Genomic DNA, 115343 nt, shown 5'->3' on the forward strand with positions numbered 1-115343 from the left:
TGCCGAGTGGTGGGGCAAGAGCCTTTTGCTTACTTTTGGGCTCCTCCAAAAGTGAGCCGCTGTAAAAGCGGAACCATAGGAGGCCGTTACCGCAAGAATGGATATGTACTCGGTCTAATCCAACCCCCCAGAGGCCGCCACGGTAGCAAGCCCCCTCGCCACAGACCGCTACAAAGTTGTGTAGATACCTATGCCCATCGCGGGCAAGCCCGCTCCCACATGGAAAATCCAGCCCCCCCGTACAAACAGGCCGGCCGCCAGGCACCAGCGATGTATCAGGCCGGCCTCTACCCAAGCGGACGCAACATCAGTACCGCCAACGGCGGCAGATTCAGCACCAGTGACAGCGGCTGGCCATGGCTGCCCTCTTCCTCGGTCTGCGCGCCACCGTCGTTACCATAATTGGACCCCGCATAAATACCCGCGTCGCTGTTGATCAACTCGCTCCAGCGTCCGGCGAACGGTACGCCCACCCGGTAGGCCGGACGCGGCACAGGGGTGAAGTTGGCCACCACCAGCACCGGTCGGCCGTCCTTGCTCCAGCGCAGCCAGGCATAAACACTGTTGATCGCATCATCGCCAATCAACCACTGGAAACCTTGCGGTACATCGTCCTGGTCGTGCAGTGCCGGCTCTTCGCGGTACAGCTGGTTGAGGTCGCTGACCAGCTTTTGCACGCCCCGGTGTTCCGGGTACTGCAGCAAGTACCAATCGAGTTGCTGGTCATGGTTCCACTCGCGCCACTGGCCGAACTCACACCCCATGAACAGCAGCTTCTTGCCCGGGTGCGCCCACATGAAACTCAGGTAGGCCCGCAGGTTGGCAAATTTCTGCCAGCGATCGCCGGGCATCTTGTCGATCAGCGAATGTTTGCCGTGCACCACTTCGTCGTGGGAAATCGGCAGGATAAAACGCTCGGACCAGGCGTACACCAGGCCAAAGCTCAGCTCATTGTGATGGTGGGCGCGGTACACCGGGTCCTGCTGGATGTAGTGCAGGGAATCGTGCATCCAGCCCATGTTCCACTTGTAGTCGAAGCCCAGCCCGCCTTGTTGGGTGCTCTGGCTGACGCCCGGCCAGGCGGTGGACTCCTCGGCGATCACCAGGGCGCCCGGCGCCTCGAGATCGACCACGTCATTGAGATGGCGGACAAAATCGATGGCTTCCAGATTCTCCCGCCCGCCATGGCGGTTTGGCACCCATTCACCGGCCTTGCGCGAATAGTCGCGATAGAGCATCGAGGCCACGGCATCTACCCGCAGCCCGTCGATATGGAAATGCTTGAGCCAGTGCAACGCCGAAGCCAGCATGAAACCGTGGACTTCGGTGCGCCCCAGGTTGTAGATCAGGGTGTCCCAGTCCTGGTGAAAACCTTCCAGCGGGTTGCCGTACTCGTACAGCGCGGTGCCATCGAATTGCGCCAGGCCATGGGTGTCGGTGGGAAAATGCGCCGGCACCCAATCGAGGATCACCCCAATCCCGGCCAGGTGGCAGGCATTGACGAACGCAGCAAAGTCACTGGGCGAACCGTAGCGCGCACTGGGAGCAAACTGCGAGAGCGGCTGGTAACCCCAGGAACCGCCGAACGGATGCTCCATGATCGGCATCAGTTCGATATGGGTAAAACCCAGGTTCTGCACGTAGGGAATCAAGCGCTCGCCCAGTTCGGCCCAGCTGTATTGACGCGCCACTTCCCCGACATCGTCGACCTCGCACTGCCAGGAGCCGGCATGCAACTCATAGATCGACAACGGCGCGCTCGGCCGGTGACGCTCGCCGCGCGTCTGCATCCACGCCTGGTCCTGCCAGTCGATGCTCAAGGGGCCGGCGACTTTCGACGCGGTGTCCGGCGGCAACTGAGTGGCCAGGGCCATGGGGTCGGCCTTGAGCGGCAGGATCCCGTGGGCTCCCAGAATCTCGTACTTGTACGCCTCACCCGCCTGCAGGCGCGGGATGAACAACTCCCAGACCCCGGAGGGATGACGCAGGCGCATCGGGTGGCGGCGACCGTCCCAGATATTGAAATCACCCACCACCGAGACCCGGCGGGCATTCGGCGCCCACACGGCAAAGCGCACCCCGTCCACGCCGTCGACATTCTGCAACTGGGCGCCCAGGCAGGCACTGAGGTCACGGTGGTTGCCCTCGGCGAACAGATACAGGTCCATCTCACCCAGCAACTGCCCGAAGCTGTAGGGGTCTTCGGCAGTCTGCTCGCCACCGGCCCACTGGGTGCGCAGCACGTACGCCTGGGCCTGGGGGAAATGGCCGACGAACAACCCTGGTACCTCGCTGGCCGTCAGGCTGCCCAGGACGGCGCCGCTGTCGCGGGCCAGCACCTGGACGCTCAAGGCGTCCGGCAGATAGGCCCGAATGAACTGGCCACCGGCGGCGTCGCCGTGGGGCCCGAGAATCGCAAACGGATCCGGATGTTCGGCACGCACCAGCGCCTCGATGTCGCGCGCTGCCGGCAGCAGCGCCTCTTTGAGTCCCCGTTCCTTCATCACTGCTCTCCACCTATCTCGGAAAAGGGTTCAAGTCCACTTAACAACCCATAGAGCCCGTGCAACGGCACGGGTATCCAGGCGGGACGATTTTCGGCTTCATACAGCACTTCATACGCGGCCTTCTCCAGGCTGAACAAGGCCAGCGCAGCGTCTTGCGCTCCAGGAATCTGCCAGGCATGAGCAAGACTAGCTGTCGCCAGCCGATATGCCTGGACAAAGGCCGCTTGCGCCTCACGCAAGTAACGTTCGGTGACCCGCGCACGCGCAACATCCGCTTGCCCGGTACTGTCGACGCCCTGCCCGTTGCGCGCCATAGCCGCCGCGTAATCGAACGAACGCAGGACCCCGCTGACATCCTTGTACGGACTGTGCTTGCCCCGGCGTTCATGCAATGCCCGCGCCGGTTCGCCCTCGAAGTCGATCAGGTAGGCATCGCCCTTGATCACCAGCACCTGGCCCAGGTGCAAGTCGCCGTGGACCCGCATGCGCAGGCCGCCGGTGGCCTGTTCGGCCAACCCTTGCACATGCTTGAGAATGACTTTGCGGTGTTCCAGCAAACGGGCCACCCGCTGTTGATCGGCAGCCCCCAGTTGCCCCTGGTGCTGCTTGAGCAACAGCAAGGCGCGCTCCAGTTGCGCGGCGATCGAGGTGTACAGCACCTGCTGGTCCTTGGCCGTGGTCACTTCGCTGCCGAACGCCGGATCCTTGCCGGGTGCTGCCAGCAACAGGTGCATTTCCCCCAGGCGCTGGCCGAGCATAGCGGCGAAATCCTGCAGTTCGCCGAGGGCGTTGTAGTGCTGGTCCTGTTCCGACATGGCATCGGCCAGTTCGTCACGAATCGCCCGTTCAAGATTGTTCTGGGTCCACTCCCAGGCATCGCCCTGGTTGCTCAGGTAGCCCTGGGCAATCATCAGCAAGTGGTCTTCACCCTGTGCGTCGCGCCGCACCACGGAGCCGAGCAGTGGCGAAATATGTTCAAAGCCCGCCGCCGTCAGGTACGCGCCCATCTCCAGCTCAGGGTGCACGCCACCGGCCACTTTGCGGATCAGCTTGAGCACCAGGCTGGTGCCGATAACCACTGAACTGTTGGACTGTTCGGCGGACAGGTAGCGCACTTCGGACTCGGGCCCAAGCCCCAGTTGCGCCAGTTGGGCAGTGGGTTCGAAACGAATCTCGCCGTCGCTGGATGCCAGCACCGTCTGCGCCTGGATCGCCTGCAACACCGCCCGCACGAAACTGTCGAGGCTGAACGCATCGGTGACCAGGCCGACCTGCGGTCCACGCCGGACCCGCGACAAGGCCAGTTGCTGGGGCAACGCCGCGCCCATCTGGTCCTCGCCCAGAAAACCGAAGGGCAATTGATAGCGGCTGGTCTGACCCTGGCTGCTGACCTCGATTTCGCTCAGCAACACCGGATGCTGGGCATCGCCAAAACGCACCCCATAGGCGATGTGCACCGATTCGATGCTGGCGTCCTTGCCGGCGAACCAGCGGCGGTTGAGCAGCCAGCTGGGCAACACGTTTTGCTCCAAAAGGGTGCGCGACGGTGCTTCAAGCAACTCTTCCATGCGCTTTTTCAGGACCAGGGTGGTGAAGTCCGGCAAGCTCTGCGCCGGCTCCACGTGCCAGCTCGGCATCTGGTTCTCCGCCGCCAGCACGAACCAGTAGAAACCATAGGGCGCCAGGGTCAGCAGAAAACTCAGCTGGCCGATGGGCGGGAAGGCATTGCCCCCCAGCATCTCCACCGGGACCATGCCGACGTAGGCCGAAAGATCCAGCTCGGCGGCTTGCGCACTGCGCGAGACGTTGGCCACGCAGAGGATGGTTTCGTGGCGGCCATCGGCGCCGGTGAACTCACGGGTATAGGCGAGGATCCGGCGATTGCTCGGTGACAGCATTTTCAGAGTGCCGCGGCCGAACGCCTTGGATTGCTTGCGCACAGCCAGCATGCGCCGGGTCCAGTTGAGCAACGAGTGGGGATCGCCCGCCTGGGTTTCGACGTTGACCGACAGGTAACCGTACTGCGGGTCCATGATCGGTGGCAGCACCAGACTGGCGGGGTCGGCGCGGGAGAAGCCGCCGTTGCGATCGATCGACCACTGCATGGGCGTGCGCACACCGTCCCGGTCGCCCAGGTAGATGTTGTCACCCATGCCGATTTCGTCGCCGTAATACAGGGTCGGTGTGCCAGGCATCGACAACAGCAGGCTGTTGAGCAGCTCGATCCGGCGTCGGTCACGTTCCATCAAGGGCGCCAGGCGCCGGCGGATGCCCAGGTTGATCCGCGCCCGACGGTCGGCGGCGTAGTAGTTCCACAGGTAATCGCGCTCCCTGTCGGTGACCATCTCCAGGGTCAGCTCATCGTGGTTACGCAGGAAAATCGCCCATTGACAGTTGGCCGGGATCTCCGGGGTCTGGCGCAGGATATCGGTGATCGGGAAGCGGTCTTCCTGGGCCAGGGCCATGTACATGCGGGGCATCAGCGGAAAGTGGAACGCCATGTGGCACTCGTCACCGTTGTCGCCGTGGGTATCGCCGCTCTTTTTATTACCAAAATACAGCTGAGTGTCCTCCGGCCACTGGTTGGCTTCGGCCAGCAGCATGCGGTCCGGGTAATTGGCGTCGATCTCGGCCCGGATCTGCTTGAGCACGTCATGGGTCTCGGGCAGGTTTTCGTTGTTGGTGCCGTCGCGCTCGATCAGGTACGGAATGGCGTCCAGGCGCAAGCCGTCGATGCCCATGTCCAGCCAGTAGCGCATCACCGACAGCACCGCCTTCAGGACCTGCGGGTTGTCGAAATTGAGGTCCGGCTGGTGGGAATAGAACCGGTGCCAGAAATACTGACCGGCGACCGGGTCCCAGGTCCAGTTGGACTTCTCGGTGTCGAGGAAGATGATCCGCGTGCCGTCGTATTTCTGGTCGTCGTCGGACCACACGTAGAAGTCCCGCGCCGCCGATCCGGGCTTGGCCTTGCGTGCCCGCTGGAACCAGGGGTGCTGGTCGGAGGTGTGGTTGATCACCAGCTCGGTGATTACCCGCAACCCGCGCTTGTGGGCCTCGGCAATAAAACGCTTGGCATCTGCCATGGTCCCGTAGTCGCTGTGCACGCCACGGTACTCGGCAATGTCGTAGCCATCGTCACGCCGTGGCGAGGGATAGAACGGCAACAGCCAGATGGTGTTGACGCCAAGGTCGGCGATGTAGTCGAGCTTGGCGATCAGCCCGGGAAAATCGCCGATCCCGTCGTTGTTGGAGTCGAAGTAGGATTTGACGTGAACTTGGTAAATCACCGCATCCTTGTACCAGAGCGGGTCATCGCTGAAGGTGGCTGACCTGGGTTTCTTCGCCATTACAATCTCCTGTTCAATGGGGGGTGGCAGGTACCGGTCGTGCGGGTTTTGTCACCGCGCCCTACAGCGATATCCGCCAGATGCCGAACGGTTGATGCCAGGGCTCGATGCGCATCCATTGAGTCTTGCCGTACCACGTCCAGCGATGGCCATTCATCAAGTCTTCGCCCTGGGTCACCGCGTCGTCCGCCAGGCCCAGCTCCCACAGCGGCAGTTCGAAATGCGCCTCCTGGGCGTTGAACGGATCCAGGCTGACGGCCACCAGAATGAAGTTGCTGCCATCTGTGCTGCGTTTGCCGAAGTACAGGATGTTGTCGTTCCAGGCGTTGTACAGCTGCAAGCCGAGATGACTGTGCAAGGCCGGGTTCTGCCGGCGGATGCGATTGAGCTGGGCGATCTCGGCGATGATGTTGCCGGGGGCATTGAAGTCGCGGACACGGATCTGGTACTTCTCCGAATCCAGGTACTCCTCCTTGCCCGGCACCGGTGCCGACTCGCACAACTCGAACCCTGAATACATGCCCCACAGTCCCGACCCCATGGTCGCCAGCGCCGCGCGAATGAGAAACCCGGCGCGCCCCGACTGGTGCAGGAAGCCCGGGTTGATGTCCGGGGTATTGACGAAAAAGTTCGGCCGGTAGCATTCGCGCCAGGGCGACTGGTTCAGTTCGCTGAAGTAACTCGCCAGCTCCTGCTTGGTATTGCGCCAGGTGAAGTAGGTGTAGCTCTGGGAGTAGCCGACCTTGCCCAGGCGCGCCATCATCGCCGGCGTGGTAAAGGCTTCGGCGAGGAAGATCACCTCGGGGTACAGCGCCCGCACATCGGCGATCAGCCATTGCCAGAACGGCAGCGGCTTGGTGTGCGGGTTGTCGACGCGAAAGATCTTCACCCCCTCCTCGACCCAACCGACCACGATATCGCGCAGCTCCAGCCACAGGCTGGGAATCGCCTCGCAGCTATAGAAGTCGACGTTGACGATGTCCTGGTACTTCTTCGGCGGGTTTTCCGCGTATTTGATGGTGCCGTCCGGCCGCCAGTTGAACCACCCCGGGTGTTGCTGCAGCCAAGGGTGGTCCTGGGAACACTGGATGGCGAAGTCGAGGGCTATTTCCAAACCGTGGTCTGCGGCAGCCGCCACCAGCCGACGGAAGTCTTCGCGACTGCCCAGTTGTGAATGAATCGCCTCATGGCCGCCCTCCTCGCTACCGATGGCATAGGGGCTGCCTGGATCGTCCGGGCCGGCCGTCAGGGAGTTGTTCGGACCCTTGCGGTAACTGCGCCCGATCGGGTGGATCGGCGGGAAGTAAAGGACGTCGAAGCCCATGTCCTGAATCATCGGCAGGCGCGCATGCACGTCATTGAAGGTGCCATGGCGCGTGGGGTCGTCGGTGATTGATCGCGGAAACAGCTCATACCAACTGGCGAACTGCGCCAGTTCGCGCTCGACGTCGACCGGGTACTGCGGGCTCAAGCTCAGGTAGGCACGCTGATCGGCCTGGCTCATCAGTTCGGCGCTATGGGGGTGCAGGAACAACGCGACCTGCTCGGTTTCGAGCAAACCGGACAATTGCTGGTGCAACGCCGTCAGTTGCTCCTTGAGTGGCCCTTCTGCGCGCTCGGCGGCTTGCTGGACGTGCAGTCGGCCTTCTTGCAGTTCCAGGCTGACGGGGACGCTCGCCAGGTGCTTCTTGTCCAGTTCGTAGCAAAAACTGGCGAAGTGGTCGATCCAGGCTTCGATGCAAAACACATGACGGCCCTGGACCGGCACACGGAAGCGGCCCTGCCACCCATTGTTGCCCAGGTCGCTCATCACCTCGCTCTGCCACACCGCATCGCCCTCGCCACGCCAACGCAGGCGCACCGCGAGCTTGTCGTGACCGTCGGCAAACACTTTGCTGGTCACCTCGACGTCCTGGCCGACCACGGCCTTGACGGCAAATTGCCCGCCTTCGAGGATCGGCATGCAGTCTTCAATCACGATGCGCGGCAGCAACAGCGCCTGGGACAGTGGCATGTGCGGGTTGTAGCTCAACTCATCAGGTTTCTCAGCCGTCATCGAGCATCTCTCCTTTACGCCCCAAGGACGCTCTTGTGTCTGGGTGTCGTCGGCAAGGGAGTCCCGCGCCGAATGAGCTCACTTAGGTTCCGAGCGACAGGCACCGGCAAAAGTTCATAGGGAATTGGCTGGACGCCAATCCGCGGCGCAACGATCAACCTACTTAAGCACGACTCAGGCCACATGCCAGTGGTGGTTTGGACAAGGCCTCATCCATTCCCGTCCGCACCACTTGATATCGGCAATCGGGCTTTACCGCCAACGATCACCTTGATGCTGGGGCCGGCGCTGCAGTAAAGGAAAATACGCTTACAAACCTCCAGTAAGCCTGAGTATGGAATAGCCACCATGACAACCCCGTGAAACACATACCGTTCGTCGATTTTTTTGGCAAGTTAGCTCAAATAAAAATACGCGACCTACGTACGTTAAAGAAACGCACTACAAACGTCCTAAGAAGTTTCAGTGCCTTCAAAAAATTTATTCGAATCGGCCATCCATTAACAACCAATCAAATCAGCGCTTACCGCAGGGAAAGACATTTTCCGCTCTTGTTTACATCAAAAACAAAAAAACAGAAACCAACATCAAACCCGCAAGAAAATTCTAAAAACCGCGAAAGAAACCGCCTACAACAAAAAAACCGAAAACTTGCAACACGCGACTCACAAGACTAAAAGTTTAGAGCCACTTGATAGAACGTGAATTTCAGCCGGCCAGGAGCAAAAAATTGAATCACCGACACAGGGACAGTCATGAGACTAAGCATAGAAAACTACAAACTGCTCAACTTCAAAAACGACAACATTACCACTTCACCTGAGCCTGCATCCCGAGCAACACCTCAAACTCTATTAGAAACAATCAAAAAACTGCACCACCGAACAAACATTTCAAAGGATGATCTGTCGAACTTACTAAATGAATATAACCTTGATTACGAAGACGCCTGCCGATCGCTCGAAACCTCAGTGGATCTAGAGTCCGACAAATCCCTATTTTCTTGAGCAGGTCATAGCGGCCCATGATTTGGAGACCGTAAACCTCATGATTCCTTTTCCTTAATAGAGAAATCCCATGCTTAGAAAAATAGTGTTTCGCACCATAAGGATCAGTACAATCTTCATAAAAGAACAACTAAAAGAACCCACCGCTTTTTTCTGGACAATACTCTCGCCAACAGCACTATTTTATCTATTAAATTACTCCAAAGGAATGACTCCGCCCTACCAAGCGAACTACATGGAAGCAACATCCTGGTTTTATGCTTATATCTCTTCAAGCGTCGCTTTTTTTGGTTTCTCTTTTTACATCATAGGACGCAGAGAAAGCGGATTTACACGATCTTTTATCTACACACTTGAAGCAAGAACCATTTTCTTACTGGGTCAATTCCTGGCCTACTCATTAATATCGGTATTTTACTGCCTGGCATTTTATGTGCTTACTCGCCCGGCATTCAGCGCATACTCCATCAGTGAAGCAACGTTCATCGCCGGGCGCTTTTACCTTTGCTTTCTCCTTTTCAGCATACCCGGCCTCTTACTAACACTCCCTCCCCTGACGTTTCAAAACGCTAACACCACCTTCTCAATCATCTCATTCTCAATGCTCACTCTCGGTATTTACAGCGCTAACATCACGCCATCAACCTCGTATTCTCTATACAGCATCAACCCGCTAGCAATGGCTCACAACATCGTCATGAACGGAGTACAGAGCAACCTGACATATTTAATAATCATACTGACGTTATTCCCCACCACCCTTCTACTCACCCTACGCTTCTTAAGAATCAATCCGATATGGAGCCGATACTAATGAAATCACTTTCCGTCAACAATATTTGCTTCAGTCATCCTAACAAGCCGATCTTCGTTAATGCTTCAATGTCTATCGAAGCCGGTTCAATCGTAGGCTTACTAGGCCCAAACGGCAGCGGCAAAACCACATTTTTCGACATGATATGCGGATTACTAAACGACAAAAATCTGCAGGTAAACAGCACATTCAAATATCCACTTTACCTCACTCAATCATTAACAACCCCACACACACTGCGCATGTTTGATATTTTCAAACTAACTACATTACTCTGCTCTTCAGAAACCATTAGCCAAAAGTGCGCGATTGAGAAACTGCGGATATGGAGCCCTGAAATCATTGATCGATATAAGGCCTTGTGGAATAAAAAATCCACTCTCTGTAGTTACGGTGAAAAGCGTTGGTTCTTCACATTGACCTTGCTGACGTTAAGTGCGGACCTGGTCATACTGGACGAACCCAGCGCCGGGGTTGACCCGGAGTTTCGTCACTATATCTGGAAGTGTTTAAAGGGGGCAGCTCGGGAGGGGGTAGCCATTTTAGTCTCTTCTCATAACATTGAAGAAATCTCCGCTAACTGCGATCGCTTTTATATGATTAGTGAATGTACTTTCAAGCCATTTCAATCCGGAGCTGAATTTATCCGCCACTACGACACCGACAGCCTTGACGAGGCATTCATCCGGGCAGCAACGCCCCCTCCCCGCTAACCATTGCGCTCGATATCTGGGCAATTGCCTGGAATCAAATCCACACGCGGGAGGTCAACCCACATAAGCAGGACCCACGCCACGTGCCACTGGAGGTTAGACCGATGACCAATCCTTTCCCTGGAGAAACCCCGGATCCGAACATCGATCATCCGGTGATCCCCGACACCGATCCGCAACCCGTTCCCGAGCAGGACCCGCCAGGCACCAACCCGCCACCGCGCGAAGAGCCTCCGACGCCGATGCCGCCGGTAATTGTCGGCCCGGCATAGGAATCCATCCCTATGGCTGTTTGTCCTTTTCAAACAGGTTGACGATCCACGGCATGACGCTGAACACCGCCAGTGCCAGCAGCGTACTGAGCACCGCCGTCGACTCGCGGCCCATGCCGGCGGCGACGCCAATGGCGGCGGTCATCCACAGACCGGCGGCGGTGGTCAGGCCTTTGACGTGGCTTTCGTCACCGTCCTTACCCTTGAGAATGGTCCCGGCACCGAGAAAGCCGATGCCGGCGATCACCCCCTGCACCACTCGGCTCATGGCATCGGCCTGGGCCCCGGACATCTGTGGCACCAGCACAAACAGCGCGGCGCCCATGGCGACCAGCATGTGGGTGCGCACCCCGGCGGCCTTGCCTTTCTGCTCACGCTCAAAGCCGAGGATCGCCCCCAGCAACGCGGCGATCAGCAAGCGCACGGTAATGCGCGTCAACTGCGATGCGTCGCCGATGTCGGCGAACTCCGCTTGCAGGGTGATCCAGACTTCATGCCACCAGGCGTCCATGAGGCAGTCCTGAAAAGAAGGTTGATAAGGCATGGACCGCGCCGACCGCTAATCGGTTGCAGCGAACGATGGACGGCCCCAGGACCCTAACGTGAAAGCCCCAAAAACAGTGGAGAGCCCCATGACCGTGCGCATCGAAAACCAGACCTGCTTTTTCACCACCGAAAGCGGCGAAGAGATCCGCCTGGCCGCTGACGTGACCATCCTCACTGACGGTGATAAGTCGATGTCGGCGGTGGACCTCGACGGTCAGCGCGTGTACATCACCGAAGCAGAAGCCGACGCATTGACCGTAGCAGGTGCGGTCGATGGCCGGCGGCACCTGAAGGTCACTGACAGTGATTCGGTGATTTGACTGATCTCCATCAAGCCCCCCGCCAGACGCCTGGGATAGGCATGCGCGCCACGCCCGGCGGGGTGCATCAAGTTGTCGCAGGGGCGGTGCAGAAGCTCATCTGATCCGCTTTTTAATCCAATACCTGAGTCTGTTATGCAAACAGTTGCCCGCGCATAGTTCATTGGCCTGATGGAGGCTGATGAGCGAAAGACCATGAGCGATAAAATCCCCGTCCGATTAGTAGAAACATTCGAGCCTTCGCGTTCAAAGATGAAGGCCAAATCCAGCGACAACCAGATCCACACCCGTAGCTTCAGCGGTTTGTTCCGTACCCTGCGCATCAGTGGTGCGGGTTTTCTGTTCCTGGCGTTTTTTGGCACCGTGTGGCTGAACTGGGGTGGCCGCCAGGCCGTGCTCTGGGACCTGGCGCAGAGCAAGTTCCACATCTTCGGTGCAACCTTCTGGCCGCAGGATTTCATCCTGCTCTCGGCGCTGTTGATCATCTGCGCCTTTGGCCTGTTCGCAATCACCGTGTTTGCCGGACGCGTCTGGTGTGGCTACACCTGCCCGCAGAGCTCGTTCACCTGGTTGTTCATGTGGTGTGAAAAAGTCACCGAGGGTGAGCGCAACCAGCGGATCAAGCTGCAAGCCGCGCCCTGGACCCTGGAAAAACTGCTGCGCCGCTCGGCCAAACACACCATGTGGCTGGCGATCAGCGTGCTCACCGGCCTGACCTTTGTCGGTTACTTCACGCCGATCCGGCCGCTGGCCGAAGAACTGCTGACCTGGCAAATGGGCGGCGTCAGCCTGTTCTGGGTGCTGTTTTTCACCGCAGCCACCTACATCAACGCCGGCTGGCTGCGCGAAGCGGTGTGCATGCACATGTGCCCCTACGCACGGTTCCAGAGCGTGATGTTCGACAAGGACACCCTGACCATCTCCTACGACACCGCCCGTGGCGAACACCGCGGTCCGCGCAAGCGCGAGGTCAAGCCGGCCGAGGTGGGCCTGGGCGACTGCATCGACTGCCAGTTGTGCGTGCAGGTCTGCCCCACCGGGATCGACATCCGCGACGGCTTGCAGATGGAGTGCATTGGCTGCGCCGCCTGCATCGACGCCTGTGATTCGATCATGGACAAGATGGGCTACGCCCGGGGCCTGATCAGCTATACGTCCGAGCACCAGTTGCAAGGTGGCAAGACCCACTTGCTGCGCCCGCGCCTGATCGGCTACACCGCGGTGCTACTGGTGATGATCGGCGCCCTGGTGTTGGCGTTGATGGAGCGGCCGATGGTGTCCCTGGACGTGAGCAAGGACCGCGGCCTGTTTCGCGAAAACAGCCAGGGCCAGATCGAGAACATCTACAGCCTCAAGATCATCAACAAGACCCAACAGCGCCAGGACTATCGCCTGTCACTGGTCGATGGCGAGGGTTTCCAGTTGCAGGGCAAGACCGAGCTGAGCCTGGCACCCGGGGAGATTCTCGATGTGCCGGTGTCGGTCGCCATGACCACCGACAAGCCCGCCAGTAGCTCACAGACCCTGAGCTTCAAGGTCAGCGACAGCGACGAGCCGCAGATCAACAGCGTGGCGAAAAGCCGCTTTGTTGCACCGATGAACCGCTGAGCCTTTACACTGCGGTGCTGTCATTGCCAGCAGGCTCGCTCCTCCATACCAGTGGCAGCGAGCCCGCTCGCGAAACAGGCACCTCGATTTTTCTGAATGACATCTATCGGGCTTTCGATGAAACGCTACGAAAAATTCGCTGACGACATTGCCGAGCTGATCCGCTCAGGCGTCCTGGGGCCCGGTCAGCGGGTGCCCTCGGTGCGGTATGCCAGCCAGACGTATGGGGTCAGCCCGTCCACAGTGTTCCAGGCCTACTACCTGCTGGAGCGCCGAGGCCTGATTCGCGCCCGGCCGCGCTCCGGCTACTTCGTCAACACCCACGCCCCCAGCCCGTTTTCCGAGCCGGTGATCAGCAGCCAGGTCAACGAGTCCACCGAAGTCGACGTCAGCGAACTGGTGTTCTCGGTGCTGGACTCGATCAAGGACCCGCACACCGTGCCGTTCGGCTCGGCCTTCCCCAGCCCGACCCTGTTTCCGCTGCAACGCCTGGCGCGTTCGCTGGCCAGTGCCAGCCGCGAAATGGACCCGCGCATGGTGGTCACCGACATGTCGCCGGGCAACCCGCAACTGCGCCGGCAAATCGCCCTGCGCTACATGGTCGGCGGGCTGATGCTGCCCATGGAAGAACTGCTGATCACCAACGGCGCGCTGGAAGCCCTCAACCTGTGCCTGCAAGCCGTCACCGAGCCCGGCGACCTGGTGGCCATCGAGGCCCCGGCCTTCTATGCCAGCCTGCAAGTGCTCGAACGGCTCAAGCTCAAGGCCGTGGAGATTCCCGTGCACCCGCGCGATGGCATCGACCTTGGGGTGCTCGCGCAAACCCTCGAACGCCACCCGATCAAGGCCTGCTGGTGTATGACCAGCTTCCAGAACCCGATGGGCGCGACCATGCCCGAGGCCAAGAAACAGGAACTGGTGGAGTTGCTGCGCCGTCATCAGGTGCCGCTGATCGAAGACGACGTCTACGCCGAGCTGTATTACGGCCAGCAAGCACCGAAACCGGCCAAGGCCTTCGACACCGAGGGCCTGGTGATGCACTGCGGTTCGTTCGCCAAGAGCCTGGCGCCCGGTTACCGCATTGGTTGGGTGGCCGCCGGGCGCTATGCGCAGAAGATCGAACGACTGAAGTTGATGACCTCGCTGTGTGCCTCGATGCCGGCCCAGGCAGCGATTGCCGATTACCTGCAACACGGCGGCTATGACCGCCACTTGCGTAAGTTGCGCTATGCCCTGGAAGAACAGCAAAGCGCCATGCTGGCGGCCATCGCCCGCTACTTCCCGGCACAGACCCGCGTCAGCCAGCCGGCCGGCGGCTACTTCCTGTGGCTGGAGCTGCCGGAGCAGATGGACTCGTTGAAGTTGTTCCAGATGGCCCTGGCCCAGGGCATCAGCATCGCGCCGGGACCGATCTTTTCTCCGACCCGACGTTTTCGCAACTGCATCCGCCTGAACTACGGCAGCCCCTGGACCGAGGACACGGAAAAGGCCATGGAGACCCTGGGCCGTATCGTGCGCTCGTTCTAGCGCCCACCCGCCACGTCAATGAAAGTCCCGACCGCATAGGACGCCTTGTCCGAGAGCAGCCAGATGATTGCCTCGGCGACTTCGTCGGGACGCCCGCCACGGGCCATGGGAATTCCCGACTCGAGTTTGCTGACCCGGTCCGGGTCGCCGCTCAGGGCATGGAAGTCGGTGTAGATGTAGCCCGGCCGCACCGCGTTGACCCGGATGCCTTCGCCGGCGACTTCCTTGGACAGGCCGATGGTGAAGGAGTCCAGTGCCCCCTTGGAGGCGGCGTAGTCGACGTACTCCCCCGGCGAACCAAGACGCGAGGCCACCGAAGAGACGTTGACGATGCTGCCACCCTGCCCGCCATGTTTGGGCGACATGCGCAGCAGTGCGTGCTTGGCGCAGAGAATCGGCGCCAGGACGTTGGTCTTCATGATTTTCAGGATGCGAAACTCGGACATGTCCTCGACGCGGGACTTCTGCCCGACTGTGCCGGCGTTGTTGACCAGCGCGGTGACCCGCCCCAGTTCTTGGTCGACGCGCTGGAACAGGCTGATCACTTCGTCTTCGATGCTGACATCGGCACGCACCGCGATTGCCTGGGCCCCCAGGGCACGGACTTGGGCCAGGACCCGATGGGCCGCCTCTTCGTCCGCCAGGTAGTTGATGCAGATGCGATACCCCTGCTCTGCGGCCAGTAACGCCGTGGCCGCGCCAATACCGCGACTGCCACCGGTGATGACGATGACTTTATCCATGCTTGCTTGCTCCCCTATCCAGACGTGTAACCTCGCGTGGCAAGGATACCCGCCACAGCCGGGTTTTGCATGGGGACGAACAGCCGCGGGGTTATCCGCAGGCCGAATTGCCGATAAAAAGCTCCCCAGGGCGCCCGACCCAGGCCTACACCCGGCCAAGCAAATGGCTCATCGCGGTCTTGAGCTTCATCGGCCGCACCGGCTTGTGCATCAGGGTATGGCCGAGCTCGCGGATCTGCTGCTTGAGCTCGTTGCTGTAGTTGGCGGTGATCATCATCGCCGGAATCGCACAGGCGCGCCGCGCGTTGATCCGGGCCACGGCGTCGACACCATTCTGCTCGTCGTCCAGATGATAGTCGGCGATCAGCAAGTCGGCTTCGGCGTGGTAGTTGTCCACCTGGCGTGCCAGGTCCTGCTCGGACAACGCGGTTACCACCCGGCAGCCCCAGCCTTCAAGCAAGGTGCGCATGCCGGCGCAGATCGCCGCGTCGTTATCCAGTACCCACACCCGCGCGCCCCGCAGGCGCTCCAACATCGGCTCGCTGATGACCAGGCTTGGCAGGGCCTTGGGCGCAGTGGCGCTGAGCGGCACCTCCACGGAAAATACCGAGCCGCGCCCCGGCCAGGAACGCACGTGGATCCGGTGGCCGAGGATCCCGGCGATCTTCTCGACGATCGCCAACCCCAGGCCCAGCCCTCGATCCTGATGGGGGCGCTGCACGTCGCCGCGCTTGAACTCCTGGAAAATTTCCTCCAGGCGATCTTCGGCGATGCCCATGCCGCTGTCCCAGACCTCGATCGACAGCCGCTGGTGCTGGCGCCGGCATCCCAACACCACGCGGCCGCTGTAGGTGTAGCGGATGGCATTGCTCAGCAGATTGCGCAGGATCCGCGCCAGCAACTGGATGTCACTGCGCACCAAGGCCGAACAGGCCACGAAGTGCAGTTCCAGGCCCTCGCTGCGAGCCACCTGGGTGTACTCCGCGGCGAGGTTTTCGAGCAACTCGCTCAAGGCGAACGGCGCGATATCGGCAGTGATCACCCCGGCATCCAGCTTGGAAATATCGACCAGGGTGCCCAGCAGGTTTTCCACGTCCTCCAGCGAATTGCTGACATTGCGCACCAGCACTTCATTGGCCTGGGGCTCGCGGCGTTCGAGCAAGGCCCCGGTAAACAACCGCGCGGCGTTCAGCGGTTGCAGCAGGTCATGGCTGACCGCGGCGAGAAACTTGGTCTTCGACAGGTTGGCCCGCTCGGCCTCCAGCTTGGCCTCGCGCAGCCGCGATTCGACGCGCCGGCGCTCGTCGATCTCGCTGCGCAGTTGGGTGTTGAGGGTGGTCAGCTCCGTGGTGCGTTCGCGCACCCGCAGCTCGAGGTTCTGATAGGCCTGGTGCAGTGCCTCGGCGGTCCGCCGGCGCTCGGTGATGTCGCGAATCAGCACAAAGATCCCCACCACTTCGCCGCTGGCCAGGCGATTGGGCACGTAGGAGCGCAGCATGTAGCGCTCCTGATTGTTGATGTTGGTCTCGGCAAACTCGAAGGTCACGCTCTCGCCCGCCAGCGCCCGCGCCACATAGGCTTCCAGGCGTTGGTAGTGCTGTTCGCTGTGGACCTCGCGCAGGCTCTGGCCGAGCATCACTCCGCGCGGCCAGCAGTACCACTCTTCGTAGACCTTGTTGGTGAATTCGTAGACCAGGTCGGCGTTGAGGTAGGCGATCAGGGCCGGCACGTGGTCGGTGATCAGGCGGATCCAGCGCTCGCTTTCACTCAGCGCTTCGGCGTGCTGGTAGCGCTCGGTGATGTCGGTGAAGGTGTTGACGAAACCGCCGGTGGGCAATGGATGGGTGCGGATCTCCAGGACCCGGCCATCGTACAGGCGCTGTTCGCACTCCTGCACGGGGCGGCCGTTGGCGTCGCGACTGGCGGGAGTCAGCAGTTGCAGTTCGCTGTCGCCGATGACCTCGCTGAACGGTCGATGGGCGGCCACCGGAGCCAGTCCGCTGAGTTCGAGAAAACGCCGGTTCCACAGTTCCAGCACGCCCTCGGCGTTGACCATCGCCACCCCTTGGGACAGGTTGTCCACCGCCCGTTGCAGCAAATGGGATTTCTGCGCCACCGCCTGCTCACGGCGCGCGGTCTCGCTTTGCTTGACCTCGGTGATATCGGTAAACAGGATCACCCGCCCGCCTTCCTGGGTCGGCCGCTCGCTGACCTGCAGCCAGCGCCCGTTCTGCAGGCGATACAGCAGGCTTTCGTCGGCACTGCCCCGGGGTTCCTCGGTAAACAGCCCGGTCCCGGCCATCAGGCGCTTAACCTCGCCCAGGCGCATGCCGGCGATGATCCGCACCCGGCTGTTGCTCCAGAACGCCTTGAAGCGGCTATTGAACAGGACGATGCGCTGGTCGGCGTCGAACAGCACGAAGGCGTCGGAAATGCTCTCGATGGCATCGATCAGGTGCTGGTGCGCCGTCTCGGCCCGCAGCCGCGCGTCACTGAGCAGGTGATTGCCGGCCTTGAGCTCGGCCATCGCCTGGTTCAGCGCATCGGTACGCTCACGCACCTGTTCGGCCAGCACCACCGAGTGCTGGAACGCCGCATAGGGGTCGTTGCCCCGGGTGACGCCGGATTCGATGCGCTCGATCAGGGCACTGTTGATGCGCGCCAGTTTGTGGTTGTCGCGCTGCAGGCTGGCGATCTGCGCCTGCAGCTCAGCGTTTTGCTGGGGATCGGCCACGGGCAATGGCAACCCCGGTAAAGGTCTGGTTGATGTGCATGCCATTGAACTGTTCTCCGTAGGTGTTGAAACCCATCACCCGCTGGTCCCGCAAAAACCCGCCGATCTGCTCCAGCTTGCCGCTGTCTTCCAGTTCCAGGCGCCGCAGGAAGCAGTCGCAACCGATGGTCAGCAGCAGCTCGCCGAGGCGCTCCTGCAAGCCCGCGAACAGCTGCTCCAGGTTCGGCAGCATCGGCCCCGGCGTCATGGCGGTGAGGACAATGCCGTTTTCCACCGCGCAGTAGAAACTCAGGCTCAGGTCCGGGTGCACTTGCTGGATCGCCCGCACGTAGTACTGCTGGTTGATCCGCACGGCCAAGGGGTGGGCGGCAAAAATCCGGTGGTCGAGCTCGGCCACCGGCACCCCAATGTGCCGGGCGTACTCTTCGGCGGCTGGCTCGGCGTTGAGTTCGAACACCCGCCTGGAAGGACTGTCGGCACCGGTCACCACCAGTTTTTCCGCACGCGGCAGGATGTGGTGGGTGGTGAACACTTCAAAGTCGAGCCAGGTATTGACCAGCACCACCACCGCCGCGCCGCTGTGAAATGCGCCGTCGAAGTACACATGGGTGTGAGTCAGGTAATTGTCGTCGCCGGCCGAACCACCGAAATGGGGGATGTCGCCCAAGGCGGCACTGAGGGCGGCAAGCACCATCTCCTCGCGACTGGACAGCCCGTCAAGCAGGGTCAGGGCAAAGCTGTTGCCCTTGATCGGGGCCAGGGTGTTGCTGCGACAGCCACTGACCAGGCGCTCGACCATCTGCTGGGCGTCGATCAGGCTGAAGTGCTCCATCTCGTCGATCAGCGCGGTAGAGATAGAGAAGTGCCGGTGATCGAAACCCACCGCCGTTACGCAGTTGCGGCCGTAGCCCTGGGGGGTGATTTCCCCGGCACTGGTGCAGCCCACCAGGCGGATCCCGCCGAACCCCTGCGCCAGGGCCTGGCCCAGCGCCTGGAGGTCGTACTCGGCGGAACAGAAAAACAGCACGAATCCCAGGTGCGGATGCAACAACTGCCGCGCCAGCTCCTGGGCTACCTGTTGCGCGTCACTGGCCTGGGACATGGCACTGACGATCCCTTCACTCTGGACCTGCTGCATCGTCGCCTCCGGCAGGTGCGCATGGTTGAGGCTTGAGTGTACGAAGGCCACGGACCGTGACCTATGCTACTTGGGTAGCGGTCTGGCACTTCGATGGGATGAGAGGGGTGCGACGCCGGCCGTGATGCGCACAGCCAGCGCCACACCGGGGGGTTACCAGGTCAGCACCGCACCCACGGCAAAGGTATCGGTGTCTTCGTTCTGTGCGTCGCTATCGTGGCCGTTGAGTTCGAACTGGTTGTACTCGGCCACCAGCTTGAGGTTGTCGTTGACGTCATGGAACAGGGCGATGCCCCGGGTCTCGTAGTCCGCGCCGCTGCCGACCACGCCGTTGCCATCGTCTTTGGTCTTGCCGTAGGACAGGGCCAGGCGGTTCTTGCCCAACTTGTAGGAGCCCTGCAGCAGGTAGCCGTCGCTGTCGACATTGCGCAGCGTGGGTTCGCCGGCGTTGTTGGTATAGAACGGGTTGATACCCTTGGCCTGGAAGCCGGAACCGGTCAGCGACAGCCCGCCCATCTTGGCCTGCACGCCGTAACCGACGCCTTTGGAGGTAATGGTATCGACGCTCGAATCGGTGTTGTCGGAGGTTTGGTAGCTGCCGTTGACCCAGCTGTAGATCTTCGCCCCAGCGAGGTCGAACTGGTAGGTGATCTCGCTCTCGGTCCGCGGGTTTTCCTGGTAGGCCTTGCCGGTCGGGCTGCTGTCGTTGGTGTCGACCGGGTCCATGATCCCCACGGCCACCCGCAACCCGTCCAGCACCGGCGTGCGGTAGGTGATTTGCGAAGTCGGGAACGGGTACGGGTAGCCGGTGCCGATGTTGCCGAACGACACTCCACCGCCATCCACCAGGCCCAGGGTGTCGCTGACCTGGCCATAACCGGCCAGCAGTTCGTCGAGCAGGATGTTGGAACGAGCAAACAACCCGAAATCCTTGCCGATCAGCACCTCGCCCCACTCGGGGTTGGCCACCGTGCCGTAGAACTGGCGCACGTCGATGGCGGTGTCGGTGCCGTTGGTTTCGCTGTCGTTGATGGTCACCCAGAACGAAGCGCGGGCGCCGAGTTTCAGGTCATCGACTTGCTTGCCCATGTTGAAGCCCAGGTAGTTGGGCAAAAAACCCATCTTCACCCGCGACTGCCGCCGATCGTACTGATCACCCGTGCGGTCGACGTCACTGTTGACGTAGAACGCGTTGATGTAGCCGTCGGTGGAGAATGTGGTCTGGTCCTTGTCGTAGAGCATGATATCGGCCTCGGCGAACGAGCTGAGGCCGAGGGTCGACAGACTGGCGATGAAGGCTGGCAAGAAACGGTGCTGGAAGTTCTTATTGTTGTGCATGGCGCGCTCCGCAACGGGGACTTGATGTCGGAGGCGATTATCGAAAGCCGAACGGAGGCGTCATACGCTGCCTTGGAGGCGGTTGCCAGGTGCTTTGGGTTGGCGGGTGATGCTCAGCTACTACGGTGTAAGACCGGCCCCGGCCAAGGGCCCGCCACTTTCGGCGTACGCCTCTTTACCGTGGGAGCGAGCCTGCTCGCGATGGCCGACACAGCCAACATGGATAGCACCTGACCCACCGCTATCGCGAGCAGGCTCGCTCCCACAGGGATTTGCGGTGCTCGTGGGTTTTGCATTGAACCCGCGAATTTGTGGAGCTGGGTTCTGCTCGTCAGGCCTGGGCCTTTACCAGCATGTACAGCGCAACCACCACGCACACGCTGGCAAAGCCGACCTGCAACGCGCGAGCCGGGACATGGGCGCAGAGTCTGCGACCGAGCAGCATGCCGAGGATGCTGGCGACGATGAACGCCACACCCAGGCGGTCGATACGTACGCCGGCATGGAACGCACCGATCACGCCAATCAGCGAAATCAGGCTGATCACCATCAACGATGTGGCGACGATCCCGCGCATCTGCACGTCGGTCAGTTGCTTGAACGCCGGGACAATCAGGAACCCACCGCCCACCCCGAGCAACCCCGACACCACCCCGGTCACCGCGCCGAGGGCGGCCAGGGTTGCGGTGCACTTGGCGGTCCAGGAAAAGCGCCCGGTCTGCTGGTCGAGCATGCAGTTCTTCTGCCCCCAGTTGGCGTGACCGTGATCGCTCGGCCCGGCGTCCTGGCGTTCACGGCGCAGCATGCGCACGGCCACCATGACCATCAGCAGGCTGAACAGCAGCATGAGGATTTTTTCCGGTAACTGATGGGCGAAATAAATACCCAGAGGGGAAAATACCGCGCCCAACAACGCAATCAACAGCGCTGCGCGGTAGCGCACCAGGCCGTGGCGCAATCCATCGATGGCACCCACCGCCGCCGCGCTGCCCACCGCGAACAGAGCCACCGGGGCCGCCTGGGTCATGCTCCAGCCCAGACCGAGCACCAACGCCGGGACCGCTAGAATGCCACCCCCTGCCCCCGTCAAGCCCAGCACCAGCCCCATCACCACGCCAAAAAAACTCGCCAGCAACATAAAACACTCACGGTCCGCGAAAAAAAGCCGGGAACGCCCGGTATCGATGCCTGACAGGATAGAGCGCGCGCGGCTTTTTTCCTGCATTGATTTGTCCCGGGGCTGGTCAAGCCAGGGAAGAAGCCACTACCCTCAAGGCTTGTCCCGACAGAAACGGCCACCATGCCCGCCTTGATTGAAGCCTTCCTCGACCCCGCCTCGTCGACCTACAGCTACGTGATCTACGAAACCGATGGCGGCGCCTGCGCGATCGTCGATCCAGTGCTCGACTATGAGCCCGCATCCGGAAAAACCTCGACGGTCCAGGCCCAGCGGATTATCCACTTCGTGCGCGAACACCGACTGCAGGTGCAATGGCTGCTGGAAACCCACGCCCACGCCGATCACCTGTCCGCCGCGCCCTACCTGCGCGGCGAACTGGGCGGCAAGATCGCCATCGGCCAGGCCATCAGCCAGGTACAGGCGGTGTTCAAGGGCCTGTTCAACCTGGAAACGGGATTTGCTGTCGACGGTTCGCAGTTCGATCATCTATTTGCGCCGGACGAGGTTTTTGCCATCGGCAACCTGTCGGCCAAAGCCCTGCATGTGCCTGGGCACACCCCGGCAGACATGGCGTACCTGATCGACGAGCAACTGATCCTGGTGGGCGACACCCTGTTCCTGCCAGATGTCGGCACGGCCCGCTGCGACTTCCCCGGCGGCAACGCCGCGCAGATGTACGCCTCGATCCAGCGCCTGCTGGCCTATCCCGCCACCACCCGCCTCTACGTCTGCCACGACTACCCACCACCCGCCCGCCCGCCACAGTGCCAGAGCACCGTCGGCGAACAGCGCGCGCACAACATCCATGTACACGACGGCATCGACGCCGCCACATTCATCACCATGCGCACCGAACGTGATGCCGGACTGGACATGCCAACCCTGCTGTTGCCAGCGATCCAGGTCAACGTCCGAGCAGGCCGCCTGCCGCCGCCGGAAAACAATGGCGTGGTGTACCTGAAAATCCCGATCAACCAGCTCTGAAGCCGAGACGCGTCACCCCCCCAACGTCAACCCATTCGCCGGCAAAGGCAACGCCGTCTTATACCGCACCTGCTTAAGGGCAAAACTGGAGCGAATATTGGCCACCCCCGGCACCTTGGTCAGAAAATCCATCATGAAGCGCTCCAGCGACTGAATGGTCGGCACCAGCACCCGGATCAGATAGTCCGGATCCCCGGCCATCAGATAACACTCCATCACCTCCGGACGATCGGCAATCGCCTCCTCGAAATGCTGCAGCGCCTCCTCCACCTGCTTCTCCAGGCTGACGTGAATGAACACATTGACATGCAACCCCAGCAGATCAGCATCCAGCAGCGTCACCTGCTCGCGAATCAGCCCCAGCTCCTCCATGGCCTTGACCCGATTGAAACAGGGCGTGGGCGACAGATTCACCGAGCGGGCAAGGTCGGCATTGGTGATGCGCGCGTTCTCCTGAAGGCTGTTGAGAATGCCGATATCGGTACGGTCCAGTTTGCGCATGAGACAAAACCACCTGTTTTTTATGTTTATGCAGATTTTTTATCCTCAAATGATCTCAAGTGCAACGAAACAGAGATAAATATTCTTCTGCGCCGGGCCTATGATTGTTGTAGGACAAGATTCCTTCGACCCGAAGGATGAACGTCAGCTCACTACAAGAAATTCACAAGATCGAGCGTAGAAGCCATGAAAGAAGCGTATGAACCGCTGCGCCTGCACGTGCCTGAACCATCGGGCCGTCCTGGATGCAAAACCGACTTCTCCTACCTGCATCTGACCGATGCGGGCACTGTGCGCAAACCCCCAATCGACGTAGAACCGGCCGACACCGCCGACCTGGCCCGTGGCCTGATCCGCGTGCTCGACGACCAGGGCAATGCCCTGGGCCCGTGGGCCGAAGGCGTGTCGGTGGAGATCCTGCGCAAAGGCATGCGAGCCATGCTCAAGACGCGGATCTATGACAACCGCATGGTGGTCGCCCAGCGTCAGAAAAAAATGTCGTTCTACATGCAGAGCCTCGGCGAAGAAGCCATCGGCAGTGCCCAGGCCCTGGCCCTGAACATCGACGACATGTGCTTCCCCACCTACCGCCAGCAAAGCATCCTGATGGCCCGTGAAGTGCCATTGGTCGACCTGATCTGCCAACTGCTGTCCAACGAGCGCGATCCGCTCAAGGGCCGGCAATTGCCAATCATGTACTCGGTCAGGGACGCTGGGTTCTTCACCATCTCTGGCAACCTGGCGACCCAGTTCATCCAGGGCGTGGGCTGGGGCATGGCCTCGGCGATCAAGGGCGACACCAAAATCGCCTCGGCCTGGATCGGTGACGGCGCTACCGCCGAGTCGGACTTCCACACCGCCCTGACCTTCGCCCACGTGTACCGCGCGCCGGTGATCCTCAACGTGGTCAACAACCAGTGGGCGATCTCCACCTTCCAGGCCATTGCCGGTGGTGAAGCCACCACCTTCGCCGGTCGTGGCGTGGGCTGCGGCATCGCATCGCTGCGGGTCGACGGCAACGACTTCATCGCGGTCTACGCCGCGTCCGCCTGGGCTGCCGAGCGTGCGCGCCGCAACCTGGGCCCGACCATGATCGAATGGGTCACCTACCGCGCCGGCCCGCACTCGACTTCCGATGATCCGTCCAAGTACCGCCCTGCCGACGACTGGAGCCACTTCCCCTTGGGTGACCCGATCGCCCGCCTCAAGCAGCACATGGTGAAAAATGGCCACTGGTCCGACGAGGAACACACGGCCCTGAGCGCCGAGCTGGAAGCCGAAGTGATTGCCGCGCAAAAAGAAGCCGAGCAGTACGGCACCCTGGCCGGTGGCCAGATCCCGAGCGCCGCGACCATGTTCGAGGACGTCTATAAAGAGATGCCGGAGCACTTGAAGCGCCAGCGCCAGGAGTTGGGGATCTGACATGAACGATCACAACAATAAAATCGAGTTGGAAACCGCCATGACCACGACCACCATGACCATGATCCAGGCCCTGCGCTCGGCCATGGACGTGATGCTTGAGCGCGACGACAACGTAGTGGTGTTCGGCCAGGACGTCGGCTACTTCGGTGGCGTGTTCCGTTGCACCGAAGGCCTGCAGAACAAGTACGGCACCTCGCGGGTGTTCGATGCACCGATCTCGGAAAGCGGGATCGTCGGCGTCGCCGTCGGCATGGGTGCCTATGGCCTGCGCCCGGTGGCCGAGATCCAGTTTGCCGACTACGTCTACCCGGCATCCGACCAGATCATTTCCGAAGCCGCCCGCCTGCGTTATCGCTCGGCCGGCGAGTTCACCGCGCCGATGACCCTGCGCATGCCGTGCGGCGGTGGCATCTACGGTGGCCAGACCCACAGCCAGAGCATCGAAGCGATGTTCACCCAGGTCTGCGGCCTGCGCACCGTGATGCCGTCCAACCCCTACGACGCCAAGGGCCTGCTGATCGCCTCCATCGAAAACGATGACCCGGTGATCTTCCTCGAGCCGAAACGCCTGTACAACGGCCCGTTCGACGGCCACCACGACCGCCCGGTGACCCCTTGGTCGAAACACCCGGCCGCGCAAGTTCCGGACGGCTACTACACCGTGCCACTGGACGTCGCGGCAATCACCCGTCCGGGCAAGGACGTGACCATCCTTACCTACGGCACCACCGTCTATGTCTCCCAGGTGGCGGCTGAAGAAAGTGGCATCGATGCCGAAGTCATCGACCTGCGCAGCCTGTGGCCGCTGGACCTGGAAACCATCGTCAACTCGGTGAAGAAGACCGGCCGTTGCGTGGTCGTCCACGAAGCCACCCGCACCTGCGGTTTTGGCGCCGAGCTGGTGTCGCTGGTACAGGAACACTGCTTCCACTACCTGGAAGCGCCGATCGAACGTGTGACCGGTTGGGACACCCCCTACCCGCACGCGCAAGAGTGGGCGTATTTCCCAGGGCCGTCCCGTGTGGGCGCGGCGTTGAAACGGGTCATGGAGGTCTGAATGGGCACGCACGTTATTAAAATGCCGGACATTGGCGAAGGCATTGCAGAAGTAGAACTGTCGGTGTGGCACGTCAAGGTTGGTGACCTGGTGGTCGAAGACCAGGTACTGGCCGATGTGATGACCGACAAGGCGATGGTCGATATCCCTTCGCCGGTGCACGGCAAGGTGATTTCCCTGGGCGGTGTGCCCGGTGAAGTGATGGCCGTGGGCAGCATCCTGATCAGCATCGAAGTCGAAGGCGCGGGCAACTACAAGGAATCCGCACAGCCGGCTGCCGTGGCCGAGGTCAAGGCCGAGCCCGCCAAAATAGCGCCGGCACCCGCACCCAAGGTCGAGACCGTGGCGCCGAGCAAACCTGCAGCAGCCTGCCGACCAGCGCCCCAGGCGCCGGTGGCTCGTACCGCCGACGAACGTCCGCTGGCCTCGCCGGCCGTGCGCAAGCATGCCCTGGACGCTGGTATCCAGTTGCGTCTGGTCCAGGGCACCGGCCCTGCCGGGCGCATTCTCCACGAAGACCTCGACGCCTACCTGGCACAGGGCCCCGGGACAACCTCCACGGCCGGCAATGCCTACCGCGAACGACATGACGAAGAGCAGATCCCGGTCATCGGCATGCGCCGCAAGATCGCCCAACGCATGCAGGACGCTACCCAGCGTGCGGCGCACTTCAGTTATGTCGAAGAAATCGACGTCACCGCCGTCGAAGAACTGCGCGCGCACCTCAACGAAAAACACGGCGCGAGCCGCGGCAAGCTGACCTTGCTGCCGTTCCTGGTGCGCGCCCTGGTGGTTGCCCTGCGCGACTTCCCGCAGATCAACGCCCGCTACGATGACGAAGCCCAGGTGATCACCCGCCTTGGCGCCGTGCACGTGGGTATCGCCACCCAGGCCGACATCGGCCTGATGGTGCCCGTAGTGCGGCACGCCGAAGCCCGCAGCCTGTGGGACAGCGCCGGGGAAATCGCCCGCCTGGCCACGGCCGCGCGCAACGGCAAGGCCAGCCGCGACGAACTGTCCGGCTCCAGTATCACCCTGACCAGCCTCGGCGCCCTGGGTGGAATTGTCAGCACCCCGGTGCTGAACCTGCCGGAAGTGGCGATCATCGGCGTCAACAAGATCGTCGAGCGGCCTATGGTGATCAAGGGCCAGATCGTGATCCGCAAAATGATGAACCTCTCCAGTTCCTTCGATCACCGAGTGGTCGATGGCATGGACGCAGCACAATTCATCCAGGCCCTGCGTGGTTTGCTCGAACAACCCGCTACGCTGTTTGTGGAGTAAGACATGCAGACTCTGAACACCACGCTGCTGATCATTGGCGGCGGCCCTGGCGGTTACGTAGCGGCTATTCGTGCCGGGCAACTGGGCATCAATACCATCCTGGTCGAAGGCCAGGCACTGGGCGGCACCTGCCTGAACATCGGCTGCATTCCGTCCAAGGCGCTGATTCATGTCGCGGAACAGTTTCACCAGACCCGCCAACACAACCAGCACTCGGCCCTGGGGATCACCGTCGCCGCGCCGAGCCTGGACATTGGCAAAAGCGTCGAGTGGAAGGATGGCATCGTCGATCGCCTGACCACCGGCGTTGCGGCCCTGTTGAAAAAGCACAAGGTCCAGGTCATCCATGGCTGGGCCAAGGTAGTCGACGGCAAGACCGTTGACGTCGGCGACACCCGCATCCAGTGCGAGCACCTGCTGCTGGCCACCGGTTCGAAAAGCGTCAACCTGCCGATGCTGCCGATTGGCGGGCCGATCATCTCCTCCACCGAAGCCCTGGCACCCCAAAGCCTGCCGAAACACCTGGTGGTGGTCGGCGGCGGTTACATCGGCCTGGAGCTGGGCATTGCCTACCGCAAGCTCGGCGCCGAAGTCAGCGTGGTCGAAGCCCAGGAGCGGATCCTGCCAGCCTACGACGCCGAGCTGACCCAGCCGGTGCACGAAGAGCTGAAAAAACTCGGGATAAAGCTTTACTTGAAACATAGCGTGCAAAGCTTTGATTCTGATGCAAATACTCTGCAAGTAACGGAGCCGGATGGCGGCACCCTGAGCCTTGCGACCGATCGGGTGCTGGTGGCCGTCGGACGCAAACCCAACACCCAGGGCTGGAACCTCGAAGCCCTGAACCTGCAGATGAACGGTGCGGCGATCAAGATCGACAACCGCTGCGCCACCAGCATGCGCAACGTCTGGGCGATCGGTGACTTGAGTGGCGAGCCGATGCTGGCTCACCGCGCCATGGCCCAGGGTGAGATGGTCGCAGAGCTGATCAGCGGCAAAACCCGCGAGTTCAACCCCACCGCCATCGCCGCCGTGTGCTTTACCGACCCGGAACTGGTGGTGGTCGGCAAGACCCCGGACGAAGCCAAGGCGGCGGGCCTGGACTGCATCGTTGCAAGCTTCCCGTTCGCCGCCAACGGCCGGGCGATGACCCTGGAATCGAAAAGCGGCTTCGTGCGGGTCGTGGCACGTCGCGATAATCATCTGATCCTGGGCTGGCAAGCCGTCGGGGTCGGGGTCTCGGAGTTGTCCGCCGCATTCGGCCAGAGCCTGGAAATGGGCGCTCGCCTGGAAGACATCGCCGGCACCATCCACGCCCACCCGACACTGGGCGAGGCGGTACAAGAGGCTGCATTGCGGGCCTTGGGGCATGCGCTGCACCTGTAATCCAGGGGCGATTGGTGGGCATAGGTGATGGCCTCTTCGCGGGCAAGCCCGCTCCCACATGGGTTAGACGTACTGTGGGAGCGGGCTTGCCCGCGATTTCTTGAGGCCAACACGATTAATCTGCCTCTCGTCCGATCGTCTGGGCTGCGAAACCGGCCCGGAATGAAGTATTGTTGTGCCCATCCAGAAAAACGTCAGAAGCCTTGAACCGTTCAGGCGATTGTTAAGTGATAGAGGGTGTCATGGGTAACGAAAGCATCAATTGGGACAAGCTGGGTTTTGACTACATCAAGACAGACAAGCGCTATCTGTCGCACTGGCGTAACGGCGAGTGGGACGCAGGCACCCTGACCGAAGATAACGTGCTGCACATCAGTGAAGGCTCCACCGCCCTGCACTACGGCCAGCAATGCTTCGAAGGCATGAAGGCCTATCGCTGCAAGGACGGCTCGATCAACCTGTTCCGCCCGGACCAGAACGCCCTGCGCATGCAGCGCAGCTGCGCACGCCTGCTGATGCCGTTCGTCGAAACCGAACAGTTCATCGAAGCCTGCAAGGCCGTGGTCCGTGCCAACGAGCGTTTCATTCCGCCATACGGCACCGGCGGCGCGTTGTACTTGCGCCCGTTCGTGATCGGCGTGGGTGACAACATCGGCGTACGCACCGCCCCTGAGTTCATCTTCTCGATCTTCGCTATCCCGGTCGGCGCCTACTTCAAGGGCGGCCTGACCCCGCACAACTTCCTGATCTCCAGCTTCGACCGTGCCGCTCCACAAGGCACCGGCGCGGCCAAGGTCGGTGGCAACTATGCCGCCAGCCTGATGCCCGGCTCCCAGGCCAAGAAGGCGCACTACGCCGACTGCATCTACCTGGACCCGATGACCCACTCGAAAATCGAAGAAGTCGGCTCGGCCAACTTCTTTGGGATCACCCACGACAACAAGTTCGTCACGCCGAAGTCGCCTTCGGTGCTGCCGGGCATCACTCGTCTGTCGTTGATCGAGTTGGCTCAGTCGCGCCTGGGCCTGGAGGTGGTGGAAGGTGACGTGTTCATCGACAAGCTGGCGGACTTCAAGGAAGCCGGCGCCTGTGGCACAGCCGCAGTGATCACGCCGATCGGTGGCATCAGCTACAACGACCACCTGCACGTGTTCCACAGCGAAACCGAAGTCGGCCCGATCACCCAGAAGCTCTACAAAGAGCTGACCGGTGTACAGACCGGCGACATCGAAGCGCCAGAAGGCTGGATCGTCAAGGTCTGATCCAGCGTTCCAGGCACTGAACAGGCCCAGCCGGCGTTAGCGCGTCGGCTGGGCCTTTTTTTGTCGGCGCCGTTGCTGCGAACTGGGTGCGCAACCATGCGTCAGGCACAAGGCAACACCCTGCCCCTAGGGCCCAGGACTGACGAGTGCTCGGCGTGCAGTTTTGCGAGTCTCACGGGACGCTGGCGGCAGTTGGCTCGGCAACTCGATTGCGAACCGCCTGCCGATTTCCTTGCGCCCGGTGGCGGTCAACGCCAGCGCCCGGCTGTCCAGGTCCTGGATCAGCCATTTGCGCTGCAGCGCCGTCGCCAGCAAGGCTGCACCCAGCGCTCCACCGAGGTGCGGTCGACGCATGCTCCAGTCCAGGCACGGACAGGCAAAGCGCCGGCGCAGTGCGCTCAGCTCACTGACCTCAATGCCCAACTGCTGGAATCCCGCCTCGCCGCTGGCACTCAACCGATACGACTGTTGCTCGGTAACCAGCAGCCAGCCGGTCTCGAGCATCCTGTCGTGCAGCAACACCGCCAGGGTGCCGGCCATGTGGTCGTAGCAGGTACGGGCAAACTGCAGGCGATCCGGGGTGCGCGGGGTGAAGGTCGGCGCGGCGTTCTGGCCGATCACCATCAGTGCTTCCAGGGCCTGGGCGACCTGCTGATTGGCAAGACTGTAATAACGATGGCGGCCCTGTACGTGCAGGCGCACCAGCGCCAGCTCCTTGAGCCGGGCCAGATGGGCACTGGCGGTCGACGTGCTGACTTCGGCAATGCTCGCCAGCTCGGTGCTGGTACGGGCATGACCATCCATCAACGAACAGAGGATTTTGGTCCGAGCCGGCTCGGCGATCGCTGCCGCCACCTGCGAGACACCAACGTCGTGTTGTTCTGCACTCATATTTCGCTCCCGGACGAATCGTCGTCCTGCCGAACCCCGGATAGTAACAAGACTTACCACTACCCATAAGGCCGCGTCCCATGGACCCGATTATCGCCGCGACTCACGCCGATCCCTATCCCTACTACGCCAACTTGCGCGCCGCAGGCGGGTTTGCCTTCGACCAGAAACTGGGCCTGTGGGTGGCCAGCAGCGCCCGGGCAGTGGCTGCTGTGCTGGCCCATTCCGACTGCCGGGTGCGCCCGGCACACGAACCGGTACCCACCGCGCTTGCCCAGGGCGAGGCCGGCCAGGTGTTCGCTCGCTTGATGCGGATGAACGACGGCGAACCCCATCGCTGCCCGCGCTCGGCCATGGCGCCGGCGCTGGAGCGGGTCGACACCGAGCAGGTCAGCGAACGGTTGCGTGCACGGCTGATCACGGCAAGCGCCCAAGGTCTGCACCAGGCCATGTTCGTGGGCCCGGTGTCGGTGGTCGCCGCATTGCTGGGCTTCGCGCCCGCCGAAGGCAGGACCCTCAGCCAGTTGACCGCAGACTTCGTCGCCGGCCTTTCACCCCTGAGCACTGCCGGGCAACGGGTCGCGGCCCATCAGGCTGCCGGGCAATTGAAGGGTTACTTCCTCGAGCGGCTGAGCGCCGAGGCCCCGCCGAGCCCGCTGCTGGAAAGCCTGTGCCGGGGCCTGCCTGATCGTGAAGTGCTGCTGGCCAACCTGATCGGCCTGCTCTCCCAGGCATATGAAGCCAGCGCCGGGCTGATTGGCAACGCAGTACTGGCGCTGATCCGCGAACCGCAACTACGGCTCGAGGCCGGTGGAGTCGATGAGTGGGTGGCGGAGGTTCAGCGCTTTGATCCACCAGTGCAAAATACCCGGCGCTTTGTCAGCGCACCTTGCGAGATCGAGGGCGTGCGCCTGGCACCCGGCGATAGCGTGCTGCTGTTGCTGGCCTCGGCCAACCGCGACCCGCAACTCAACCCAGAGCCCGAGCGTTTTGTACTCGAACGCCCGGCCCGGCGCAGCTTGAGTTTCGGTGCCGGACGCCACCACTGCCCCGGCCAGGCATTGGCCATGAGCATCGCCAGTGCCACCCTGCGCGAGTTGCTGGCGCACAGGGAGCACTTCGGCCGACTGGCCTGGCACTACCGCCCCTCGCTGAACGGGCGGATCCCCCTGTTCAGCGAAAAATGAGCATCGATCAGTCGTCCCGCGTCAGCACTTCCAGCAGTTCGATCTCGAACACCAGGTTGGAATTGGGCGGGATGCTGCCCATGCTGCGCTCGCCGTAGGCCAGGTGCGCAGGTACCCGCAGCTGGCGTTTGCCACCGACTTGCATGCCCAGGATGCCCTGGTCCCAGCCCTTGATCACGCGCCCGGTGCCGATCACGCACTGGAACGGCTTGCCGCGGCTCCAGGAAGAGTCGAACTCGGTGCCGTCTTCCAGGCAGCCGCGGTATTGGGTGGTGATCAACGCGCCTTTTACCGCAGCTTTGCCGCTGCCCACCAGCAGGTCGAGGACCTGTAATTCGTCGTTCATTGCTGCTCTCGTCTGTTCACTGGCCCGACTGGCCAGTGGGCAATCTTAACCCAGACAGCGTGCTGGATTCGCTGCATCAGACCAGGCACTCCGCGGCGTAACACTCGCTTGTCAGACTGGCCAACGGCTGATCCAGCGATGCAGTCAACGTGCCCCACCGTTACACTGCGCGTCGAACCAGACGGAGTGTCAGCCCCGTGTTTAATCTTTTTGACTGTCCAGGAGTGACTCATGCCCCATGAAGGCAACCTGTTGCAAGCCGCTGTGGTGTTTCTGTTTGCGGCGGTGCTCACCGTGCCTTTGGCCAAACGCCTGCAACTGGGGGCCGTGTTGGGCTACCTGCTGGCCGGGGTCCTCATCGGCCCCGCCGTGCTGGGGCTGATCGGCAACCCGCAAAGCGTGATGCATATTTCCGAGCTGGGCGTGGTCCTGCTGCTGTTCATCATCGGCCTGGAACTGTCGCCGCGCCGACTGTGGGTGATGCGCAAGGCGGTGTTCGGCGTCGGCTTGGCCCAGGTGGTCTTGACGGCCTCGGTGATCGGCGTGCTGGCGTTCTATATGTTCGGCCAGAAACTCAACAGTGCCATCGTGCTCGGCCTCGGCCTGGCCCTTTCATCCACCGCCTTTGGCCTGCAAAGCCTGGCCGAACGCAAGGAGCTGACCAGCCCTCACGGGCGCCTGGCGTTTGCCATCCTGCTGTTCCAGGACATCGCCGCGATCCCGCTGATCGCCATGGTGCCGCTGTTGGCCGGGGGCAATGACACCACCACCCCTGCCGAAGACCTCAACCATGGGTTGCAGGTACTCGGCAGTATCGCCGTGGTGGTCGTGGGTGGGCGCTATCTGTTGCGCCCGGTATTTCGCATCGTCGCCAAGTCCGGCCTGCCGGAAGTGGCCACAGCCACGGCGCTGCTGGTGGTGATCGGCACCGCCTGGTTGATGGATGAAGTCGGGGTGTCGATGGCCCTCGGCGCGTTCCTCGCCGGCCTGCTCTTGGCGGACTCCGAATACCGCCACGAACTGGAAGCGCAGATCGAACCGTTCAAGGGCCTGTTGCTGGGGCTGTTTTTCATGAGCGTGGGCATGGGCGCCAACATCAGCCTGCTGTTCAGCGCCCCGGTTGCCGTGCTCGGCCTGACCGTGCTGCTGATTTCGCTGAAGCTGCCGCTGCTGTACCTGGTCGGACGCATGGCCGGTGGCCTCAACCGCGTGAGCGCGGTGCGCCTGGGCATCGTCCTGGCAGCTGGCGGCGAATTTGCCTTCGTGGTGTTCAAGATTGGCCGCGACCAAGGCTTGTTCGATGCCCGCCTGTATGACCTGCAGGTGCTGACCATCACCCTGTCCATGGCCGTCACCCCGTTGCTGTTGCTGCTGTGCGCACGCCTGGCCAAACCCAAGGTCGAGCCGGTGGCCGTGCCGCCGCACCTGCGTGAGATCGACACCGACACCCCGCGCGTGGTGATCGCCGGCATGGGCCGCATGGGGCAGATCGTGGCGCGGATCCTGCGGGCGCAAAAAATCCGCTTCGTGGCTCTCGACACCTCGGTGGAAACCATCGAACTGTCCCGCAGTTTTGGCGGTGTGCCGGTGTTCTACGGCGACCCGATGCGCCCGGAAATCCTTAGCGCGGCCAAGGTCGAGCAGGCGGAGTTCTTCGTGATTGCCACCGACGACCCGGACACCAACATCAAGACCGCGGAACTGGTGCGCCGGCTCTACCCACACATGAAAATCATCGCCCGTGCCCGTAACCGTCAGCACGTCCATCGCCTGGTCGACCTGGGCGCCGAGGCGGTGCGGGAAACCTTCCATTCCAGCCTGGAAATGAGCCGCATGACTCTGATCGGCCTGGGACTAAGCAAGGCCCAGGCCGCAGCGCGCATCGAAACCTTCAAGCAGCACGACGAACAAGTGCTCGAAGCCCAGCGCGCGATCTATGACGATGCCGCCAAAGTCATGCAGACCGCCCAGGAAGCACGGGAGGAACTGGCCCGGTTGTTCGAGGCCGACCAAACGCAAGAGGACACCCCCAAGCCGGCGTAGAAACCCGCTTTGCGCCCCCTCCACCACCGTAGGAGCAGGTGTACAAGGGTTTCTGTGGGAGCGAGCTTGCTCGCGATGGTCGTAAGCACGACGCGTTTATTCAGGTATAACGCGTCATCGTTGACGACCATCGCGAGCAGGCTCGCTCCCACACGTATCCATAAATTGTGGCGTCCCAGGCAGGCGCCATTGCGAGCAAGCTTTGCTCCAATCTTCAAAGGACCCTCAATGAGCAACCCTGAGCAATCCTCCCCGGCCTTGAAGGAAATCTTCAACGTCGAGCGCTTTGCCCACATCGCCAGTGAACTGCGCGCGGTGTATCCAGCGTTCGATCACCAGGCGTTCCTGGCCATGGCCTGCGACGGACTCGAACCACTGTCGGTGATGCAGCGCATGGCCCATACCGCCGAGTGCCTGCATGCAGTGCTGGGCCTGGACTACGAGCAGACGCTGGAGGTCCTGCGCCTGTTGGCGCCACGCCTCAACAGCGGCTTCGTCAGCATGTTCCTGGCCCACTACGTCTCGCGCTACGGCAGCCACGCCTTTGAATTGTCGATGGACGCGCTGCAGCACTTCACTCGCTTCGGCTCCTCGGAATTTGCGGTACGGCACTTCCTGCGCAGCGACTTCGAACGCACCCTGGCCCTGATGCACGACTGGTCGCTGGACCCCAACGAACACGTGCGCCGGCTCGCCAGCGAAGGCAGCCGCCCCCGCTTGCCCTGGTCGTTCCGCCTGGAGCAGGTCCAGGCCGACCCGACCTTGGCCGCGAGGATCATCGACAACCTCAAGGCCGACAGCAGCCTGTACGTGCGCAAGTCAGTGGCCAACCACCTCAACGACATCACCAAGGACCACCCGGACTGGGTGCTGGACACTCTCGAGGGCTGGTCGCTGGAGGATCCTCGTACCGCCTGGATCGCTCGTCATGCGCTGCGCAGCCTGATCAAGCAGGGCAATCCACGGGCGCTGACGCTGATTGGCGCAGGAGGCAAGCCTGAGGTCGAGATTCATCAGCTGAGCATTGAACCCGCCGTGATCGCCTTGGGGCAAAGCATCAGCCTGTCGTTCGACCTGCAGTCCACCGCCGATGCCGCCCAGCGCCTGGTGGTGGATTACGCCATCGAATACGTCAAGGCCTCGGGGGCGACGTCAACCAAGGTGTTCAAGCTCAAGGGCCTGACCCTGCCCGCCCGGAACCGGCAGAAAATCAGCCGAGCCCAGCGGATCCGCGACATGACCACCCGCAAGCACTACCCCGGCACCCACGCGGTGCACATCATGGTCAACGGCGAGCGACTGGCGAGCACGGCCTTCGAAATCACCCGCTGAAGCGCCTACGCCAGTTCCGGGCCCAGCAACAGGCCCTGCTCGCGCTCACACAGCTGCACCACATAGTCCCACAGCACCCGCAGCCGCACCGACTTGTGCAGCTCGCGCCGGGTGCTGATCCAGTAGCTGCGCTGGATACTTTCGGCCGGTAGCAGCGGCACCAGGCCCGGGTCGCCACTGGCCATGTAGCACGGCAATACGGCGATCCCCAGGCCCGCGCGCGCCGCCTGTTGCTGGGCGATCACGCTGGTACTGTGGAACACCACCTGGGGGCTGCGGCAGAAGCTGTTGAGGAACATCAGTTCCTGGCTGAACAACAGGTCGTCGACATAGCCGATCCAGGCGTGATGGCCCAGGTCTTCGCGGCTGCGCAGGGGCGGCGCGCGGTCGAGGTAGTCCTGGCTGGCATAGAGCGCCAGGCGGTAATCGGTGAGTTTGCGGGTGACCAGCATGTCCGCCGACGGCCGCTCCAGATGAATGCTGATCTCGGCTTCGCGGTTGAGGATGCTGACGAATCGCGGCACGGCCACCAACTCCACCTCAAGCCCAGGGTAGCGGTCGAACAGGCCCTTCATGCGGCTGGCGAGAAACATGATGCCCAGCCCTTCCGTGACCCCCACGCGGATCTTGCCCAGGGGCGCCGTGGACTGGGTGATTTCCTCCTGGGCCAGCAACGCGACATTTTCCATGGCCTCGGCATGTTTAAGCAGCGCTTCGCCGGCCGGGGTCAACTGGTAGCCCTGCGCCTGCTGGACAAACAACGCGGTGCCCAGGCTCTGTTCGATGGCCTCGATATGCCGCGCCACCGTGGCATGCGTGGTTTTCAAGCGCTTGGCCGCGGTCAGCAAGCGGCCGCTGCGTTGCAGCTCGAGAAAAAACCGCAGGTCATTCCAGTCGAACATCGGCCTTCCTTGTTAAACGTGGACTTGGCGCTGTCTATAAACGCACAGCGGCTGAGCAAAAACTAACATTCTTTTGTCGAAAACTAACAACTAGGATGAAGCGCAATAAGAACAACACGCTGCGAGGTCATGGATGTCACCTGCCGTTGATGCATACGATTACATCGTGGTCGGCGCCGGGCCCGCCGGATGCCTGCTGGCCAATCGGCTGAGCGCCAACCCACAACACCGGGTGCTGCTGCTCGAAGCCGGCGGGCGCGACAACTATCCCTGGATCCACATCCCCGTCGGCTACCTGTTCTGCATCGGCAACCCACGCACCGACTGGTGCTACAAGACCCAGGCCCAAGCTGGCCTGCAGGGCCGCAGCCTGAGCTACCCACGGGGCAAAGTGCTGGGCGGCAGCTCGTCGATCAACGGCATGATCTACATGCGCGGCCAGGCCGGTGACTACGATCGCTGGGCCAGCGAAGGCAATCCCGGTTGGAGCTGGAACGAGGTACTGCCGCTGTTTCGCCAAAGCGAAAACCATTTTGCCGGCGCCGACGACTTTCACGGCGCCAGCGGCGAATGGCGGGTTGAACGCCAGCGCCTGTCATGGCCGATTCTCGACGCCTTTCGCAACGCCGCCGAACAGACCGGCATCGCCAACATCGACGACTTCAACCAGGGCGACAACGAAGGCTGCGGCTATTTCCAGGTCAACCAGAAGGCCGGCGTGCGCTGGAACGCCGCCAAGGCGTTTCTCAAGCCTGTCGCCCAGCGGCCTAACCTGACGGTACTGACGGGGGTCGATGTCGACCGCGTGCTCCTGGAAAACGGCCGGGCCTGCAAGGTCACCGCGCGCTGGCAGGGCCAGGCCAGCACCTTCACCGCACGCCGGGAAATCATCCTCAGCGCCGGCTCCGTCGGCTCGCCCAGCATCCTCCAGCGCTCCGGCATCGGCCCGGCTGGCCTGCTCAAGCGCCTGGGCATCAACCTGGTGCATGAACTCAATGGCGTGGGTGACAACCTGCAGGATCACCTGCAACTGCGCTTGATCTACAAGCTGGAAAACGCCCGCACCCTGAACCAGATTGCCGGCAGCCTGTGGGGCAAGATGGGCATGGGCCTGCGCTACCTGTACGACCGCAGCGGCCCGCTGTCGATGGCCCCCAGCCAACTCGGCGCCTTTGCCCGATCAGGGCCCGAGCAGACTTCGGCCAACCTTGAGTACCACGTCCAGCCGTTGTCGCTGGAGCGTTTCGGCGAACCGCTGCACCCATTCCCGGCATTCACCGCCTCAGTGTGCGACCTGCGTCCGCAAAGCCGTGGCCGGATCGAGATCAGTTCGGCCGACCCACAGCAGGCGCCGCTGATCCAGCCCAACTACCTGAGCCACCCCGAAGACCTGCGCGTGGCCGCCGCCGCCATTCGCCTGACCCGGCGGATTGTCAGCGCCAAAGCCCTGCAACCGTTCAAGCCGGTGGAGTATCTGCCGGGCGCCGACTTGCACACCGAGGAGCAGTTGCACGAGGCTGCCGCGCGGATCGGCACCACCATCTTCCACCCGGTGGGCACCTGCCGCATGGGCCAGGATGGCGATGCGGTCGTCGATGCCCAACTGCGGGTGCATGGCATTCCCGGCCTGCGCATCGCCGACGCCTCGATCATGCCCCACATCACCTCGGGCAATACCTGTTCACCCACGCTGATGATTGCCGAGAAAGCGGCGCAACTGATTCTCGCCTCACCGACAAGGAGCAACGCCACACCCACAGAACGGGCAACCGTACCGCACCTGTAGGAGCAAGCTTGCCCCTACAGGGCAGATGCATGACAGCAGACGCGCCAGCCCGCGAGGCCGGCGCCGACAGTGGAACAACAATAAATAATCACTGTGAGGGATACCCGTATGTCAGACCAGGCACCCGCCGTGGCAGGAACGCTGAGCACCGGCACCAGCAAGGACACCCAGAAAGTCATCTTCGCCTCGTCCCTGGGGACGGTTTTCGAATGGTATGACTTCTTTCTCTATGGCGCCCTCGCGGCGGTCATCAGCAAACAGTTTTTCGCCGGGGTCAACGACACCACCGCGTTCATCTTCGCCTTGATGGCCTTCGCCGCCGGGTTCATCGTGCGGCCGTTCGGCGCGCTGGTGTTCGGCCGGTTGGGGGACATGATCGGGCGCAAATACACCTTCCTCGCCACCATCATCCTGATGGGTGTGGCGACCTTCTGCGTCGGCCTGCTGCCGACCTACGCCAGTATCGGCATTGCCGCGCCGATCATCCTGGTGGTGCTGCGCATGCTCCAGGGCCTGGCCCTGGGCGGGGAGTACGGCGGGGCTGCGACCTACGTCGCCGAGCACGCACCGATGGGCAAACGCGGATTCCACACCAGCTGGATTCAATCCACCGCGACCCTCGGCCTGCTCCTGTCGCTGCTGGTGGTGCTGGGGTGCCGCTACTTCACCGGCGACCAGTTCGAAGTCTGGGGCTGGCGTATTCCGTTCCTGCTGTCGATCGTGCTGCTGGGCATCTCCACCTGGATCCGCCTGAGCCTGCATGAATCGCCGGCCTTCCTGAAAATGAAAGAAGAAGGCAAGTCCTGCAAGGCGCCGATCCGCGAGTCCTTCGGCAACTGGGAAAACCTCAAGGTGGTGCTGATTGCGCTGTTCAGCATCAACGCCGGGCAAGCGGTGACGTTCTACGCCGCGCAGTTCTACGTGCTGTTCTTCCTCACCCAGTTCCTCAAGATGGACCCGGCCCTGGCCAACACCCTGCTGATTGTCAGCGTGGTGATCGGCGCGCCGTTCTTCATTTTCTTCGGCTGGCTGTCGGACCGGGTCGGGCGCAAACCGATCCTGATGCTCGGCTTGCTGCTGGCGACCGTGCTGTACTTCCCAATCTTCAAGACCCTGGCCCACTACGCCAACCCGGCCATCGACCGCGCCAGCCAACAGGCGCCGATTACCGTACTGGCCGATCCAGCCACCTGCACCTTCCAGTTCGACCCGGTCGGCAAGGCTCGTTTCGACAGCCCGTGCGACAAGGTCAAGACCTTCCTGGTCAAGCAGGGCCTGCCGTACAGCAGCGCCGCCGCACCGGCCGGCAGTGGCGTGCAAGTGAGCATTGGCGAGGTGAAAATCGACGGTTACGACGAAGCCGCCCTGCGCGGTGCCGTGACCCTGGCCGGTTATCCGCAGACCGCCGATACCCAGCAGGTCAACAAACCGATGATCGTCGCCCTGATCGTGGCGCTGATTATCATCTCGGCCATGTGCTACGGGCCGCTGGCGGCCTTGATGGTCGAACTGTTCCCGACCCGCATCCGCTACACCTCGATGTCCCTGCCCTACCACATCGGCAACGGCTGGTTCGGCGGCTTCCTGCCAACGGTGTCGTTTGCCCTGGTGGTGTACACCGGCGATATCTTCTACGGCCTGTGGTACCCGGTGCTGATCACCGGCGTGAGCCTGTTGGTGGGTATGTTGTGCCTGCGGGAAACCAAGGATGTCGACCTGGAGAAGAACTGAGCCCGAAGGGCCCCGCTCCTACAGCTCCTGTGTAAATCGGGCCCTGTAGGCACCGCAAACCCTGTGGGAGCGGGCGCCCGCTTGCGGCTCGCCCGCGATGGCGGTGTGTCAGGCACCATCGATGTCGAATGGGCTGGCCCCATCGCGAGCAAGCCGCAAGCGGGCACTCGCTCCCACAAGTTCCTGCATTAACTTCAGAAGTCGGCTTTTACCGAGACCATGAAATTACGCGGCTCGCCGTAGTAGTTACCAAAGGTCTCGGTGCCGATGGTGCTGTAGTAGCGCTTGTCGAACAGGTTGTTGCCATTGAGCGCCAGCGACCAGGTGTCGTCGATACGGTAGCCGACCCGGCCGTTCCACACGGCGTACCCGCCCTGGCTGATCTTTTCGCCACTCAAGGGTGACACGCGGAAGTTGTCGCTTTGCGCATTGACCCCGGCCCCCAGGGTGAATCGCTCCAGCGCTCCCTCCAGGGCGTAGTCGCCCCACATACGCAGCACGTGGCGTGGCACATAGCTGTTGAACGCCTCACCGTTTAGGCTGGTGTCGATGTCATCGAGGGTCTTGGTCTGGGTGTAGGTGTAACCGGCGAGCAACTGCAGACGCTCGATCAGCTCACCGCTGACCTCCGCTTCGAAACCCTGGGCGCGGACTTTGCCGGCGTTGACGTAGCAATAACCGTCCGAGGATGGGCAGGACGAGTTGTAGTCGGTCTGGGCCTGGTCTTTCTGGATGGTGCGGAACAGGTTGAACGAGCTGTTGAGGCGACCACCGTACCACTCGCCCTTGATCCCCAATTCATAGCTCTGCCCTACCAGCGGCTTGAGCGCCGCGCCGCTTTCGGAGCGCAGGTTGCCTTGCGGGGTGAAGATCTCCGAATAGCTGGTATAGGCCGTAAGGTTTTCATTGAGGTCCAGCAGCAGCCCGGTAAACGGCGTGACCTGCCCGGTTTCCTTGGTCTTGGCCGTCTGTGAAATACCCGAGTTGATGAACAGCGAATCGGTTTCGGAGTCGTACCAGCTGACCCGCCCACCGAGGACAAAGGTCAAGGGGTCGGCCAGTTTCAGGCGGGCCGTGGAGTAAACCCCATACTGCTTGGTGACGCTGTCCACCGGACCACCACGGGTCGAGTTGGCGATGAAATAACTGTCATCGGGTTTCGGCAGGTGCTTGTCGGGATTGAATACGTCCTGGGTCTGCGGCAGGAATGCCACCGAGTAGAAGTCGTTCTTGTTCGAGCGACTGCCATTGAGGCCGACGATCAACTCATGCTCGCGCCCCAACGCCTCGAATTTGCCGTCCAGGTAAGCATCCAGGCCATAGTCGACCTGATCGTAGTCGTACATGCTGCCCAGCATGCGCACGGTGCCGTTGCCTGGGGTGATCGCGCCGGACGGGAACGCGTATTTGATGTCCTGGGTGTTTTTGCTGTAGACCCCGGCCACTTTCAGCGCCCAGTTGTCATTCAACTGGTGAGCCAGGTCACCGAAGGTGGTGGTGCGCTGGCTGCGCCAGGTATTCCAGGACGGGTCCAGGCAGGTCGAGCGGCTGAGCTTGAGGTCGCTGCCATCGCGGTAGCGCGGCATGCCACCCCAGCACGGGTTGGCGTCGACATCTTCGTAAGCAATGCCCAAGCCCAGGGTGGTGTCAGCGGACAGGTCGTAATCCAGCGCACCGTAGTAGACCTGGTCCTTGCGACTGGCATCGTCATAGAAGTAATGCTTGCTCTGCTCGGCGATTACCGCACGGCCACGCAACGTTCCGGACTCGTTCAGCGGGCCGCCGGTATCGACCTGGCCTCGGTAGTTGTCCCAGGTTCCGCCGGACAGGCTCAACTGGGTCTGCGGGGTACTCTGCCCGCGCTTGCGCACAAAGTTGACGCCACCGGCGGTGCCGCCCGAGCCCTTCATCATCCCGGCTGCCCCGCGCAGCACCTCCACCCGATCGTAGTAGGCCATGTCACTGCTGAAACTGTCGGCCTGGACATAAGAGTTGCCCATATCCAGCGGCACACCGTCGTACTCATACTGCCCGGACATGCGAAAACCCCGGGAGTAGAAGTACTTGCCGCCCATGGTCGAGTCATAGACGGTGATGCCCGGGGTCTTTTCCATGACCTGGTCGATGGTATTGAGATTCTGGTCGTCGAGCATCTTGCGGGTGATCACGGTCACCGATTGCGGGGTTTCCCTGAGCGAATGGGCCCCCTTGGCGATGGTCACCGCACCGGTGGTGTACGAACCGCTGCCTTCGGTCGTCGCCCCGAGTTCCTGGGCATTGACGTTGGTCGCCGCCAACTCCAGGGCCGAGCCTGCGGACGGACGGGGACGCAGCACATAACTGCCGTTGGCCTGGGGTTCGGCTTGCAAAGCGCTGTTGGCGAGAATCCGCGCAAACCCATCGCCGACACTATAGGTACCGCGCAAACCCGCTGATTGTTGGCCCGCGGTCTGCCGTGCGTCGAACGAGATGGCCGCGCCCGCCGCACTGGCGAATCGGCTCAGCACCTCGGTCAGGCTGCCGGCCGCGATATCGTAGGATTGCACCGCCTGCTGCGACGCCGCCGCGGCCTGGGCAGTCGCCACACCAGCGCCGCTGGCTGCCAGCGCGAACAGGCCAATCCTCACCGCAGTCGCCAACCGACCCGCACCCGGCTTGTACACAAAAGACATGCTTACCCTCCCCCAGAACCATCCAAATGAAATCACTGAGGGATGAGCCGAACGACGTCGATAAAAAGTGCACATGAGAATCAATTAATTTTCCGGACGCCGCGCTTCAGGCCGCTGCAGGCCCGGAAACATTGACCCAATAGCGACTGTAGTGCTGGATCTTCAGACCGAAGCCGCTGTGCAACGCAGCCAGTGCCCGGTCAGTGTCATCTACCGGAAAGGCGCCGGAAATCTTCATCCGCGCAATCTGCTGGTCGCAGCGCAGTACCCCGGGACGATAGCGCGAGAGATCGGCGAGCAACTCGCCCAGCGGTCGGTCGATGGCGATGATGCTGCCCTGCTGCCAGGCGCCGACCGTGGCATCGTTCTGGCGAATCGCGCCGAGGGCCTGGGCGGTGAAGTCCAGGCGTTGCCCAGCTTCAAGGCGAACCGCTGGCCCGCCCTGCGCCAGGCTGACCTGCACGGCGTTTTCCAGCACCGCGACCGCGCCGCCAGCGACCTGGGAACCCACGATGAAACGAGTCCCCAAGGCCAACACCTGCCCGTGACGGGTACTGACCCGCAGCGGTCGTTTGCGCGGATCCAGGGCGCTGCTCACCAGCATTTCGCCCCACAGTAATTCCAGCACCCGTTGCGCGCCGTCGAAGCGCACGTTGACCGAAGTGTCGGTGTTGAGCAGCAACGAACTGCCGTCCGCCAGACGCACCTCACGCCGCTCGCCCACGGCAGTGCGGTAGTCGGCCAACAGGTTCTGGGTGGTCTCGCTGCGCCAGCCCAACCACCCCAGGGAACCGGCCGACGCCAGCACCAGCACACTGCGCAATACCTGCCGGCGCGAGTGCTGGACACCGTGCAAGGTCGGCGCCACGAAGTTGCCCGGCACCCGGTCCATCTGCTGGCGTACTGACTCGATGCGTTGCCAGGCCTGGCGGTGCAGCTCATCGGCAGCCTGCCAGGCATGCCAATCCTGTCGATCCTGGTCGCTTGCCTGACCGGACTGCAGCCGCGCATACCACTGCGCGGCCGCACTCAGCGCCTGCAGTTCAGGACCGGACAAGCTGGACTTGAGGTGACTCATGACAGCTGCAACTGCAGTTGCATCAGGCAGCAATGCTCCATGGCCTTGGCCATGTGGTTATTCACCGTACGCGTGGAAATGCCCAGGCGCTCGGCGATGCGCGGATACGTCAGGCCTTCGAACTGCGACAGGATGAACACCTGCTTGACCTGCTTGCCCAGGCCTTCGAGCATGCGGTCGATGTCCAGCAGCGCCTGCAGCATGATCGCCTGCTCTTCGAGCGACGGTTGCTGAGATTGCGGGGCGCTGGCCAGGACTTCAAGGTAGGACTGCTCCAGCGAACGCCGGCGAAACAGATCGATCAACAGGCCCTTGGCGACCTGCGACAGGTACGGCCGCGGCTCACGAATCTCTAGCGCATTACGTGCCTTGAGCACCCGCACGAAAGTGTCCTGCGTCAGGTCTGCCGCATCGCAGGCACTGCCCAGGCGCTGGCGCAGCCAGCCCTGCAACCAGCCGTGATGCTCGTGGTACAGGTCGTGGACGGCACTGCGCAGGGAAAGATCGTTGGCAGACATGACGGCGCAGGTTCGTGATTGATAATGTTTCGCATTGTCATGTGGCGCGGGTGGGCTTGGCAATAGGCAGTTGCCATTCGTCTGCCGCACCCACCCTTGGTCGCCAGGGATTAAATCTGGTCTAGGCTTGAAGCCACCTCTACGTGCATCCAGGAGCTGCCACGTCATGTCATTCCAAGCCTATCTGGACAACATCCAGGCCAAGACCGGCCAATCACCGGCTGACCTCAAGCAATTGGCCAACGCCAAAGGGTTCGCCGAAGACGGCAAATTGAAAGCCGGAGTCAAGGCCGGCCAGATCATCGAATGGTTGAAAGCCGACTTCGACCTCGGTCATGGCCACTCCATGGCTATCTATGCATTGCTCAAAGGTAAAGAGTCATGAGGATCGACTGTCATAGTGCTGTCATCTATAAACGACCTTTAAACGGTAACTTACACCGATTACCACTGTTTCCTGTCTAATTGCTAAACAACTGTTAATTCACGGTTGACTTCAAACACTCGCCTGAGTAGATTCCCCCGGGTCGGTTAGCCCGGCCCTTTTTTCAACTCACAAAAGAATTCAATGGACACAGTATCTAGACGCTGCCCGACCGATGCGTATACGCCAGGTCGGGCCACTTACCCAGTCATCGACGGGACTCGACCTCGGTCGGGCATGCTGCGCTAGAGCCTGAGGCTCCAACGTAACCTGCCTCGCCGGCGTCAGTCCGGTTGCGAGGCATGTTATGAACTTCATCTGCACCTACATCCCAGGGGTTCGCCCCCTTGCCAAAGCGGCGCGCGCCCTGCTGCGCCGCCCGCCAGCGGCCCTCCCACGGGCGCTTTTCAACGCCCCGCCTGCACGCCTGCGATCTCACCCGCTGGGGCATTGGCATGTCTGCTCGGCGAGTGGCCAGCTCGAGCAACGCTGGAGCCTCGATGACGGCCAGGAACCTCCAAGTCGGGGCTTCGTGCACCTGATGCAACAGGCCATTTTGCTACTCGGCCGGTTGCTCGGGACGCGCACTTTCAGTTGATCTGAAAGTTCTCCAGGCACCAATGTCCGACGTTTTCCTTATTCAGGAATTCGGCAACTTTCTATTGCCCGTTAAACCATTAAAAGAGCGAGGACAAGCATGGACGACGCCAGTAGACGGTTCGCTGTATGCCTGTGTTCCAGCGGTGTACGGCGAACATTAAAACAGCATAACAACAACTCCCAGAATCGATCGCTGCCGGGCGATTCGATGCACTTTCGCTCGCCTTTTATTAGTTGAGTGGTTGCTGTGTCGTGCCGCCAGCCAGCGGCAGGAGCACCCAGCATGAACACTGTAAAAACCGCAAAAAAAGTCCTCAAGGGTAGCCCACGCGACGCCGGCAAACTGTCAATGCGCGCCGCCCGTGAAGCGCAGAACGGCCTGGCCGTGACCCTAGCCAACCTCAAGACCAGCAGCGTCGGCCTGACCGAACTCGACGCCGAAGGCCGCCTGCTGCGCGACGGCAGCAACGAGGTGGCGCACGACCAGCCGCCCCACGCCCTGGTGCAAGTACTGAAGGCCTTCAACAATCCCTTCATCTATGTGCTGCTGACCCTGACGGTCATCAGCTTCATCACCGACTTCTGGATCCCTCTGCGGGACGGCGAAGACACCGACCTGACCGGCGTCATCATCGTCCTGGTGATGGTCCTGGCCAGTGGCCTGATGCGCTTCTGGCAGGAGTACCGCTCGGGCAAATCCGCCGAAGCCCTGAAGACCATGGTGCGCACCACCGCCAGCGTGCTGCGCCGCGACCAGCCGGGCAGCACGCCGACCCTGCGCGAAGTACCCATGCGCGAACTGGTGGCAGGCGACATCGTGCAGCTGTCGGCCGGCGACATGATCCCCGCAGACATCCGCCTGCTCGAATCCCGGGACCTGTTCATCAGCCAGGCGGTGCTGACCGGTGAAGCCTTGCCGGTGGAGAAATACGACACCCTGGGAGATGTCGCGCAGAAATCCGCGGCGAGCGTGACCAGCGAGCAGAACAACCTGCTGGACCTGTCCAACATCTGCTTCATGGGCACCAACGTGGTCAGCGGCACCGCGCGCGCCGTGGTGGTCGCCACCGGCCCACGCACCTACTTTGGCTCGCTGGCCAAGGCCATCGTCGGCTCGCGCACGCAAACCGCCTTCGACCGGGGCGTCAACAGCGTCAGCTGGCTGCTGATCCGCTTCATGCTGGTGATGGTGCCGGTGGTGTTGCTGATCAACGGCTTCACCAAGGGCGACTGGAGCGAAGCCTTCATGTTTGCCCTGGCCGTGGCGGTCGGCCTGACCCCGGAAATGCTGCCGATGATCGTCAGTGCCAACCTGGCCAAGGGTGCGGTGGCGATGGCCAAGCGCAAAGTGGTGGTCAAGCGCCTCAATGCGATCCAGAACTTCGGTTCGATGGACGTGCTGTGCACCGACAAGACCGGCACCCTGACCCAGGACAAAATCATCCTCGAGCATCACCTCGACAGCGCCGGCCAGCGCGACGACGCCGTGCTGGAACTGGCCTGGCTCAACAGCCACCACCAAAGCGGTATGAAAAACCTGATGGACCAGGCGGTGGTGCAGTTCGCCCGCCAGCATCCACATTTCAAGGAACCCCTGGCCTACCGCAAGATCGATGAATTGCCGTTCGACTTCATTCGCCGGCGCCTGTCGATCATCGTCCAGGACAACCGCGCAGATCACCTGCTGGTGTGCAAGGGAGCGGTCGAGGAAATGCTCGGCATTAGCAGCCACCTGCACGAGAACGGCGTCGTCGTGCCCCTCGATGAGCAGCGTCGCGAAGCCTTGCTGCGCCTGGCCAATCAATACAACGAAGACGGCTTCCGGGTGCTGGTGCTGGCGACCCGGCACATCCCCAAGGCCCAGAGCAAAGCCCAGTACGCCACGGGTGACGAGCACGACCTGGTGATTCGCGGCTTCCTGACCTTCCTCGATCCGCCCAAGGAAACGGCCGGCCCGGCGATTGCTGCGCTGCGGGACATGGGCGTGACCATCAAGGTGCTGACCGGCGACAACCCCGTGGTGACCTGCAAGATCTGCCGTGAAGTCGGCCTGGAGCCCGGCAAGCCGCTGCTCGGCCAGGACATCGAGCCGATGGACGACGCGACCCTGCAACAACAGGTCGAGACGCGCACGGTGTTTGCCAAGCTGACCCCGCTGCAGAAATCCCGGGTGCTCAAGGCACTGCAAGCCAACGGCCACACCGTCGGTTTCCTCGGTGACGGGATCAACGACGCCCCCGCCCTGCGCGATGCCGACGTCGGCATCTCGGTGGACAGCGGCACCGACATTGCCAAGGAATCAGCCGACATCATCCTCCTGGAAAAAAGCCTGATGGTGCTCGAGGAAGGTGTGCTCAAGGGCCGCGAGACCTTCGGCAATATAATGAAGTACCTGAACATGACCGCCAGCTCCAACTTCGGCAACGTGTTCTCGGTGCTGGTGGCCAGCGCGTTCATTCCCTTCCTGCCGATGCTGGCGATCCATCTGCTGCTGCAGAACTTGATGTACGACATCTCCCAACTGGCCCTGCCGTGGGACAAGATGGACAAGGAATACCTGAGCAAACCGCGCAAATGGGATGCGCAGAACATCGGGCGGTTCATGCTGTGGATCGGGCCGACTTCGTCGATCTTCGACATCACCACCTTCGCCCTGATGTGGTACGTGTTCGCGGCCAACAGCGTGGAAATGCAGAGCCTGTTCCAGTCCGGCTGGTTCATCGAAGGGCTGCTGTCCCAGACCCTGGTGGTGCACATGCTGCGCACCCGCAAGATCCCGTTCTTCCAGAGCACCGCGGCGCTACCGGTAATCCTGATGACCGGCCTGGTCATGGTGCTGGGCATCTACATTCCGTTCTCGCCACTGGGCAACCTGGTCGGCCTGACGCCGCTGCCGTGGTCCTACTTCCCATGGCTGGTGGGCACCCTGCTCAGCTACTGCGTGGTCGCCCAGGTGATGAAGACGCTCTACATCCGCCGTTTCAAGCAGTGGTTTTGAGGGGCTGAGACCATCTGGCGACCGGGACCGCACTGGTCGTCAGGTGAACCCTCAGGGTTGTCGGTGGTCCGCGCAGGGGGCCGTCTTTTGCTCAGTCCCCACAGTGCGGAACATGCACCAGGGCTCCTGACCGATATTCACCGGTTGATAGCGCCCGCCCAGCTCACGTGCCTTATGGGGGGCAGGCAGTTTAGTAAGCGCCATCCGTTGGTAGACGCTGGCATCCATCCGATCCATTTCCACCGGTTTGCGGCGCAACAAGCCGGCATTTTTGTAGAACCAGGACAGGACCGAAGGCGCATCGAAATACTCATCGTGCAAATGCGCGGCAACGCACGCCGGAGGCCAGGGAGTGTCGGGGAACAGCTGCTCGGGCTTGAGTTTCTCCAGCATCCAGCGCTGCGCCGTTGCCTCCAGGCCCACCGCGCCGTCAGGGCTTTCGCCGTAGGGGCTCTTTCCACAGCCTGCCAGGTTGTCCTTGTTCAGGTAACCACCGCCGACATCGGCGTGCACCCCGGCAAACCACACCTCTTCAAGTTTCTGGCTCGAGGTTTGCGGTACGCCGAATCGCAGCAGGCGGAACGCCGCGCGTTGCTCATCCAGGGACATGGCTTGATAGCCGGCCTGCGCATACAGCTCCAGCCGATGCCCATCGGGGTCCTCATCCAGCCCCCAGCCCACCGCCGGTACCGTGTCGAACACACCAATGACCTTGACCTGCACTTGCTTCCCGGCAATTGCATGGCCATTGTCGTCAATGCCGTGAGCGTCGATCCCGTTGGCTTTGCGATATTTGAAGAGTGTGGTTCTAAGGTGCTCATAGAACCAGGGATCGCCGGTGTTCTTGACGTGGTAGAGGTCATACATGTCCTTGACCACGTTATGCATATGCCCGGCCCAACCCAATAGAACCGTGTTGTCCAAGCCGTCCGCCTTGAGCGAGTCGAACGTTGCCAGACCGGCGAATTCGATGAAGCCATTGAGCGAACGCGCGGTAAACGCGCCACGGCTGAAACCAAAGAGGTAAATCTGGTCACCTGGCCGATAGGCCTCCACCAGAAACCGGTAGGCCTGGCGAATGTTGATGCTCACGCCATTGCCGAACGCCGCGCCGCTGATGGGGGTTATCGGGCTGGTACCCACGCCTTTGTCATAGTAAGCAATGATCCGGGAGCCGCCCTTATCAGGCTCCGTCAGTGAGCGAATCAGTGCCATGTTGTACAACTGCCAGATGTTAGTGCTGTCATTCTTGTCGTTGGCCGTGCCATCAAGCAGCACCACCAGTTTTCGAGGCTTTTGCGTGTCGCCATGCACACAGTTGAGCAGGCGCCAACGCGCCTGCACCTTGAAATAGCTGTCGTTGGCCGCATCGCTGTCCAGGTCGGTGATTCCCTTGCACTCGGCGACCCGGGCTTTGTTGATCAGCTCCTCATCCAGCGTCGGCCGGGTGGCGCTCACGCGCGCCCTTTGCGTGTCCGATCCACGGCCGGTCAAATACTGAGGCGGCGACGCGCAGGCGGTGAGCATCACGATCAGCAACAACAGCACCATTGGCATAGCGCACTCCTTGTAAGCAGTGACCCGCAGGCTTGCACCCTACATCGCCGGGTCCTGGGGAACCTTGGTTGAAGGCGGCAGCCAGACTTCGATGACGCTTTGTTGCCCCTTGAAACCTCCCGTCAGGGGCGTGACTTTCCAGGCCTGGTTCGGATCAACGCTAACCAGAGAGTTGGCGCACTCCTCTGATGTGGCGTCGTGGTAGATCACGGTAGGGGTTGGATAGGGTTTTGGTGCACGCCGATTCGCCCGGCGGGCACTGTCGACCACATCCTCTACCGGCGGCACCGAGGCACCAAGGCGTCGCCACGGCTCGCGCAAGGTTCTGGCAAAGTCCCGTAGTTCAGGGCCATGGATCTGCAGGTAGACCGTCTTGCCCTCGCAAACATCTCGCGTGCTCGCCGGCGGCGCCTGAGGCGCAACTGAAGTGCTCGGTTCAGGCTCCACTTCTTCTGGCGTCGCCATCGACTCGGGCATTGGCTCTTCAGGCAAGGCTGCTGGTGCTGGTGCTGGTGCTGGCTCTGCGGAGGACGCCAGGTCGCTTTGCCCCTGATCAACACTCTCACGCCCGGGTGCCCAGCAGTTGCTCGACTCCAGCGTCGTGGCCGAGTAGTCGCGAACCCAGTACTGCGCTTCGCAGGTGGGACTGGGTTTTTTCTGCAGACATTTGGGCAGCGAGAAATCCTCTACCAGCGATACGCAGGCCGGATGCGTAGATGCCGACAACTCGCAGGCTTCCCGGGTCCGATTGACGATCATGCTCATCAACGGCGACTGGCGAAACGCCTCAATGTTGTAGGCAGTACATGCCTTGTCGCCCACCCATAACAATGCCATTGCCATTTCGCCCAATGGGTCAGTGGTCATCGGCGCTGCAGGCTGACCGACTGAAGGCAGCCGACCAAACATCGTGGTGAGTTCCTTTAAGGTGCCGGGTTCTATCTGCTGCGGATCAGCGCGGTGGGTGAACTCGGCGTTGATCGCCTGCCAGCCCGCCAGACCAATGGAAGTAATCGCCCCCAGGCTGATAGAGGCCGACACCGCACCGGTCGAGGCAATTCGTGAGGACAGGCGCTTGGAGGAAAACTTCAGCACCATGGCCCCATCGGTTTCCTTGACCAGAATCGCGCCATCGTCATTGACAAAATAATTGCGGGCGAAGGCCCCCATGTCCTGCAAATGTTCCGGGGCCAGGTCCAGGTAGCGACCCAGGGTCTGCCCCAACTGAAAGTAGCTTTCCCATTGCGCCTCACTGAAAGATTGATCAGTGGTGGGCTCCTGGGGAAACAACGGGTTGTCGGACTTGAAATTGACCAGGTCCACCGGCGCGCCATTACTCATGTTCGGTTTGACGATGATCATGTAGCCCGTTTGTTCGCCGCGACGATAGTCGATTCTGGCCAGCGCCAGGCAGGCCTCACTGTCCGGCGAGGCCAGTTCATTGAGCGAACCGAACACCACCGGCAAATCCCGGTCCGGACGCAGCGGGCGCAAGAACGTGATATCGGCCTGCAGGTCGATACGCGCCTTGCGCACCAGGTTTTCCAGATCGCCAAAGGCATAGCGTGGGTCGGCGCCGCAATCGGCAACTACGATCAACTCGCACTCTTCACGCAATAACGCATAGGCGGCGGTGTTCTCAAAGTGTCCGCCATCACTGAGAAACCAGTCCTGGCGCCGATCACCGTCAAAACGACCACGCAACTCGCTCCACAGTTGCCCATATTTGCCAATGCGCTTGGCCACAGCCTGGCCACCCATACCCAGGCTGTCCCACCAGTACCCCAATCGAATGCCAGACATCATCAACAATGCAGCGATGCCCGAACGGGTCGATTTACCCAGCCCCGGGGCTACTGCCGCACCGGAAATCGCCACCCATGCCCCCAGGCTCAAGGACTGCGCCGGACTGCCGGGCTGCCAGGTGTTACTGCCGTGGAGCAAACAACCACCGGGGCCCACGGTCAGCAAGGAGCCTTTTCGGTCCTGATTGAACAAACCGCCCATGGGGTCTTCGGTTTGGTTGACGCATACATTGACAAGGTGCACCGGACCGCCGCCTGCATGGGGTTGATAGTCGCTCATGGGCACATCATCCCCCTCGTCCACCTGGGTGACCCGCAACGGCAGGGCCTGGCTATTGCTAGCCGAAAGGCAAGACATGGGCGACGCCGTCGGCGCTTGAAAGCGGTTCGGATTGGCGGCTCCGAGGTAGGCACGAATCAGTCGGGCACGGTAGAACGCATAGAGCGAAGAACGATTGAGGAAGTCGCGGTTGCCGGCCGAGACCAGCACCATCAACAGGGCTGGGAGGGTGAGCCAGGCCAGGTATTGCCAGGCCTGGACAAACTGTAACGTGCGCGCGTCCTGATCGAACAATACGCTGGTGGTTGCGCGGTGCAGCACACTGATCCAGAACACCAGCAGTACACCGGCCAGCAGCACCCCCAACACATTGATCACCTCCATCACCACTCGCCGGGTTCCTGGCACCAGGCTTTTGGGTAGATCGGAAATCATCGGCATGGTCGCCCGCAACGCCACGGCGATCAGCGCCAGGGCCGCGCCCAACCGACTTTGCGAAGTGGTGTCCAGATTGGCCAGCGCCCAGGCAAGGTAATCAACCAGGCCCAGCACCACGCAGGCCAGGGCAACTTTCAAGGCCACCGCAAGTGCCTGGGTCAGGTTGTTTCGCGTGCGGTCGGGGTCTCTTTCGGCCTTGATGCACAGGCCCATGGCGAAAAGAATGCCCAGCACCCAGGCGCTCATCAGGGCCAAGGCCACCACCACCAAAGGCCCAGGCAGTACCAGGCTGCCGGTCCACAGCGGGATGTAAGGGCTCAGCCAGTCCGTCGCGTGACGCAACAACAATGCAATCCCCCCGCAGGCCAGGAGGGCCGTCAGCAAACGCTGAGCCCCCAGACGCTGACCTTTGCGCGTGGGCAGCGCCCAATAGGCACAGGATAAAATGGCGCCGACCCAGGCGATCGGCGCCAAGGCGACCCACAGGGTTGGCCAATTGGAAAAGAAGCCGATCAGTCCCATGTCCAGCCAGGACAAGGGGGCACAACCGCCGCCGGGGGCGAGGCAGTCGGCCCATTGCCACACCGCCAGGTCCAGCCCTACCAGAAGGCCGCCGAGAATCAGCGAGAGGAACGCCAATTCAACATGGACACCCAACAGGTTTCGACCGAAATTGGCGGCAGCGAACAGAATGTCCTTCAGTCCCCGGGGGATCAGGTAACGACCGTTGGCGCGTAGCCACACGGCAAACCAGCGGGACTGCGCCTCCCCCAGATGTTTTTCCAGGTCCATGGGCTGGGGGGCACCGGACTGCCCTTCATTATGAAACAGCTTGCCGATGGTCGCGCCAATGTACCCGCCACCGGAAACCGTGGACATCAGGTCGAAACGATGCAGCAGCTTTTTTTCCGCCAGGGCCTTGATCAAACCGAAACAGAACGTCGCGCTGCGGATCCCACCCCCTGACAGCGCCAGGCCCCAGGGCCGCTTCGACAACGTCGCGCGCACCTCCTCAGGTAACTGTGCACGGCGTTGGGTGTAGAGCGTCTTGAGGTGCGATGTCTCGACGTCGGTGGCTGAAGTCGTATTCTCGGTCGCCATCTGCTCACTCCTTGTTTTGACGTTACCCAAGTCTCACGCCCTCGACCAACTAACAGCCAGCAACGCGCCATAAACATCGAGCAATTACCCACTACTAATAAGTGGATTATTTGACTGCACCCACTACTTCCACCGCCACCTACTTACAACAACTCTTCAGACGATAGCCCATACTTTCGCAAGACGGCCAAACCCATAAAAACCTTATCTGATAATAAAAATAGCGGATAGTTATAACGCCCAGGCAACGCAACCCGCACCACCGCCCCGCTGCGACGGCACCTGGAGCACCTGGCCTGGCGAAGACCGACCTGAGACTAATTACATTAAGCCAACCATTCAATTGACGAAGCACACCTGAACGTTCATTTATCGGCGCCCAGCTGTAACACCTGCGAAACAACATCTACCCCATTTAAAAAGGACGCCCTCCATTCATCCACCAAACTTGCGCAGTCGCACTTTCACACCCTTACTATTGATTACCCGGTGATTACAGTATTCGGCGCACCTGTAAACACTATCTAGGGAAAAGATACGTGGGTTTCGACTCCCAGCCTGATCACAAGGGAGTTGATTCGGCAGTCGCGTTCTACCGTCATACCCTGAACGCACGCGCCGAATCCGCCGGAGAACGCCATGAACCCGTTCGCGATCTGGATGCTGCTTCTGGCACTGTGGGCCTTGTGTCACTTCTGGCTGGTCCCCTTGAGCAAGAACCGCTGGAAAGCGGTCGATCTGCGAGAAAAAATGGCCCGCGCCGGCAGCCTGGTGGTATTGGAACGGGTTCGCGATCTCAGTGCCATTGGCGCAACCGTCGTGGCCGCGGTGATCGTACTCGTCTGGCTTTGTACCTGGTTTTCCTCGAGCCCCAGCGTCGCTCCCCAAGCGGTCATTCATGCAGCGCAGTCCATGTACGGCGCCACCAAGGACTTCAGCAGCGAATACGGTGCCATCCTGGGGCTGTTCGGGCTGTTGAGTGCCGCCCTGGCGCTCTACCTCGCAGCGCGCCAGGCCCGTTCAAGGGTTGCTCAGGTCTGGAATGCCAAGGCCCAGGAGCTGCATGAGCGGATCATCAACGACCCAACGTGTCTGGACGCCGCCCGCGAAGATCCCCAGCTCAATCCGACGGTCGAGCGCCTGGACGGGCTGATCGAACAACTGGTCGCCCACGATAGCGGTGCCCCGGGCGCCGTGATGTCGGCACAGGCGCTGGAACGCACACAGAGCGGAGCCTCCGACCTGCTGTCCTACCTTGCCATCGAGTGGGCGCGCAAAGACCTGAAGTTTGAAGAGGCGGTCGCCAGCTCCGCCGCACAGGAAGCCTCTCAACCGCAGGGCCCATGGCAACGCCTGGTGCGAGTACTGGCCAGTGAACGACTGGGCAAAGACCTGGGGCTGATCAAAAAACCGCTGTCCTACCTGACCACCGCCTTGCTCATTCTTTCGCTGGTGGGCTGGAGCGCCGAACCCTTGGCCAACAGCATGCAGTTGATGGTCAACAACCTACGCATGAATGCCTCCGACCAGCAGGCACAGCGTGAGATCGAGCAGGCACTCTCGGCGCTCCCCCCGCCGCCTGTCGCGCCTGAGTCCGCCGAGAGCAACACGTCGCTGCCCACGGTGCAGGTTGCTACCCGGCTGTTTGTCCGCGCCGCCCTCAGCGAAATGACTCGTAGTCCAGCCTTGGAACGCTGGGTCCAACTGACCCCTGAACGTCGCAACGAAGCCGAATTTGTCCGGGCCGCGCTGAACGACCGGCAGCTTGAAACACCCTCGCGTGGGGACACCGCGGCGAAAGTGCGCAAAGAGGTGGCCGCCACGTTGGGCGAGGCGGTCGAGAGCAAACCGGGGATCACCCAGGCGCAACAACAAATCGAGGACGCCTTGCAGCCCTCGGTACGGCGCCTGCGGCAAGAAAACCCCAATCTGTTCGCCAAGCTGACCGCCACCCTGGAGCGGCGCTATGGCGCCCCGATCGCGCCCCTGGATGCCCAGGGCAAACTGATTGCCCAGGTACTGGATGAGGCCTTTGGTGGACTGGATGCCAAACCCACGACGGAACTGGGCAAGCAAGCGCAAAAACTGGTCAAGGATGTGGGCAAGGACGCGATCAAGACCTGGTCGCAGGCCTGGGCAAAAAACTGGGTGAGCCAGGCGCTCACCAGCGCGGCGCGCCCTGACGTTCTGGCGTTGGCCGCGCGCCAGGCTTCCCTTGATGCCACGGACGACTCTCGCCGCCTGATCAAATCGTTCATGGCCGCCGAAGGCCAGGGCTGGACCTCAAGTGCTGCGGCCCTGCAGGAAGTCAAGGTGGCCGAGGCGGTCAGTGCCCAAGTCGCCCAGATGCATACACCTGAAGCGAGGGCGGCCTTGCGCGAGCGTCTGGGGGGGTACAACCGTTTGTTCCCCAATGATCTTCCCGATCTTGCTCCTCCTGGCGCAGGCGGTGGCCTGCCCGGGGCGGACCACGCGTTCAACCGCAACCGTGCGTCCAACTTTAAGGTCGCCTCCAGGAGTTTTCGGGTACGCGGAGTGTTGATCGGTCAGGACGCTCAATCCGTCGGTATCGACGCGAGCCAGATTCGCTGGTCAATCCAAGTCGCCACAGACAGCGACGCAACCTCCAAGGTCACCCTGCAGGTCTTGCTCGATGACCAATGGCACGACCTCGGTACCTATGATGCCGCCATCGTCAATCAGGCGCTGCGCTATGCCTCGGATGGCCGGGTGGTCGCCGTTACCATTGCCCCGGGTGACGGCAAGTTGATTGACCGTGTGACCTACACCCACCCCGTGCTGACAGACACACCACTGGGCTGCAGGGTCATCGAGGCCGATCGCCTGATTGATACATTCAGCGTCTCCCCCACCCGCTCGAACGCCATGGCGAGCTTGTCTGCCGATCGGCTCCAGACCCACCGCTGGATGGGTGTCAGCCGGCTGACTGAAGCACTGGCCACTTACCCACCCTCACAAGCCTGCCCCAAGGAGCAACTGATGGAGTTGTTGGCCAACAGTGAGGTCAAGCCGGTGCCATGGAGTGCGGCCCTGCAAAAGTCCCTTGAAGACTTCGCCGCCCAACAGGAACAGAAGCAGGCAGGGTCTGCTCGCGTTCTCAGTGCAGCACAAAGTTGCATGACGGCCGCCGACAAGGCGCAACTCGTAAGCTGTCTATGCGACAAAGCCCAGGGTATCGGCTTGCCCGAGCGCTATTGGTTTCCGGAAGATCACACCTCGCAGTTTCGTGAGCGCCTGGTCGCCGTCAGCCCCGACTGGACCTGGATGCAGCGCTCCCCGGACCGCCTGGGCAACATCGACCTGTGGGTGCACACCACCTTCTCCCTGCGCCGGGCCGAAAACCCCGACGGGGACGCGGATGAAGCAAGTGCCAGCGCTGTCGATTTTCCTGCCCAGGAACTCCAGCAACTGCGCAAAGAAGTCGCGCAGCAGTTGCCTGGCTACCTTAAGACCCAACTCAAGAGCCCTTCGTACGACGCATTCATGGCACCACTGGAAGACTTTGTACTGCTCCAGCGCTTCTTCCGTATTGCCTTGGCAGGCGGGCTCGGCGCGGATTTCCCTCTGGCCCGCCTGATTGACCTGGAGCAGGAAACTCACCCCTACGTGCCTTTCCAACCGACCATCCGCTGGGAAGAAGCTCCCGACGCCGATCTCGATGAGGTCCTCGGGAAAGCGGCTCCCGAGGCGCAGCTAGCCTATCGGCGCTGGTACGAAGACCGCATTGAGCGCGCCGTCAGCCAGCGCTCGATCTGCGACCCAGTGTCCAACTAGTGATCTCTGGTCTACGCACAGGGGCGGACTCAACCGTCAAATCGCGAGCAGGCTCGCGATGTCGGTGGGCCTGGCCCCACTGGTGGGTGGGCCCCCTGCTCAGCGGCTGTGTGGTCACCCAAGTTAAAGAAGTTTCCCAATGCCTTAGCTATTACGCCCCTTGGGAAACACCAACCGAAACACCGTCACACTCCCAGGTGAACTCTGCACCTGGGCCGAGCCCTGGTGCAGGCTCATGATCGAGCGCACGATGGCCAGCCCCAGGCCGGTGCCGCCCTGAGCGCGGGAGCGGCTGTTGTCGACGCGGTAGAAGCGGTCGAACAGGTGCGGCAGATGGTGGGATGCGATGCCCGCACCGGGGTTGCTCACCAGCACCGACAGGTGTTCGCCGTGACGTTCGATAACCAGCGAAATCGCCTGCCCGTCAGGACAATGGCGAATCGCGTTGGACAGCAGGTTCGACATCGCGCGCTGGATCATCAGCCGGTCGCCCAGGGCTCGTCCGCTGCCGGAAACCTGCAGGGTGATGTGTTTTTCCTGCGCCGCCAGGCTAAACAAATCGGCGACCTTCAGCGCCTCATCCTCCAGGCAAATCACTTCAAAGGGCACCAGCTCCGCCGGGTGGCTGACCTGGGCCAGGAACAGCATGTCGGAAACGATGCGCGTGACTCGCGCCAGCTCCTCGGTGCAGGACACCAGCACCGCCTTGTACTCCTCGATTGGACGCTCCCGCGACAGGGTCACCTGGGCCTTGCCCATCAGGTTGCTGATGGGCGAACGCAGTTCGTGCGCCAGATCGTCGGAGAACTGCGACAGTTGCTGCACACCATTGTCGAGCCGGTGCAGCATGAAGTTGATGCCATGCGCCAGTTCACTGAGCTCCTGGGGCATATTGGCTTCCGACAGTCGATGATTCAGGTCCTGGGCCGAAACCATCGCTGCGACTTTGCGAAACTCACGCAGCGGAGCAAGGCCGCGCTGGACAACCGCCCAAGCACTGAGGCCAATCAGGATCAACAGCAACGGCAAGGCAATCAGGGTCGAGCTGAGATAGGCACTGAGCAGGGCCTCATCATTGGAGCGGTCAACCGACAACAGCACCACAACCGACTGCCCATCGTTGATCGGCATCAATTGGGTGGCCGTCAGAAAGTGCCTGCCCTGATCATCCGAACGGCTGAAGTAGGTGACCTTGTCCTGGCTCGCCGCGGCCGCCTCACGACGGGCCTGCGCCGGTAACGGCAGTGGGCTGCCGACACTGAGCAACGGTGCCGTCGGGTCGCTTTGATCGAGAATCGTCAGGTTCAGGTTGTCATGCCCCATGACCTGGTCCAGCAATGAGTGTGGCTTGAGCGGCAGGTCGCTGGCGTGCTGCTCCAGTGCCAGGCTGTGGCGAATCTGCTGCATTTTCCTTTCCAGGCCGCCCTTGGCCAGGGCGTCCAGTTCGTGGGTCAGCGCCAGGAACGCGAGAATGGCCAACACCACCACCAGTACTGCGCCCAGGACGCTGACCGTCAACCCCAAGCGCATCGACAGGCTGGCCGGTTTCATTCGCGCGCCTCCAGCACATAACCGACGCCGCGCAGGGTGTGGATCAGCTTACGGTCGAATGGGTCGTCGATCTTGGCCCGCAAGCGGCGGATCGAAACCTCGACCACGTTGGTGTCACAATCAAAATTCATATCCCACACCAGGGAAATAATCTGGGTCCGCGACAGCACTTCACCCGACTGGCGCATCAGCAGGTGCAGCAACGCGAACTCCTTGGTGGTCAGGTCGATACGTTGCTCACCCCGGAACGCCCGATGTCGCCCCTGATCCAGTTCCAGGTCGGCCACCTTCAACACCTGAGGCAACGGAATCTGCGCGCTGCGCCGTAGCAAGGTGCGTACCCGCGCCAGCAGTTCGGGAAACTCGAAGGGTTTGACCAGGTAGTCATCAGCCCCCAGATCCAGCCCACGGACCTTATCGGCAAGCCGCCCTCTGGCGGTCAGCATCATCACCAGGGTGTTGCCACTCTTGCGGATATGTTCCAGCACGAACCAGCCATCTACCTCAGGCAGGTTTACATCAAGTATCACCAAGTCATAGGCCTGTTGCCGGGCCAGGTGAAGTCCATCTGCACCGTTGTTCGCACAGTCCACTACATAGCCACTTTCGGTCAGCCCCTGGTGCAAATAGTCGGCAGCTTTCAGCTCGTCCTCGATCACAAGGATTCGCATAGTTGTTCACCTTTAAACAAATAACGCATGGATTTATTCAGAGCACGACAAAGATTTTTTCATACGACTCTGTGATTCAACATGAACCGCTCATGCACCACGCTAATGTCTGTAGTGGCTTCAGGGTCAACCGGAATCCGCGGCCTTGAGCGCTGCAATCTGCAGGCGCGACAAAATGCCGCAACTAACAGGCAGGCTAATTCACGAACAAACAAAATCAACAAGTGCATCTGAGCGGATAAACCATCGGTGTTTGTATCGTCATATTTCGATGGCGATACCTATAACGCTCCAACACTTTCCATCCTAATACACACGTACCCGCGCACACCGCGGATAACGTATTTGTAATTATCCAGCCACCTTACTGATAAGCACCGACCTCTAGATTAACGCCATCGCCTGTTTCGCATTAAAGGAACGTCCACAGTGCAGGGTTATCAATGCGTCGTTATTCCACCCAGGATCAGAAAGTTAATCACTGGCCCTGCTGTTTTACTGCTCAGTCTGGCAGTCGCCGCCAGTGCCTTGCCGGCCATGGCACAGGCCGCACCATTGACCCTGGAGCGAGCGCTGCAGAGTGCCTTTGCCCACAACCCGAATCTGGCTGCGGCGCAATGGGAAATCGGCGTCGCCGAGGGTGATCGCCAGCAAGCCGGGCTGATTCCCAATCCGCAAGTGTCCTGGGAGGCCGAAGACACCCGACGCCGCTCGCGAACCACCACACTGATGCTCAGCCAACCGCTGGAACTGGGTGGAAAACGCGGCGCCCGAATCGAAGTCGCCGAGCGTGCGCAGGACGCTGCGAGCATCGAGCTGGAACGTCGACGCAATGAATTGCGCGCGGATGTGATCCAGGCCTTCTACAGTTCGACCACCGCCCAGCAACGTTTGTCATTGACCGAGCAATCGCTGCTACTGGCCGAGCGCGGCCTACGCGTAGCCCAGGGGCGCATCAACGCCGGCAAGGCGGCGCCGGTCGAAGCCATGCGTGCGCAGCTGCAACTGTCGCAGGTGCGCCTGCAACTGCGTCGCGCCGAACGTGACCAGGCCACCGCCTATCAGCAGCTGGCACAGGTCACCGGGGCCCCACAGGCCACCTTTACCCGCGCCGAAGAACCGACAAGCGCATTACCGACCATCGCGTCCTCACAGATCCTGCTTGATCGCCTCCCCGATACCGCCGAGCTGCGCCTGGCGCGTTTGCAGATCAACCAGAAGGAAGCCTCACTAGGCCTGGAAAAGGCCCTGCGTATCCCCGACCTGACGGTAAGCATCGGTAGCCAGTACAGCGAGACCGATCGCGAACGGGTCAACCTCCTGGGCGTGTCGATGCCGATTCCACTGTTCAATCGCAACCAGGGCAATGTGCTGGCCGCCGCGCGCCGCACCGACCAGGCTCGGGACCTGCGCAACGCCAGCGAATTGCGCTTGCGCTCCGAGGTTCAGTCAGGCCTGGACCAATGGGCCACCGCCAACACCGAAGTCAACGCCTTCAACCAGGTGATCCTGCCGGCGGCCCAAAGTGCAGTCGACAGCGCCACCCGTGGCTTTGAAATGGGCAAATTCAACTTCCTCGACGTGCTCGATGCCCAGCGCACCCTGTTCGAAGCACGCAGCCAGTACCTGCAGGCCGTGGCCGATGCCACCGATGCCTGGGTGCGTATCGAACGCATCTATGGCGACACCCGCGCCCTCTTCCCCACCCCTTGAAATCCTATCTATAGCCGTATTGCGCACCCGTCCGGTCGTACTGACCCAACGGTGCCTGGAGTATCCATGGACAAAAAAGCCATCCTGGCCATCGCTTTGACCCTGAGCGCCGGCATCGGCCTCGGCTCATTGCTGACCACCCGCGCCACGTCTGCGACCGATGCAGAGCAGGCGCACGCCGAGCACGGCACACCCGCCCAGATCACGGTCGACAAAGCAACTGAAGCAGAACCGGAGGAAGCCGAAGGTCACCTGACGCTCAGCGAGGAGCAAATCAACTCCGCCGGCATTCAACTGGCCGAGGCACGGCCACAGGTCATGGCGCTGTCCCTGGCGTTCCCCGGTGAAGTACGTTTCGACGAAGACCGCACTGCTCACATCGTTCCCCGCGCACCCGGGGTGGTCGAGCAGGTGCTGGTCAACCTCGGACAAGCGGTGAAAAAGGGCCAGTTGCTGGCGGTGATTGCCAGCCCGCAAATCTCCGAGCAACGCAGTGAGCAGGCGGCAGCCCAGCGTCGCGTTGAATTGGCGCGCAGCACCTTTGAGCGTGAACGCCAGTTGTGGCAGGAGCAGATTTCCGCCGAGCAGGATTTTCTGCAAGCGCGCCAGGCCCTGCAAGAAGCCGAGATCGCCCTGAACAACGCACGCCAGAAAATCAGCGCCTTGAGTGGCAGCAGCGCTACCGGTGGTGGCAATCGTTATGAGTTGCGTGCGCCCTTCGACGCGATGGTGGTGGAAAAACACCTGACCCTGGGGGAAGTGGTAAACGACTCCACCAGCGTGTTTACCCTCTCCGACCTGTCGCGGGTCTGGGTAACGTTTGGGGTTTCGCCAAAGGATCTGGGCAGCGTACGAGTCGGCACGGCGGTCAACGTCAATGCCCCGGAACTGAATGCCGAAGTGGCGGGCAACGTGTCCTACGTCGGCAGCCTGCTGGGCGAGCAAACCCGCACGGCCACGGTCCGGGCCAGCCTCGCCAACCCAGACGGCGCCTGGCGTCCGGGGTTGTTCGTGACCGTGCGGGTCACGACCGATACCCGCCAGGCCCCGGTCACCGTCCCTGAAACCGCGATTCAGACCATTGAGGACAGCCCCAGTGTTTTCCTGCGCACTGACGACGGCTTTGAGGCTCGGACAGTGGTGCTCGGCAGCCGCTCCGCAGGCCAGGTGGAAATCCTCCAGGGGCTGGATGCCGGGGCGCACGTCGCCACGGCGGGCAGCTTCATCCTCAAGTCAGAACTGGGCAAGGCTTCGGCCGAGCACGCTCACTGATCCGCTATCGGCACAAGAAGGTCCTCATGTTCGAACGCCTGATCCAATTCGCCATCCAGCAGCGCATCATCGTGCTGCTCGCGGTTCTACTCATGGCTGGCCTGGGTATCGCCAGCTACCAGAAGTTGCCGATCGACGCCGTGCCGGACATCACCAACGTCCAGGTGCAGATCAACACAGCGGCAGCCGGGTTCTCGCCGCTGGAAACCGAGCAGCGCATCACTTTCCCCATCGAAACGGCCATGGCCGGGTTGCCGGCGCTGGAACAGACCCGTTCGCTGTCACGCTCAGGGCTATCGCAAGTGACGGTGATCTTCAAGGAAGGCACCGACCTGTTCTTTGCGCGGCAATTGGTCAATGAAAGGCTGCAGGTGGCCAAGGAGCAACTGCCTCCGGGCGTCGAGGCCGTCATGGGCCCCATCTCCACGGGGCTCGGGGAGATTTTCCTGTGGACCGTGGAAGCCAGCGCCGATGCGCGCAAGGAGGACGGCAGCGCGTACACCCCCACCGATTTGCGGGTGATCCAGGACTGGATCATCAAGCCGCAACTGCGCAATGTGCCCGGTGTGGCGGAGATCAACACCATCGGCGGCTTTGCCAAGGAGTATCAGATTGCCCCCGACCCCAAGCGCCTGGCCGCCTACAAGCTGACGTTGACCGACCTGGTGAGCGCACTGGAACGCAACAACGCCAACGTCGGTGCCGGGTACATCGAGCGCAGTGGGGAGCAGTTGCTGATTCGCGCTCCCGGTCAGGTGGCGAGTCTCGATGACATCGCCAACATCGTCATGGCCAACGTCGACGGCACACCAATCCGGATCAAGAACGTCGCCAGTGTCGACATCGGCCGTGAATTACGCACCGGTGCTGCCACTGAAAACGGCCGGGAAGTGGTACTCGGCACGGTGTTCATGCTGATCGGCGAGAACAGCCGCACGGTGTCGCAAGCGGTGGCCAGCAGGCTTGAGCAGATCAACCGGACCCTGCCTCAGGGCGTGGTCGCGGTGACGGTGTACGACCGCACCACGCTGGTCGACAAAGCCATTGCTACGGTCAAGAAAAACCTCATCGAAGGCGCGATCCTGGTGATCGCCATATTGTTCCTGTTCCTGGGCAATATCCGCGCAGCGCTGATCACTGCCATGGTGATCCCCCTGGCCATGCTCTTCACCTTCACCGGCATGTTCACCAACAAGGTCAGCGCCAACCTGATGAGCCTCGGCGCGCTGGACTTCGGCATTATCGTCGACGGCGCAGTGGTCATCGTCGAGAACGCCATCCGCCGTCTGGCCCACGCCCAGCAGCAACATGGCCGCATTCTCACTCGCTCCGAGCGCTTCCATGAAGTCTTCGCGGCAGCCAGGGAAGCACGACGGCCACTGATCTACGGCCAATTGATCATCATGGTGGTGTACTTGCCGATCTTTGCCCTGACCGGGGTCGAGGGCAAAATGTTTCATCCAATGGCGTTCACCGTGGTGATTGCCCTGCTCGGCGCCATGCTGCTCTCGGTGACCTTCGTGCCGGCGGCGATCGCGATGTTTGTCACCGGCAAGGTCAAGGAAGGCGAGAACCTGGTCATGCGCGGCGCGCGCCGGGCCTATGCTCCGGCACTGGATTGGGTCATGGGGCACCGCCAACTGGCGTTCGCCCTGGCGCTCGCGATGATCGGCGTCTGCACGGTGGTCGCCAGCCGCATGGGCAGTGAGTTCGTGCCCAGCCTCAGCGAAGGCGACTTCGCCCTGCAAGCCTTGCGCGTACCGGGCACCAGCCTGAGCCAATCAGTGGACATGCAACAGCGCCTGGAAACGCTGCTGCTGGAAAAGATCCCCGAAGTGCAACGTGTATTCGCCCGCACCGGTACTGCCGAGATCGCCTCCGACCCGATGCCGCCAAACATCTCCGACAGCTACGTGATGCTCAAGCCGCAGCAACAGTGGCCCGACCCGAACAAAAGCCGCGAGGCGCTGATCGCCGATATCCAGCGGGTGACCGCACTGTTGCCGGGCAGTAACTATGAGTTGTCGCAACCAATCCAGCTGCGCTTCAACGAGCTGATTTCCGGGGTGCGCAGCGACGTCGCGGTCAAGGTCTTCGGTGACGACATGGACGTACTCAACAGCACCGCGACGAAGATTGCGGCGACGCTGCAAAAAATCGATGGCGCCTCGGAGGTCAAGGTCGAACAGACCACCGGCCTACCGGTATTGACCATCAATATCGACCGCGACAAGGCCGCGCGTTACGGGCTCAACGTCGGTGATGTGCAAGACACCATAGCGGTGGCGGTTGGCGGACGCCAGGCCGGCATCCTGTATGAAGGAGATCGACGCTTCGACATGGTGGTGCGTTTGTCCGACGCTATGCGCAAGGACATCGAGGGCCTGTCGAAGCTGCTGATCCCAGTACCCGCCCTGCTCAACGGCAGTGCCAATACCATCGGCTTCATAGCCCTGGCGGACGTTGCCAGCCTGGATCTAGTGCTCGGGCCAAACCAGGTCAGTCGCGAGAATGGCAAGCGCCTGGTGATTGTCAGTGCCAACGTGCGTGGCCGCGATATCGGTTCGTTCGTGCAGCAGGCCAGTGCCCAGATCGAGCAGCAGGTACAGATTCCTGCCGGTTACTGGACCTCCTGGGGTGGCCAGTTCGAGCAGCTGCAGTCGGCTGCCAAGCGCCTGCAGATTGTGGTGCCGGTGGCCTTGCTGCTGGTGTTCGCGCTGCTATTTATGATGTTCAACAACCTCAAGGATGGCTTGTTGGTGTTCACCGGCATCCCGTTCGCCTTGACCGGTGGTGTTATGGCCCTGTGGCTGCGGGATATTCCACTGTCGATCTCCGCCGGCGTGGGGTTCATCGCGCTGTCCGGAGTGGCAGTGCTCAACGGCCTGGTGATGATCGCCTTCATCCGCAACCTGCGCGAGCAAGGTCGATCCCTTGGCGTGGCCGTCAACGAAGGCGCCTTGACGCGCTTGCGTCCGGTGCTGATGACCGCGCTGGTGGCGTCCCTGGGCTTCATCCCCATGGCCCTGGCAACCGGTACCGGTGCCGAGGTCCAACGGCCCCTGGCTACCGTGGTGATCGGTGGAATCCTGTCGTCGACGGCCCTCACGTTATTGATATTGCCGGCGCTGTATCACTGGGCCCATCGGCGGGATGAAGAGGCAGTGAGCGAAAACCCAGCGCACTAATCTATTCGTGCTTACTTGCCCGCAGTCATTAATGACTGCGGGTTTTTTAGTGTTTTGGGTATTGGCATGACTGATCTGTCATCGTGCCGCCACGTCGACGACAGGTCGGGATTGATAATATTGCGCTTTATTTAACCGAGGTAATCGACATGAAACTTAGCCAACTTATCAGCCTCACCGCAGCACTGATTGTGTCCACTAACACCCTCGCCGAAAGTGGCGGCGACAAACGATTTGAAACGATGATGCAGAACAATCGGATGGCCATGCAGCGCTATGCCGCCCAACAAGGCAAGGAACAACCCATCGTCAAGGAATATGCCTATGGCATGAAACTGGATGTGGTCAAAGTGGTGAATGTCACTCCCCCGATAAAGTCCTGCGGGCCCGTGCCGGCGCAGATGACCTATGAAGACGCCCGCGGGCAACTCAATACCCTGCGCTACACCGTTGCCGGCGGCTGCAACCGTCGCGGCGGTTGACCCCGCTGAGCCCGGCAACGTCCGCCCCGCTGGAGCGAGCGCACTCGCTCCAGCGGCTAAGACAGCAGCAACAATCTGGAGAACAAAAAAAAGCGTCCCGAAGGACGCTGAAAAATTCACCTCTTCCAAAGGAGCACGACGCTACCAAGGTGAATGGACACTGTGAACGGTGATCAACCCTCCGAGTTCTTGCCCTGCTTGTCCTCATCCTGTGCGTCAGCGTTGGCCGTCGACTGAACATCAACCGTGCTCGAAGTACCGTGCACTTGTTGCTGACTCAATTTGAACGCTGCCAGGTATTGCTGAGAACGCTCGGCGCCCCCTTCGGCAAACACACTGCTGCTGGCCACGGCAACTACCGCAATAAACACGAACTTCGCAAGTTTCATGACAGGCTTCCTCTTACCATTATCGGAAAGACTCGCCGACCTAGTGGCCTTCAAGTCTTTGGCTTGCCGACAAGTATAAAAAAGCCAAGTTAACAGGAGCATGGGCGGGACATTACATTCTTGATAGGTTGGCTATTAAAACTGGGCCAAACGGCTTATCCCATCACCCACTATTAAAGAATCGCCAAAGGGTATTCGACAATCAGCCTGACTTCGTCCAGATCCGACTCGAATGCCGTGGCCCGGGTGTTCGCCTGGCGCACGCGCAACGACAGATCCTTGAGCGATCCGGACTGCACCACGTATTTGACTTCGATATCCCGCTCCCAGCGCTTCTGGTCCGTCAACGGATTGCCTTCGGCATCGCGGCGCATGTACACCGCGTTGGCGTTGGAGTAGTCGGCATCACTGCCGCGACCATAACGGGTCATGAAACTCAGGCCCGGAACTCCGTACGTGGTCATGTCCAGGTCATAACGCACCATCCACGAACGCTCCTTGGGCGAATTGAAGTCGCTGTACTGGATCGAGTTATCGAGGAAGATCGAGTCCGACTGTCGCAGGTAGTCGAAGTCATCGCTGCCGTTATTGCGCTGGTGGGACAGCGCCAGGCTGTGGGCACCGAACTTCACCCCGGCCTTGGCACTCCAGATGTTGTTATCGAACCGGCCCAGCAACTGCTGGCCCTCATCCACCGCCTTGTAATAGTTCAAGCCACCAAACAGCGAGACCTCGTCGGCCAACGGATAGCTCAGGGTTGTACCGGCGTAGTACTGATTCCAGGCGTCCTTCAGTCGGCTGGAATACAGGCTGACGCTGACGTGCCGGTTGAGGCTGTAATCGCCGCCGAAATACGCCACCCAAGGCGAGTTGACCGGCCCGGCATAAAAGGTTGCGAAGTTGTCGCGCATGTTGCTCGAAACCGGCTGGCTCATCGCGTGCAGACGACCGCCCTGCAGCGTCAGGCCCTCCAGGCTGGTGTTACTGGCCGTGACCCCGGTGAAGCTTTCCGGCAGCAGTCGCGAATCACCGGCAGCCACCACCGGCGTCGCAGGAAACACATCGCCCACCTTGACCACCGTATCAAACGCACGAAGTTTCGCCGCGCCTCCGAGCTTGGTGTATTCATCGCGGGCCTCGCCCCGTGCGTCGACCGGCAATACATCGAACGAACTGCGTCCGCCATTGCGCCCGTCGCCGGTGTCCAGTTTCAGGCCGATCATGGCGAAGGCATCCACCCCGAACCCCACAGTGCCCTGGGTGAATCCCGATTCGAACTTGCTGATAATCCCTTGTGCCCAGGCCTCGGAATAACCATTGCCCGTAGGGCTGGACTGGCCGTTGCGGTGATCACGGTTGAAGTAATAGTTGCGGTTGAGCACCGTCAGGCTGCTGCCCTCGACAAAACCCTCGGGCTTCTCTTCGGCCACTGCCAGTGAAGCGCCGGAACCGACCAGGGTTGCTATCGCCGCCAGGGTCAACGTTGTGCTGTTATTCATCTTTCGCTCCTGAATGTTTGGCGCAAAGTCTTGTTGTAGTGCGGGGCCGGGCGCCCCGGGTCCGCCGAGCGATATCGTGGCAAGCACGAGATAACGTGAAGATGATGGGCGAATGACAATTTCGTCATGCACGGGCGTGGTGTCGGGCGCAATGGCCGGCAACGCCTTTGACTGTACATCCATACAGATAAAGATTGATCCAGGCCGCTGCACCGCGCATGCTGTGCAGCTTGTTACCTGAAGACTGATGGTCGATATGCGTCTGTATCTGTGTGAAAAACCTTCCCAGGCCAAAGACATTGCCGCGGTGCTCGGCGCCAGCCGGCGTGGCGATGGCTGCTGGCTGGGGTCGGGGATCACCGTCACCTGGTGCATCGGCCACTTGCTGGAAACCGCGCCACCGGATGCCTACGACGCCCGTTATAAACGCTGGGTGCTGGCAGACCTGCCGATCATTCCCGAGAAGTGGAAGATGCTGGTCAAGCCCAAGACCGCCAGCCAGTTCAAGGCGGTCAAGCGCCTGCTGGGCGAGGCCCAGGAACTGGTGATCGCTACCGACGCCGACCGGGAGGGGGAAATGATTGCCCGCGAACTGGTGGAGCACTGTCGCTATCGCGGACCGATCCAGCGGCTGTGGTTGTCGGCGCTCGACGATGCCTCGATCCGCAAGGCCCTGGCGGCCCTCAAGCCGGGAGCGGAAACCTTCAGCCTGTATCACTCGGCACTGGGTCGCTCGCGGGCCGACTGGTTGATCGGCATGAACATGAGCCGGCTGTTCACCCTGCTCGGGCGCCAGTCCGGTTACCAGGGCGTACTGCCGGTGGGTCGGGTGCAGACCCCGACCCTGCGCCTGGTGGTGGACCGCGACCGCAGCATCGCCGACTTCGTGCCGGTGCCCTATTGGGCTATCGACGTGCAGTTGCTGCACGACGGTATGCCGTTTACCGCCCAATGGCGGGCGCCGTCGGACCTGTGCGATGAACAGGACCGCTGCCTCAATCAAGCACTGGCCCAACAAGCGGCGCACGCCATGCGCAATGCCGCCAGTGCGCGCCTGGTCACACTGCGCACCGAGCGGATGCGGGAGGTCGCACCACTGCCGTTCGACCTCGGCACCCTGCAGGAAATCTGCTCGAAAAAGCTCGGCCTGGGGGCCCAGGAAACCCTCGACGTGGCCCAGGCGCTGTACGAAACCTACAAAGTCATCACCTACCCGCGCAGTGACTGCGGCTACCTGCCCGTGAGCCAGCATGGCGAAGCGGCGGCGATTCTCCAGGCCCTGGGCCGCGCGGACCCAAGCCTCGCGCCATTGCTCCAGCACCTGCAACCGCAACGCCGCTCCCGGGCCTGGAACGATGCCAAGGTCAGCGCCCACCACGGCATCATCCCCACTGCCGCCGCCCACAACTTCGAGCGCCTGAGCGGCAAGCACCGGGCGGTCTACACCTTGATTCGTGCGCGCTACCTGGCGCAGTTCCTACCCAACCATGAGTACGACCGCACCCAGGCCGACTTCGACTGTGCCGGTCAGGCACTGCGCGCGGTGGGCAAGCAGGTGGTGGAACCGGGTTGGAAACGCGCCATGCCCGAGGCCCTGGCAGCGGCCAAGGGACGCGAACCAGCCGCCCCGCAAAACCTGCCACCCTTGACCCAGGGCAGCGACTATCCAGTTGCCGGCGTCAACCTCAAGGACCTGTGGACCCAGCCACCCAAGCCGTTTACCGAAGGCGACCTGATCAAGGCCATGAAAAACGTGGCCAAGCTGGTGCAGGACCCGCTGCTCAAGCAAAAGCTCAAGGACACCACCGGCATCGGCACCGAAGCCACCCGCGCGGGGATCATCCAGGGGCTGCTGGACCGTGGTTACCTGGTCAAGCACGGCAAGGCGCTGGCTGCCACGCCGGCGGCCTTCAGCCTGATCGACGCCGTCCCCCGGGCCATCGCCGATCCCGGCACCACGGCCATCTGGGAACAAGCCCTGGACATGGTGCAGAGCGGTGAGATGAGCCTGGAAGAGTTTGTCGCCAAGCAGGCCGCCTGGATGAGCAAGCAAGTGGGCCGCTGCACCGGCCTGCGCCTGACCATCAGCGGCCCGGCAAGCCCAGCCGGCAAAGGCGCGACACCCTGGAAAGGCAAACGCAAGAGCACTGCGCGCAAAACCGCAACGACCGGCAAACGCAAGGCCAAGCCCAAGGCCTGAGGCAACTGCCAAACTTGTAGGAGCGAGCTTGCTCGCGATGGCGGTGGGTCAGGCACCATCGATGTTGAATGCCCTGACCCCATCGTCGGAACGCCGCCCGGAGCAAGCCCGCTCCCACAGTGTTTTTGCCTGACCGCAGATCTCACCTGTCCCCTAACTCCCCGCCACCGGACAAGGCCCGCCCGCCTCGGCCCACACTTTGAACTGGCTGACAAACACGTCATGGGGCACCGGCACCGGCGCTCGGTTACCGCCGGGGTTCCAGCCCCAAAGCACCAGCTTGTCATCGCTGACATGCTTGATCAGCGCAGCAAAGTCGCGGTCGCCGTTGCTCGAACGGTCCTTGATCATCTGGCACAACTGATCGGCCGGCAGCCCGATCCAGGCCATTTTGTGCGCGGCCGGTGGCAGGCTCCAGTGAGGGGCACCGGGTGGCGCGTGGGGGCCATAGCTGGCCGGAGGATTGGACTCGGCATGACAAGTAGCACAGGGCAAGCCAGCAGACCCCTTGCCCTCCACCCCGCGCACCACATTCATCCCGTGGGTCAGCCCGGCATCGAACTGCAAAGGCGCATCCCCAGGAATATGGCAGTTCTGGCAGCGCGGGCTCTGGAACACCTTCTGCACCGTGCCAAATGCGCTCAGCGTCGGCGACTCTTCGGCGAACAGGTCCGAGGTGTAGCCGCCCACCCCGAGCAACAGCAACGTGGCCAAAAACAGGTGGCGTCTCATCTCACACCCCCTCCAGTTGCAACGGCAACTCACGCAGGCGTTGCCCGGTCAGCGCGTACACCGCATTGGCCACCGCCGGCGCAGTGGGTGGCACGCCAGCCTCGCCAATACCGCCCGGCTTCTCGTTGCTGGGCAGGATGTGCACCTGCACCTCGGGCATTTCATTGAGCCGCAGCACCTGGTAGTCGTGGTAGTTGGACTGCACCACCTGGCCATCCTTGAAGGTCACCTTGCTGTGCAAGGTGAAACCCAGGCCGAAAGTGATGCAGGACTCCATCTGCGCGGCAATGCTCGCCGGGTTCACCGCAATCCCGCAATCGACGGCGCAGACCACCCGGTGCACGCGGATTTTCAGGTTGTCCTGGGACACTTCCGTGACTTGCGCGACATAACTGCCAAAGGACTCGTGCACCGCCACCCCCAAGGCATGCCCCGCTGGCAAGGGCGCCTGCCAGTTGGCTTTTTCCACGGCCAGGTTGAGCACCCCGAGGTGCCGTGGATGGTCCTTGAGCAAGGTCCGCCGGTAGTCCACCGGGTCCTTGCCCGCCGCTGCGGCCAGTTCGTCGATCAAGGATTCCATGACAAAGGCGGTGTGGGTGTGCCCCACCGAACGCAGCCACAGCACGCTGATGCCGGTCTTGGGTGAGTGCAGGTCGACCCGGTGATTGGCCAGGCCGACCAGGTAGGGACTGTCCGCCACCCCTTCGACCGAAGTCTTGTCGATGCCGTCCTTGACCATGCTTGCCTCCAACATGGTCCCGGCCATGATCGACTGGCCCACCAGCACATGCTGCCAGGCCAATGGCAGGCCGTCCGGCCCCAGGCCGATCCGCGCGTGATGCAGAAAGGCCGAGCGGTAATAGCCGCCACGGATGTCATCTTCGCGCGACCAAACGGTTTTCACTGGCGCACCAGCGGCGTGGGCCACTTGCACCGCCTCACTGACAAAATCCGAGGTCGGGTTGGCCCGCCGACCGAAGCCGCCGCCAAGGAATTCGGTATGAATCACCACCTGCTCGGGCTTGAGCCCGGTGATCTTCGCCGCGACCATCTGGTCCAGGGTCTGGAACTGGGTACCGGTCCAGATCTCGCATTGCTGGTTGGTAATGCGCACCGTGCAGTTGAGCGGCTCCATCGGCGCATGCGCCAGATACGGCACGCTGTACTCGACATCCACGGTCTTCGTCGCCTTGGCCAACGCCGCGCTGACATCCCCCGCCTGGCTGGCCGGGGTGCCCGCGGTGGTGGCCAGCTTGCGAAAGCCCTGCAGCAGGGCAACGCTGTCCAGGCCAGCATTGGGACCCAGGTCCCAGTCGATTTTCAGCGCATCGCGCCCCAGCTTGGCGGCCCAATAATGATCGGCCACCACCGCCACGCCCGTGGGCACCTGCAGCACCTTGTGCACTCCGGGCACCGCCAGCGCGGCCTGAGCGTCGAACGAGCGGACGCTGCCGCCCAGTACCGGTGGACGGGCGACCATGGCGGTGAGCAGGCCCTCGAACTGCACGTCCATGCCGAACTTGGCCTGGCCGGTGATTTTTTCCGGGGAGTCCAGGCGCTTGGTCGGCTTGCCGATCAGGGTCCAGTCCTTGGCTTGCTTGAGCTTGATCGACGCCGGATCCGGCACCGGCAGTTGCCCCGCCTCATTGGCCAGTTCGCCATAGCTGGCCCGCTGCTCGCCGGCAATTACCACTCCCGCCTCAGTGCGCACCTGGGATGGCGCAACGTTGAAGCGCTTGGCGCCAGCCTCGATCAACATCAGGCGTGCGGCGGCACCGGCCTGGCGATAGCGGTCGAACTCCATCCAGGTCGAGGTCGAGCCCCCGGTGATCTGCATGCCGCCAAAGGCTGGCAGGCCGTACAACGCCGCCGATGCCGGGCCGTGTTCGACGCGAATCTTGCTCCAATCCGCGTCCAGCTCCTCGGCGATCAGCATGGTCAGGCCGGTCCAGATGCCCTGGCCCATTTCCGAGTGCCCCAACAGTATGGTGACGCTGCTGTCCGGGGCGATCCGCAAAAACGCGTTGGGCGCAAAGCCAGGATCGGCGGCTGTGGCAGCGCGGGCAAAACGATTGGCCCCGGGGATCACAAACCCCACCACCAGGCCGGCGCCCAGCACGGCGCTGCCTTTGAGAAAGGACCGGCGCGAGCTATCAATGAGTACGCTCATGCTCAGGCCTCCCCGATTTGCGCAGCACGCTTGATCGCCGCCCGAATACGCGGGTAGGTGCCACAGCGGCAAATGTTGCCCGACAGCGCCTGATCGATATCGCTGTCGGTCGGCGCGGGAATTTTCGCCAGCAAGGCCACTGCCGACATGATCTGCCCAGACTGGCAGTAACCGCATTGCACCACGTCGATCTCGGCCCAGGCCCTCTGCACCGGGTGCGAGCCGTCGCTGGACAAGCCTTCGATGGTGACTATCTTCTGCCCCTTGGCCACTGCCGCAGCCGGGGTAATGCACGAGCGCAAGGGCGCACCGTCGACATGCACGGTGCAGGCCCCGCATTGCGCCATGCCGCAGCCGAATTTGGTCCCGGTCAAGTGCGCGACATCGCGCAACACCCACAACAGTGGCATGTCGCCGGGCACTTCCAGGGGTTGATCGATGCCATTGATATTGAACGTCAGCACGGCAATCTCCTCAGGGACGGTCAGGACTCACGGTGTCCTGGGTCAGCGTCGCTGTGGCATCGAGTGCCTACGCGCGCTGGTGGTTGTCCCTTGAGCTAAGCGCAATTCCCCCGGCAATTGGGCTGGCGCGACCACCGGTCAGGCACCGATCTAACCGTCCTACACCCTGGGCCCGCTTAAAATCCGCGTGTAACCCTGCAAAAACAGGGCGAACGCCAGGCACCAGCACAACGCTGAAATCCCCAGGCCATGGCTGTTGAACGGCACCAGCAACACCCGGGACAGACCGGCCAGCAGCACCAGGGCGAATCCCAGCACCACCCCTTTGGGCGGCTGCAGCGGGCGCCCGGTATGCCCCAGGCTGACCCGGGCGATCATCGCCAGCACCAGGCCGCCGATGCCGCCGACCGCCAGCGCGTGGGTGGCCAGGCTCTGTTGCGCCAGCACCCCCAGTTGCCACAGCGCCATGGCCAGCGCGGCCACCAGCAGCCAGGCATAAGCCAGGTACAGCGACCAGAGCAGTGGTACGCGCCAGATGCCCCGGTCATGCCAACGCCACAGGCGCGCCAGGTGCAGTCCACCGATCAACAAGTACAGCGCCGCCAGCCCGGGCCGCGGCAGGTCGTTGCTGCCGATGCCGATCAGCACCGCCGCCAGCAGGCTGGTTACCAGCAGCACCCGGGTCGGCAGCGGGCTGGCCGGAGTACCTGGCGCGCGTTGCAGGCCGCGTTGAATAAAGAAGGGAATCACCCGCCCACCAATGACACTCATCAACCCCGCCACCAACCACAGTGCCGCCAACACCCCACGGCGCTGCCAGGCCAGGTCCTCGTGGGCCATGCCCCACAGCGTCAGCCACTGACAACCGGCCAACAAGCCGATCATCAACAGGATCGGGTAGTTCTCGGTTTTACGCGCCGCGATCAGGTCCCGTCCAAGCAACAGTGCCAGTAACGGCAGGAACGGCAGTTGCAGAACCAGCAAGGCACTCGCGTCGATCGGCAGCAGCCAGGCCAGGCGAGCCAGCAGCCATACCAGCACCAGGCCCAGCAGCGGCCAGCCGCACACCCCGCGACGGCCGGTCCAGTTGGGGACCGCCGTCAGCAGGAACCCGGCAATGATCGCCGTGGCAAAACCAAAGGGCATTTCGTGCCGATGCCAGGCGACCATGCCGCCCAGGGGCTGGGCCGCCGGCAAGCGCCCGTACAACCACAGACTCCAGATCGCCAGCGCGACACAGGCAAACCCGGCGCCGGCAAGAAAAAACGGGCGAAAACCCAAGCTCCACAGGGGAACATCCTTGATCGAAGGCATGTCAGGCCACCCCGTCTATCAGCCATAGATTGCTGCCGAACATTGTTCGTCACTCCCTAATCCGTCAGTTGTAGCTGATAGCTATCAAGTCCCGTGCCAGCTTCAACCTCCAGCAAACCCTGGCCTTGACAGCTTGAGAGTCATATTGACTGCACACCATTCAGGTCATAACGACCACACCGCACGTCATAATGACTACTTGAACCGGCTGCCTGGACGAATTTACCGTCGGCCGCAGCAATCAAGTGCCTAAAAGCAAACCAATATCATTTGCACCCTGACACACCTTTTGTTTTAATCGCGACCAATTCCCATTTGCACCTCTGGTGCCATCACGCCGTATGGAAATGCGCTCTTTATGATGGTCGTCGAAACCTCACTCGTGCAGAACCTCTACACCAGCCACCATCGCTGGTTGTACGAGCTGCTGCGTCGTCGCCTGAGCAACGCCTTCGATGCCGCGGACCTGGCCCACGACACCTTCATCCGAGTGCTCAAGCGTCCGCAGGAGTTCCAGGGCGAAGTCCATGAGCGCTCCTACCTGGCGACCATCGCCCGTGGCCTGTGCATTGATCACTGGCGCCGCCGACAACTGGAACAGGCCTGGCTGCAGGCACTGAGCGAACGCCCCCAGGCCGTGCAACCCTCTCCCGAGCAACGGGCGATCATCGTCGAAACCCTGCACGAAGTGGACGCCATGTTGCAGCGCCTGCCGCAGCGGGTCAGCGACGCGTTCATCCTCGCGCAACTGCACGGCATGCCCTACAAAGCCATTGGCCTGGAGATCGGCGTGTCCGAGCGTATGGTCAAGAAGTACCTGGCCCAGGCCCTGATGCACTGCGCCATTCTCGAGGCCGAACTCGACGGCCTGCTGATCGAGTAACCGCCCTTGCCCACCCCTGCCTTGAACAAACTCAGTCACGCCAGCCTGCAACAAGCGGCCCATTGGTACGTGCAACTCAACGACCAACAGGTCGGCGAGCAGGAGCGCCTGCGCTGGCAAGCCTGGCTGGCCCAGAGCGGCGAGCATCAGGATGCCTGGCGGTATGTGCAGCGGGTCGGCGAGCGCTTTGCGCCACTGCAGGGCGACACCGATACCCAAGCGGCGAGCAAGGTCTTGCGCGGTTCCGGACGCACCAGCGTCACGCGGCGCCAGACCCTCAAGTCGTTGTTGATCCTGACCTCGGGCAGCCTGCTGGGCTTCGGTGCCTGGCGCCAGACCTCGCTGCCCGCCACCCTGGAGCGCTGGACCGCCGACCTCTCCACCGGCACCGGTGAAATACGCGAAACCCGGCTCAGCGATGGCAGCCAGGTCTGGCTCAACGCCTTGAGCGCGCTGGATGTACGCTTCGACAGCCACCAGCGGCTGCTCAACCTGCGACTCGGCGAAATCCTGATCGACACCGCCAAGGACGCCCTCAGGCCGTTGCGTGTGCACACCGACCAAGGCCTGCTACACGCCCTGGGTACACGCTTCAGTGTGCGCCAGGGCCAGGGCCAGGATCGGACCTTGCTCAGCGTGTTCGAAGGTGCGGTCCAGGTGCGCCTGGCCAACGCCCAGGTGCAGGTGGTGCCCGCTGGCCGACAAATGGCCTTCAGCCAGGATCGCTTCGAGCCTCAACACCCGGTCTCCCCCGCACGCGAAGCCTGGCGCCGTGGCGTGCTGCTGGCGGACAACCTGCCCCTGGGCCAGTTGCTCGAAGAACTGAGCCGCTACCGCCACGGCCATCTGGCCTGCGACCCGGCCGTCGCGCAGATGCCGGTGATGGGCTCCTTCCCGCTCAAGGACACCGACCAGGCCCTGCGCCTGCTGGCCGCCGCGCTGCCAATCGCGGTGGAAAAGCCCATGCCGTGGTGGGTCAACGTCAACGCCAGAAGCTAAAGATCAATCAATTACGAATTATTTTGATTCGCGGTTCCCTTTTGCGTTTTTCGTTCGGATAACCCTGCACAAGTACTTCAATTGCCGATCGACTCGATCCAAAGGGACCCCCATGCCGCACCACGTCGCTGCCCGTTTTCGATTTGCCTTGCGCCCCCTGGCGCTGGCCCTGCCGGCCGCTCTGCTGAGCCTTGCCCCGGCAGTCGCCCATGCCGCTGAAACCGCCGCCAGCGAACAGTCCAGCAGCAAGCGCCAATACAGCATCGCCAGTGGCTCGCTGGTCGCGGCCCTGAACAGCTACGCCGAGCAAAGTGGGGTGTTCCTCGCCGGGCACAACGACCTGGCCAGCGGCAAGCGCAGCCCGGGCCTCAAAGGTAACTTCAGCGCAACCGAAGCCCTGCAGCGCTTGCTGCAAGGCAGTGGCCTGCAGGCCCAGGCCCTGGACAATGGCGGCTACATCCTGCAAGCAGCCCCCAAGGGTGACGGCACCCTGGAACTGGGCGCCACCACCATCTCCGGCCAGGGCCTGGGCGCGACCACCGAAGATACGCACTCCTACACCACCGGCTCGACCGCCACCGCCACCGGACTGCCGCTGTCGCTGCGCGAAACCCCGCAATCGGTGACCGTGATCACCCGCCAGCAAATGGACGACCGTGGCGCCCAGAGCGTCGGCGATGTGTTGCGCAATACCCCAGGCATCAGCCAACAGGCCTACGACAGCGACCGCATGGAGTTTTCCTCCCGCGGCTTTGCCATCACCAACTACCAGTACGATGGCATCAACCGTCCCTACGACGGCGTCTACGGTGAAGCGGCGACCAACGTCGACGCCGCCACCCTGGACCGCATCGAAGTGGTCAAGGGCGCAACCGGCCTGATGACCGGCTCCGGCGACCCCTCCGCCACCGTCAACCTGGTCCGCAAGAAGCCGACCAAGGAATTCAAGGCCTCGGTCAGCGGCACGGCCGGCTCCTGGGACGCCTACCGCACCGAGGGTGATATCTCCGGCCCGCTGAACGACAGCGGTAGCGTGCGCGGGCGCTTTGTCGGCGCCTATCAGGACAAGAACTCCTACCTGGACCACTACAGCCAGAAAAAGGACCTGTTCTACGGCATCCTCGAAGCCGACCTGACCCCCGACACCCTGCTGACCTTCGGCATCGACAAGTCCAGCGTGACCCCGCGTGGCACCTCGTGGACCGGTAACCCGACCTACTTCGCCGACGGCGGCCGCACCGACTTCCCACGGCACTTCAACCCGGGTGCCGACTGGAGCCGTCGCGACTTCGACGACATCACCTACTTCACCTCCCTGGAACAGGCCCTGGCCAACGACTGGACGTTCAAGGTCAGCCTCGACCAGAAAACCACCGACCACGACACCCGCCTGGCCTCGGCCAGCGGCGGCAGCCCGGACCGTGCTACCGGTGAAGGCATGTTCCTGTACTGGGGTCGTTGGGAAGGTCACCGCGTGCAGAACACCGCCGACGCCAACGTCTCGGGGCCGTTTACCCTGGGCGGGCGTGAACACGACCTGGTGGCCGGCGTGATGACCTCGCACTCGCGCCAGACCGGCTCGACCTTCGACACCAGTGCCTTCAGCCAGGTGCCGGGCAGCATTTATGACTGGGACGGCGACCTGCCGTACCAGGAGTTCCCGAAAAACGGCAAGTACGAGCGCACCCAAAGCCAGAACGGCATGTACCTGGCTACCCGTCTGCGTCCTACCGATAACCTGTCGTTCATCCTCGGCAGTCGCGTAAGCACCTTCAAGTACAACGAAGACTATTCCTACACCCAAAGCGCGGGCCTTGACGACACCCACGCCAGCTACAAGGAACACGGGGTCGTCACCCCCTACGCCGGGGTCGTGTATGACCTCAACGATACTTACTCGGTCTACGCCAGCTACACCTCGATCTACCAACCGCAGACCTACAAGGACATCGACGGCAAGACCCTGGCACCGGTCGAAGGCGACAGCTACGAAACCGGGATCAAGGCCGCCTACCTGGACGGCACGCTGAACGCCAGCCTGGCCCTGTTCCGCATCGAACAGGACAACGTCGCCGAGTCGATCGGCACCAACCCGGTCACCAACGAAGGCATCTACAAGGCCATCGACGGCGCGACCACCCAGGGCATCGAGCTGGAGCTGGCCGGTGAGTTGCAAGAAGGCTGGAACCTGATGGCCGGCTACACCTATGCCCGCACCCGTGACCAGGATGAGCAACGGATCTTTGGTTATCCGCTGACCACCTCCAAGCCGGAGCACGTGTTCCGCACGTTCACCTCCTACCGTCTGCCGGGCGCACTGGACAAGGTCACCGTCGGCGGCGGCGTCAGCTGGCAGAGCTCGTTCTACGGCAACATCTACAGCTCAAGCGTGGGTGACTACACCCGGATCAAGCAAGGCGGCTACTCGCTGGTCGACCTGATGACCCGCTACCAGTTCAACGAGCACCTGAGCTTCACCGCCAATGCCAACAACGTCTTCGACAAGAAGTACCTGTCAGGCCTGGGTAACTTCGACACCACCTACTACGGCGAGCCACGCAACCTGATGCTCACCACCAAGTGGGACTTCTAAACCTGTGACACCCGCACGCTGCCCGCTCCCCGGGCAGCGTGCGGTTTCCCCCGCCTGACTACCGACAATCGTCATCCCCCACAACCACGAGCCTTTGCCGTCGCGAGCCATTACACTGGCCCACCGGACTGCCAAAGGACGTTGACCGATGAAGCACGCCATCACCAAAGATGCCGACAAAGCCCCGCGCTTCTGGCGTGATGCGGCCCTGCCCTTCATCGAGGCCCGCGCCATCGCCGATGGCCGCGAAGTCTGCTACGCCCGCCATTCCCACGAACACTTTTCGATCGGCGCAATCACTGCCGGACGCAGCACCTACGTGCATGAACAGGGGGCCTGGCAAGTGGCAACCGGCACCGTGGTCCTGATGAACCCTGGCGACGTGCACGCCTGCAACCCCATCGACGATCAACCCTGGTCGTACCTCATGTTGTATGTCGACACGCCCTGGCTGACAGACCTGCAGCATCAGTTGGGCTTTGCTGCCGAGCTGGATTTTCGCCGGTTCGCCTGCGCCCATACCGCCGACCACGCGCTGTTCGATGGCCTTAACCTGCTGTATGAACTGCTGCTCGATGCCCAGGCCTCCACCCTACAGAAGCACAGCGCCACGGTGGCGTTTTTCACCGAGGTGCAGATCCGTCTCAACCCGGCCCAGGTCATGCTCGATGAGCCCAACAGCAAGCTCGAACGGGCTGCCGAATACATCCGCGAACACTGCACCCAGGCGCTCAAGCTCGAAGACATCTGCGCGGCCGCCGAGCTTTCGGCCTCGTACCTGATCCGCGCGTTCAAGCAGCAGTACGGCATGACGCCCCATGCGTACCTGGTCAACCGCCGCATCCAGTTCGCCCGCCAGCAATTGCGCCAGGGTAGGCTGATCGCCGACGTGGCGCTGGACGCCGGGTTTGCCGACCAGGCGCATTTCCAGCGGGCGTTCAAACAGCACCTGGCCGCGACACCCGGGCAGTATCGCGGCTGACCCTCAGGGCAACAGCAGGTAGCCGGCACTTACCGCCAACAGCAACGCCATCACCCGATTGAACAGGCGCAGGCCTCCAGCGTTGCTCAAGTACTGGCGCAGGAACGTCCCGGCATAGGCCCAACAGGCCACCGACAGATAGCACACCACCAGGTACACCGCGGCAAACTGCCAGACCAGTCGCGTATCGCCGTCCGCGACAAACGCCCCCATCCCCGCGACACAGGCCAGCCACGCCTTGGGGTTGAGCCATTGCATCAAGGCGCCGTAGAACAGGGTTGGCGCCTGTGCGGCAGCGGCGGTGCCCAGGCGTCCGTCATCGGTGGCAAGCTTGCAGGCCATGAACAACAGGAATGCCACCCCGGCCAGTTGCACCACCCGGGTCAACCCCGGCCAGAGCTTGAGCAGCTCATGCAGCCCCAACCCCATCAACACCAGCAACAGCACAAAGCCCAAAGTGGCACCCAGCACATGCCGCTGACTGGCACGAAAGCCATACTGCGCACCCGAACTCAAGGCCACGATATTCACCGGCCCCGGCGTGATAGACGCAGCCAGCGCAAACGCGGCCATGGACATAATCAGACTCATTGCACTTCTCTCCAGCAACTGGGGAACATCCCTGGGTGCAAGGTAAAAGCCAGGCCAACGCCTGTATTGAAGAAAAACACCCAACCACTCACCCATCGAGAAATTGGTTGCGGGCCCATAGGGAACAGAACCCGGGTAGCTGCGCGCTGTCACTAACTGTATGGGGATACTGTCACACGAAGGAGGGCCACCCATGGTGACTCACTACAAGACCGCCGGGCACCTTGCCTGCGGTCATCACGGCAAGAACCTGGTTTCCACCACCGAGTTCGCCCGGGTCAAATGCCGCAGCTGCCGCAACACCGATGCATTCAAGGACGCCCGCAGAGAAGCGCGCAACGCCGCCCGCCGCGCCGCCCGCAAGGCCAAGGTGGCCCATGCCGCCCTCGACTGGCGCGCCGCCTGGCTGCAACGCCTGAGCGACCTGCCCGGCCGCCAACGCCTGCCACGGGGATTCAGCGGCCAGCCGTTCGTTTAACGCGCGGCGTCATCGTTGACGAGCATCGCGAGCAGGCTCGCTCCTACGGTGATTCTGGGTGCCCGCAGATCCCGCATACACCCACCAAACCTGTGTAGGAGCGAGCTTGCTCGCGATGGCGGAGTGTCAGGCTACATCGATGTTGCCTGTGCTGGCCTCATCGCGAGCAAGCCGCAAGCGGGCACTCGCTCCTACAGTGATTTCGGCTGCACGCAGATCCCGCATACACCCACAAAACCTGTGGGAGCGGGCTTGCCCGCGATGGCGGTGTGTCAGGCTGCTGGATGTCGCCTGTGCTGGCCTCATCGCGAGCAGGCCGCAAGCGGGCACTCGCTCCTACAGTGATTTCGGCTGCACGCAGATCCCGCATACACCCACAAAACCTGTGGGAGCGGGCTTGCCCGCGATGGCGGTGTGTCAGGCGCCATATAGGTTGGCTGTACCGGCCTGATCGCGGGCAAGCCCGCTCCTACAGTGATTTCGGCTGCTCGCAGATTGCGCATACACCCACAAAGCCTGCTCGCGATGGCGGTATGTCAGGCGCCACCGATGTTGCCAGTACCCTCCCCGTCAAATCCCAGTGCACTGGCTGACAAGCCAGCCACCCGCGCGTCGGCGTAGCTTGGTGGCGTGGGCGAACGACGCGATATGCGCTCCAACCTCAATAACAACAAGACCCCTGGTGACCCATGAGTACAGTAGATCCGATCACCCTGGCGGTGGTGCGCGGCGCGCTCGAGACTGCGCAGCGGGAAATGACCCTGACCCTGGAAAAAACCGGTCGCTCGAGCGTGTTCAACCTCGCTCACGACTATTCCAATGCCCTGTTCGATCATCTTCCGGAAATGATCCTGCAAGGCCAGGACATCCCCATCCACCTCGGCTCCCTCATCCCGGCCATGAAATGCGTCGCCGGCTTCTTCGGCGACGACATCCTCGAAGGCGATGTGATTTACCACAACGACCCGGCCTACAAAGGCAGCCACATCCTCGACTGCTGCATGTACAAACCGGTGTTCTACCAAGGCGAACTGGTGTTCTGGGCCGTCTGCAAAGGCCACCTGACCGACATCGGTGGCCCTGTGCCCGCCGGCTATAACCCCGACGCCAAGGAGATCTACGCCGAAGGCCTGCGCATTCCGCCGGTCAAGCTCTGGTCCCAGGGCAAGCGCCGCGAGGACGTGATCAACCTGCTGCTGACCAACATGCGCGCCCGGGCCTATCAGGAAGGTGACCTCAACGCCCAATACGGCGCCTGCACCGTCGGCGAGCGGCACCTGCTGCAACTGCTCGAGCGCTATGGCGTGGAGCAGGTGCGGGCCTGTATCGCCGAGCTCAAGGACATGGCCGACCGGCACATGCGCGCGCTGCTGCGTGAAGTCCCCGACGGTTTCTACAGCGGCACCGCGGTACTGGAAGACTCCGGCCACGGCCTGGGCGAACTGGCGATCACCGCGCGGGTGGAGATTCGCGGCGACGAGGCCCACGTGCTGATCGAAAGCCCGCCGCAGGTGCCGTACTTCATCAACTCTTATGCCGGCAACTCGGTGTCGGGGGTGTACCTGGGGCTGATGATGTTTGCCCAGGTACCGCCGCCCTACAACGAAGGCTTGTACCGCTGCGTGTCGGTCGACCTCGGGCCACCCGGCACCCTGTGCAACGCCTCCGAACCGGCGCCCCACGTCAACAGCACCACCACGCCGATGGAAACCCTCGCCGACGCGGTACGCCAGGCCCTGGAACAAGCCGCGCCAGAGCGGGTCACCGCGTCCTGGGGCCACGCCAGCGGGATCAACATTGCCGGCCATGACCCACGCAATGGCAACGCCGAATACGTGACCATGGTCCTCGCCTCGATCATCTCCGGCGCGGGTGCCAACCAGGCCATGGACGGCTGGCCGGCGTGCGGGCCGCTGTGCTGCTTCGGCGCGCTGATGTCCGGTGACATCGAGTTGCTCGAGTACTCCTACCCGATCCTGATCCACCGCTACAGCCTGATGACCGACAGCGGTGGCGCCGGTGAATTTCGTGGTGGCTCAGGCACCCGTATCGAAATCGAACCGCTGGACCACGCGATGACGGTGGTCGGCTTCGGTGAAGGCCGGCAACTGCCCACGGCGGGTGCGGCGGGTGCCAGCAACGTCCTGCTGGAACCGAAACTGGGGCGGCTGATCCACCGCAAGGTCGATGACGCAGAAGACCACTTCACCTACAACGCACAACTGACGGCCCAGCCCGGCGAACGGGTGATCAACATCAACCCCGGCGGTGGCGGCTACGGCAACCCGTTGCGCCGACCTGTGAGCAGTGTGCTCGAGGACGTGCGCAACGGCCTGGTGTCGCTTGAAGGCGCGCGTCGCGAGTACGGCGTGGCCATCGACGGCAACGGCCAGGTCGACGACGCCGCGACCCATGCCCTGCGCACCGCGCACTGATCACGCCAGCCCCTTGAGCCATCTGGAATCCGACACATGAGCCAACCACAATATCGCCTGGGCATCGACGCCGGCGGCACTTTCACCGACTTCATCCTCGCCGATCGCCAGGGCAACGTGCAGTTGTTCAAAGCGCCCTCCACGCCCCAGGACGGCACGCTGGCAATCCGTAACGGCCTGGCGCAGATCGCCGATGCCATCGGCCGCACCCCGGCCCAGATCATTGCCGACTGTGACCTGTGCATCAACGGCACCACCGTCGCCCTCAACGCCCTGATCGAAAAGACCGGGGTCAAGGTCGGCCTGCTGTGCACCGAAGGGCATGAGGACAGCCTGGAAATCCGCCTCGGCCACAAGGAGGACGGGCACCGCTACGACGCCAGCTACCCGCCCGCCTACATGCTGGTGCCGCGCCACCTGCGCCGGCCGATCAGCGGCCGGATCATCAGCGATGGCCGCGAGCATACGCCGCTGGATGAGCAGGCGATCCACGCGGCCATCGAGTACTTTCGCCAAGAACAGGTCAAGGCGGTAGCAATCTCCTTCGTCTGGTCGGTGCGCAATCCCAGCCACGAACAACGCGCCGCCGAACTGGTACGCGCGGCGCTGCCGGACGTGTTCGTCTGCACCGGCAATGAAGTGTTCCCGCAGATCCGCGAATACACCCGCACCTCCACCACCGTGGTCAACGCCTACCTGAGCCCGGTGATGGGCCGCTACATCGAGCGCATCGACGCGCTGTTCGAGGAACTGGGAGCACGCCAGCCAACTCGCTACTTCCAGTCCAACGGTGGCCTGGCCCCCGGCCTCGTGATGCGCGAGCGCGCGGTCAACGCCATCAACTCCGGCCCCGCCTCCGCGCCCCAGGCCGGCCTGTGCGTGGCCCAACCGTTCGGCATCGACAACGTGATCACCGTCGACATGGGTGGCACCTCGTTCGACATCACCCTGAGCAAGGCCGGGCGTACCAACTTCAGCAAGGACACCGACTTCCTGCGCTACCGCATCGGCGTGCCGATGATCCAGGTCGAAACCCTCGGCGCCGGTGGCGGCTCGATTGCCTTCCTCGACGACTTCGGCATGCTCCAGGTCGGCCCACGCAGTGCCGGGGCCAATCCTGGGCCGGTGTGCTACGGCAAGGGCGGCGTCGAGCCAACGGTCACCGACGCCAACCTGGCCCTCGGTTACCTGGCCGATGGCGCATTGCTTGGCGGCAGCATTCGCTTGAACCGCCAGGCGGCGATCGAGGCGATCCGCAGCAAGATCGCCGAGCCCCTGGGCATCAGCGTGGAGCGGGCGGCCACCGGCATCATCACCCTGGTCAACCTGAACATGGTCAGTGGCATCCGCCGGGTCTCGGTGGAACGCGGCTACGATCCCCGGGACTTCGCCCTGATCGGCGCCGGAGGCGCAGCGGGTATGCATGTCATGCGCCTGGCCGAGGAGATCGGCAGCAACGTGGTGCTGATCCCCAAAGTTGCCTCGGGCCTGTGTGCCTACGGGCAGATTCTCTCGGACATCCGCTACGACCAGTTGACCACCCTGCCCATGCGCCTGGACGACGACCGGGTCGACCTGCCCCTGCTCAACCGGACGTTGTGCGCGCTGCGCGAACGGGGCATGGATAACCTGCGTGAAGACGGCTTCGGCGCCGGCAACAATGTCGAGTGCCAGTACCACCTGGAAATCCGCTACCTGGGCCAGATCCACGAATGCAGTGTCGAACTGTCCTGCGACCAACTCGACCCAAGCGCCCTGGCGACCTTGCGCGAGGCCTTCCACACCCGGCACAAGGCGCTGTTCTCCTACAGCGAACCGCAGAGCCCGATCGAACTGGTCAACCTTGAGTGCTCGGTGATCGCGCGCCTGCAACGCCCACCCATGCCCGAGTTGCCGCCAGCCACCAGCGACGCCCCGGCCCAGGCCAGCAGCCACCGCTCGATGCTGTTCGATGCCCAGGCGGCCTGGCAGCAGACCCCGGTGTACAACGGCGAGCACCTGCAGTCCGGGCAGACGGTCGAAGGTCCCTGCGTGATCGAGGAAGCGACCACCAACATCGTGGTGCCGCCAGGCTGGCGCGCGACGCTCGCGCCGTCTGCCACCTACCGGCTGACGCGTGGCGGTTGACCCCCTGTAGACATTGGCAAATGATGGCCTCCCAGCGGCGCCGCCAGTCCTTGACCGGCGGCGCCGCCCTCAGAAAAACAACAACACGAGGGCAGCCATGGCACACACCGTCTCCACCCGCCACTGGTCCGACAGCGAACGCCAGCCCCGCTGGGCGCAAGCGATCGGCAGTGCCTACTTCCCGTTGTCGCTGGAATTTGCCGCCAGCGACCGTTTCAGCGGCAACCTGCAGATCTGGGAAACCGCCAGCACCCCCCTGACCCTGTCGCGCCTGCGCTCCAGTCAGCTCGGCTATTCGCGCAGCAAGGCCCAGGTCAGCGAAGACCAGCAAGCCTGCTACCTGGTAACCGTGCCCCGGCGCAGTGAAGTGCATTTCGAGCAGGACGGCCGCGCCCTGCATTGCCAGCCCGGCGGGTTCATTTTCGAGCGCGGTGACGCGCCCTATCGTTTTCACTACGCCAGCGACAACGACCTGTGGGTGTTCAAGCTGCCGGAGCAAGCGCTGCACGGCCAGCTGCGCGGCGCCGAACGCTATACACGCTTTTGTTTCGACGCCCGGCGAGCCCTGGGGCGGATCTTCGTCGATCAGTTGGCAATGTGCGCAGCACGCTTTGACGAGTGCGCTCCCAGCGCGCGCCACATGTTGCTGGAACAGGCCCTCTCGACCCTGCTGATGGCCCTGCGCGACGATGAGCGCGTGCTCAGCAGCGAGAGCTCGAACCTCGCCGCCCTGCACCTGCAACGCATCGAACGCTACGTTGAACAACAGCTGGGTAACCCCGACCTCAACCCGCAGCTGATCGCCGAGGCCTGCGGGGTGTCGGTGCGCTACCTGCACAAACTCTTCAGCAGCACCTCCTACAGCCTGGGTGAGTGGATTCGCCGGCGCCGGCTCGAGGCCGTGCACCGTGGCCTGCTCGATCCCAACTGCTACTTGTCGATCGGCGCCCTGGCGATGCGCTGGGGCTTCAGCGACCAGGCGCAGTTCACCCGCAGCTTCCGCCAGCATTTCGCCTGCACCGCCAGCGAAGTCCGCGCCAGCGCCCGGCACGGCCTGGATCCAGGGGCACGGTTGATCCAATAGACGCCGGCCTCAGAACCCCACCGTGGCCGACAGCAGCCAGGTGCGCGGGGTCGACAGGGTCAGGCCCGCCGCACTGTCGGACGAGGTGGCGGCCGACGCCCAGTAGGTCTTGTCGAGGACGTTTTCCACGGCGGCGCGCAGCGTCACTGGGCTGTCGCCAACCTTGAAGGCATAACGGCCGCCCAGGTCGTAGCGTTGCCAGGCATCGATCTCTTGGTCGTTGGCCGGGTCCAGGTACTGGGAGCTGGTGTGGATGGCCCGTGCGGTGAGGGTCAGGCCCTGTACCGCAGGAATGTCCCATTCCGCACCGAGGTTGGCGTTGACCTGCGGTGCGCCGGTCCCACGATTACCGTCGTACTGGCCATCGGTGGTATCGCTCTGCTTGCTGTCGAGCAGCATTACCCCACCCAGCAGGCGCACGCCGTGCAGAGGTTCACCGAAAACATTGAACTCCAGCCCCTGGTTGACCAACTGGCCGTTGGGCTTGAAGTTGTTCTGGTCATCGTACTGGTAGGCCGGCTGCTCGATGCGGAACAGGCTGCTGGTCAGGCCGAAGGTGCCATGGTCGTACTTGATGCCGACCTCGCCCTGCTTGCTGCGGTACGGCGCGAAGACCGTATCGGCATTGTTCGCCGTGCTCGGCGCGGTCTCGCCCTGGGTCAGGCCTTCGACGTAGTTGGCAAACACCGACAGCCGATCGCTGGCCTTGAACACCACGCCCAGGGCCGGTGAAGTGTCGGTCTCGTCATTCACCGGCTCATCGCGCACGCCATTGCTCCAGGAGGTGACCTTGACCCGTTGCAGGCGCGCGCCAAGGGTCAGCAGCAAGCGGTCCTCGAACAGCCCCAGGGTGTCGGCCAGGGCCACACTGGTGAAGCGGTCTTCGGTGTGGGTGCTGGTATCGATGCGATTGGGCTGGCCCGGATAGGCCACTTCCACCGGCTGGTAGATATTGCCGATGCTGCGCAGGTAGCGCTCGCCGGCGTTGTCGAAGTCCATGTCGAAGCGGTTCAGGCTCAGGTTCAGGGTGTGGTTGACCGTGCCGGTGCTGAACCATTGGCGGGCACCGAGGGTGGCGGTCTGCACGTCTTCATCGCGGCGGAAGGTGCGCGGTACCAGGGTGAAGTTGCCGTTGTCCTGGGTGTTCTGCACGCCATGGCGCAGGAAATCGTAGTTACCTTTGCGCGCGCCATAAGCGGCGTAGAGCATCAGTGAGTCGCTGACATCAAACTCGCCACGCAGCGCACCGAAGGAGTCCTTCGATTGCGCATAGGTCCAGGGTTGGGCGAAGTTGCGGTCGATATCTTCGGCCTTCGGCACCTTGGCCCCGGGTGCCAGTTCGACCCGCTCCTGAGGGGCGTCGGCGCGCCGCTGCTGGTGTCCGATGTCCAACGACAGGCGCACCCGCTCTTCGCGCAGGTCGAGGCCTAGCACCCCGGTTTCCCGCTCGATGGCCTGGTGGTCCCACTCGGTGTCGCCGGACTGCTGTACACCGTTGAAGCGCACACCAAAACGCTGGTCCTCGCCAAAGCGCCGGCCAATGTCCAGGGCACCGCCGAACTGTCCGGCAGAGGCATAGTTAGCCGTGATCTCGGTAACCGGTGCATCCGTGGCGCGCTTGGGCACGATGTTGATGCCGCCACCGATACTGCCACGCGGGGCAATGCCAGAGAGCACCGCGCTCGGGCCCTTGAGGATGTCGACGCGCTCGGCGATTTCCATGTCGATGGCGTAGGTCGGGAGGATGCCGTACAGGCCACCGTAGGCCACGTCACTGTTGAACAGGCTGAACCCACGGATGGTGAACTGCTCGAAACGCCCGCTGGCCGGGTTGGTGGTGCGCACCGACGGGTCGGCGGCCACCACGTCGCCGAGAGTCCGGGCTTGCTGGTTCTTGATCGCCTGCTGGGTGTAGGAGGTGACGCTGAACGGGCTGTCCATGAAGTCCTGGTCACCGAGCATGCCCTGGGAGCCGGTACGATTGACCTGGCCACCGGCGTAGGGCGCCACGCCCTGCTCCGCCGTGGCGCCCACAATGGCGGTGGCCGGCAATTGCAGGCTGCCGGCGTCCGGCGCCGGCACCAGGATATAAGCCTGCTCACCCACTGCCTGCAATTGCAGACCGGAACCCTGGAGCAATCGGGCAAAGCCCTCTTGCACCGCGAATTCGCCGGACAACCCCTGGCTGGTGCGCCCGCCGACCAACGCCGGATCCACCGCGAGGTTGACCCCGGCCTGCCCGGCAAACCGGGTCAAGGTGGCACCCAGGCTCCCGGCCGGCACCTGGTAGCTGCGCCGGGCGGCGTCTTCGGCCCAACTGCTGGCGATCAATAACGGGCTGGCGTTCAGGCTCAGCATGAGGCTCAGGTGCAACAAAGGACGCATACGGCTTGGCACTGCGGGCATTGGAAGAGTCTCTGGTTTTTGTTCACTTGCCAGGAATGACCGGCGAGACGCAGAAAAGGGACAGGCATGCAGGAAATTCTGGAAAAAATAAATAAATCGCCCTGCCACTGCGCACACCCACCACAGGGGCCCACAGATCCCGCAGCCAGCCACCAAACCTGTGGGAGCGAGCTTGCTCGCGATGGTCGTCAACGATGACGCACACTGCCTGGATGTCCGTGTCGCCCTTGAGGTTTTCGCGAGCAAGCCGCAAGCGGGCACTCGCTCCTACAGTGGTTCAGCCCAACTGGCTGCGGGGAACCAGGGTCACCCAATAGCGGGTGCGCGAATGCACTTCCAGCGCCAGGCTGGCTGCCAGCAAGGCCAGTACCCGGTCGGTGTTGTCGAGGCGGAAGCTGCCGGTCACCCGCAGCTTTTCCAGGGCCGGTTCCCAGCGCAGCAACCCGGGACGATAGCGGCTCAGTTCCCGCAGAAAATCCCCCAATGGCTGGTCCTGCGCCGTCAGCACCCCGCTGCGCCAATCCGCCACGGAGGGGTCGAAGGCGCTCACCGGGCCAGCGCCCGAAGCTTGCAGGTCGACCCGCTGCCCGGCATTGAGCACCAGCAGCGGCCCATGCAAGGGCTGCAACTGCACCGCACCGCTGACCACCGAGACCTGGCAATGGCCGTCATTGAGGCGCACGCACACTTCGCTGCGGCTGACGCTGATCTGCCCATAGGGCGCTTGCAAGGTCAGGGGCGCCGGGCCAGGAACCTTGAGCGCCACCTCGCCGCGTACCAGGCTCAAGTGGCGGGTCCCCAGGTCGAGGTTGACCGCGCTGGCGCTGTTCAGCTGCAACGAGCTGCCATCCGCCAGGGGCAGCCGCCGCTGTTCTCCGGTGCCGGTGTGCAGGTCGGCGCGCCACACGTCCAGCGGCAACTGCCGGCTCAGCAACCAGGCGCTGGGAACCAGCACCGCCACCCCCAGGGCACGCTTGAGCACGGCCCGTCGACCCGCATCCGGGCGGTCCAGGGTGGCCAGCGCCAGTGCCGACGGCAAGTCGCAAAAGCGTTGGCGCAACGCCTGCGCTCGCTGCCAGGCGCTCTCGTGGCTGCCATGGCTGTTGCGCCACTGCTGCAGGCGCTGATGATCGTCTTCACTGGCACTGCCCGATTCCATCAGTGCCAGCCATTGGGCCGCCGCGCGCGCCACTTCGCGGGCTTCGCTGGAAGGCACGGCACGACTCACAGTTCCACCAGCAAGCAATGTTCGTAGGCATGGGCCATGTAGCGCTTGACCGTACGTTCACTGACTTGCAGGCGTTCGGCGATCTCGCGATAGCCGAGGCCGTCGAGCTGACTCCAGAGAAATGCCCGGCGCACCAGCACCGGCAGGCCATCGAGCAATTCGTCGAGGGCCTGCAGGGTTCCCAGTAGCAGCCAGCGTTGCTCCGGCGAAGGCACGCTGTCCTCCGGCAATCGGGCCAGGGCATCCAGGTAGGCCTGCTCCAGGTGGCGCCGGGTGTAGAAGTTGCTCAGCAGGCGCTTACCCACCGTCAACAGGTAGGCACGGGGCTCGCGCATCTCGGCAATCTGCTGCGAGCTGGACAGTACCCGCAGGAAGGTATCCTGACTCAGGTCCGCGGCATCCCAGGCATTGCCCATGCGCCGCCGCAACCAGCACTCGAGCCAGCTGCGATGGTCACGGTACAAGGCGTGGAGGGCGTGCTCCGGAGGCGTCGCTGCGTCAATCATGTCAAGAGGCCCTGCGCGAAGGATATTTCAAATGAGAGTGATTCTAATTAATACCTTGTCACTTCACCATGTCCTTTTTGCACATTCAGCGATTACCACGGCTTGAGTTCGCCCCCGGTTCTGCTTCAGGAGGAAATCCGCTAGGCTTGGTTTTTCTCTTCAGGATGGACCCAGGAATGCCCGTGCTCGACACCTCCCTGCAAGACACCGCCGCCCCCGAGGGCGTTTGTTATGGCTGCGGCAGCCGCAACCCCCATGGCTTGCACATCAAGAGCCGCTGGCATGAGGATGGCGTGCACGTGGTGGCCGAGCACCTGCCCGATGCCAAGTATTGCGGCTGGCCGGACCTGGTCTATGGCGGGCTGATTGCCATGCTGGTGGACTGCCATTCCAACTGGGCAGTGATGGCCTACCACTACCGCGCCGAACAGCGCGAACCCGGCAGCCTGCCGCGCATCAACTGCGTCACCGGCAACCTGGGCATCAAGTTCATCAAGCCCACCCCCATGGGCGTACCGTTGACCTTGCGCGCGCGGGTCGAAGGTGAAGTCGGGCGCAAGAGCCGGGTGATCTGCGAGGTGTATGCCGGCGAGGTGCTAACCGCCGTCGGCGATTCGGTGTTCGTGCGGGTCGACACCGGACAACTGGCCGCTGCCGCCCACGGCCGCGAGACCACTTCGGACACTTAAGGATGATGGGCGGACAGCGCCATGACGCTGCCCGCCCCTGGCGCTACTTGCGCGCCACCTTATAGCGCAGGCAATCCTTGTAGAAGCTCTCGCGCACCGCCGCCGGCTTGAAGCGCGACGGGCTGTCGTAGGTCTGCTCGGTAATACCCAGGGCCATCATGCGCATCCACGACTTGTTGAACTTGTAGGTCTGGATCTTCTGCCGTGCGGCATACAGGGAAACCCCCGACAGCTTGAGCTCCTGGGCCCTGGCCGCAGTACCGGCGCCCCAACTGCAGACATACCGGTCGTTGGCCGGCAACTCCTTGGCCTGTGCAGACGCCACGACGCTGACCAGGGCAACCGGGATCAGCGCGCTGAGTAGATTTCGCATTAAATATTCCGTTTAACCGCCTGAAATTCCGGCGATTTTGACGACACATCGAATGCTCAGGGGCCAGCAAATTGCCTTATCGCTGCAGCTGGCGCTGCCAAAGGGGCGGAAACAGTTCGTGCTCCATCGGCACATCGGCGGCCAGTGCCTCGCGCAGCCCCGGAAAATCCGGGGACGTCGCCCAGGGTCGCGGGGCATGGCGCACGTCATCACCGATCACCCGCACCGAAAACGCCCGCCGCCGATTTTTTCCACCCACCCCTGAAGACGCATGCAGGGTCAGCATGTTGAAGCACACCATGTCCCCAGGCGCCAGCTCCCAGCCGAGGATCGGGAAGTCCTCGCGGTGATTCTCGATGTCGGGCAATTCGCCCAGGGTGCCCTCGGCAAACCATTTGGCCTGGCTGTCCATGAACGAGCGCGGCATCAGCCACGGGCCCTTGTGCGAGCCGCCGATGAATTCCAGGGTCGCGGCCCTGGGCACCGGGTCGACCGGAATCCAGAAGCTCACGGTGTCCGAACCGCTGATGTTGTAGTACGGCTGGTCCTGGTGCCAGGGGGTACGTTGGCGGGTGTTGGGCTCCTTGACCAGCAAGTGGTCATGGTGCAAGCGCACCTGCTGGCTGCCGAGCAAGGCTCCGGCGATCGGCCCCAGCGCCGAGTTGAAGATGAAGTCGCGGTAGTCGCGGTTTTCCTGCCAGTTGCAGAAGTCCTCGAAGAACCAGCCCGGGTCGCTGGCACTGCTGGCGACCTTGGCCCGTGGGCTGGGAGCGGCCAGGTTGGCCTCGATGCCCGCGGTCAACTGGCTGATCTGTTCTGGGGTAAAAGCGTTGCGGATGCACACGGCGCCCTGGGTCTGGTAGGCCTGCACCGCCTCTGCGCTAATGGGGCAGGTAAAGCCGGCGTCGGCAAATCGGATCATTTCGTTCATGACGTTGGCCTCACTCACCGTAAATGTCGAAGTTGAAGTACTTCTTGGCGATCTGCTCGTATTCGCCGGACTGGCGGATGCTGGCCAGGGCGGTGTTCAGTTGCTGCTTGAGCTCGGGTTCGTTCTTGCGGATGCCGATGGCCACGCCGTCGCCAATGATGCTTTTGTCGGTGATCGGCTCGCCGGCGAAGGCAAAGTCCTGGCCTTGGGGTTTTTGCAGCAGCCCGGCATCGGCCTGCACCGAAGCCTGGAAGGTGGCATCCAGGCGCCCGTTGATCAGGTCGGAAAACACCTGGTCCTGGGTCTGGTAGGTATGGATATTGACGCCCTGGTTGCCCCACTGCGCGCGGGCGAAGGCTTCATGCAAGGTGCCTTGCACCACCCCCACGGACTTGCCCTTGAGGGAGGCGGCGGTGGGCTGCAGCCCACTGTCTTTCCTGGCCACCAGCGACGACGGTGCGGTGTAGATCTTGTCGCTGAAGTCCACCTGCTGGCGGCGCGCGGCGGTAGCGCTGAAGGCCGACAGGATGGCGTCGAACTTGCGTGCCTTCAAGGCCGGGACCATGCCGTCGAAATTCTGCTCGACCCAGATGCACTTGACTTGCAATTCGGCACACAGGGCGTTGCCCAGGTCGATATCAAAACCGCTCAGCGAGCCATCCGGCTGCTTTTGTTCGAACGGAGGGTAACTCGGGTCGACGCCAAATTTGATCACCGGTTGGGCCTGGGCCAGCGGCGCGAACAGTACGCCGAGCAACAGGGCGCGGTAGCGAAGTTTCAAGAGTTGCATGTAGACCTCGTCTTTTATTGGTTTTCACGGTTGGGCAGGTCGTCATTCTCAAGGGTTGAGCGGTAAAAAGGCCTCGGTCAGCTTGACCCAGAAACCGGCACCCCGAAGCAGGATGTCGTCGTTGAAGTCGTAGCGCGGGTCGTGGGCCATGCAGCTTTTTTCCCCGTCGCCGTTGCCGATGATCAGGTAACAGCCAGGGACCTGCTGCAGGAAGTAGGCGAAATCCTCGCTGCCGTTGAAGGGCACTATGTCGTTCAGGACCTCGTCCTCCCCCAGCCAGTCGGTGGCCACCTGGCTGGCGAAGCGGGTCATCTGGGGATCATTGACCAGCAGCGGGTAGTCGGCACTGTAGTGGATATCGGCGGTCGCGCCGAATGCCTGGGCCTGGGCGTGGATCAGTTGCTTGATCTGGCTTTCGAGGCGGTCGCGGACGGTGTTGTTCAGCGCCCGCACCGAAATCAGCATCTGTGCGCTGTCGGGGATCACGTTGGAGGCCTTGCCGGCGTTGATCGAGCCGACGGTGATCACGCTCATGTCCTGGGGCGAGACATTACGCGAGACGATGGTCTGCAAGGCCATGATGATGCTCGCGCAGACCACCACCGGGTCCACGGTCAGATGGGGCATCGCCCCGTGGCCACCCACACCGTGGATGGTCACCGTGACCTGGTCGGCGGAGGCCATGAACGGTCCGGCGCGAAAACCCAATTTGCCCACCGGGTAGCCGGGCATGTTGTGCGCCGCAAACACCGCGTCACAGGGGAACTGTTCCAGCACCCCCTCCTGAATCATCCGCCGGGCACCCGCCAAGCCCTCCTCGGCCGGCTGGAAAATCAAATGCACGGTGCCATCGAACGGGTGGTCATGGGCCAGGGCATAGGCCGCCGCCAACAGCATCACTGTGTGCCCGTCGTGCCCACAGGCGTGCATCTTCCCCGGGATCCGGCTGGCATACGGCAGGCCGGTCTTCTCCAGGATCGGCAGCGCATCCATGTCGGCGCGGATGCCGATCACCCGTTTGCTGGTGCCTTTTTTCAGGGTGCCGATCACCCCGGTCTCCGCCAGCCCGCGCGTCACCTGATAACCCCACTGGCGCAGGCGCTCGGCGACCAGGGCGCTGGTCTCGACTTCCTGGTAGCCGAGTTCGGGGTTGGCGTGGATCTGATGGCGCAGCGCGCGCATCTCCTGTTCGATTTCTTGCAACAGCGGCAGGGACTGGGTCATGGTCAGCAATTTCCTTGTTGAACGTCAGGCCGGGATTGCGCACAGTGCCAAGGCGTTTTCTGCCAGGTTCTGCTGCTCCCTGGCACAGGTGCAGGGCTTGGGCGCTATGGGTCCGAGCTTAGAGGCAGGGAGCCGGCGCCGACAGGCAATCGAAAGTCAACAGGGCAACCCAGGGTTAACAGCGGTGACACCATGAAGTTCTATCAACTCAATGCACTGGTGGCCGTAGCCGACGCGGGCAGCATCCGTGGCGCCGCCAAGCGCCTGGACACCTCGCCGGCCGCGGTGACCAAGGCGATCCAGAAGCTTGAAGCCGACACCGCGACCCAGTTGCTGATCCGCAACACCTCGGGGATCGTGTTTACCGAACTGGGCAAGAAGCTGTTGATCCAGGCCCGCCTGCTGGTGGCGCAGATGCTCAACGCACGCCAGGTGCTGGCCGACAACAACGGCGAACTGGTGGGACGTTTGTCGGTGGCGGTGACCCCCTGGCTGGCGATGACGCTGATGCCCAAGGCGGTGGTGCGCTTTCGCCAGTTGTTCCCGCAGGTGCAACTGGAACTGTATGAGGGGCTGTCATCGGTGGCCTGCCCGCTGCTGCGCGATGCCAGTGTCGACCTGTTCATCGGGCGCCTGGACACGCGTTTCTCCAGCACCGACCTGACCTACCTGCCGCTGTTCACCGCCGACTGTGCGGTGGTGGCCCGCCGGGAACACCCGCTGGCGGACAGCCGGCGCATGGAGGACCTGGCGGCGGCCGACTGGATCATGGCGTCGCAGCAAGACGGCACGATCTCCACCCAGGGCCATGTGCACTTCGCCCATTCGCTGTCGATCATCCTCAGCCTGCTGCGCGAAACCGATATGCTCAGCGTCTTTCCCTGGCCGCTGGTGGAGCTCTGCGCACAACGCGAAGGCCTGTGCGCCCTGCCCTTGCGCGAGCCGGTGGGCAGCGCATCGGTCGGTGCCATCAGCCGCAGCGGACAACCCCTGCGGCCAGCGGCGGAGCGGTTCCTGGAATGCCTGATCGAAACCATCCACTTCGAGATGGGCCACGCCCACTCGCCGTATCGACGTATGTTGCAGACCGTCGATTTGCTGGTTTGAGGTGGCTAGCGGTAGTCAGGATCTCGCCGTTGCAGACCTGTACCTCTTGACCCGGTACATCTCACCATCCGCATGGCTGAGCAGCGTATCGGCATCTTGGCCGTCGGCGGGATAGCAGGCCACGCCGATGCTGCACGACGGCGTGCTGATCGCACCAAACTCGGCACCCAGCGGCTCAGCCATGGCCGCGAGAATCTGCTCCACCTTGTGCGCCACCGCGTCCGGCGACTGGATATCGGTCAACAGCACCGTGAACTCATCACCGCCCATCCGCGCCACCGTGTCGGTCTCGCGGACGCACGCTTGCAGCCGGCGAGCGATCGCACAGAGCACCCGATCGCCGGCGGCGTGGCCATGGATATCGTTGATCTGCTTGAAATCGTTGATGTCCAGAAACAGCAACGCCAGCGTGCTCTGGTGCCGGTGGGCGGCGTGCAGCGCTGAGTCCAGCCGATCATTGAACAGCGAACGATTAGTCAGTTGGGTCAGCGGATCATGATGGGCGAGGAACCGTAACTCCTCCTCGGCCTGCCACAGGGCCGTCACGTCTCGAGCGACGCCGATCCGCGCGCCCACCTCCTCGGACCAGAACGCCGCCCACAGGATGTGGACGATAGCGCCATCCTTGCGCAGATAGCGGTTGCGGAAATCGACATGGGGCCGGCCATTCATGACCCGGACAATCGAAGCCCGGGTGGCCGCCAGGTCGTCAGGGTGCATATAGTCGGTGATCGGGGTGCCGATCAGCTCATCGGCGCGGTAACCCAGCAGCGTCTCGCAGGCATCGCTGACAAACGCAATCTGGTTATCCCGGTCGACGACAAACACCGTGTCCAGCATCAGATGGATCAGTTTGGGATAGAGCGCTTGCAGGTCTACGGGCATAGGTCAGTGCAATCTGGTTCGAATCTCATGATCATGCCCGATCATCCGGGGCGACGGCTAGAATTCCTTGAGCAGACGCAATCAATCGCTGATCCACGAACTACTCGCTCACCCCGCACTAGTACCCCGCAGGAAACCCCTGCAGCAACAACCACCCCGCCACAAAGAGCCCAACACCGAACGTCAGGTGCGCGATCACACTCCTGCGCCTCGCCACATTCGGCGCCGCGGTTCGCGAAGCGGCGATGCCCAGGCCGAATGCGGGCTGCAGGATGAAAAACGGCGCAATCACACTGACCAGGCCCGCCACCAGTGCGGGCAGCAGCGTGGGGTTGTGGAGCCAAGCGAGTCCTTGGACACCGACCAGCAGCGTGGCGAAGAAACACCCGGTGAGGTAGTGAAACACCCAACCCAGCAGGCGTTCATGCCTGACTCGGGGCGCCGTCACAATCGAGGCGTGCCAAAACCGGCCTCGCACCATGTGCCCCAACCACCGCCCGACGAGCCCGTAATCCAGCGACGCCAAGCCCAACAACCGCGCCTGGATAAACGCCGACAAGTCCATGATCAACGTCGCCCCCATGCCAACCAACAGAATGCGCAGTAGCGCCTCCCCTACTCCCATGTCATCTCCCCTTGCCTTCAGCCTGTTTTAGCGATTTGATCCGGGCAGTCTGCAAGTTCAAGTCGACTTGAGGTCAAGCATGAAAGAGATGGAAATCGGTGAAGTGGCACGTCGTTCCGGCCTGCCGGCTTCAACCCTGCGCTACTACGAAGAAAAAGGCCTGATCCGCTCGATCGGCCGCCGTGGCTTGAGCCGCGTGTTTGGCGCGGATGTACTCCAGCAGTTGTCATTGATCGCCCTCGGGCAATCAGCGGCGTTTTCCCTGGACGACATCGCCACCATGCTGGACGCCGACGGCCGGCCCGCCATTGATCACCAGCGCCTGGCACAAAAGGCCGACGAACTGGACCGCACCATCGAACGCCTTAGCGCGATACGCGACGAGCTTCGTCGTGCAGCATCCTGCCCTGCTCCGCGGCATATTGAATGTCCAAAGTTTCAGGACATGTTGAGTGCTGCTGGGAAACTGCAGACCAGGAATAGAGCAGGTAAAGGAAGGTCGCTGCCTAACGTTCGCCAACCCGCACTCGGAGAAAATTAAGTTTGAAATAAGGTAGGAACCTTATCTTTTGATTTTTTGGATCTGAGCATTTCGAGCATGTGCACCTTTAACGCGGAGTCGAAACCCCTTTTCAGTATCGTTCTGGTGAATTACAAGACCCTGGATTTGACCAAGGTCTGCCTGGATCTTTTATCTGCACATGCACAAAAAACCGGGATCCCGGTATGGGTTGTCGATAACGGATCTGCGGATGCCAGCACTGAGTATTTGCGCTCACTCGATTGGATCAACTTGATTGAACGCACGTCGCTCACCCCTGAGCCAGGTCACATTGCCCATGGCAACGCCCTGGATATGGCGCTGGAAAAGGTCGATACCGATTACGTGTTTCTGCTGCACACAGATACATTCGTTTTCGATCCACAGGTATTTACGATGATGCTGGAGCACTGTCGTCAAGATCCGACAGTCGTCGCCGTCGGTTGTACTGAGCAACTCGATCGAGGAATGCCCAGGACACTTTGGCGATTCACTTCGCGCCTGGCGAAACATCATTTCAGACGCCTTAAGCTGTCGCTAGGTCTGCGCTCCAGAGATCCGAAACCTTACAGGGAAACCCACCTGAAGAGCTTTTGTACGCTTTGGAACAGCAAAATCATCAAGCAGCACGGCTTGCGTTTTCAGCTCGATGAGCGAGTACCTGGCTATGCATTGCAGGACGGGCTGATCGATATCGGCTACAAGGTTGTGTTTCTTTCACCGCGAAAAATCTTCAATTATCTGGACCACATCCAGGCGGGAACGGTCGCTGCCGGCGGTGGTTATGGTCAGCATCACCGACGCACAAAGATGTACGAAAATATTCTCAAACGCTTCAATACGTTGAACACGCCCACAGCCTGAACATGGCTAATGCCGACCATAGGCTCGGCGGGATCTGAATTCAGTGGCTTGCAAGGCTACGGTAGGAAACCGCAGACAACAAAAAACCCGCACTAGGCGGGTTTTTTGGTTGTTTCAGGTGGTATTGCAAGCACCTGAAAACAAAAGGTGGTGCCCAGAGACGGAATCGAACCGCCGACACGGGGATTTTCAATCCCCTGCTCTACCGACTGAGCTATCTGGGCCGCGGCGCAATTAAACGTTTTTTACCCCCGTGGCGTCAACCACGAAATCAAAAAAAACTAACGAATACCTATGCTTACGACTGTCCTTGACGACGAAAAAAGTCAACGGCCGCGGAGTGTCTGGATAAAGGTGGGATTTGGCTGCGACAGGCACTCATTGCGTCAGGGTATTGCCAAGTCAGCAAACCTTAGAAGAAAATGAGAGTCATTATCAAATATCTTCGTTCCGGGCCACCCCCATGTCCTCTGTCGACCACTCTCAACAACATGCCGTGCAGACGCTCTACGAGAATCACCATCAGTGGCTCTGTGGCTGGTTACGCCAGCGGCTTGGCTGTGTCGACAACGCGGCGGACCTGGCCCAGGACACGTTCATCCGGGTACTGACGCAACGCAAGGCGCCTGAATTGCGTGAGCCTCGCGCCTACTTGAGCACCATTGCGCGCAGTTTGATGATCGATATGTTCCGCCGTCGGTCCCTGGAACAGGCGTACCTGGAGACCCTCGCGCTCAGCCCCGAACCGATCGATATCTCGCCTGAAACCCGCACCCTGATCATCGAAACCCTGATGGAAATCGACCGCCTGCTCGATGGCCTGGGTGGGCGCACCCGTGAGATTTTCCTGTTGGCACAGCTTGACGGGCTGAGCTACGTGGAGATCGGCCGACGCCTGAACGTCTCGGTGAACACGGTCAAGAAACACGCGGTGCGCGCCCTCACGCATTGCCTGCTGTTGGCAGACGACTGAAGTGCGCCCGCTCGCCTTGGATCACGCGACACTCGAAGCCGCAGCGCGCTGGTACGTCGACTTGCGTACAGAAGTGCCCGACGCCGCCATCCGAGAAGCACACCGACGCTGGCTGGAGTGTGACCCTCGCCATGTCCAGGCATGGGAGCGCCTGACCTGCCTGCAGGACAAACTCGGCCAGGTCGCACCGGGTATCGCCCGGCCGACACTGACCAGTGCCCGGGCCAAACGCCGTGACGTGCTCAAGGTCCTGTCGATTGTCTTGGCGGCTGGCGGGGCTGGTTCGCTGGCCTGGAACACAACACCCTTGCCGACCCTGATGGCCGACCAGCGGACCGCCACCGGCGAACGGCGTCGGGTGCTCCTGGATGACGGCAGCCTGGTGCGACTCAATACCGCGACCGCAGTGGACATTCGCTACAGCGCGAGCTTGCGCGAAATCCACCTGCTCAGCGGTGAGATCCAGATCGAGACTGCGCCAGACCAACAGGCACGGCCCTTTATCGTGCATACCCCATCGGGCAGCATTCGCGCCCTGGGCACCCGCTTCGTGGTGCGCTACGACGCGCAGCGCACGCGGGTCAGCGTGCAGGAACATGCGGTCGAGGTGCGCAGCGCAAATAATCTCGGTCCGGCCGTGCGAGTGGATGCCGGGCAGCAGCTCGACTTCGACAGCAATGATACCGGCACGGCGCAGCGCTCCAGTCCCCAGGTCGACGCCTGGACCCGCGACATGCTGGTGATCGATGACTGGCGCCTGGGCGATTTCATCACCGAATTGCAGCGTTACCGTCCAGGTCATCTGGGCTGCGCTCCAGCGGTCGCCGACCTGCGGATTTCCGGCGCGTTTCACCTCGGCAGCAGCGATGCCATCCTCGATAACCTGACCTCGACCCTGCCCGTGCGGCTGCGGCGTTTCAGCCGTTATTGGACGCGCGTCGAGGCCATTTGAGGGGGTTTTGCAGAAATTTTATCGAAGGGGGTTGTTGATTTTGATTCTCGTTCGACTTTGTAGATAGAGGCGCAAATAGACGCCGCCATTTACTGCCATCGGGCGAAAGGAAACCGCATGATCCCCCGCACCCCCCAGCCGCGCAAAGTCTTCAGCAAGTCTGCCGTCAAACCCCTGAACCGCGCGGTGCATATCGCGCTGCTGGGGATGGCGCTCGCCTTGCCACTGGGTACGCTACTGATTGCACAGCCTGCCTGGGCACAGACCAACATTGAAACCAGCTTTGATATTCCGGCCGGCGCCCTGGGTTCGGCACTCACCCAGTTCGCCGCGACTGCTGGTGTGACGGTCTCGTTCGATCCTGCCCACGCCAGCGGGCAGAAGACCGCCGGGCTGCGCGGCCGCTACACCACCGATGCCGGCCTGCAGAAGCTGCTGGCCGGTAGCAGCTTGCAAGCGGTTCTCCTGCCGAGCGGCAGCTACTCGCTGCTGCCAAGGGTGCCGGGCGCTGCGCTGCAGTTAGGTGCAACCAATATTTCCGGCCAGGCCATCGAGTCGGCCTATGGACCGGTCGACGGTTATGTCGCCACCCGCAGCGCCACCGCGACCAAGACCGATACGCCGATCCTGGAAATCCCCCAGGCGATCAACGTGGTGACGGCCGATCAGGTTGCCGTGCAGGGCGCACGCAACCTGACCCAGGCCCTGCGCTATACGCCGGGCTTGAGCACCGGCGGTTTCACCGACCGCAATGTTATCGCCGACGAGATCACCAGCCGAGGTTTTGCCCCGACCCCGTTGTACTTCGATGGCGCCTACGTGCCTTATGCCGGCAGCCTGGGCGGGGCTCCGCAAATCGACCCCTACACCCTGGAGCGCATTGAGGTGCTCAAGGGCCCCTCCTCCGTGCTGTTCGGGCAGAACCAGCCGGGCGGCCTTATCAACCTGGTGTCCAAGCGACCCACCAGCGAACAGCGCAGCCAGGTCAAGCTCGGCGCGGGCAGTTACAACCGGGTCAATGGTGCATTCGACACCAGCGGCCCGCTCGACGACCAGAAGGCATTCACCTATCGCGTGGTGGGCCTGGCGAAGAAAGGCAATGAGCAGGTCGCGCACACCAATACCGAACGCATGCTGCTGGCGCCCAGCCTGACCTGGACGCCCACTGACGACACGTCGTTGACCCTGCTGGCGCAAATCCAGCGCGACGATGGCCTGGCCGATTATCAGGCGCTGCCGCGGGTTGGCTCCCTGGATCGCGGTCCGACTGGCCAGAAAATCAAACGGGATTTTTTCTCCGGGGATTCGCGCTACAACGACTACAAGCGCGACCAATACATTTTGGGCTATGACTTCAGCCACAACCTCAGCGAAGACCTGACGTACCGGTCCACCGCGCGCTATACCGACGTACGTGACCAGTACAAAGGCTTCTATCTGCGCAGCTTCGTCACCGATGATGCCGGTGTGGTTGATCAGACCCAAGCCAATCGCGTCAAGCTGGACTGGCGCCAGCACAACATCGCCTACACCGTCGATAACAACCTGCAATACACGTTCAACACCGGCGCCCTGGAGCACACCACGCTGGCCGGGGTCGACTATCGTCACTTCAGCCGCAAGTACGACGGCTACAACGCCTACAACGTGTTGCCGGTCGACCTTTACGGCAAGAACAACTACGACACCGCAAGCGTAACCCCGGTGCTCGATACCAAGTGGGACAACACCATTCGCCAGACGGGTGCGTACCTGCAGGACCAGATCAGGCTGGACAAGTGGATCCTCACCATCGGCGGCCGCCAGGACTGGGCGGAAATCGACAACAAGGACCTGCTGGCCCATACCGTCACGTCACAACGGGACAACCAGTTCACGGGGCGAGTGGGCCTGACCTACGTCACCGATTTCGGCCTGGCGCCCTATGTCAGTTATTCCGAGTCCTTCCTGCCGACCCTGGGCACTGCCGCACCCGAGCGCGGTGGCAAAGCCTTTGATCCAACCGAAGGCGAGCAGTACGAAGTGGGGGTGAAATATCAGCCGTACGACAAGACGCTGATCACTGCCTCGGTGTTCCAGGTCAAACAGAAAAACGTGCTGACAGGCGACACCGAGTACCCGCAATACTCGGCGCAGAATGGCGAAGTGCGCTCTCGTGGCATCGAACTGGAGGCCAAGTCCAGTCTCGATAATGTCGATGTCATGGCCGCGGCCACCTACATCGACTCCTTCTACACCAAAAGCACCTATGGCGATCAGGGCAACCGCAGCGAAGCCACGGCACCGGTCTCGGCCTCGCTGTGGGTGGATTATCATTTCACCCAGGCGACCATCGATGGCTTGACCTTCGGTGCTGGCGCCCGTTACACCGGACGCAAGCCGGGTGACTCGGCCAACTCCTTCGACGTGCCGGCCTTCGTGGTCTACGACACCACGGTCAGCTATGACCTGGGCAAGCTGGACGCCGGCCTGCGCGGCGTGCGCACCAGCCTCAACGTGCAGAACGTCTTCGACCGAGAGTACGTCTCGGACTGTAACTATGCGTTTGGCTGCTACTACGGTCAGGAGCGAGTGGCGTCGGTGGAATTGACCTACGACTGGTGATCCCGTAGGGCAACGAGGCAGCCTTCGCCAGGTGCACAAACACTTCGGTGTCCGATTGCGCAACGCCTGCACCCACGCAACCTATTGGCGAGGCCGGGTGCATGTGGGGCGCAAGCGGACCTTGGCGAAGGCCTGCGTTCCATAAACCCCACCTACTGCATGCCTTGGATATGGAATCAGGTACCCGAGCTGGAGGCATGCTCCGCTTGAGTTCTCACCCCAAAGAGCCGATCGGCTATTTGGCGGCCTCGTTCCATCCCTTCCGGCGTCAACCAGATGGATTTGCTCTTGTTTACCGGATCACGGATGAATCCATGCTCTTGCAATCGGTTCGTGATCTCGAAATCGTACCCTTTCCAAGTATTTCCGTTATCCGCACTGAAGGTTACCAACAGGGCGAGAACGGCTTCTTCAATCAAGCTTTCGTCGTATTTCATGATCGCTGCTCCACTCGTACTCTTTAACTTCCCGTGAGCCCGGAACTCGAATGGTAACTCGAACGGGGACGGATCTATTTTTCCCTCTTTCGCACTGGACGGTAAAATAAATCCGTCCCCATTTATGCAGTCCCCATTTATGCAAATTTATGCATGCCATGAATTCATCCAGCTGGCGTACCATCGGCGCGTCGACAGAATGGAGGTTGATATGGGCAATGCTCAGGGCAAACGAGTCGTAGTCGTTGGTGCAGGTATCGTGGGCGCATCACTGGCGTACCACCTCGCGAGTAAAGGCGCGAATGTCACCGTGGTCGAGGCTGAAGGTATAGCGTCGGGAGTGACGGGAAGTTCATTCGCATGGATCAACACCTCACACGGTGAACCTGACCCCATTGCGCAACTGCGCGGTGCTGCAATCAAGCAGTATCGCCGCCTCGAAACGCAGCTGCCGGATCTCGAGATACGGTGGACAGGCGCTTTGTCTTATAGCGCGATGCCGAATGGAGCGCTGCAGGCTTCAGCTAACCAGGTGTCTCGATCGCAGATTCTCGACCTTGAACCCAATCTAAAAAATCCCCCTCAGTCTGCTTTGTATGCGGCTGAAGAAGGGGCGCTGGACGCCGTGGCAGCTACCCATGCGTTGATCGCCGGCGCCAAGGCATTCGGGGCGAAGATTCTCACTCAGACGCGAGTTCTTGGTTTCGTAACCCAGCGTGCGAAGGTAACCGGAGTCGAAACAACACAGGGCATCATCGATGCAGATGTTGTGGTTTTGGCCGCCGGGACAGGTATCACGAAGCTGACAGATAGGCTTGAAGTGCCCCTTCCAATAGAGGCCTCGCCTGCCATTTTCATCCGTTACAAGGCCCAACCCGACCTCGTGCACACCCTCATCTCCAGCCCTGAAATGGAAGTGAGGCAAAGTTCGGATGGTGCGTTGCTGGCGGCAGAAGATTACCTGGACAACACCATGGAGAATCAGCCAGCAGCGATAGCGCTCCGCACTGCCAAGACCATCCGCAACGAACTCCATGGAGTTGTTTCCATAGAGCCGCAATGGGCTTGTGTCGGGCTCAGGCCCATGCCCGCCGATGGCATCCCCATCATCGGTTATCTACCAAAAGTCAGCGGCGTCTATGTGTGTGCAATGCACCCTGGAGTTACTTTGGCGGCGATAGTGGGACGTCTTGCCAGCGAGGAGATCGTCGAAGACAAAGCGTCCAGTGCCCTTGGCCCATGCCGGCCCGATCGGTTTTTGCGAGCGTAGTGGATGCTCTTCTGAGGCAACTGTCGGCCAATAGCTGACAGCTGCCTCCATATCGGGACGAGGCCACGGCACAGAAAGTCAGTCCCAGCAGGGTACCTATGTCATGGCAAATTGCGAGACGATGTATGTACACACGCTCACCCTCGTCGGGTTCCTGCTCTGACCGCAGTGCTGTTGCTACGGAGATGAAATGACGTTTCCCCCCTTGCACAATTTTAAAGTGTTTGAAAGCGTAGCCCGCTTGGGCAGTCTGGCAGCAGCCGCGGTTGAGTTGCACGTCACCACCGGCGCGGTGAGCCAGCAAGTCAAAACGTTGCAGGCCAGCCTTGGCGTGGCGCTGTTCACCAAACGCGGTCGACAGCTTGTGCTGACCGACAACGGCCGACTGCTACAAAAGCACGTAGCGAACGCAATGAGCGAAATCAGCGACGCGGTGGCAGCATTGCAAACCGACTCCGCTGCAGAGCAGGAGGTCGTCGGGATCACCTTGTCCATTCCTCCTGCGGTAGGAGTGGAGTGGCTGACCACACCGCTGCTGCGCTTCATGGAGGCGTCCCGCTCGGTGCGGGTGAGCGTGATCACCGCCCCGAGCATGCCGCAAGTGGACTGGCGCCGCGCCGATATCGCGGTGGTCTACGGTTCGCCACCATGGCCAGGCGTATGGTGGCGTCTGCTGCACGGCATTCGCATGACGCCAGTCTGCAGCCCGCAGTTCTTGCGAGGGCCTAAAGCCATTCGGGAAGTGCCTGACTTGGCTCAACACCGCCTGCTACACGAAGATAATGGCCGCCAGTGGCAGCAATGGCTGGTTGACGTTGGCTTCAGCCGTATCGGCGAAGAGGATATCTTCTTTGAAGATTTCGGTATGGTCTTGCAGGCAGCACGGGACGGTTTCGGCGTGGCGCTGAGCGATGAACTCGTCTCCGCTCGCGATCTCGACGAAGGCCGATTAGTACGTCCGCTGTCGATCACCGTACCTGCGTTGCACAATTACTATGTTGCCTGCTCCGAAGGGACGCGCGAACGCCCGGAAATCCGGGCATTCATCGACTGGTTGCTCGCTACAGCCGGGCAGCCCGATCAGTAACCGTAGCCACGACCATCAGTAAACTGGATGTTGGTGAGAATGCTGATGCCCTTCTCCACCTTGTAAAGCTCGGAACTCTTGATCAGTTCCGGATCGCTGAACGCTTCACCCTTGGCGCGCCCCGCCAGAATCAGAGCCATCTTGTCGCGGATCGCCTGTACGTCCGCGTATGTCATGGCCGGAACCTTGGTTGGATCCTCGTCAGCATGAGCGCCATAGATGGCCGTCTGCTCGTTGATCACCTTCAGCGTGGCGTCGAGAGAAGCAACGTAGTCGTTAAGATTCCCTGCCAATAGCCAGGACGGGTAGACGTGATCCCCTGCCAGCAAAATATTGTGCGTCTCATCGAAGAGTGCCACTTCATCCTGCGTGTGACCGGGCACGCTGATCAGACGCACCTTGAGACCGCCAAGGTCGATCGTCTCATCTGGTTTTATCAGCCGCGCGACCTTGAAGGGCGGCACGACCATGTGATCGAAGTTGCCCAGGTAAACCGGCTCGGGGACACGGTAGAAGTCATCCTCTCCCCTGAACTGACGAATGAAGGGCGTATCCACTAAGTAGATGCTTTTAAAATTGTGCAGGCCGCCAAGGTGATCGAAATGCAGGTGTGAGGGCAGCATAGACAGCGGCTTGTTGGTGATTTTACGCGCCACCGACGTGATGTCTTCTTTCTGGTTGGCCCCGGAATCAAACATCAATGCCTGATCCTCACCCACCAGCAAATACGAAAAATTTTTCTGGTAGTAATTGGGCTCACCGATCGCGTAAAGAAAGTTCGATAACTTGTGCACCACAAACGCCGGGCTTTGCGCAGTGGAGGCTTCCTGGGCCTGAATGGCAAATGGCACGCAGAGGATAACGGAGGAAACCAGGGTCAGGATTTTTACGAGTTTGTGCATGGCGTGTGAACCTTTTCTCTTATTGTCAGCGGAAGGCAGTGTGCTTTTGGCAATGCCTATCTGACTGGCTGTCGGTGCGCACATCAATGGATGATTTTTAAAGCAGGACACTTCAGCTCAACTAAAGCATGCGTCAAATAGTCAGCTAGCTTTTCGACTCCAGGAAGTAAAAGCCGAAAATCATTCCCCTTCAATCTACTGAGCGCAGGTTGTGCTAGGAGGCCTTGCCTCCATAGCTATCCACCATATGAATAATGCATGTGCAAACATGTGATTTCCATAATCTCTATGGATTGGAGAGCATTTGCCCATCGAAACCAGCCATCTCCAAAGGGGAATGCCATGTTCAGTAAGGCAGTAGCTCTCGCACTTATCCCGGTGGGTACCGCATTGCTGGCAGGCGCAGTCCTGCCCTTCCAGGCCGCCAGTAACGCAGCCGTGGGTCGAGCGTTAGGGCACCCGCTTTGGGGGGCGTTAACGTCGCTGTTTGTCAGCTCCGTTGTGGTGGTGATTGCACTGTTAGTCATGCGGGTATCTGCGCCGGATGTCGGCAAGGCTTTGCAGGGATCCTGGTGGTTATGGATCGGCGGCATTTTGGGTGCCGTGTACGTAGGCAGCGCAACGGCCATCACCCCTCAGCTAGGAGCTAGCGGATTTCTACTGCTCGTCGTCGCAGGACAGATTTCGGCTTCCATCCTGGTTGACCATTACGGATTGATGGGACTTCCCAACAAACCGGTCACCTTCACTCGACTGGCAGGGGTAGTGCTCATCTTTGGAGGTGTATTGATGGTTCAGGGTATCAACACTCCAACAGTTGATAACAGCGCTACCCAAACCAGCAAGTAACCCGCTCTTCCCGCTTTATGTAAACCCGCAACGCAACCGCAACTTTCTGACTCACGATAGGAGATACAAAGATGAACTTCGTAAAACTTCAATTCAGCGATGGCCGTCCCGATGTCGAAGGTATTGATAGCGTCAACGCTATCTTGCGCAGCGTGGGAGTACGCGCCAGCACTGTTTCTATTCCCGAAGAGGCCAAGCCGATTCTCAAAGCATCGCTGACTAACGCCATCAGTGAAGAAGACCAAAACCAGTTGCTGTCAATATTCAGTCTCAACCGTGCTGAACTGCTGGAGCAAATCCACCTCGCAGGCCGGACTCCCGAGCTGCACCGTGGTGGCTACCTGGGTACCCGTGAGGGAGATACAGCGCCCTATCCAAAAGTTTACGACATGAAGGCCATGACTCCAGAGATGCGAACTTGGGCTCTGAATCGTTATGGTCGTCTTCATGTAAACACTTCGGACAATGGCGCGGGCATTGATGAGGTGATGACAGTGGTATCTGGAGGTGCTTTCACCTGGATGTTTGTGCTGCCAGATGGCGTCCTTGCGCGTCTGACTGTGCATGAAATCAATCCTCAAGGACCTGCCGTGCGCCTCAGCTATCCTGGTTTCGGCATGCACGCCGGCTACATGGACCCGCACCAGGGCTTGATTGTTGCCTACGCCCATGGGCCGGAAAGCTTCACCATTCGCTTCGATGAACCCAGCGTAGCGCATGCAGAGTTGCTCGATACCAACCCATGGGTCGACTTCTCGGGTGAGGTGCCTCAACTGTTTTCGAAGGTTAACTGAGTCGTCGAACTGGGTGCCCGCACTATGAAGAGTGCCCAACTGAGGATTCGAAACTGGATGGGGACTCAAATCAGTGATCCGACAGGAGTGATCGTAATGCGCAGATTTTCAATTCAACGTATCGACCATGTTGTACTGCGGGTACAGGACATTGAGCGCAGGGACATCCATGATTGACCTGGTTGATGTGAATGGGCCTATCGGTCGTCAGGGTGGTCAGCCGGCGGGTAAGCAAAGACACAACGTCGATCACTTTTGCCTTCGGGTTGAGCCGTTTGATGAACAGGCCATTCTCCGCCACTAGTCGTGATGGAACGCAACCTGGATGCTTCAGCTTGATGTCAGCTTGGCTGAGAGCACTCGAAAACGGCTTCCCGCAGCCAGCGGTGTGCGGCATCACCCTCTTTCCTGGTATGCCAGGCCTGCTGGTAGGCGAATCGCGGGATATCAATGGGCGGTTCGAATTGCCGTAGCGATTTGTGATTGCGCATCGAGCCCACCGCGCGACTGGCAACCGTAAGAATCAGATCAGTGCCCGCCAGTACTTCAACCGCCGCACTCCAGTGCGGCAAAGCCAACGCAATGTGACGCTTCAAACCCTGGGCGGCTAACGCCTGCTCGATCTCATCGTTCGCATCGGGGCGTAGTGCGAGCATCACATGCGGGCGCGACAACCAATCGTCCAGTGATAGGCCACCCTTCGCTGGCAGTACTTGCTTATCTGCAAGACTGATGAATCCTTCGCAAAACAGATCTTGAAGCGCAATGGCATCCGCAACCTCGGGAAAGATGCCTAGTGCAAGGTCGAGTTCACCATCCAGCAGCTGAGAAATCATCATTTCTCGACTGGCCTGGCTGATAGCCAAATCAATACCTGGAGCTTCTCGACGAACCTTCTGGGCAAGCCGAGGTAGAAGGATTCGCGCGGCATAGTCCGATAGCGACAATCTGAAACGGCCTCTTGCTGTTGATGGCTCAAATGACGGAGCGCCCAACAGCGAATTCAGGTGGCCCAAGGCATCCTGAAGCGGTTGAGCCAGCGCTTGTGCCCTCGCTGTCAGAACCATCGTCCCATTGCGACGAATGAGCAAAGGGTCATCGAAATGTGCTCTGAGCAAACCGAGCGCGTGGCTGACTGCCGGCTGGCTTTTATGCAGACGTACTGATGCTCGCGTGACGTGTTTCTCAGCCAACAACGCATGAAGCGTTACCAGCATATTGAGGTCAATCCTGCGCAGTTCATCCATGGAATGAATACTCGAGTCGCTAGATAGTGAATTCAATAAATTTAACACATGAACAGGCGCGTATACCGAGCGTTGAGCGAGCTGTTTAACGGAGAGATTTAGGGTGGGCGAAACAGCGCTTTATCTTTTTTACCGATGCTGACAGCCTTTATGAAGAGCCGCTGTCGCGCCCAGTATCGGTTGTACTGCGATATTGATAGTGATCGTCCTGATGCGTTTGCCCGTGCCTGACTTCCAACGTGCCCCGCAGTCTCCATCGCACTCAAGGGGCTTGACCCTATAGCGGCTATAACCCTCACGCTAGTAGCCAGTTCGTCTCAAATAGGAATTGCTCATGGACAACCGCATCCCTCCGCCGCTGGTTGCTGCCCTGTTCGGTCTGTTGATGTGGTTCGCAGCTCGACACTCACCGGGCACCCTGGAGCTGACTATCGAGTGGCGCATTGCCCTGGCGCTGGTGGTGGCGCTGGCAGGCGTAGCCATTTGTCTAGCCGGCGTACTGTCCTTTCGCCGTGCCCGCACCACGGTCAACCCGCTGAAGCCGCAAACCGCTTCGGCCCTGGTCAGCTCGGGCGTCTACAGATACACACGCAACCCGATGTACTTAGGTTTCGCCACAGTCCTGATAGCCTGGTCAATCTTCCTCGCCTGGCCGCCGGCACTCCTCGGCGTGCCGGGCTTCGTGATGTACATGAACCGCTTCCAGATCGGGCCGGAGGAGCGGGCCCTTGCCAGGCTTTTCGGGAGTGAGTTCACGCAATACTGCAGCCAGGTCAGACGTTGGCTCTAGAACAGAGAACCTCGGTTTCTGGCCGATAGCAGCCCAGCGCAATGAGCAACAGGCCGCCAGAAACCAAACCACCCATTACCCACCCCCACTCGGCACATCCAACCCAACCTTCACCCGATCCAGCGCCACAATCGTCTTGAACCAGGTGACGTTGGTGTTCTGCGCAAACAGGCGCCTTGCCAGGGCCTGGTACTCCTGCATGCTGGCGACGGTCAGCACCAGGACAAAGTCCACTTCCCCGGTGACGTAGTAGCACTGCTGCACCTCGGGCACTGCGAAGTGGGCCTTCATGGCTTCCAGTGCCTCCAGGCTGGTGCGCTCGGCCATGACCTCGACAATGATGGTAATCGGTCGGCCAACGGCGGTTGGGTCGACGATGGCGACGTTGCCGGTGATCACGCCACCCTCCTCCATGCGCTTGAGGCGTCGCTGGACGGCGGCGGTCGAGAGGTTGACCTGCTCGGCGATCAAGCGCAGCGCCATGGTGTTGTCGCACTGGACCAGGTCGAGGATCGCACGGTCGAATTTGTCCAGGGCTTGGCTTGTTGCAGGGTTTTTTATCATGCTGACTCGCGAGAAATTTTCTCGAAAACTAGCAGAAAACCGCGACCCTTTATCTACTGCCGCGAAATATTATCTTGGCCACACGCCGCACCCGCGGCTGTCCGGGCACCCACACAGGATATTATTGGCATGGTCGCGCTGTTTCATCTGTCCCCGTTCCTGTTGGTCACCGCTATGCTCGTCGTGCTGCGGCGGCCACCTGTGCAGGCCGCCGTCGCCGGCACTCTGCTGGTACTGCTGCTGTGGCTCGCCGGTGCAGCCGATGCCTGGCACCTGGGCAGCATGGTGGCCGCCCTCAAGGACACGGCGGTGCTGTTTGCCAGTACCGCCTTCGTGATTGTGCCGGGCCTGGCCTTCGTGATCGTGATCGAACGCCTGGGGGTCAACCTGGCGCTGAGCCAGTGGGTGCGTTCATTGGGCCTGGGCAGCGGCGATCAGGTGGTGTTCATCGTGCTCGGCCTGGCGCCGCTGCTGGAAGCCATGACCGGGTTCGGCGTGTCCTTGATCGCCACGGTGCCCTTGCTGCTGAGCCTCTTCGAGCGCCGGGTCGCGCTGCGCATTGCGCTGGTGGGCATGGCGATCATGCCGTGGGGCACGCTCGGCCTGGCCTCGGTGATAGGCGCTTCGCTGGCGCACCTGGATGCCCGGGCACTGTCATCGACCTCGGCACTGACCAGCGCGCCGGTGTTTTTGCTGCTCAGTGGATTGGCGCTGTATCTGGCGGGTGTGCGTGAGTTGCGGGCATGGGCGGCGCTGGGGATTTACTGGCTGTTGTTTATGGCGGCGCTGTACAGCGCCAGTCGCTGGCTGGGCCCGGAAGTGGCCGGTGTTGCCGCGGCCCTGGTGACGGCCCTGGCGGTGCTGGCTGGCGGAGTGTGGCGCGTGCGACGCAGCGCCAGTCCGCGCATTGCCGTGCACTGGCCGCGTCAGGCATGGCCGTACCTGGTGCTGATTGTCTGCATCGTCTCCTTGAAGCTGATCCTGACCCTGACTTCCTGGCAGGATCAATGGCTGGTGTCTGGTGCCCAGGTCACCTGGAAACCCCTGGCCTCCCCTGGCGTAGCCCTGCTGCTGGTGCTGGTCGGCGTGTGGCTGCATGCGCGGGCCACACCACACAAGGTGGGGTCGGACGGCAGTCTGCCGGTGGCACTGATGGCGCGGGCGAAGCGGCCGTTGCTGACGATTTTTTTCTTCCTGGCGATGTCGCAGATCATGGTCAAGGCCGGCTTCCTGGCGGGATTGATGCAACTGCTGGCCGGCCTTTCACCCGCCGCCGCGATGCCGTTGGTGACGATGTTCGGTGCACTCTCGGGCTACATGACCGGCTCGAACGTGGGCGGCAACGCGATCTTCATGCCGGCCATCGCCCTGCTACCCGAATCCGCGCGCCTATTGTTGGCCGCGGTGCAGAACAGTTCGGCAGGGCATGCCGCACTCGGCTCGATATCGATTGTCATGTTGATCGTGGGGCTGGCAAAAACCCAGGCGGAGGAAGAAGGCGAACTGATCAGGTTCGGCTTCGCCCTCGCTTGCCTCAATACGGTGCTGGTGGCGTTGGCGGCCACGTTACTCAGCGGCTGGTTAAGCTGGGCGCTGGTGTGGTGAGCCTTTGTGCCAACGCCAGACGATCAGGCGGTTTGCCGGCGCATCGCGAGAATCGCCGCACCAAACCCGATGAAAGTTACCCCCACCACGCGGCTGACCCAGCGCGACCACTCAGGTCGCGCCAGCATGCCCTTGGCGCGCGAGGCGAGCGCGGCATACAGGCTCAACGACAGCAACGAAAGCGCCATGAATATCCCGGTCAGGATCAGGAATTGTGGAAACAGGGCTGCGCCTTGATCGATAAACTGCGGGAACAACGCGGTAAAGAACAGCGTCGCCTTGGGGTTGGCGAGCGCGGTCACCACCGCTGAGCGGTACAGTTTAAAGGGGTTGGGGCGAACGCTCTGCCCCTGCTCAATCCCATCAGCCAGCAATGGCGTCTTGTTGAGCAACTGCTTGACCCCCAGGTAGAACAAATACCCGGCGCCAGCGATCTTGACCATATTGAACATCCATTCCGAACTGGCAAGCAGCGCGCCCAACCCCAGCATCGCGGCCGCCGACAGGCAGAACAGCCCACTGGCATTGCCCAGCGACGACCAGATTGCGCTGCGTTGACCATGGGTCAGGCTGTTGTTGATCGCCATCAAGGTCGCAGGACCCGGGCTGGCGATGGCAATCGCAGCGACCAGGGTAAAAGCCAACATTGTGTTCGGGTCCATGGTTCCAGCCTCCTTGAGAATGGCGGGTATGCTACCGAATGTTTCATCGCCTGATGATAAAAATCATCTTCGGGAGCAAGCGCCCAACGGTTCATCCGGTTTTTTGCGGGATTAGCTCGAGTGCGCCTAAAAGGCTGCGGGTGAACGCAGCCATCCATCCAGGCGTTTGATCAGGAGAACTCAATGCCACAGGAGGTGAGTCGCGCAAAGGGATCTCCCGAGCCGAACTCCCAACCTTCAGGCATGGTGGTTTTCCAGCCACGCTGCTTATCCATCCGGTTTTTTTCTTCTTCCGAGATCAAAACAATCGCCAAATGCCGCTCAATCATCATTGCCACAGCTTCGACCAACTCGCCGGCTTGATACATCTTCATGCTTTGGTCGCGGATCAGGACACAGGGCACGATGTGTTCTCTATACCTGCCGCCGCTGGATGACCTGGCGCATATCAGCCACGCATCAGGAACGACGTGCTCAAAAATCCGCGTACTACCAACCCTGCCCTCTTCCCAATGATCGCGGAATATTTGTGCAAGTCGCTTGATGGCTCTCTGTTTCTGCTCTGCTTGCGTATGTTTAGCGATGTTGGTTGTCATTGGGTCCAGGCCATTGAAGATTGATCAAGTGCTGCCATTGCTTCCCTGCGCTGCGCAATGAGTGCGGCTTTGTCCTGCGCGCAAAGATGTTGGCCGGGGGTCGGCAAGGCACAAGCGGTGGCCTCGCTCCAGCGGTCGAAGGCCGCAGTGGCAACGAACGCGGGGCCTTGGGTCTTGCGCACCAAGGCTTGGTCTTTTTGCTCAGCGATTACTGGATTGACTTTGGCATAGGTAAACCGCGAAGAGGGATGGTTCACCACGGCCACCGGCACATCACCGGCAAGCGAGCGAATCAACTTACCGTTACGTACGCTGAAGCAGACAATCAGATCCGGTGCCAACACCGCCAAGACTTCGCTGAATGCTCGCTCACCCCGCTGCCAAGCGCCTTGCGGCGGCGGAATTCGACTGTCTGGCAGGAACTCCTGCAGAAAGTTGTAATAGGCAACACTGCTCCAGAAGTCTGCTTTTTGCGCGCCGGTGAAGGCCTGCCGAACGTTCTGCACCGCCGTCATGATTTTCGTGAAATGGGGATGGCGCCGAAGTTTACCGGTGGCTTTAGGGTGCCTCTGGCCTAGGGCAAGTGCCTTGATGATTTCGGATGTAACGGTGGGGCGCTCGTGCTGTTTGGCGCCATAGTGAGACTCGCACACCAGGAGAATGCGTAACCCGCCACATCCTCGCTCGTAGTGCGAGCCGACCCAAGGTGCAAAGCGCACCGTACTGTTGTTCATGGTCTTCCTTGGTTGGGGGTTCTGCTGAACCATTCCTGATGGAGCGCAAGATACC

General features: G+C 61.7%; 89 protein-coding genes, 1 tRNA gene and 1 pseudogene. 47 read left to right on the plus strand and 44 right to left on the minus strand.

Going from position 1 to position 115343, the window contains the following annotated elements; genetic code table 11:
* Nucleotides 1-287: 287 nt before the first annotated feature.
* The 3 genes from glgB to ACIOVD_RS11370 form a co-directional block, all read right to left on the minus strand.
* Nucleotides 288-2504 carry a 1,4-alpha-glucan branching protein GlgB gene (gene glgB, locus ACIOVD_RS11360; protein ID WP_095168758.1) on the minus strand — a complete coding sequence of 739 codons (2217 nt, stop codon included), beginning with the start codon at nt 2502-2504 and terminating at the stop codon, nt 288-290.
* On the minus strand, nt 2504-5857 hold the full coding sequence (treS, locus tag ACIOVD_RS11365) for a maltose alpha-D-glucosyltransferase (RefSeq protein WP_401127725.1): 3354 nt from the start codon (nt 5855-5857) through the stop codon (nt 2504-2506). Before treS ends, glgB begins: the two co-directional genes overlap by 1 nt.
* 61 nt (nt 5858-5918) lie before the next feature.
* A complete protein-coding gene (locus tag ACIOVD_RS11370; protein ID WP_401127727.1) occupies nt 5919-7913 on the minus strand; it encodes an alpha-1,4-glucan--maltose-1-phosphate maltosyltransferase in 1995 nt (664 codons plus the stop codon).
* Nucleotides 7914-8990: 1077 nt separating this feature from the next.
* Here ACIOVD_RS11370 and ACIOVD_RS11375 point away from each other — a divergent pair.
* From ACIOVD_RS11375 to ACIOVD_RS11385, 3 genes are all read left to right on the plus strand, one after another.
* Nucleotides 8991-9734 carry an ABC transporter permease gene (locus ACIOVD_RS11375; RefSeq protein WP_401127729.1) on the plus strand — a complete coding sequence of 248 codons (744 nt, stop codon included), beginning with the start codon at nt 8991-8993 and terminating at the stop codon, nt 9732-9734.
* The gene (locus tag ACIOVD_RS11380; protein ID WP_095168754.1) at nt 9734-10447 is read left to right on the plus strand and encodes an AAA family ATPase; all 714 of its coding nucleotides are present in this window, start codon (nt 9734-9736) and stop codon (nt 10445-10447) included. Before ACIOVD_RS11375 ends, ACIOVD_RS11380 begins: the two co-directional genes overlap by 1 nt.
* Nucleotides 10448-10551: 104 nt before the next feature.
* Nucleotides 10552-10719 (plus strand): hypothetical protein, encoded by a 168-nt coding sequence (locus ACIOVD_RS11385; protein WP_174244579.1) that lies wholly within the window; start codon nt 10552-10554, stop codon nt 10717-10719.
* A gap of 10 nt (nt 10720-10729) precedes the next feature.
* Here ACIOVD_RS11385 and ACIOVD_RS11390 read toward each other — a convergent pair whose 3' ends face one another.
* The gene (locus ACIOVD_RS11390; RefSeq protein WP_159996225.1) at nt 10730-11230 is read right to left on the minus strand and encodes an MgtC/SapB family protein; all 501 of its coding nucleotides are present in this window, start codon (nt 11228-11230) and stop codon (nt 10730-10732) included.
* Between the two features lie 121 nt (nt 11231-11351).
* Here ACIOVD_RS11390 and ACIOVD_RS11395 point away from each other — a divergent pair, with 121 nt between their 5' ends.
* From ACIOVD_RS11395 to mapR, 3 genes are all read left to right on the plus strand, one after another.
* Entirely contained in the window at nt 11352-11585 is a 234-nt protein-coding gene (locus ACIOVD_RS11395; RefSeq protein WP_095168752.1) for a DUF3203 family protein, read from the plus strand.
* A gap of 195 nt (nt 11586-11780) precedes the next feature.
* A complete protein-coding gene (ccoG, locus tag ACIOVD_RS11400) occupies nt 11781-13193 on the plus strand; it encodes a cytochrome c oxidase accessory protein CcoG (RefSeq protein ID WP_159996226.1) in 1413 nt (470 codons plus the stop codon).
* 117 nt (nt 13194-13310) lie between these two features.
* The gene (gene mapR / locus ACIOVD_RS11405; RefSeq protein ID WP_095168749.1) at nt 13311-14720 is read left to right on the plus strand and encodes a GntR family transcriptional regulator MpaR; all 1410 of its coding nucleotides are present in this window, start codon (nt 13311-13313) and stop codon (nt 14718-14720) included.
* On the opposite strand, the gene ACIOVD_RS11410 is transcribed toward mapR, so the two are convergent.
* From ACIOVD_RS11410 to ACIOVD_RS11430, 5 genes are all read right to left on the minus strand, one after another.
* The gene (locus tag ACIOVD_RS11410; RefSeq protein ID WP_095168748.1) at nt 14717-15463 is read right to left on the minus strand and encodes an SDR family oxidoreductase; all 747 of its coding nucleotides are present in this window, start codon (nt 15461-15463) and stop codon (nt 14717-14719) included. The genes mapR and ACIOVD_RS11410 overlap by 4 nt on opposite strands.
* Before the next feature lie 145 nt (nt 15464-15608).
* Entirely contained in the window at nt 15609-18242 is a 2634-nt protein-coding gene (nahK, locus tag ACIOVD_RS11415; protein WP_401127733.1) for a hybrid sensor histidine kinase/response regulator NahK/ErcS', read from the minus strand.
* The gene (nosP, locus tag ACIOVD_RS11420) at nt 18172-19335 is read right to left on the minus strand and encodes a nitric oxide-sensing protein NosP (RefSeq protein ID WP_401127893.1); all 1164 of its coding nucleotides are present in this window, start codon (nt 19333-19335) and stop codon (nt 18172-18174) included. Before nosP ends, nahK begins: the two co-directional genes overlap by 71 nt.
* A gap of 153 nt (nt 19336-19488) precedes the next feature.
* A complete protein-coding gene (locus tag ACIOVD_RS11425; RefSeq protein ID WP_320332290.1) occupies nt 19489-20673 on the minus strand; it encodes a porin in 1185 nt (394 codons plus the stop codon).
* 331 nt (nt 20674-21004) lie between these two features.
* Nucleotides 21005-21811 (minus strand): sulfite exporter TauE/SafE family protein, encoded by an 807-nt coding sequence (locus ACIOVD_RS11430; protein ID WP_159996229.1) that lies wholly within the window; start codon nt 21809-21811, stop codon nt 21005-21007.
* A gap of 162 nt (nt 21812-21973) precedes the next feature.
* On the opposite strand from ACIOVD_RS11430, the gene ACIOVD_RS11435 reads away from it, so the two are divergent.
* The gene (locus ACIOVD_RS11435) at nt 21974-22837 is read left to right on the plus strand and encodes an MBL fold metallo-hydrolase (protein WP_401127735.1); all 864 of its coding nucleotides are present in this window, start codon (nt 21974-21976) and stop codon (nt 22835-22837) included.
* A gap of 12 nt (nt 22838-22849) precedes the next feature.
* On the opposite strand, the gene bkdR is transcribed toward ACIOVD_RS11435, so the two are convergent.
* Entirely contained in the window at nt 22850-23338 is a 489-nt protein-coding gene (bkdR, locus tag ACIOVD_RS11440) for a Bkd operon transcriptional regulator BkdR (protein ID WP_095168741.1), read from the minus strand.
* A gap of 186 nt (nt 23339-23524) precedes the next feature.
* On the opposite strand from bkdR, the gene ACIOVD_RS11445 reads away from it, so the two are divergent.
* The 5 genes from ACIOVD_RS11445 (at nt 23525) to ACIOVD_RS11465 (ending at nt 29752) form a co-directional block, all read left to right on the plus strand.
* Entirely contained in the window at nt 23525-24760 is a 1236-nt protein-coding gene (locus ACIOVD_RS11445) for a 3-methyl-2-oxobutanoate dehydrogenase (2-methylpropanoyl-transferring) subunit alpha (RefSeq protein ID WP_095168740.1), read from the plus strand.
* Between the two features lies 1 nt (nt 24761).
* Nucleotides 24762-25820 carry an alpha-ketoacid dehydrogenase subunit beta gene (locus ACIOVD_RS11450; RefSeq protein WP_095168739.1) on the plus strand — a complete coding sequence of 353 codons (1059 nt, stop codon included), beginning with the start codon at nt 24762-24764 and terminating at the stop codon, nt 25818-25820.
* The gene (locus tag ACIOVD_RS11455; RefSeq protein WP_095168738.1) at nt 25821-27104 is read left to right on the plus strand and encodes a dihydrolipoamide acetyltransferase family protein; all 1284 of its coding nucleotides are present in this window, start codon (nt 25821-25823) and stop codon (nt 27102-27104) included.
* 3 nt (nt 27105-27107) lie between these two features.
* Nucleotides 27108-28490: a dihydrolipoyl dehydrogenase gene (gene lpdA, locus ACIOVD_RS11460; RefSeq protein WP_159996237.1), complete on the plus strand. Its 1383-nt coding sequence runs from the start codon at nt 27108-27110 to the stop codon at nt 28488-28490.
* Nucleotides 28491-28732: 242 nt separating this feature from the next.
* Nucleotides 28733-29752, plus strand: coding sequence for a branched-chain amino acid aminotransferase (locus ACIOVD_RS11465; RefSeq protein WP_095168736.1), 1020 nt, complete (start codon nt 28733-28735; stop codon nt 29750-29752).
* A gap of 126 nt (nt 29753-29878) precedes the next feature.
* Here ACIOVD_RS11465 and ACIOVD_RS11470 read toward each other — a convergent pair whose 3' ends face one another.
* Nucleotides 29879-30643 (minus strand): ArsR/SmtB family transcription factor, encoded by a 765-nt coding sequence (locus ACIOVD_RS11470; RefSeq protein WP_401127739.1) that lies wholly within the window; start codon nt 30641-30643, stop codon nt 29879-29881.
* Nucleotides 30644-30723: 80 nt separating this feature from the next.
* Here ACIOVD_RS11470 and ACIOVD_RS11475 point away from each other — a divergent pair, with 80 nt between their 5' ends.
* Nucleotides 30724-31830, plus strand: a complete 1107-nt coding sequence (locus tag ACIOVD_RS11475; RefSeq protein WP_401127741.1) for a cytochrome P450 — start codon at nt 30724-30726, stop codon at nt 31828-31830.
* Between the two features lie 7 nt (nt 31831-31837).
* Here ACIOVD_RS11475 and ACIOVD_RS11480 read toward each other — a convergent pair whose 3' ends face one another.
* Complete coding sequence (locus ACIOVD_RS11480; RefSeq protein WP_095168733.1) at nt 31838-32176, minus strand: FKBP-type peptidyl-prolyl cis-trans isomerase; 339 nt, start codon at nt 32174-32176, stop codon at nt 31838-31840.
* Nucleotides 32177-32407: 231 nt separating this feature from the next.
* On the opposite strand from ACIOVD_RS11480, the gene ACIOVD_RS11485 reads away from it, so the two are divergent.
* Nucleotides 32408-34219: a monovalent cation:proton antiporter-2 (CPA2) family protein gene (locus ACIOVD_RS11485; RefSeq protein WP_095168732.1), complete on the plus strand. Its 1812-nt coding sequence runs from the start codon at nt 32408-32410 to the stop codon at nt 34217-34219.
* A 228-nt stretch (nt 34220-34447) separates the two neighbouring features.
* On the plus strand, nt 34448-35551 hold the full coding sequence (locus ACIOVD_RS11490) for a DNA alkylation repair protein (RefSeq protein WP_401127744.1): 1104 nt from the start codon (nt 34448-34450) through the stop codon (nt 35549-35551).
* A gap of 5 nt (nt 35552-35556) precedes the next feature.
* Here ACIOVD_RS11490 and ACIOVD_RS11495 read toward each other — a convergent pair whose 3' ends face one another.
* The gene (locus tag ACIOVD_RS11495) at nt 35557-36453 is read right to left on the minus strand and encodes a LysR family transcriptional regulator (protein WP_401127746.1); all 897 of its coding nucleotides are present in this window, start codon (nt 36451-36453) and stop codon (nt 35557-35559) included.
* Nucleotides 36454-36586: 133 nt separating this feature from the next.
* Here ACIOVD_RS11495 and ACIOVD_RS11500 point away from each other — a divergent pair, with 133 nt between their 5' ends.
* Complete coding sequence (locus tag ACIOVD_RS11500; protein WP_401127748.1) at nt 36587-38239, plus strand: GMC family oxidoreductase; 1653 nt, start codon at nt 36587-36589, stop codon at nt 38237-38239.
* Between the two features lie 108 nt (nt 38240-38347).
* Nucleotides 38348-39970, plus strand: a complete 1623-nt coding sequence (locus tag ACIOVD_RS11505; RefSeq protein ID WP_401127750.1) for an MFS transporter — start codon at nt 38348-38350, stop codon at nt 39968-39970.
* A gap of 194 nt (nt 39971-40164) precedes the next feature.
* On the opposite strand, the gene ACIOVD_RS11510 is transcribed toward ACIOVD_RS11505, so the two are convergent.
* From ACIOVD_RS11510 to ACIOVD_RS11520, 3 genes are all read right to left on the minus strand, one after another.
* On the minus strand, nt 40165-42642 hold the full coding sequence (locus ACIOVD_RS11510; protein ID WP_401127752.1) for a TonB-dependent siderophore receptor: 2478 nt from the start codon (nt 42640-42642) through the stop codon (nt 40165-40167).
* Nucleotides 42643-42748: 106 nt separating this feature from the next.
* On the minus strand, nt 42749-43720 hold the full coding sequence (locus ACIOVD_RS11515) for a FecR domain-containing protein (RefSeq protein WP_320332299.1): 972 nt from the start codon (nt 43718-43720) through the stop codon (nt 42749-42751).
* A complete protein-coding gene (locus ACIOVD_RS11520; RefSeq protein WP_095168724.1) occupies nt 43717-44238 on the minus strand; it encodes a sigma-70 family RNA polymerase sigma factor in 522 nt (173 codons plus the stop codon). The genes ACIOVD_RS11515 and ACIOVD_RS11520 overlap by 4 nt, the downstream gene beginning before the upstream one ends.
* Before the next feature lie 166 nt (nt 44239-44404).
* Here ACIOVD_RS11520 and ACIOVD_RS11525 point away from each other — a divergent pair, with 166 nt between their 5' ends.
* Nucleotides 44405-44623, plus strand: coding sequence for a DUF4287 domain-containing protein (locus tag ACIOVD_RS11525; protein ID WP_095168723.1), 219 nt, complete (start codon nt 44405-44407; stop codon nt 44621-44623).
* 922 nt (nt 44624-45545) lie between these two features.
* Nucleotides 45546-48260: a magnesium-translocating P-type ATPase gene (gene mgtA, locus ACIOVD_RS11530; RefSeq protein WP_401127755.1), complete on the plus strand. Its 2715-nt coding sequence runs from the start codon at nt 45546-45548 to the stop codon at nt 48258-48260.
* A 51-nt stretch (nt 48261-48311) separates the two neighbouring features.
* Here mgtA and ACIOVD_RS11535 read toward each other — a convergent pair whose 3' ends face one another.
* Nucleotides 48312-49817 (minus strand): phospholipase effector Tle1 domain-containing protein, encoded by a 1506-nt coding sequence (locus ACIOVD_RS11535; protein WP_401127757.1) that lies wholly within the window; start codon nt 49815-49817, stop codon nt 48312-48314.
* 39 nt (nt 49818-49856) lie between these two features.
* Entirely contained in the window at nt 49857-53441 is a 3585-nt protein-coding gene (locus ACIOVD_RS11540) for a hypothetical protein (RefSeq protein WP_401127759.1), read from the minus strand.
* A gap of 639 nt (nt 53442-54080) precedes the next feature.
* On the opposite strand from ACIOVD_RS11540, the gene ACIOVD_RS11545 reads away from it, so the two are divergent.
* Complete coding sequence (locus ACIOVD_RS11545) at nt 54081-57236, plus strand: hypothetical protein (protein ID WP_401127761.1); 3156 nt, start codon at nt 54081-54083, stop codon at nt 57234-57236.
* 144 nt (nt 57237-57380) lie between these two features.
* On the opposite strand, the gene ACIOVD_RS11550 is transcribed toward ACIOVD_RS11545, so the two are convergent.
* Together ACIOVD_RS11550 and ACIOVD_RS11555 are read right to left on the minus strand one after the other, a co-directional pair.
* On the minus strand, nt 57381-58787 hold the full coding sequence (locus tag ACIOVD_RS11550) for a heavy metal sensor histidine kinase (RefSeq protein WP_401127763.1): 1407 nt from the start codon (nt 58785-58787) through the stop codon (nt 57381-57383).
* The gene (locus ACIOVD_RS11555) at nt 58784-59458 is read right to left on the minus strand and encodes a heavy metal response regulator transcription factor (RefSeq protein WP_095168719.1); all 675 of its coding nucleotides are present in this window, start codon (nt 59456-59458) and stop codon (nt 58784-58786) included. Before ACIOVD_RS11555 ends, ACIOVD_RS11550 begins: the two co-directional genes overlap by 4 nt.
* 537 nt (nt 59459-59995) lie before the next feature.
* Here ACIOVD_RS11555 and ACIOVD_RS11560 point away from each other — a divergent pair.
* The 4 genes from ACIOVD_RS11560 (at nt 59996) to ACIOVD_RS11575 (ending at nt 66113) form a co-directional block, all read left to right on the plus strand.
* Nucleotides 59996-61171 carry a TolC family protein gene (locus tag ACIOVD_RS11560; RefSeq protein WP_401127765.1) on the plus strand — a complete coding sequence of 392 codons (1176 nt, stop codon included), beginning with the start codon at nt 59996-59998 and terminating at the stop codon, nt 61169-61171.
* Between the two features lie 66 nt (nt 61172-61237).
* The gene (locus ACIOVD_RS11565) at nt 61238-62443 is read left to right on the plus strand and encodes an efflux RND transporter periplasmic adaptor subunit (protein ID WP_401127767.1); all 1206 of its coding nucleotides are present in this window, start codon (nt 61238-61240) and stop codon (nt 62441-62443) included.
* Between the two features lie 26 nt (nt 62444-62469).
* Nucleotides 62470-65631, plus strand: a complete 3162-nt coding sequence (locus ACIOVD_RS11570) for a CusA/CzcA family heavy metal efflux RND transporter (protein WP_401127769.1) — start codon at nt 62470-62472, stop codon at nt 65629-65631.
* Between the two features lie 149 nt (nt 65632-65780).
* Complete coding sequence (locus tag ACIOVD_RS11575; protein WP_401127771.1) at nt 65781-66113, plus strand: DUF2790 domain-containing protein; 333 nt, start codon at nt 65781-65783, stop codon at nt 66111-66113.
* A 173-nt stretch (nt 66114-66286) separates the two neighbouring features.
* Here ACIOVD_RS11575 and ACIOVD_RS11580 read toward each other — a convergent pair whose 3' ends face one another.
* Together ACIOVD_RS11580 and ACIOVD_RS11585 are read right to left on the minus strand one after the other, a co-directional pair.
* Nucleotides 66287-66502 carry a hypothetical protein gene (locus tag ACIOVD_RS11580; RefSeq protein WP_401127773.1) on the minus strand — a complete coding sequence of 72 codons (216 nt, stop codon included), beginning with the start codon at nt 66500-66502 and terminating at the stop codon, nt 66287-66289.
* 173 nt (nt 66503-66675) lie between these two features.
* Nucleotides 66676-68001: an OprD family porin gene (locus ACIOVD_RS11585; protein ID WP_401127775.1), complete on the minus strand. Its 1326-nt coding sequence runs from the start codon at nt 67999-68001 to the stop codon at nt 66676-66678.
* A 256-nt stretch (nt 68002-68257) separates the two neighbouring features.
* Between ACIOVD_RS11585 and ACIOVD_RS11590 the strand changes: the two genes are divergently transcribed.
* Nucleotides 68258-70201, plus strand: a complete 1944-nt coding sequence (locus ACIOVD_RS11590) for a DNA topoisomerase III (protein ID WP_159998840.1) — start codon at nt 68258-68260, stop codon at nt 70199-70201.
* A gap of 153 nt (nt 70202-70354) precedes the next feature.
* Here the strand turns inward: ACIOVD_RS11590 and ACIOVD_RS11595 are convergent, their stop codons facing one another.
* The 4 genes from ACIOVD_RS11595 to ACIOVD_RS11610 form a co-directional block, all read right to left on the minus strand.
* On the minus strand, nt 70355-70933 hold the full coding sequence (locus ACIOVD_RS11595; RefSeq protein WP_401127776.1) for a hypothetical protein: 579 nt from the start codon (nt 70931-70933) through the stop codon (nt 70355-70357).
* Between the two features lies 1 nt (nt 70934).
* The gene (locus ACIOVD_RS11600; RefSeq protein WP_095168711.1) at nt 70935-73103 is read right to left on the minus strand and encodes a xanthine dehydrogenase family protein molybdopterin-binding subunit; all 2169 of its coding nucleotides are present in this window, start codon (nt 73101-73103) and stop codon (nt 70935-70937) included.
* 2 nt (nt 73104-73105) lie between these two features.
* Nucleotides 73106-73567 carry a (2Fe-2S)-binding protein gene (locus tag ACIOVD_RS11605; protein ID WP_095168710.1) on the minus strand — a complete coding sequence of 154 codons (462 nt, stop codon included), beginning with the start codon at nt 73565-73567 and terminating at the stop codon, nt 73106-73108.
* A gap of 159 nt (nt 73568-73726) precedes the next feature.
* Nucleotides 73727-74881, minus strand: coding sequence for an NnrS family protein (locus ACIOVD_RS11610; protein ID WP_401127779.1), 1155 nt, complete (start codon nt 74879-74881; stop codon nt 73727-73729).
* A 358-nt stretch (nt 74882-75239) separates the two neighbouring features.
* Here ACIOVD_RS11610 and ACIOVD_RS11615 point away from each other — a divergent pair, with 358 nt between their 5' ends.
* The 4 genes from ACIOVD_RS11615 (at nt 75240) to ACIOVD_RS11630 (ending at nt 80338) form a co-directional block, all read left to right on the plus strand.
* Nucleotides 75240-75764 (plus strand): sigma-70 family RNA polymerase sigma factor, encoded by a 525-nt coding sequence (locus tag ACIOVD_RS11615; RefSeq protein ID WP_095168708.1) that lies wholly within the window; start codon nt 75240-75242, stop codon nt 75762-75764.
* 6 nt (nt 75765-75770) lie between these two features.
* Entirely contained in the window at nt 75771-76763 is a 993-nt protein-coding gene (locus tag ACIOVD_RS11620) for a FecR domain-containing protein (protein ID WP_159996265.1), read from the plus strand.
* A 112-nt stretch (nt 76764-76875) separates the two neighbouring features.
* On the plus strand, nt 76876-79356 hold the full coding sequence (locus ACIOVD_RS11625) for a TonB-dependent siderophore receptor (protein ID WP_401127782.1): 2481 nt from the start codon (nt 76876-76878) through the stop codon (nt 79354-79356).
* A 148-nt stretch (nt 79357-79504) separates the two neighbouring features.
* Nucleotides 79505-80338 (plus strand): helix-turn-helix domain-containing protein, encoded by an 834-nt coding sequence (locus ACIOVD_RS11630; RefSeq protein ID WP_401127784.1) that lies wholly within the window; start codon nt 79505-79507, stop codon nt 80336-80338.
* Nucleotides 80339-80341: 3 nt separating this feature from the next.
* Here the strand turns inward: ACIOVD_RS11630 and ACIOVD_RS11635 are convergent, their stop codons facing one another.
* Complete coding sequence (locus ACIOVD_RS11635) at nt 80342-80929, minus strand: LysE family translocator (RefSeq protein WP_401127786.1); 588 nt, start codon at nt 80927-80929, stop codon at nt 80342-80344.
* A gap of 193 nt (nt 80930-81122) precedes the next feature.
* Between ACIOVD_RS11635 and ACIOVD_RS11640 the strand changes: the two genes are divergently transcribed.
* The 4 genes from ACIOVD_RS11640 (at nt 81123) to ACIOVD_RS11655 (ending at nt 87053) form a co-directional block, all read left to right on the plus strand.
* Entirely contained in the window at nt 81123-81407 is a 285-nt protein-coding gene (locus ACIOVD_RS11640) for a hypothetical protein (RefSeq protein ID WP_159996271.1), read from the plus strand.
* A gap of 689 nt (nt 81408-82096) precedes the next feature.
* Nucleotides 82097-83842 (plus strand): hydantoinase B/oxoprolinase family protein, encoded by a 1746-nt coding sequence (locus tag ACIOVD_RS11645; protein WP_401127788.1) that lies wholly within the window; start codon nt 82097-82099, stop codon nt 83840-83842.
* Nucleotides 83843-83878: 36 nt separating this feature from the next.
* The gene (locus ACIOVD_RS11650) at nt 83879-85969 is read left to right on the plus strand and encodes a hydantoinase/oxoprolinase family protein (protein ID WP_401127790.1); all 2091 of its coding nucleotides are present in this window, start codon (nt 83879-83881) and stop codon (nt 85967-85969) included.
* Between the two features lie 97 nt (nt 85970-86066).
* Nucleotides 86067-87053: a helix-turn-helix domain-containing protein gene (locus ACIOVD_RS11655; protein WP_401127792.1), complete on the plus strand. Its 987-nt coding sequence runs from the start codon at nt 86067-86069 to the stop codon at nt 87051-87053.
* 9 nt (nt 87054-87062) lie between these two features.
* On the opposite strand, the gene ACIOVD_RS11660 is transcribed toward ACIOVD_RS11655, so the two are convergent.
* From ACIOVD_RS11660 to ACIOVD_RS11670, 3 genes are all read right to left on the minus strand, one after another.
* The gene (locus tag ACIOVD_RS11660; RefSeq protein WP_401127794.1) at nt 87063-89438 is read right to left on the minus strand and encodes a TonB-dependent siderophore receptor; all 2376 of its coding nucleotides are present in this window, start codon (nt 89436-89438) and stop codon (nt 87063-87065) included.
* A gap of 298 nt (nt 89439-89736) precedes the next feature.
* Entirely contained in the window at nt 89737-90687 is a 951-nt protein-coding gene (locus ACIOVD_RS11665; RefSeq protein WP_401127796.1) for a FecR domain-containing protein, read from the minus strand.
* The gene (locus tag ACIOVD_RS11670; protein WP_401127798.1) at nt 90684-91193 is read right to left on the minus strand and encodes a sigma-70 family RNA polymerase sigma factor; all 510 of its coding nucleotides are present in this window, start codon (nt 91191-91193) and stop codon (nt 90684-90686) included. The genes ACIOVD_RS11665 and ACIOVD_RS11670 overlap by 4 nt, the downstream gene beginning before the upstream one ends.
* A gap of 176 nt (nt 91194-91369) precedes the next feature.
* On the opposite strand from ACIOVD_RS11670, the gene ACIOVD_RS11675 reads away from it, so the two are divergent.
* Complete coding sequence (locus tag ACIOVD_RS11675; RefSeq protein WP_159996285.1) at nt 91370-91882, plus strand: PaaI family thioesterase; 513 nt, start codon at nt 91370-91372, stop codon at nt 91880-91882.
* 43 nt (nt 91883-91925) lie between these two features.
* On the opposite strand, the gene ACIOVD_RS11680 is transcribed toward ACIOVD_RS11675, so the two are convergent.
* The 4 genes from ACIOVD_RS11680 to ACIOVD_RS11695 all read right to left on the minus strand — a co-directional run bounded on the left by ACIOVD_RS11680 (nt 91926) and on the right by ACIOVD_RS11695 (nt 95200).
* The gene (locus tag ACIOVD_RS11680) at nt 91926-92255 is read right to left on the minus strand and encodes a hypothetical protein (RefSeq protein WP_095168694.1); all 330 of its coding nucleotides are present in this window, start codon (nt 92253-92255) and stop codon (nt 91926-91928) included.
* A gap of 76 nt (nt 92256-92331) precedes the next feature.
* Nucleotides 92332-93186, minus strand: coding sequence for a phytanoyl-CoA dioxygenase family protein (locus ACIOVD_RS11685; RefSeq protein WP_401127800.1), 855 nt, complete (start codon nt 93184-93186; stop codon nt 92332-92334).
* Between the two features lie 10 nt (nt 93187-93196).
* Nucleotides 93197-93976: an ABC transporter substrate-binding protein gene (locus tag ACIOVD_RS11690; RefSeq protein WP_320332321.1), complete on the minus strand. Its 780-nt coding sequence runs from the start codon at nt 93974-93976 to the stop codon at nt 93197-93199.
* 48 nt (nt 93977-94024) lie between these two features.
* The gene (locus ACIOVD_RS11695; protein WP_095168691.1) at nt 94025-95200 is read right to left on the minus strand and encodes a M20 aminoacylase family protein; all 1176 of its coding nucleotides are present in this window, start codon (nt 95198-95200) and stop codon (nt 94025-94027) included.
* 192 nt (nt 95201-95392) lie between these two features.
* Between ACIOVD_RS11695 and ACIOVD_RS11700 the strand changes: the two genes are divergently transcribed.
* Entirely contained in the window at nt 95393-96307 is a 915-nt protein-coding gene (locus ACIOVD_RS11700) for a LysR family transcriptional regulator (protein WP_095168690.1), read from the plus strand.
* 15 nt (nt 96308-96322) lie between these two features.
* Here the strand turns inward: ACIOVD_RS11700 and ACIOVD_RS11705 are convergent, their stop codons facing one another.
* Nucleotides 96323-97192: a sensor domain-containing diguanylate cyclase gene (locus ACIOVD_RS11705; protein ID WP_159996293.1), complete on the minus strand. Its 870-nt coding sequence runs from the start codon at nt 97190-97192 to the stop codon at nt 96323-96325.
* A gap of 118 nt (nt 97193-97310) precedes the next feature.
* Nucleotides 97311-97817: a DUF2938 domain-containing protein gene (locus tag ACIOVD_RS11710; protein ID WP_159996295.1), complete on the minus strand. Its 507-nt coding sequence runs from the start codon at nt 97815-97817 to the stop codon at nt 97311-97313.
* 79 nt (nt 97818-97896) lie between these two features.
* Between ACIOVD_RS11710 and ACIOVD_RS11715 the strand changes: the two genes are divergently transcribed.
* Together ACIOVD_RS11715 and ACIOVD_RS11720 are read left to right on the plus strand one after the other, a co-directional pair.
* Entirely contained in the window at nt 97897-98358 is a 462-nt protein-coding gene (locus ACIOVD_RS11715) for a helix-turn-helix domain-containing protein (protein ID WP_401127803.1), read from the plus strand.
* 57 nt (nt 98359-98415) lie between these two features.
* Nucleotides 98416-99222 carry a glycosyltransferase gene (locus ACIOVD_RS11720; protein ID WP_401127805.1) on the plus strand — a complete coding sequence of 269 codons (807 nt, stop codon included), beginning with the start codon at nt 98416-98418 and terminating at the stop codon, nt 99220-99222.
* A gap of 148 nt (nt 99223-99370) precedes the next feature.
* Here ACIOVD_RS11720 and ACIOVD_RS11725 read toward each other — a convergent pair.
* Nucleotides 99371-99446: transfer RNA gene (locus ACIOVD_RS11725), tRNA-Phe, on the minus strand.
* Nucleotides 99447-99685: 239 nt separating this feature from the next.
* Between ACIOVD_RS11725 and ACIOVD_RS11730 the strand changes: the two genes are divergently transcribed.
* From ACIOVD_RS11730 to ACIOVD_RS11740, 3 genes are all read left to right on the plus strand, one after another.
* Nucleotides 99686-100195 (plus strand): sigma-70 family RNA polymerase sigma factor, encoded by a 510-nt coding sequence (locus ACIOVD_RS11730; RefSeq protein ID WP_159996301.1) that lies wholly within the window; start codon nt 99686-99688, stop codon nt 100193-100195.
* A gap of 1 nt (nt 100196) precedes the next feature.
* Nucleotides 100197-101147 carry a FecR domain-containing protein gene (locus ACIOVD_RS11735; RefSeq protein ID WP_401127807.1) on the plus strand — a complete coding sequence of 317 codons (951 nt, stop codon included), beginning with the start codon at nt 100197-100199 and terminating at the stop codon, nt 101145-101147.
* A 117-nt stretch (nt 101148-101264) separates the two neighbouring features.
* Nucleotides 101265-103751, plus strand: coding sequence for a TonB-dependent siderophore receptor (locus tag ACIOVD_RS11740; RefSeq protein ID WP_401127809.1), 2487 nt, complete (start codon nt 101265-101267; stop codon nt 103749-103751).
* Between the two features lie 176 nt (nt 103752-103927).
* Here the strand turns inward: ACIOVD_RS11740 and ACIOVD_RS11745 are convergent, their stop codons facing one another.
* Nucleotides 103928-104188: a DUF6429 family protein gene (locus ACIOVD_RS11745; RefSeq protein WP_320332347.1), complete on the minus strand. Its 261-nt coding sequence runs from the start codon at nt 104186-104188 to the stop codon at nt 103928-103930.
* Between the two features lie 139 nt (nt 104189-104327).
* Here ACIOVD_RS11745 and ACIOVD_RS11750 point away from each other — a divergent pair, with 139 nt between their 5' ends.
* Both ACIOVD_RS11750 and ACIOVD_RS11755 read left to right on the plus strand, forming a co-directional pair.
* Nucleotides 104328-105458, plus strand: coding sequence for an NAD(P)/FAD-dependent oxidoreductase (locus ACIOVD_RS11750; RefSeq protein WP_401127811.1), 1131 nt, complete (start codon nt 104328-104330; stop codon nt 105456-105458).
* 190 nt (nt 105459-105648) lie between these two features.
* Entirely contained in the window at nt 105649-106545 is an 897-nt protein-coding gene (locus ACIOVD_RS11755) for a LysR substrate-binding domain-containing protein (protein ID WP_401127813.1), read from the plus strand.
* Here the strand turns inward: ACIOVD_RS11755 and ACIOVD_RS11760 are convergent.
* Nucleotides 106539-107447 carry an MBL fold metallo-hydrolase gene (locus ACIOVD_RS11760; protein WP_401127815.1) on the minus strand — a complete coding sequence of 303 codons (909 nt, stop codon included), beginning with the start codon at nt 107445-107447 and terminating at the stop codon, nt 106539-106541. The genes ACIOVD_RS11755 and ACIOVD_RS11760 overlap by 7 nt on opposite strands.
* 342 nt (nt 107448-107789) lie before the next feature.
* On the opposite strand from ACIOVD_RS11760, the gene ACIOVD_RS11765 reads away from it, so the two are divergent.
* The 3 genes and pseudogenes from ACIOVD_RS11765 to ACIOVD_RS11775 form a co-directional block, all read left to right on the plus strand.
* A complete protein-coding gene (locus ACIOVD_RS11765) occupies nt 107790-108296 on the plus strand; it encodes a DMT family transporter (RefSeq protein ID WP_401127817.1) in 507 nt (168 codons plus the stop codon).
* Between the two features lie 71 nt (nt 108297-108367).
* On the plus strand, nt 108368-109090 hold the full coding sequence (locus ACIOVD_RS11770; RefSeq protein ID WP_401127819.1) for a hypothetical protein: 723 nt from the start codon (nt 108368-108370) through the stop codon (nt 109088-109090).
* Between the two features lie 96 nt (nt 109091-109186).
* Nucleotides 109187-109391 (plus strand): annotated as a pseudogene (locus ACIOVD_RS11775) (VOC family protein); the annotation flags it as partial.
* Nucleotides 109392-109431: 40 nt separating this feature from the next.
* Here ACIOVD_RS11775 and ACIOVD_RS11780 read toward each other — a convergent pair.
* Nucleotides 109432-110337 carry a LysR family transcriptional regulator gene (locus ACIOVD_RS11780; RefSeq protein ID WP_401127821.1) on the minus strand — a complete coding sequence of 302 codons (906 nt, stop codon included), beginning with the start codon at nt 110335-110337 and terminating at the stop codon, nt 109432-109434.
* 334 nt (nt 110338-110671) lie between these two features.
* Between ACIOVD_RS11780 and ACIOVD_RS11785 the strand changes: the two genes are divergently transcribed.
* Nucleotides 110672-111127, plus strand: a complete 456-nt coding sequence (locus ACIOVD_RS11785; RefSeq protein ID WP_401127823.1) for a methyltransferase — start codon at nt 110672-110674, stop codon at nt 111125-111127.
* Nucleotides 111128-111202: 75 nt separating this feature from the next.
* Here ACIOVD_RS11785 and ACIOVD_RS11790 read toward each other — a convergent pair whose 3' ends face one another.
* On the minus strand, nt 111203-111691 hold the full coding sequence (locus ACIOVD_RS11790; RefSeq protein WP_401127825.1) for an Lrp/AsnC family transcriptional regulator: 489 nt from the start codon (nt 111689-111691) through the stop codon (nt 111203-111205).
* A gap of 129 nt (nt 111692-111820) precedes the next feature.
* Between ACIOVD_RS11790 and ACIOVD_RS11795 the strand changes: the two genes are divergently transcribed.
* Nucleotides 111821-113296, plus strand: a complete 1476-nt coding sequence (locus ACIOVD_RS11795; RefSeq protein ID WP_401127826.1) for an L-lactate permease — start codon at nt 111821-111823, stop codon at nt 113294-113296.
* Between the two features lie 23 nt (nt 113297-113319).
* Here the strand turns inward: ACIOVD_RS11795 and ACIOVD_RS11800 are convergent, their stop codons facing one another.
* The 3 genes from ACIOVD_RS11800 to ACIOVD_RS11810 form a co-directional block, all read right to left on the minus strand.
* Nucleotides 113320-113958 carry a LysE family translocator gene (locus ACIOVD_RS11800; RefSeq protein ID WP_401127828.1) on the minus strand — a complete coding sequence of 213 codons (639 nt, stop codon included), beginning with the start codon at nt 113956-113958 and terminating at the stop codon, nt 113320-113322.
* A 170-nt stretch (nt 113959-114128) separates the two neighbouring features.
* Nucleotides 114129-114554 (minus strand): hypothetical protein, encoded by a 426-nt coding sequence (locus ACIOVD_RS11805; protein WP_095168658.1) that lies wholly within the window; start codon nt 114552-114554, stop codon nt 114129-114131.
* Nucleotides 114551-115288: a hypothetical protein gene (locus ACIOVD_RS11810; protein ID WP_401127830.1), complete on the minus strand. Its 738-nt coding sequence runs from the start codon at nt 115286-115288 to the stop codon at nt 114551-114553. Before ACIOVD_RS11810 ends, ACIOVD_RS11805 begins: the two co-directional genes overlap by 4 nt.
* Nucleotides 115289-115343: the final 55 nt, after the last annotated feature.

Origin of the sequence: Pseudomonas sp. NPDC087626 (genome assembly GCF_044743405.1) — a bacterium.
Taxonomy (GTDB): Bacteria; Pseudomonadota; Gammaproteobacteria; order Pseudomonadales; family Pseudomonadaceae; genus Aquipseudomonas.

Excerpts from the sequence above, each read along its gene's own strand:
- glgB (WP_095168758.1), bottom strand. The coding sequence starts at position 2,504 with ATGAAGGAACGGGGACTCAAAGAGGCGCTGCTGCCGGCAGCGCGCGAC.
- treS (WP_401127725.1), bottom strand. The coding sequence starts at position 5,857 with ATGGCGAAGAAACCCAGGTCAGCCACCTTCAGCGATGACCCGCTCTGG.
- ACIOVD_RS11370 (WP_401127727.1), bottom strand. The coding sequence starts at position 7,913 with ATGACGGCTGAGAAACCTGATGAGTTGAGCTACAACCCGCACATGCCA.
- ACIOVD_RS11375 (WP_401127729.1), top strand. The coding sequence starts at position 8,991 with ATGCTTAGAAAAATAGTGTTTCGCACCATAAGGATCAGTACAATCTTC.
- ACIOVD_RS11380 (WP_095168754.1), top strand. The coding sequence starts at position 9,734 with ATGAAATCACTTTCCGTCAACAATATTTGCTTCAGTCATCCTAACAAG.
- ACIOVD_RS11385 (WP_174244579.1), top strand. The coding sequence starts at position 10,552 with ATGACCAATCCTTTCCCTGGAGAAACCCCGGATCCGAACATCGATCAT.
- ACIOVD_RS11390 (WP_159996225.1), bottom strand. The coding sequence starts at position 11,230 with ATGGACGCCTGGTGGCATGAAGTCTGGATCACCCTGCAAGCGGAGTTC.
- ACIOVD_RS11395 (WP_095168752.1), top strand. The coding sequence starts at position 11,352 with ATGACCGTGCGCATCGAAAACCAGACCTGCTTTTTCACCACCGAAAGC.
- ccoG (WP_159996226.1), top strand. The coding sequence starts at position 11,781 with ATGAGCGATAAAATCCCCGTCCGATTAGTAGAAACATTCGAGCCTTCG.
- mapR (WP_095168749.1), top strand. The coding sequence starts at position 13,311 with ATGAAACGCTACGAAAAATTCGCTGACGACATTGCCGAGCTGATCCGC.
- ACIOVD_RS11410 (WP_095168748.1), bottom strand. The coding sequence starts at position 15,463 with ATGGATAAAGTCATCGTCATCACCGGTGGCAGTCGCGGTATTGGCGCG.
- nahK (WP_401127733.1), bottom strand. The coding sequence starts at position 18,242 with ATGGCATGCACATCAACCAGACCTTTACCGGGGTTGCCATTGCCCGTG.
- nosP (WP_401127893.1), bottom strand. The coding sequence starts at position 19,335 with ATGCAGCAGGTCCAGAGTGAAGGGATCGTCAGTGCCATGTCCCAGGCC.
- ACIOVD_RS11425 (WP_320332290.1), bottom strand. The coding sequence starts at position 20,673 with ATGCACAACAATAAGAACTTCCAGCACCGTTTCTTGCCAGCCTTCATC.
- ACIOVD_RS11430 (WP_159996229.1), bottom strand. The coding sequence starts at position 21,811 with ATGTTGCTGGCGAGTTTTTTTGGCGTGGTGATGGGGCTGGTGCTGGGC.
- ACIOVD_RS11435 (WP_401127735.1), top strand. The coding sequence starts at position 21,974 with ATGCCCGCCTTGATTGAAGCCTTCCTCGACCCCGCCTCGTCGACCTAC.
- bkdR (WP_095168741.1), bottom strand. The coding sequence starts at position 23,338 with ATGCGCAAACTGGACCGTACCGATATCGGCATTCTCAACAGCCTTCAG.
- ACIOVD_RS11445 (WP_095168740.1), top strand. The coding sequence starts at position 23,525 with ATGAAAGAAGCGTATGAACCGCTGCGCCTGCACGTGCCTGAACCATCG.
- ACIOVD_RS11450 (WP_095168739.1), top strand. The coding sequence starts at position 24,762 with ATGAACGATCACAACAATAAAATCGAGTTGGAAACCGCCATGACCACG.
- ACIOVD_RS11455 (WP_095168738.1), top strand. The coding sequence starts at position 25,821 with ATGGGCACGCACGTTATTAAAATGCCGGACATTGGCGAAGGCATTGCA.
- lpdA (WP_159996237.1), top strand. The coding sequence starts at position 27,108 with ATGCAGACTCTGAACACCACGCTGCTGATCATTGGCGGCGGCCCTGGC.
- ACIOVD_RS11465 (WP_095168736.1), top strand. The coding sequence starts at position 28,733 with ATGGGTAACGAAAGCATCAATTGGGACAAGCTGGGTTTTGACTACATC.
- ACIOVD_RS11470 (WP_401127739.1), bottom strand. The coding sequence starts at position 30,643 with ATGAGTGCAGAACAACACGACGTTGGTGTCTCGCAGGTGGCGGCAGCG.
- ACIOVD_RS11475 (WP_401127741.1), top strand. The coding sequence starts at position 30,724 with ATGGACCCGATTATCGCCGCGACTCACGCCGATCCCTATCCCTACTAC.
- ACIOVD_RS11480 (WP_095168733.1), bottom strand. The coding sequence starts at position 32,176 with ATGAACGACGAATTACAGGTCCTCGACCTGCTGGTGGGCAGCGGCAAA.
- ACIOVD_RS11485 (WP_095168732.1), top strand. The coding sequence starts at position 32,408 with ATGCCCCATGAAGGCAACCTGTTGCAAGCCGCTGTGGTGTTTCTGTTT.
- ACIOVD_RS11490 (WP_401127744.1), top strand. The coding sequence starts at position 34,448 with ATGAGCAACCCTGAGCAATCCTCCCCGGCCTTGAAGGAAATCTTCAAC.
- ACIOVD_RS11495 (WP_401127746.1), bottom strand. The coding sequence starts at position 36,453 with ATGTTCGACTGGAATGACCTGCGGTTTTTTCTCGAGCTGCAACGCAGC.
- ACIOVD_RS11500 (WP_401127748.1), top strand. The coding sequence starts at position 36,587 with ATGTCACCTGCCGTTGATGCATACGATTACATCGTGGTCGGCGCCGGG.
- ACIOVD_RS11505 (WP_401127750.1), top strand. The coding sequence starts at position 38,348 with ATGTCAGACCAGGCACCCGCCGTGGCAGGAACGCTGAGCACCGGCACC.
- ACIOVD_RS11510 (WP_401127752.1), bottom strand. The coding sequence starts at position 42,642 with ATGTCTTTTGTGTACAAGCCGGGTGCGGGTCGGTTGGCGACTGCGGTG.
- ACIOVD_RS11515 (WP_320332299.1), bottom strand. The coding sequence starts at position 43,720 with ATGAGTCACCTCAAGTCCAGCTTGTCCGGTCCTGAACTGCAGGCGCTG.
- ACIOVD_RS11520 (WP_095168724.1), bottom strand. The coding sequence starts at position 44,238 with ATGTCTGCCAACGATCTTTCCCTGCGCAGTGCCGTCCACGACCTGTAC.
- ACIOVD_RS11525 (WP_095168723.1), top strand. The coding sequence starts at position 44,405 with ATGTCATTCCAAGCCTATCTGGACAACATCCAGGCCAAGACCGGCCAA.
- mgtA (WP_401127755.1), top strand. The coding sequence starts at position 45,546 with ATGAACACTGTAAAAACCGCAAAAAAAGTCCTCAAGGGTAGCCCACGC.
- ACIOVD_RS11535 (WP_401127757.1), bottom strand. The coding sequence starts at position 49,817 with ATGCCAATGGTGCTGTTGTTGCTGATCGTGATGCTCACCGCCTGCGCG.
- ACIOVD_RS11540 (WP_401127759.1), bottom strand. The coding sequence starts at position 53,441 with ATGGCGACCGAGAATACGACTTCAGCCACCGACGTCGAGACATCGCAC.
- ACIOVD_RS11545 (WP_401127761.1), top strand. The coding sequence starts at position 54,081 with ATGAACCCGTTCGCGATCTGGATGCTGCTTCTGGCACTGTGGGCCTTG.
- ACIOVD_RS11550 (WP_401127763.1), bottom strand. The coding sequence starts at position 58,787 with ATGAAACCGGCCAGCCTGTCGATGCGCTTGGGGTTGACGGTCAGCGTC.
- ACIOVD_RS11555 (WP_095168719.1), bottom strand. The coding sequence starts at position 59,458 with ATGCGAATCCTTGTGATCGAGGACGAGCTGAAAGCTGCCGACTATTTG.
- ACIOVD_RS11560 (WP_401127765.1), top strand. The coding sequence starts at position 59,996 with ATGGCACAGGCCGCACCATTGACCCTGGAGCGAGCGCTGCAGAGTGCC.
- ACIOVD_RS11565 (WP_401127767.1), top strand. The coding sequence starts at position 61,238 with ATGGACAAAAAAGCCATCCTGGCCATCGCTTTGACCCTGAGCGCCGGC.
- ACIOVD_RS11570 (WP_401127769.1), top strand. The coding sequence starts at position 62,470 with ATGTTCGAACGCCTGATCCAATTCGCCATCCAGCAGCGCATCATCGTG.
- ACIOVD_RS11575 (WP_401127771.1), top strand. The coding sequence starts at position 65,781 with ATGAAACTTAGCCAACTTATCAGCCTCACCGCAGCACTGATTGTGTCC.
- ACIOVD_RS11580 (WP_401127773.1), bottom strand. The coding sequence starts at position 66,502 with ATGAAACTTGCGAAGTTCGTGTTTATTGCGGTAGTTGCCGTGGCCAGC.
- ACIOVD_RS11585 (WP_401127775.1), bottom strand. The coding sequence starts at position 68,001 with ATGAATAACAGCACAACGTTGACCCTGGCGGCGATAGCAACCCTGGTC.
- ACIOVD_RS11590 (WP_159998840.1), top strand. The coding sequence starts at position 68,258 with ATGCGTCTGTATCTGTGTGAAAAACCTTCCCAGGCCAAAGACATTGCC.
- ACIOVD_RS11595 (WP_401127776.1), bottom strand. The coding sequence starts at position 70,933 with ATGAGACGCCACCTGTTTTTGGCCACGTTGCTGTTGCTCGGGGTGGGC.
- ACIOVD_RS11600 (WP_095168711.1), bottom strand. The coding sequence starts at position 73,103 with ATGAGCGTACTCATTGATAGCTCGCGCCGGTCCTTTCTCAAAGGCAGC.
- ACIOVD_RS11610 (WP_401127779.1), bottom strand. The coding sequence starts at position 74,881 with ATGCCTTCGATCAAGGATGTTCCCCTGTGGAGCTTGGGTTTTCGCCCG.
- ACIOVD_RS11615 (WP_095168708.1), top strand. The coding sequence starts at position 75,240 with ATGATGGTCGTCGAAACCTCACTCGTGCAGAACCTCTACACCAGCCAC.
- ACIOVD_RS11625 (WP_401127782.1), top strand. The coding sequence starts at position 76,876 with ATGCCGCACCACGTCGCTGCCCGTTTTCGATTTGCCTTGCGCCCCCTG.
- ACIOVD_RS11630 (WP_401127784.1), top strand. The coding sequence starts at position 79,505 with ATGAAGCACGCCATCACCAAAGATGCCGACAAAGCCCCGCGCTTCTGG.
- ACIOVD_RS11635 (WP_401127786.1), bottom strand. The coding sequence starts at position 80,929 with ATGAGTCTGATTATGTCCATGGCCGCGTTTGCGCTGGCTGCGTCTATC.
- ACIOVD_RS11640 (WP_159996271.1), top strand. The coding sequence starts at position 81,123 with ATGGTGACTCACTACAAGACCGCCGGGCACCTTGCCTGCGGTCATCAC.
- ACIOVD_RS11645 (WP_401127788.1), top strand. The coding sequence starts at position 82,097 with ATGAGTACAGTAGATCCGATCACCCTGGCGGTGGTGCGCGGCGCGCTC.
- ACIOVD_RS11650 (WP_401127790.1), top strand. The coding sequence starts at position 83,879 with ATGAGCCAACCACAATATCGCCTGGGCATCGACGCCGGCGGCACTTTC.
- ACIOVD_RS11655 (WP_401127792.1), top strand. The coding sequence starts at position 86,067 with ATGGCACACACCGTCTCCACCCGCCACTGGTCCGACAGCGAACGCCAG.
- ACIOVD_RS11660 (WP_401127794.1), bottom strand. The coding sequence starts at position 89,438 with ATGCGTCCTTTGTTGCACCTGAGCCTCATGCTGAGCCTGAACGCCAGC.
- ACIOVD_RS11670 (WP_401127798.1), bottom strand. The coding sequence starts at position 91,193 with ATGATTGACGCAGCGACGCCTCCGGAGCACGCCCTCCACGCCTTGTAC.
- ACIOVD_RS11675 (WP_159996285.1), top strand. The coding sequence starts at position 91,370 with ATGCCCGTGCTCGACACCTCCCTGCAAGACACCGCCGCCCCCGAGGGC.
- ACIOVD_RS11680 (WP_095168694.1), bottom strand. The coding sequence starts at position 92,255 with ATGCGAAATCTACTCAGCGCGCTGATCCCGGTTGCCCTGGTCAGCGTC.
- ACIOVD_RS11685 (WP_401127800.1), bottom strand. The coding sequence starts at position 93,186 with ATGAACGAAATGATCCGATTTGCCGACGCCGGCTTTACCTGCCCCATT.
- ACIOVD_RS11690 (WP_320332321.1), bottom strand. The coding sequence starts at position 93,976 with ATGCAACTCTTGAAACTTCGCTACCGCGCCCTGTTGCTCGGCGTACTG.
- ACIOVD_RS11695 (WP_095168691.1), bottom strand. The coding sequence starts at position 95,200 with ATGACCCAGTCCCTGCCGCTGTTGCAAGAAATCGAACAGGAGATGCGC.
- ACIOVD_RS11700 (WP_095168690.1), top strand. The coding sequence starts at position 95,393 with ATGAAGTTCTATCAACTCAATGCACTGGTGGCCGTAGCCGACGCGGGC.
- ACIOVD_RS11705 (WP_159996293.1), bottom strand. The coding sequence starts at position 97,192 with ATGCCCGTAGACCTGCAAGCGCTCTATCCCAAACTGATCCATCTGATG.
- ACIOVD_RS11710 (WP_159996295.1), bottom strand. The coding sequence starts at position 97,817 with ATGGGAGTAGGGGAGGCGCTACTGCGCATTCTGTTGGTTGGCATGGGG.
- ACIOVD_RS11715 (WP_401127803.1), top strand. The coding sequence starts at position 97,897 with ATGAAAGAGATGGAAATCGGTGAAGTGGCACGTCGTTCCGGCCTGCCG.
- ACIOVD_RS11720 (WP_401127805.1), top strand. The coding sequence starts at position 98,416 with ATGTGCACCTTTAACGCGGAGTCGAAACCCCTTTTCAGTATCGTTCTG.
- ACIOVD_RS11730 (WP_159996301.1), top strand. The coding sequence starts at position 99,686 with ATGTCCTCTGTCGACCACTCTCAACAACATGCCGTGCAGACGCTCTAC.
- ACIOVD_RS11740 (WP_401127809.1), top strand. The coding sequence starts at position 101,265 with ATGATCCCCCGCACCCCCCAGCCGCGCAAAGTCTTCAGCAAGTCTGCC.
- ACIOVD_RS11745 (WP_320332347.1), bottom strand. The coding sequence starts at position 104,188 with ATGAAATACGACGAAAGCTTGATTGAAGAAGCCGTTCTCGCCCTGTTG.
- ACIOVD_RS11750 (WP_401127811.1), top strand. The coding sequence starts at position 104,328 with ATGCAAATTTATGCATGCCATGAATTCATCCAGCTGGCGTACCATCGG.
- ACIOVD_RS11755 (WP_401127813.1), top strand. The coding sequence starts at position 105,649 with ATGACGTTTCCCCCCTTGCACAATTTTAAAGTGTTTGAAAGCGTAGCC.
- ACIOVD_RS11760 (WP_401127815.1), bottom strand. The coding sequence starts at position 107,447 with ATGCACAAACTCGTAAAAATCCTGACCCTGGTTTCCTCCGTTATCCTC.
- ACIOVD_RS11765 (WP_401127817.1), top strand. The coding sequence starts at position 107,790 with ATGTTCAGTAAGGCAGTAGCTCTCGCACTTATCCCGGTGGGTACCGCA.
- ACIOVD_RS11770 (WP_401127819.1), top strand. The coding sequence starts at position 108,368 with ATGAACTTCGTAAAACTTCAATTCAGCGATGGCCGTCCCGATGTCGAA.
- ACIOVD_RS11780 (WP_401127821.1), bottom strand. The coding sequence starts at position 110,337 with ATGGATGAACTGCGCAGGATTGACCTCAATATGCTGGTAACGCTTCAT.
- ACIOVD_RS11785 (WP_401127823.1), top strand. The coding sequence starts at position 110,672 with ATGGACAACCGCATCCCTCCGCCGCTGGTTGCTGCCCTGTTCGGTCTG.
- ACIOVD_RS11790 (WP_401127825.1), bottom strand. The coding sequence starts at position 111,691 with ATGATAAAAAACCCTGCAACAAGCCAAGCCCTGGACAAATTCGACCGT.
- ACIOVD_RS11795 (WP_401127826.1), top strand. The coding sequence starts at position 111,821 with ATGGTCGCGCTGTTTCATCTGTCCCCGTTCCTGTTGGTCACCGCTATG.
- ACIOVD_RS11800 (WP_401127828.1), bottom strand. The coding sequence starts at position 113,958 with ATGGACCCGAACACAATGTTGGCTTTTACCCTGGTCGCTGCGATTGCC.
- ACIOVD_RS11805 (WP_095168658.1), bottom strand. The coding sequence starts at position 114,554 with ATGACAACCAACATCGCTAAACATACGCAAGCAGAGCAGAAACAGAGA.
- ACIOVD_RS11810 (WP_401127830.1), bottom strand. The coding sequence starts at position 115,288 with ATGAACAACAGTACGGTGCGCTTTGCACCTTGGGTCGGCTCGCACTAC.